General features: G+C 68.7%; 97 protein-coding genes and 1 riboswitch. Of the genes, 61 read left to right on the top strand and 36 right to left on the bottom strand.

Going from position 1 to position 110,558, the window contains the following annotated elements:
• Positions 1-452 precede the first annotated feature (452 nt).
• Positions 453-1,589 carry a hypothetical protein gene (locus ACWESM_RS30235; protein WP_364435558.1) on the bottom strand — a complete coding sequence of 379 codons (1,137 nt, stop codon included), beginning with the start codon at positions 1,587-1,589 and terminating at the stop codon, positions 453-455.
• A 210-nt stretch (positions 1,590-1,799) separates the two neighbouring features.
• Here ACWESM_RS30235 and ACWESM_RS30240 point away from each other — a divergent pair, with 210 nt between their 5' ends.
• Positions 1,800-1,979 carry a hypothetical protein gene (locus ACWESM_RS30240; RefSeq protein ID WP_355081194.1) on the top strand — a complete coding sequence of 60 codons (180 nt, stop codon included), beginning with the start codon at positions 1,800-1,802 and terminating at the stop codon, positions 1,977-1,979.
• A gap of 72 nt (positions 1,980-2,051) precedes the next feature.
• Here the strand turns inward: ACWESM_RS30240 and ACWESM_RS30245 are convergent, their stop codons facing one another.
• From ACWESM_RS30245 to ACWESM_RS30255, 3 genes are all read right to left on the bottom strand, one after another.
• Positions 2,052-2,798: a rhomboid-like protein gene (locus ACWESM_RS30245; protein WP_355081192.1), complete on the bottom strand. Its 747-nt coding sequence runs from the start codon at positions 2,796-2,798 to the stop codon at positions 2,052-2,054.
• 165 nt (positions 2,799-2,963) lie between these two features.
• Positions 2,964-4,130 (bottom strand): DUF3558 family protein, encoded by a 1,167-nt coding sequence (locus ACWESM_RS30250; RefSeq protein WP_397276578.1) that lies wholly within the window; start codon positions 4,128-4,130, stop codon positions 2,964-2,966.
• 253 nt (positions 4,131-4,383) lie between these two features.
• A complete protein-coding gene (locus tag ACWESM_RS30255) occupies positions 4,384-4,977 on the bottom strand; it encodes a TetR/AcrR family transcriptional regulator (RefSeq protein WP_356968376.1) in 594 nt (197 codons plus the stop codon).
• Between the two features lie 158 nt (positions 4,978-5,135).
• Here ACWESM_RS30255 and ACWESM_RS30260 point away from each other — a divergent pair, with 158 nt between their 5' ends.
• The 7 genes from ACWESM_RS30260 (at position 5,136) to ACWESM_RS30290 (ending at position 18,378) form a co-directional block, all read left to right on the top strand.
• On the top strand, positions 5,136-6,062 hold the full coding sequence (locus ACWESM_RS30260) for a ParB/RepB/Spo0J family partition protein (protein WP_355081186.1): 927 nt from the start codon (positions 5,136-5,138) through the stop codon (positions 6,060-6,062).
• A 55-nt stretch (positions 6,063-6,117) separates the two neighbouring features.
• Complete coding sequence (locus ACWESM_RS30265) at positions 6,118-8,334, top strand: MMPL family transporter (protein ID WP_452494678.1); 2,217 nt, start codon at positions 6,118-6,120, stop codon at positions 8,332-8,334.
• A gap of 15 nt (positions 8,335-8,349) precedes the next feature.
• Positions 8,350-9,495, top strand: coding sequence for an LLM class flavin-dependent oxidoreductase (locus ACWESM_RS30270; RefSeq protein WP_355081182.1), 1,146 nt, complete (start codon positions 8,350-8,352; stop codon positions 9,493-9,495).
• 128 nt (positions 9,496-9,623) lie between these two features.
• Positions 9,624-15,905 (top strand): SDR family NAD(P)-dependent oxidoreductase, encoded by a 6,282-nt coding sequence (locus tag ACWESM_RS30275; protein WP_452494681.1) that lies wholly within the window; start codon positions 9,624-9,626, stop codon positions 15,903-15,905.
• An 11-nt stretch (positions 15,906-15,916) separates the two neighbouring features.
• On the top strand, positions 15,917-16,879 hold the full coding sequence (locus tag ACWESM_RS30280) for an AvrD family protein (protein ID WP_355081178.1): 963 nt from the start codon (positions 15,917-15,919) through the stop codon (positions 16,877-16,879).
• A gap of 62 nt (positions 16,880-16,941) precedes the next feature.
• A complete protein-coding gene (locus ACWESM_RS30285; protein ID WP_355081177.1) occupies positions 16,942-17,691 on the top strand; it encodes an ATP/GTP-binding protein in 750 nt (249 codons plus the stop codon).
• A gap of 9 nt (positions 17,692-17,700) precedes the next feature.
• Entirely contained in the window at positions 17,701-18,378 is a 678-nt protein-coding gene (locus tag ACWESM_RS30290; RefSeq protein WP_355081175.1) for a class I SAM-dependent methyltransferase, read from the top strand.
• An 84-nt stretch (positions 18,379-18,462) separates the two neighbouring features.
• Here ACWESM_RS30290 and ACWESM_RS30295 read toward each other — a convergent pair whose 3' ends face one another.
• Positions 18,463-20,976, bottom strand: a complete 2,514-nt coding sequence (locus ACWESM_RS30295) for an ATP-binding protein (RefSeq protein ID WP_452494683.1) — start codon at positions 20,974-20,976, stop codon at positions 18,463-18,465.
• Positions 20,977-21,136: 160 nt separating this feature from the next.
• Here ACWESM_RS30295 and ACWESM_RS30300 point away from each other — a divergent pair, with 160 nt between their 5' ends.
• Entirely contained in the window at positions 21,137-22,342 is a 1,206-nt protein-coding gene (locus ACWESM_RS30300) for a styrene monooxygenase/indole monooxygenase family protein (protein WP_452494685.1), read from the top strand.
• Positions 22,343-22,355: 13 nt separating this feature from the next.
• Here ACWESM_RS30300 and ACWESM_RS30305 read toward each other — a convergent pair whose 3' ends face one another.
• Positions 22,356-23,612 (bottom strand): cytochrome P450, encoded by a 1,257-nt coding sequence (locus tag ACWESM_RS30305; protein WP_452494687.1) that lies wholly within the window; start codon positions 23,610-23,612, stop codon positions 22,356-22,358.
• 470 nt (positions 23,613-24,082) lie between these two features.
• On the opposite strand from ACWESM_RS30305, the gene ACWESM_RS30310 reads away from it, so the two are divergent.
• The 5 genes from ACWESM_RS30310 to ACWESM_RS30330 all read left to right on the top strand — a co-directional run bounded on the left by ACWESM_RS30310 (position 24,083) and on the right by ACWESM_RS30330 (position 29,324).
• Positions 24,083-24,478 carry a hypothetical protein gene (locus tag ACWESM_RS30310; protein ID WP_355079285.1) on the top strand — a complete coding sequence of 132 codons (396 nt, stop codon included), beginning with the start codon at positions 24,083-24,085 and terminating at the stop codon, positions 24,476-24,478.
• Positions 24,479-24,710: 232 nt separating this feature from the next.
• Positions 24,711-24,825: riboswitch (TPP riboswitch) on the top strand.
• Complete coding sequence (locus tag ACWESM_RS30315; protein WP_355079287.1) at positions 24,822-26,186, top strand: purine-cytosine permease family protein; 1,365 nt, start codon at positions 24,822-24,824, stop codon at positions 26,184-26,186. (Overlaps the previous riboswitch by 4 nt.)
• 21 nt (positions 26,187-26,207) lie before the next feature.
• Positions 26,208-27,041 (top strand): DUF72 domain-containing protein, encoded by an 834-nt coding sequence (locus ACWESM_RS30320; RefSeq protein ID WP_364435526.1) that lies wholly within the window; start codon positions 26,208-26,210, stop codon positions 27,039-27,041.
• Positions 27,038-27,544 carry an SLOG cluster 4 domain-containing protein gene (locus ACWESM_RS30325; protein WP_364435523.1) on the top strand — a complete coding sequence of 169 codons (507 nt, stop codon included), beginning with the start codon at positions 27,038-27,040 and terminating at the stop codon, positions 27,542-27,544. The genes ACWESM_RS30320 and ACWESM_RS30325 overlap by 4 nt, the downstream gene beginning before the upstream one ends.
• Positions 27,545-27,878: 334 nt before the next feature.
• Positions 27,879-29,324 (top strand): alpha/beta fold hydrolase, encoded by a 1,446-nt coding sequence (locus ACWESM_RS30330; RefSeq protein ID WP_452494689.1) that lies wholly within the window; start codon positions 27,879-27,881, stop codon positions 29,322-29,324.
• On the opposite strand, the gene ACWESM_RS30335 is transcribed toward ACWESM_RS30330, so the two are convergent.
• The 6 genes from ACWESM_RS30335 to ACWESM_RS30360 form a co-directional block, all read right to left on the bottom strand.
• Positions 29,321-29,644, bottom strand: coding sequence for a ribbon-helix-helix domain-containing protein (locus ACWESM_RS30335; protein WP_364435517.1), 324 nt, complete (start codon positions 29,642-29,644; stop codon positions 29,321-29,323). The genes ACWESM_RS30330 and ACWESM_RS30335 overlap by 4 nt on opposite strands.
• The gene (locus ACWESM_RS30340) at positions 29,637-29,915 is read right to left on the bottom strand and encodes a hypothetical protein (protein ID WP_355079297.1); all 279 of its coding nucleotides are present in this window, start codon (positions 29,913-29,915) and stop codon (positions 29,637-29,639) included. Before ACWESM_RS30340 ends, ACWESM_RS30335 begins: the two co-directional genes overlap by 8 nt.
• 34 nt (positions 29,916-29,949) lie before the next feature.
• Positions 29,950-31,533, bottom strand: a complete 1,584-nt coding sequence (locus ACWESM_RS30345) for a DUF4153 domain-containing protein (protein WP_364435513.1) — start codon at positions 31,531-31,533, stop codon at positions 29,950-29,952.
• A 172-nt stretch (positions 31,534-31,705) separates the two neighbouring features.
• Positions 31,706-32,806, bottom strand: coding sequence for a HAMP domain-containing sensor histidine kinase (locus ACWESM_RS30350; RefSeq protein ID WP_452494691.1), 1,101 nt, complete (start codon positions 32,804-32,806; stop codon positions 31,706-31,708).
• Positions 32,803-33,498 (bottom strand): response regulator transcription factor, encoded by a 696-nt coding sequence (locus ACWESM_RS30355; RefSeq protein WP_355079304.1) that lies wholly within the window; start codon positions 33,496-33,498, stop codon positions 32,803-32,805. Before ACWESM_RS30355 ends, ACWESM_RS30350 begins: the two co-directional genes overlap by 4 nt.
• A gap of 84 nt (positions 33,499-33,582) precedes the next feature.
• A complete protein-coding gene (locus tag ACWESM_RS30360; protein WP_356968407.1) occupies positions 33,583-34,032 on the bottom strand; it encodes a MarR family winged helix-turn-helix transcriptional regulator in 450 nt (149 codons plus the stop codon).
• A 115-nt stretch (positions 34,033-34,147) separates the two neighbouring features.
• Between ACWESM_RS30360 and ACWESM_RS30365 the strand changes: the two genes are divergently transcribed.
• Positions 34,148-35,623: an MFS transporter gene (locus ACWESM_RS30365; protein WP_452494694.1), complete on the top strand. Its 1,476-nt coding sequence runs from the start codon at positions 34,148-34,150 to the stop codon at positions 35,621-35,623.
• A 20-nt stretch (positions 35,624-35,643) separates the two neighbouring features.
• Here ACWESM_RS30365 and ACWESM_RS30370 read toward each other — a convergent pair whose 3' ends face one another.
• A complete protein-coding gene (locus ACWESM_RS30370) occupies positions 35,644-36,780 on the bottom strand; it encodes a lipase family protein (RefSeq protein ID WP_452494696.1) in 1,137 nt (378 codons plus the stop codon).
• 118 nt (positions 36,781-36,898) lie between these two features.
• On the opposite strand from ACWESM_RS30370, the gene ACWESM_RS30375 reads away from it, so the two are divergent.
• The 5 genes from ACWESM_RS30375 (at position 36,899) to ACWESM_RS30395 (ending at position 41,480) form a co-directional block, all read left to right on the top strand.
• Entirely contained in the window at positions 36,899-37,528 is a 630-nt protein-coding gene (locus ACWESM_RS30375; protein WP_356968413.1) for a TetR/AcrR family transcriptional regulator, read from the top strand.
• 74 nt (positions 37,529-37,602) lie between these two features.
• The gene (locus tag ACWESM_RS30380; protein ID WP_355079312.1) at positions 37,603-38,307 is read left to right on the top strand and encodes an endonuclease/exonuclease/phosphatase family protein; all 705 of its coding nucleotides are present in this window, start codon (positions 37,603-37,605) and stop codon (positions 38,305-38,307) included.
• Positions 38,308-38,791: 484 nt separating this feature from the next.
• Entirely contained in the window at positions 38,792-39,319 is a 528-nt protein-coding gene (locus tag ACWESM_RS30385; protein ID WP_452494698.1) for a hypothetical protein, read from the top strand.
• A 384-nt stretch (positions 39,320-39,703) separates the two neighbouring features.
• Complete coding sequence (locus tag ACWESM_RS30390) at positions 39,704-40,276, top strand: copper chaperone PCu(A)C (protein ID WP_364435491.1); 573 nt, start codon at positions 39,704-39,706, stop codon at positions 40,274-40,276.
• Positions 40,269-41,480, top strand: coding sequence for a Dyp-type peroxidase (locus ACWESM_RS30395; protein ID WP_452494700.1), 1,212 nt, complete (start codon positions 40,269-40,271; stop codon positions 41,478-41,480). The genes ACWESM_RS30390 and ACWESM_RS30395 overlap by 8 nt, the downstream gene beginning before the upstream one ends.
• A 33-nt stretch (positions 41,481-41,513) precedes the next feature.
• Here ACWESM_RS30395 and ACWESM_RS30400 read toward each other — a convergent pair whose 3' ends face one another.
• A complete protein-coding gene (locus ACWESM_RS30400) occupies positions 41,514-41,819 on the bottom strand; it encodes a hypothetical protein (RefSeq protein WP_355079438.1) in 306 nt (101 codons plus the stop codon).
• 525 nt (positions 41,820-42,344) lie between these two features.
• Between ACWESM_RS30400 and ACWESM_RS30405 the strand changes: the two genes are divergently transcribed.
• The 5 genes from ACWESM_RS30405 (at position 42,345) to ACWESM_RS30425 (ending at position 47,095) form a co-directional block, all read left to right on the top strand.
• Entirely contained in the window at positions 42,345-43,247 is a 903-nt protein-coding gene (locus ACWESM_RS30405) for an aromatic prenyltransferase (RefSeq protein ID WP_452494702.1), read from the top strand.
• A 243-nt stretch (positions 43,248-43,490) separates the two neighbouring features.
• A complete protein-coding gene (locus ACWESM_RS30410; protein ID WP_355079322.1) occupies positions 43,491-44,003 on the top strand; it encodes a Dps family protein in 513 nt (170 codons plus the stop codon).
• A 262-nt stretch (positions 44,004-44,265) separates the two neighbouring features.
• On the top strand, positions 44,266-45,225 hold the full coding sequence (locus ACWESM_RS30415; RefSeq protein ID WP_452494705.1) for a sensor histidine kinase: 960 nt from the start codon (positions 44,266-44,268) through the stop codon (positions 45,223-45,225).
• Positions 45,222-45,902, top strand: coding sequence for a response regulator (locus tag ACWESM_RS30420; protein WP_397276618.1), 681 nt, complete (start codon positions 45,222-45,224; stop codon positions 45,900-45,902). Before ACWESM_RS30415 ends, ACWESM_RS30420 begins: the two co-directional genes overlap by 4 nt.
• A 155-nt stretch (positions 45,903-46,057) precedes the next feature.
• Positions 46,058-47,095 (top strand): NAD(P)-dependent alcohol dehydrogenase, encoded by a 1,038-nt coding sequence (locus ACWESM_RS30425; RefSeq protein ID WP_364435477.1) that lies wholly within the window; start codon positions 46,058-46,060, stop codon positions 47,093-47,095.
• Positions 47,096-47,202: 107 nt separating this feature from the next.
• On the opposite strand, the gene ACWESM_RS30430 is transcribed toward ACWESM_RS30425, so the two are convergent.
• Genes ACWESM_RS30430 through ACWESM_RS30440 form a run of 3 tightly spaced genes read right to left on the bottom strand, consistent with a single transcriptional unit; the run spans position 47,203 to position 50,921 of the window.
• Positions 47,203-48,003, bottom strand: coding sequence for a crotonase/enoyl-CoA hydratase family protein (locus ACWESM_RS30430; protein ID WP_356968431.1), 801 nt, complete (start codon positions 48,001-48,003; stop codon positions 47,203-47,205).
• Positions 47,996-50,146 carry an acetate--CoA ligase family protein gene (locus ACWESM_RS30435; protein WP_452494707.1) on the bottom strand — a complete coding sequence of 717 codons (2,151 nt, stop codon included), beginning with the start codon at positions 50,144-50,146 and terminating at the stop codon, positions 47,996-47,998. Before ACWESM_RS30435 ends, ACWESM_RS30430 begins: the two co-directional genes overlap by 8 nt.
• 1 nt (position 50,147) lies before the next feature.
• The gene (locus ACWESM_RS30440; protein WP_355079333.1) at positions 50,148-50,921 is read right to left on the bottom strand and encodes an enoyl-CoA hydratase/isomerase family protein; all 774 of its coding nucleotides are present in this window, start codon (positions 50,919-50,921) and stop codon (positions 50,148-50,150) included.
• 157 nt (positions 50,922-51,078) lie between these two features.
• Here ACWESM_RS30440 and ACWESM_RS30445 point away from each other — a divergent pair, with 157 nt between their 5' ends.
• Positions 51,079-52,473 carry an amino acid permease gene (locus ACWESM_RS30445; protein WP_379255888.1) on the top strand — a complete coding sequence of 465 codons (1,395 nt, stop codon included), beginning with the start codon at positions 51,079-51,081 and terminating at the stop codon, positions 52,471-52,473.
• Positions 52,474-52,490: 17 nt separating this feature from the next.
• Here ACWESM_RS30445 and ACWESM_RS30450 read toward each other — a convergent pair whose 3' ends face one another.
• Positions 52,491-53,390, bottom strand: coding sequence for a MurR/RpiR family transcriptional regulator (locus tag ACWESM_RS30450; RefSeq protein WP_364435466.1), 900 nt, complete (start codon positions 53,388-53,390; stop codon positions 52,491-52,493).
• Positions 53,391-53,666: 276 nt separating this feature from the next.
• Between ACWESM_RS30450 and ACWESM_RS30455 the strand changes: the two genes are divergently transcribed.
• Complete coding sequence (locus tag ACWESM_RS30455; protein ID WP_355079339.1) at positions 53,667-54,080, top strand: nuclear transport factor 2 family protein; 414 nt, start codon at positions 53,667-53,669, stop codon at positions 54,078-54,080.
• Positions 54,081-54,139: 59 nt separating this feature from the next.
• On the opposite strand, the gene ACWESM_RS30460 is transcribed toward ACWESM_RS30455, so the two are convergent.
• Positions 54,140-54,898: a dienelactone hydrolase family protein gene (locus tag ACWESM_RS30460; RefSeq protein ID WP_452494710.1), complete on the bottom strand. Its 759-nt coding sequence runs from the start codon at positions 54,896-54,898 to the stop codon at positions 54,140-54,142.
• A gap of 363 nt (positions 54,899-55,261) precedes the next feature.
• Here ACWESM_RS30460 and ACWESM_RS30465 point away from each other — a divergent pair, with 363 nt between their 5' ends.
• On the top strand, positions 55,262-56,368 hold the full coding sequence (locus ACWESM_RS30465; protein ID WP_452494712.1) for a class II histone deacetylase: 1,107 nt from the start codon (positions 55,262-55,264) through the stop codon (positions 56,366-56,368).
• Between the two features lie 147 nt (positions 56,369-56,515).
• On the opposite strand, the gene ACWESM_RS30470 is transcribed toward ACWESM_RS30465, so the two are convergent.
• Both ACWESM_RS30470 and ACWESM_RS30475 read right to left on the bottom strand, forming a co-directional pair.
• Positions 56,516-56,668 (bottom strand): hypothetical protein, encoded by a 153-nt coding sequence (locus ACWESM_RS30470; RefSeq protein ID WP_355079345.1) that lies wholly within the window; start codon positions 56,666-56,668, stop codon positions 56,516-56,518.
• Between the two features lie 300 nt (positions 56,669-56,968).
• Positions 56,969-57,784 carry a class I SAM-dependent methyltransferase gene (locus ACWESM_RS30475; RefSeq protein WP_379255893.1) on the bottom strand — a complete coding sequence of 272 codons (816 nt, stop codon included), beginning with the start codon at positions 57,782-57,784 and terminating at the stop codon, positions 56,969-56,971.
• 88 nt (positions 57,785-57,872) lie between these two features.
• On the opposite strand from ACWESM_RS30475, the gene ACWESM_RS30480 reads away from it, so the two are divergent.
• A complete protein-coding gene (locus ACWESM_RS30480; protein WP_364435451.1) occupies positions 57,873-58,292 on the top strand; it encodes a YrdB family protein in 420 nt (139 codons plus the stop codon).
• Positions 58,293-58,486: 194 nt separating this feature from the next.
• On the opposite strand, the gene ACWESM_RS30485 is transcribed toward ACWESM_RS30480, so the two are convergent.
• Positions 58,487-58,972, bottom strand: a complete 486-nt coding sequence (locus tag ACWESM_RS30485) for a MarR family winged helix-turn-helix transcriptional regulator (protein WP_364435448.1) — start codon at positions 58,970-58,972, stop codon at positions 58,487-58,489.
• 109 nt (positions 58,973-59,081) lie between these two features.
• Here ACWESM_RS30485 and ACWESM_RS30490 point away from each other — a divergent pair, with 109 nt between their 5' ends.
• Positions 59,082-60,677 carry an FAD-dependent monooxygenase gene (locus ACWESM_RS30490; RefSeq protein WP_452494715.1) on the top strand — a complete coding sequence of 532 codons (1,596 nt, stop codon included), beginning with the start codon at positions 59,082-59,084 and terminating at the stop codon, positions 60,675-60,677.
• A 71-nt stretch (positions 60,678-60,748) separates the two neighbouring features.
• Entirely contained in the window at positions 60,749-61,594 is an 846-nt protein-coding gene (locus ACWESM_RS30495) for a helix-turn-helix domain-containing protein (protein WP_364435442.1), read from the top strand.
• A gap of 71 nt (positions 61,595-61,665) precedes the next feature.
• Here ACWESM_RS30495 and ACWESM_RS30500 read toward each other — a convergent pair whose 3' ends face one another.
• The gene (locus ACWESM_RS30500; protein ID WP_364435439.1) at positions 61,666-62,604 is read right to left on the bottom strand and encodes an SDR family NAD(P)-dependent oxidoreductase; all 939 of its coding nucleotides are present in this window, start codon (positions 62,602-62,604) and stop codon (positions 61,666-61,668) included.
• A gap of 90 nt (positions 62,605-62,694) precedes the next feature.
• On the opposite strand from ACWESM_RS30500, the gene ACWESM_RS30505 reads away from it, so the two are divergent.
• The 7 genes from ACWESM_RS30505 (at position 62,695) to helR (ending at position 70,760) form a co-directional block, all read left to right on the top strand.
• Positions 62,695-63,261 (top strand): TetR/AcrR family transcriptional regulator, encoded by a 567-nt coding sequence (locus ACWESM_RS30505; RefSeq protein WP_364435437.1) that lies wholly within the window; start codon positions 62,695-62,697, stop codon positions 63,259-63,261.
• 978 nt (positions 63,262-64,239) lie between these two features.
• A complete protein-coding gene (locus ACWESM_RS30510) occupies positions 64,240-64,884 on the top strand; it encodes an ABC transporter permease (protein WP_355079357.1) in 645 nt (214 codons plus the stop codon).
• Complete coding sequence (locus tag ACWESM_RS30515; protein ID WP_452494719.1) at positions 64,881-66,164, top strand: ATP-binding cassette domain-containing protein; 1,284 nt, start codon at positions 64,881-64,883, stop codon at positions 66,162-66,164. Before ACWESM_RS30510 ends, ACWESM_RS30515 begins: the two co-directional genes overlap by 4 nt.
• Positions 66,161-66,898 carry an ABC transporter permease gene (locus ACWESM_RS30520; RefSeq protein ID WP_355079361.1) on the top strand — a complete coding sequence of 246 codons (738 nt, stop codon included), beginning with the start codon at positions 66,161-66,163 and terminating at the stop codon, positions 66,896-66,898. The genes ACWESM_RS30515 and ACWESM_RS30520 overlap by 4 nt, the downstream gene beginning before the upstream one ends.
• Positions 66,895-67,881: a glycine betaine ABC transporter substrate-binding protein gene (locus ACWESM_RS30525; protein WP_355079363.1), complete on the top strand. Its 987-nt coding sequence runs from the start codon at positions 66,895-66,897 to the stop codon at positions 67,879-67,881. Before ACWESM_RS30520 ends, ACWESM_RS30525 begins: the two co-directional genes overlap by 4 nt.
• A gap of 69 nt (positions 67,882-67,950) precedes the next feature.
• Positions 67,951-68,397, top strand: coding sequence for a nitroreductase/quinone reductase family protein (locus ACWESM_RS30530; RefSeq protein ID WP_452494721.1), 447 nt, complete (start codon positions 67,951-67,953; stop codon positions 68,395-68,397).
• 152 nt (positions 68,398-68,549) lie between these two features.
• Positions 68,550-70,760, top strand: coding sequence for an RNA polymerase recycling motor ATPase HelR (helR, locus tag ACWESM_RS30535; RefSeq protein ID WP_452494723.1), 2,211 nt, complete (start codon positions 68,550-68,552; stop codon positions 70,758-70,760).
• On the opposite strand, the gene ACWESM_RS30540 is transcribed toward helR, so the two are convergent.
• Complete coding sequence (locus ACWESM_RS30540) at positions 70,745-71,080, bottom strand: cupin domain-containing protein (protein ID WP_355079368.1); 336 nt, start codon at positions 71,078-71,080, stop codon at positions 70,745-70,747. The two genes, helR and ACWESM_RS30540, sit on opposite strands and share 16 nt — an antisense overlap.
• Before the next feature lie 71 nt (positions 71,081-71,151).
• Between ACWESM_RS30540 and ACWESM_RS30545 the strand changes: the two genes are divergently transcribed.
• Entirely contained in the window at positions 71,152-72,099 is a 948-nt protein-coding gene (locus ACWESM_RS30545) for a GlxA family transcriptional regulator (protein WP_364435419.1), read from the top strand.
• 9 nt (positions 72,100-72,108) lie between these two features.
• Here ACWESM_RS30545 and ACWESM_RS30550 read toward each other — a convergent pair whose 3' ends face one another.
• The gene (locus tag ACWESM_RS30550) at positions 72,109-72,696 is read right to left on the bottom strand and encodes an LppA family lipoprotein (protein ID WP_397276644.1); all 588 of its coding nucleotides are present in this window, start codon (positions 72,694-72,696) and stop codon (positions 72,109-72,111) included.
• A gap of 172 nt (positions 72,697-72,868) precedes the next feature.
• On the opposite strand from ACWESM_RS30550, the gene ACWESM_RS30555 reads away from it, so the two are divergent.
• The 3 genes from ACWESM_RS30555 (at position 72,869) to ACWESM_RS30565 (ending at position 75,921) form a co-directional block, all read left to right on the top strand.
• Entirely contained in the window at positions 72,869-73,531 is a 663-nt protein-coding gene (locus tag ACWESM_RS30555) for a TetR/AcrR family transcriptional regulator (protein ID WP_397276646.1), read from the top strand.
• Entirely contained in the window at positions 73,482-74,705 is a 1,224-nt protein-coding gene (locus ACWESM_RS30560; RefSeq protein ID WP_452494727.1) for an oxygenase MpaB family protein, read from the top strand. The genes ACWESM_RS30555 and ACWESM_RS30560 overlap by 50 nt, the downstream gene beginning before the upstream one ends.
• A 541-nt stretch (positions 74,706-75,246) precedes the next feature.
• Positions 75,247-75,921 carry a hypothetical protein gene (locus ACWESM_RS30565; protein ID WP_356968478.1) on the top strand — a complete coding sequence of 225 codons (675 nt, stop codon included), beginning with the start codon at positions 75,247-75,249 and terminating at the stop codon, positions 75,919-75,921.
• Between the two features lie 74 nt (positions 75,922-75,995).
• Here the strand turns inward: ACWESM_RS30565 and ACWESM_RS30570 are convergent, their stop codons facing one another.
• Positions 75,996-77,528: an FAD-dependent monooxygenase gene (locus tag ACWESM_RS30570; protein ID WP_364435406.1), complete on the bottom strand. Its 1,533-nt coding sequence runs from the start codon at positions 77,526-77,528 to the stop codon at positions 75,996-75,998.
• Positions 77,529-77,705: 177 nt separating this feature from the next.
• Here ACWESM_RS30570 and ACWESM_RS30575 point away from each other — a divergent pair, with 177 nt between their 5' ends.
• The 6 genes from ACWESM_RS30575 to katG all read left to right on the top strand — a co-directional run bounded on the left by ACWESM_RS30575 (position 77,706) and on the right by katG (position 84,629).
• Positions 77,706-78,896, top strand: coding sequence for a glycoside hydrolase family 19 protein (locus tag ACWESM_RS30575; protein WP_452494730.1), 1,191 nt, complete (start codon positions 77,706-77,708; stop codon positions 78,894-78,896).
• Positions 78,897-79,031: 135 nt separating this feature from the next.
• Complete coding sequence (locus tag ACWESM_RS30580) at positions 79,032-79,793, top strand: enoyl-CoA hydratase (protein WP_364435400.1); 762 nt, start codon at positions 79,032-79,034, stop codon at positions 79,791-79,793.
• A 193-nt stretch (positions 79,794-79,986) separates the two neighbouring features.
• Positions 79,987-80,502, top strand: a complete 516-nt coding sequence (locus ACWESM_RS30585) for an SRPBCC family protein (RefSeq protein ID WP_355079388.1) — start codon at positions 79,987-79,989, stop codon at positions 80,500-80,502.
• A gap of 12 nt (positions 80,503-80,514) precedes the next feature.
• Complete coding sequence (locus ACWESM_RS30590; protein ID WP_397276658.1) at positions 80,515-81,684, top strand: zinc-dependent alcohol dehydrogenase; 1,170 nt, start codon at positions 80,515-80,517, stop codon at positions 81,682-81,684.
• Between the two features lie 234 nt (positions 81,685-81,918).
• Positions 81,919-82,362: a Fur family transcriptional regulator gene (locus ACWESM_RS30595; protein ID WP_355079392.1), complete on the top strand. Its 444-nt coding sequence runs from the start codon at positions 81,919-81,921 to the stop codon at positions 82,360-82,362.
• Positions 82,363-82,397: 35 nt separating this feature from the next.
• Positions 82,398-84,629, top strand: coding sequence for a catalase/peroxidase HPI (gene katG, locus ACWESM_RS30600; protein ID WP_356968487.1), 2,232 nt, complete (start codon positions 82,398-82,400; stop codon positions 84,627-84,629).
• Positions 84,630-84,747: 118 nt separating this feature from the next.
• Here the strand turns inward: katG and phoU are convergent, their stop codons facing one another.
• Positions 84,748-85,413, bottom strand: a complete 666-nt coding sequence (gene phoU / locus ACWESM_RS30605; RefSeq protein ID WP_355079396.1) for a phosphate signaling complex protein PhoU — start codon at positions 85,411-85,413, stop codon at positions 84,748-84,750.
• A 148-nt stretch (positions 85,414-85,561) separates the two neighbouring features.
• On the opposite strand from phoU, the gene ACWESM_RS30610 reads away from it, so the two are divergent.
• Positions 85,562-86,524, top strand: coding sequence for an MBL fold metallo-hydrolase (locus ACWESM_RS30610; RefSeq protein WP_452494734.1), 963 nt, complete (start codon positions 85,562-85,564; stop codon positions 86,522-86,524).
• A 345-nt stretch (positions 86,525-86,869) separates the two neighbouring features.
• On the top strand, positions 86,870-87,496 hold the full coding sequence (locus tag ACWESM_RS30615) for a flavodoxin domain-containing protein (RefSeq protein WP_452494736.1): 627 nt from the start codon (positions 86,870-86,872) through the stop codon (positions 87,494-87,496).
• A gap of 3 nt (positions 87,497-87,499) precedes the next feature.
• Here ACWESM_RS30615 and otsB read toward each other — a convergent pair whose 3' ends face one another.
• Complete coding sequence (gene otsB / locus ACWESM_RS30620) at positions 87,500-91,480, bottom strand: trehalose-phosphatase (protein ID WP_452494738.1); 3,981 nt, start codon at positions 91,478-91,480, stop codon at positions 87,500-87,502.
• Positions 91,481-91,621: 141 nt separating this feature from the next.
• Here otsB and ACWESM_RS30625 point away from each other — a divergent pair, with 141 nt between their 5' ends.
• From ACWESM_RS30625 to ACWESM_RS30660, 8 genes are all read left to right on the top strand, one after another.
• The gene (locus ACWESM_RS30625) at positions 91,622-92,617 is read left to right on the top strand and encodes an Acg family FMN-binding oxidoreductase (protein ID WP_356968497.1); all 996 of its coding nucleotides are present in this window, start codon (positions 91,622-91,624) and stop codon (positions 92,615-92,617) included.
• A gap of 145 nt (positions 92,618-92,762) precedes the next feature.
• On the top strand, positions 92,763-92,972 hold the full coding sequence (locus tag ACWESM_RS30630) for a hypothetical protein (protein ID WP_364435381.1): 210 nt from the start codon (positions 92,763-92,765) through the stop codon (positions 92,970-92,972).
• A gap of 121 nt (positions 92,973-93,093) precedes the next feature.
• Entirely contained in the window at positions 93,094-94,101 is a 1,008-nt protein-coding gene (locus ACWESM_RS30635) for an Acg family FMN-binding oxidoreductase (protein WP_452494740.1), read from the top strand.
• A 59-nt stretch (positions 94,102-94,160) separates the two neighbouring features.
• Positions 94,161-95,045, top strand: a complete 885-nt coding sequence (locus ACWESM_RS30640) for a DUF302 domain-containing protein (protein ID WP_364435377.1) — start codon at positions 94,161-94,163, stop codon at positions 95,043-95,045.
• Positions 95,046-95,195: 150 nt separating this feature from the next.
• Positions 95,196-95,852, top strand: a complete 657-nt coding sequence (locus tag ACWESM_RS30645) for a DUF2267 domain-containing protein (protein WP_355079411.1) — start codon at positions 95,196-95,198, stop codon at positions 95,850-95,852.
• A 183-nt stretch (positions 95,853-96,035) separates the two neighbouring features.
• Complete coding sequence (locus tag ACWESM_RS30650) at positions 96,036-96,692, top strand: response regulator transcription factor (protein WP_355079413.1); 657 nt, start codon at positions 96,036-96,038, stop codon at positions 96,690-96,692.
• A 69-nt stretch (positions 96,693-96,761) separates the two neighbouring features.
• A complete protein-coding gene (locus ACWESM_RS30655; RefSeq protein WP_452494743.1) occupies positions 96,762-98,525 on the top strand; it encodes a GAF domain-containing protein in 1,764 nt (587 codons plus the stop codon).
• 50 nt (positions 98,526-98,575) lie between these two features.
• Positions 98,576-99,853 carry a methyltransferase gene (locus ACWESM_RS30660; protein ID WP_452494745.1) on the top strand — a complete coding sequence of 426 codons (1,278 nt, stop codon included), beginning with the start codon at positions 98,576-98,578 and terminating at the stop codon, positions 99,851-99,853.
• On the opposite strand, the gene ACWESM_RS30665 is transcribed toward ACWESM_RS30660, so the two are convergent.
• The 8 genes from ACWESM_RS30665 to ACWESM_RS30700 form a co-directional block, all read right to left on the bottom strand.
• On the bottom strand, positions 99,832-101,169 hold the full coding sequence (locus ACWESM_RS30665; protein WP_397276674.1) for a hypothetical protein: 1,338 nt from the start codon (positions 101,167-101,169) through the stop codon (positions 99,832-99,834). The two genes, ACWESM_RS30660 and ACWESM_RS30665, sit on opposite strands and share 22 nt — an antisense overlap.
• Positions 101,166-101,552, bottom strand: coding sequence for a hypothetical protein (locus ACWESM_RS30670; RefSeq protein ID WP_379255946.1), 387 nt, complete (start codon positions 101,550-101,552; stop codon positions 101,166-101,168). The genes ACWESM_RS30665 and ACWESM_RS30670 overlap by 4 nt, the downstream gene beginning before the upstream one ends.
• Positions 101,552-101,746 (bottom strand): hypothetical protein, encoded by a 195-nt coding sequence (locus ACWESM_RS30675; protein WP_452494748.1) that lies wholly within the window; start codon positions 101,744-101,746, stop codon positions 101,552-101,554. Before ACWESM_RS30675 ends, ACWESM_RS30670 begins: the two co-directional genes overlap by 1 nt.
• Positions 101,743-103,617, bottom strand: coding sequence for a hypothetical protein (locus tag ACWESM_RS30680; protein WP_452494759.1), 1,875 nt, complete (start codon positions 103,615-103,617; stop codon positions 101,743-101,745). Before ACWESM_RS30680 ends, ACWESM_RS30675 begins: the two co-directional genes overlap by 4 nt.
• Positions 103,618-103,693: 76 nt before the next feature.
• Positions 103,694-104,569 (bottom strand): lysophospholipid acyltransferase family protein, encoded by an 876-nt coding sequence (locus ACWESM_RS30685; protein ID WP_452494750.1) that lies wholly within the window; start codon positions 104,567-104,569, stop codon positions 103,694-103,696.
• Between the two features lie 16 nt (positions 104,570-104,585).
• Entirely contained in the window at positions 104,586-105,236 is a 651-nt protein-coding gene (locus tag ACWESM_RS30690; protein ID WP_452494752.1) for a hypothetical protein, read from the bottom strand.
• Positions 105,233-105,796, bottom strand: a complete 564-nt coding sequence (locus ACWESM_RS30695) for a hypothetical protein (RefSeq protein ID WP_355079429.1) — start codon at positions 105,794-105,796, stop codon at positions 105,233-105,235. Before ACWESM_RS30695 ends, ACWESM_RS30690 begins: the two co-directional genes overlap by 4 nt.
• 352 nt (positions 105,797-106,148) lie before the next feature.
• Positions 106,149-106,415, bottom strand: a complete 267-nt coding sequence (locus ACWESM_RS30700) for a hypothetical protein (protein ID WP_355079431.1) — start codon at positions 106,413-106,415, stop codon at positions 106,149-106,151.
• Between the two features lie 299 nt (positions 106,416-106,714).
• Here ACWESM_RS30700 and ACWESM_RS30705 point away from each other — a divergent pair, with 299 nt between their 5' ends.
• The 3 genes from ACWESM_RS30705 to ACWESM_RS30715 all read left to right on the top strand — a co-directional run.
• On the top strand, positions 106,715-107,632 hold the full coding sequence (locus ACWESM_RS30705) for a FadR/GntR family transcriptional regulator (RefSeq protein WP_452494755.1): 918 nt from the start codon (positions 106,715-106,717) through the stop codon (positions 107,630-107,632).
• 3 nt (positions 107,633-107,635) lie between these two features.
• The gene (locus ACWESM_RS30710; RefSeq protein ID WP_452494757.1) at positions 107,636-108,370 is read left to right on the top strand and encodes a cache domain-containing protein; all 735 of its coding nucleotides are present in this window, start codon (positions 107,636-107,638) and stop codon (positions 108,368-108,370) included.
• Positions 108,371-108,978: 608 nt separating this feature from the next.
• The coding region (locus ACWESM_RS30715) for an amino acid adenylation domain-containing protein (RefSeq protein WP_397276684.1) at positions 108,979-110,558 on the top strand (1,580 nt) is incomplete at its 3' end.

The raw sequence follows: 110,558 nt of genomic DNA on the forward strand, positions 1-110,558 counted from the left end.
CCCGAACCACTCACCACCACACCAGCAACAACCAAAGCCGAGACCGTTATCGGAGCAGATACACGCATTCGGCCACACCCAATCCTCGACGTCGTCCGCGTCTCGGGACGGATGCACCGCACGGACAACGGAGTCCTTCTGCCGGGCCGTAACCACGACCCCGGCCCGCTCCCTCTGATGAAGCGAACCTTCGATAACATAAGGTACACAACGCCGAGGACATCACGGGTTGGATCACGGAAATTCGCAGTAACTTAGCGCTTCTGGCGACAACCCCTGAAACCAGGGTACCGGCCCGAGCCGCCCCATGCCCGTGCCCGTTTCGTCCGTTGCCATCACAGGCTCGATGAGGTGATCCATTGGCGCACCGCACTTGTCGGCCGCAGCGGCGTCGCTCGAGCTACTTCTTCGCGAGCCTCCCGGCGGCGTGATGCGCGTCGCCTGCACCGAAGTCAGTCTCGCGTCATTCCGGTTCGCGCGACCTCGCTCGGCGCCGCCGCCGCGGTCGCCACGGTGGCCGCGGCGGCACGCTCGGCCTCCTCGACAGTGCAGCGGCCGAGGCCGCACGCCGTCGCCACGCCGTAAGCGGATCGCCCGGCGGCCGCTTCGAACAAGGCCAGGCTTCGGATACCGTCTTGCGCTTCCGCGGGCGACACGACCCCGGCGATGACGCGCCAGTCCGGGTCCAGCCGGCGCAGCGGCCGGTAGAACGCCGGCTCCAGCGGGGCAGGATGAGCACCGTAGGCACAGGGGATGTGCGCGGGTGGCAGCGGCACCGCGCGAGCGCGCAGGTCTCGTGCGACGGTGTTCAACAGCCGCACGGCCGGCGCGAGACTACGCGGGGCGAGAAGTTCTTTGTGCTGGTAGTCGCCGTAGCACAGATGCAGGACGGTTCGCGCGCCGAGATCGTGTGCCCGCGCGAGGAAATCGGCCAACTGTCGCGCGACCAGACGCCCGACCGGAGCCTGCGCACCGAATCGCGCCGCCTTCACCAGTGCGAGCTGGGCGATCGGCGACTCCACCTGCCAGGTGATCATGTCGCCGTGCTCGGCGGTGACTCGGGCCATTTCGGCCAGCACGGCCTCCACGAAAACCGGCAGGTTGCGCAGCGCGGGAGTCACCGTCCGGAGGTGGCGCAGCGCGCGCCCGAGCGGAAGACCGTCGGCCACCGCGGCGCCTCCGAACACGAACAACGCCAAGTCCAGCGGATTCGGTTGACTGATCTGCAATCTCGTGTCGGCGAGTTCCGGATGTCGATCCCGCAGCGCGCGAAAGGCGGTGACGGCCGCGCCGATACGGTCGGCGCGATCCATCGCCACGTGCCGGGGTTCGAGGGTGGCGCCAGGGCGAATGCCGTACACGCGCATGTCGGCGTAATCGGCGAAGTCCCCGCTGCGCACCACTTCGAAGACGTCGTCGTGTTTCTCCCGCTCCCGCAGGTACTCCACGACCCAGGTGGGATCCAGGTCCCGCGGTACGCCGGTGAGCCGGCGGCCCTGGCTGCGCTGGACGAACCACTCCAGCACGTCACCGTCATCGGTCGTCAATGGTGCGGGCAAGCTGCCCACGAAGTGCACGAGTCGGGTCATCGCCTGTCCAACACGTAGTCCACCCGAACGGATCAGGTGTTCACCTACCGCTCAGGGCCCCGATCCGGCGGCCGCCAAGCAGGATAGGCTGATCGATAGCCAGAAGTTCGCCACTGCTGGGAAGCCGGCGCTGGACTACTGCGGCGGCTTTTCGGAAACGCACCGCGTGGTGCAATAGCGTCTGCCGGAACTACCTGGTAGAACTCGGCCATGGTCGATCGAACGCGGTTCGCGCGGTTGGCGCTGGACCAGGTTGCCGCCGAGTTGGACGGCACGGCTCTTCGCGGCGGCTACCTCACCTCGGAACGGATGCGATTCCTCGCGACGAAGGTCCGCGACGCCGGACAGGCCTACGACAAAGCTCTCGAATCGAACGCGGCCCCGGAATAAGCTCCGAAGACGTGCCGACCGCCGATTACGGGAGGCCGGAAGAACGATCCGGCCGCCCACCCCTTCCCTGCGCTACCCGTGCCCGTTCGGCGGAATTCGAGACCCGGTGGCCTGCGCCCGACCGCTCGGCGCTCGGTCGACGTGGATCCGGCGTCGCCAGATATCGGAGGGATTCCAGTCCGGCGCGGTCCGCCCACGCGTGAGGGGGAACGCGGCCAGCCCGATCAGTAGCGCCGAAAAATGCCCGATGCCGGTGAAGGTGGGGTGGATGAGCAGCGGGATGGCGAACCACACCAGGATTCCGCCGAGGTACAGCCACCGCCACGGCCGGGCGACATGGTAGGTCAGGACTCCGATGATCGCGGCGAGGAAGTAACTGACGCCGATATCGCGGACATCGATCATCCCGGGATCGGCGTAGCCGTGGCGAATCGCCAGGGCCAGGATGCCCTCGCTGAGGTACGTGGCTCCGACGTGCGCGCCCAGACCGACGATCGCCCAGCGCAACGCGCCGAGCCACCGTTCGGCCGGCGCGTGGAAGACGCAGAACAGCACGAAGTAGGGCAGCCAGAAGTAGCCGTCGATCCACAGCAGACTGGTCACGAGGACGTGCACCGGATCGGACTCGAGGTGACGCAGGTTGGTGGAACGCTCACCCAGCAGTCGCTCCAGATCGCCGCGCGGCACCAGGTGCTGGATGATCGTGGTGCCCAGCAGCACAGCCAGCCAGGCGAAGGTCCACGGGGCGGTGCGGACGTACTGCCAGATGGACGCCGTGCGGCTGGGTCGCGTGCCGCCGACGTCGGCTGCTCGAGTCATGGCGCGGCCTTCCCTGTGGAGTCCTCCGCCCGGAGGACGCGACCGCCCGGCAGCATTGCCGACTCGAGACGCGCGCTCCTGGCTCTGCCAGGTGAAACACTACTCTCGGACCGGCTGGAGATCCCGCCGATGACCTGTCCGCGCCCGGGAACCCGCCGAGCGAAGTCAGCCCGCCGCCCGCACGGCGGCGGTGCTGAAATCGTCGACGTCGGCGCAGGCATCGAACGGGAGCGGCGGATAGCTGCCGTCCGTCGGGTGATCGGGATCGCCGTATTGGGCGCCGGGGAGCGCGGTCCAATCGATCGCGAGCCTGATGAGATGACCGTTCAGGCGGCCGTCGCTACTGGGCCGGTAGGTCAGGCTGACGGCACACCGCGACGGCACGGGACCGTACACGGTCGAACGGAGAATTATCCCGCTCAGGCCCGCGGCCCGGTAGGGGCCGCCGTCCAGTCCGGCCGATACCTTCTGCTCCGCGTCCAAGCGGTACTCCAGGTCGACCTGCAAGCTGTATTTCGCGCCCGACTCGGCGAAAGTCAACTGGCAGTGATACGGAGCGATCCACCCGACCGAGTTCAGCGTCCAATCGTTGTACCGAGCCTGCACGGCGTCTCTGGCCGCACACGGATCCTTGCCGTACAGCGCCTTCCCATCGGCGGGCTTGCCGCGGGGCGCGAGGGTGTTCAGCCGATCGATGATCTTGCCGACGTAACTCTTCTCCACATCGCATTTCTCGGGCCATGGCGTATTGGCCGGCGCGCCGTCGGGCGGGATCTTGCGCAACCGCAACCGGTGCGCGTAGCCGCTGTTCCCTGCGGGCACATAGTAGTAGCACGTGTCGGCGGCAGTACGCTCGTCGGCCAGGCGGGACCGGTAGATCGTATGACCGTTGACCGTTTCGGCTTTGTCCCGCGCACGGTCATCGTCGTCGTATACCTCGCCGAGTGACAGTTCGAACAGGTAGAGCGCTTCCTTCGAGCCGGGTTCGCCGACGTGATCGCCCACTCTGAGTTGGCACCCGGTGAGTCCTGGTCCCTCGCGTAACACCGATTTCGTGCCCAGGTTCATCGATGGCAACGGCTCGGTGTCCAGCATCGAGCACGGATCGGCGGCCCGGATTCCGGCCATCAATGGCTCGGCGCCAGGGCTGGTGACGATACGGTCGTGTTCGCCCACCGAACTCGCCGTGATCGAGGGCGTGGATGTCGTCGTCGTTCCGGTCGGCGCGCTACTGGTGCTGCTCGGCGCCACCCGATCCTCGGTGACATTCTTTCCGCAACCGGTCACCGCGCTCACCGCGCAGACCATCGTCAACACGGTGGCTGCGGCCAAGCTACGGAGTGTCATCACGTCCCGTCGTAATCTCGCCCAGCTCGGAGCTTTTCATTCTGTCGGTGCTGGGTTACGGCCATCCAACCCTACAAGCTGTTTCCGAACAACCGACGAGCCGACTGTCGCCGTCCCGTCCGCAGCGCTGCGGACGATCCCGCGATCATGAGCGTCCCGTCGGCAACGAAGGCCTCCACCACGATGTGCGACACTGGAGATATTCAGCCGCAGAGCTTTCCGCGCACTGCCCGACCGTCTAGGTCGACGAGCAGCCGTCCTCGGGCGACTCCGGGGCAAGCGGCCCGGTGCGGTTGGCGGTGAGCATTCGGACGGCCGTGATGCGCAGGTCCGGACGGGGTCGCCGGGCGGTGAGTTCGGCCAGGCAGATCTCGCCGACCATGGCCACCTTCATCCGGGAGGCCGCGTCGGGGTCCGGCCATCCGGCGGCCACCATGTCCGGTCGTCCCACCGCGATGAACAACTCGTGGCGACGGCGGATCTCCTCGCGCAGATCCGGGTCGGTGCGCGCCTGCACCATGAACGCCTCGGTGCCGCGGGCATCGAGACAGGCATCCAGGAATGCGTCCAGGCTGGGGCCGATCCGTTCGATCCCCGGCGGAATCCCGGCCAGCGCCGCGGCCACCGACTGCGACAGCGCGTCGAAGAAGCGGCGGTGCAGCGCGATGACGTAGCTGCGGCGGTTGACGAAGTGGTGATAGAAGGTGCCCTTGGCCATCCCGGCTTCCTCGACCACCGCGTTGATCGAGAGACGGTGCAGCCCTTCGCGTTCCGCCACCACGGTGCCCGCGATGAGCAGCGCCGTGCGACCGGGGTCGGCAATGACTGTCATGTTTCCGAATTCTCCCCACTCTTTCTGAAAAGCCTAGTGTCGTGCACCGGCCGCACCTACGCTGTGACCGATCGGTCGGTCGAAGCCTAGCTGGGTTCCGGATGGGCCATCGGGTCATCGAGGACCGATCTGATTCCGGGCGACCCTGGGGGTTCGAAATGTCCGCTGAGTTTAAATTGGTGAGCGGCGATGTGGTGCCGCTGGCGTCGAACGCGTGCTATCTCGTATCGATCGATGACCTGTTGCCCGCGGATTCGCCGCGGTCCAACGGAGAGGATCGCAGGCATATCGCGCGACTGGCCGAGAGCGATACCGAATTACCGCCGATTCTGGTGCATCGCAGCACCATGCGCGTCATCGACGGAATGCATCGGTTGCGCGCCGCGCAATGGCTCGGACGCGAGCACATCGACGTCGTGTTCTTCGACGGGACACCGGCCGAGGCCTTTCTGCGCGGAGTCGAGCTCAATACGACACACGGTCTGCCGCTGACACTTTCGGACCGCAAAGCGGCGGCCGAACGGATCATCGAGACGATGCCGGAATTGTCCGATCGAGCCATCGCGTCCACTGCGGGACTGTCCGCGCGCACGGTGGCCACGATCCGCCAACGTTCGAGTGCGGAAATTCCGCAGTCGAACATCCGCGTCGGCGCCGACGGCAGGCGCAGGCCGATGGACCGCGCGCAGCGCAGGCGCCGGGTCGCCGAGCTGCTGGCGGCCTCGCCGGACATGCCGCTGCGCGCGCTGGCCGCCGCGGCCGAGGTATCCATCAGCACGGCACACGCGATCCGCAAACGCCTGCGCGAGACCGGGTCCTGCGATCGCGACAACACCGCGGAGCAGCCCGAGGGCAGCGCGCTGCTGCTGCAACAGCTCACCCGCGACCCGGCCATGCGGCACAGCCAGCAGGGCCGTGACCTGCTGCGCTGGCTGCACACCCATTCGATGCAGCGCGAAGTGTGGACCACGCTGGTGGCCACGGTCCCACCGCATTGCATCCCGGCCGTCGCCGAACTCGCCAGCCGCAATGCCAAGGAATGGCGAGCGCTGGCCAGCTACATCGATCCCGGCGCCGCCGAATAGCGCCCGGCCGCATCGGCATTCGCCACCGCCGGAGTTCGAGAAAAGGTCATTCATCATGCTTGTTGGTCTCGCACGCCTGGCAACCCGGCGCCCGCGATCCATCCTGTACGGCGCGCTGCTCATCGGGATCGTCTGCGTCGGGCTCGGCTGGTCGGCGCCCGCCCACCTGAAGTCCGGCGGTTACATCCCGTCCGACACCGAATCCACCGAGGTCGCGGCGTTCCTCAATCGCGAATTCCCGGGTGCGGCACCGAATCTCGTGCTGCTGGTCACAGCGCCCGACGGGCTGGACAGCCCCGCGGCCCGCACGGTCGGCGAGCGCCTGGCCGCGGATCTGCGCGTCCGCGACGAGGTCGACGCGGTCCAGTCCTACTGGGAGCTCCCGCCGGATCTGCGGCAAGGGCTGCGCGGCAACGACGGCCGCGCCGGCCTTGTCCTGGCTCATGTCACCGGCGACGACACCGACGCGCCGAAACGGGCGGGCGCCATCGCCGAACACGTGAGCGGCGACTTCGACGGCGTCTCCGTGCGGGCGGGCGGCCAGGCGGTGGCGTTCGACGAGATGAGTCATCAGATCGTCACCGATCTCCTGGTCACCGAGGCGATCGCGATACCGCTGACCGGCCTGGCCCTGATCCTGGTCTTCGGCAGCCTGACCGCCGCGCTGATCCCGCTGTCGGTCGGGGTGTTCAACGTCTTCGCGACGCTGCCGATCCTGCGGCTGCTCACCGAGGTCGGCGACGTGTCGATCTTCGCGCTGAACATGATGAGCGCGCTGGGTTTCGCGGTCGCGATCGATTCGAGCCTGTTCATGGTCAGCAGGTTTCGTGAGGAACTCGCCGCAGGGCACGACACCGGCTCCGCGGTCTCGCGCACGGCGCGCACCGCGGGCCGCACCGTGCTGTTCTCCGGCGTGGTGATCGCGCTGTCGCTGTCGACGCTGCTGGTCTTCCCGCTGTATTTCCTGCGGTCGCTGGCCTATGCGGGGCTGGCGGTGCTCGGCGCGGCCGTATTCACCACGCTGCTGCTGGTGCCCGCCGCGCTCGCGCTGCTCGGCCCCCGCGTCGACGCGTTCGACCTGCGGGTGCTCCTGCGCCGCCGACTCCGGCGGCCGCAACCCGAGCCCGTGGAGGTCACCGCAGGCAGGTGGTATCGCCTGGTGCAGTGGGTCATGCGCCGCCCGGTGGTGGCCGCGCTCTCGGTGATCGCCTTGTTGCTGGTGCTGGGTTCGCCGTTTCTGTCCATCCGGTTCGGCGCCGCCGACGACCGGGTCATCGCGGGGGCGTCCAGCCACGTGGTCGGCGACGCCTTGCGCACCGGTTTCCGGGAGAACGCCATGGCCGGTGTGGTCGTGGCCATGCCCGGGTACCGGGGCGGCGACGCCGACATCGCGGACTACGCGGAGCGTTTGTCACGAGTGGAGCACGTGACGTCCGTGCTCTCCGCGGCCGGCGTCTACGCAGGCGGGCTGAAAGTGGCCTCCGCGCCGCCCGGCATGCGCGACGACGCGGGCACGTACCTGCGGGTGGGCACCCGGCTCGACCCGTACTCCCCTGCCGCGATCGATCAGCTCGACCAGGTGCGCGCGGTCCCCGCACCGGGCCGGGCGCTGCTCGGTGGCGCGGCGGCCGAAAGTGTCGACTCGCTCGACGCGCTCGCGGCGAAAGTGCCGGTGGCCGTCCTCGTGATCGCGCTGTCGACGCTGGTGGTGCTGTTCTTCTTCACCGGCAGCGTGCTGCTGCCGATCAAAGCGCTGCTGCTCAACACGCTTTCGCTGGCGGCGACCTTCGGCGCCATGGTCTGGATCTTCCAGGAAGGGCACCTGGCGGGCCCGCTCGGCTTCACCCCGACGGGCTACCTCGTGCCGACCATGCCGATCCTCATGTTCTGCATCGCCTTCGGCGTCTCGATGGACTATGAGGTGTTCCTGTTGTCCCGGATTCGCGAGGAGTGGCTGTCCTCCGGCGACAACACCCGCGCGGTGGCGACCGGCGTCGCGCGCACCGCGCGGATCTTCACGGCGGCCGCCTGCCTGATGGCGATCGCCTTCGCGGGCATGGTGACCTCGCACGTGTCGTTCATCCAGCTGTTCGGCCTCGGCCTGACCCTGGCCGTGCTCAGCGACGCGACATTGATCCGCGGCGTGCTCGCGCCCGCCCTGATGCGCCTGCTCGGCGCGGCCAACTGGTGGGCCCCGCGTCGGCTCGCCCGGTGGCACGAACGTATCGAAATCACCGAGACCAGCGCAGCTCTCGAGCCAGTACCCAAGTAGTGCGATAGGAACAACATGGCGAAATTCCGCACAGGCGTGATGGATTCCGGCGTCTACACCCGGTTCGCGCCCGATCTGCAATTTCGCGGCAGCCGCTCGGTGGCGATGGCGGGCGGGGCGGACTCGCTCTGGGTGACCGACCATTTGCCCTCGATCCTGCCCGCCTCGATCTGGAAACCGCGGCACGTCGGCATCACCCGGCTCGCACCGCACGCCGACGGCATCTACGAACCGTGGACGGCGCTGGGCTATCTCGCCGCGCAGAACCGCTTCGCCCGCCTACGGCTCGGCGTCGGCGTCACCGACGCGGGCCGCCGCAATCCCGCCGTGACCGCGCAGGCCGCGGCCACGCTGCACCAATTGAGCGGGGGCCGCGCCATTCTCGGCATCGGCACCGGCATACGGGACAACAACGAGCCCTACGGCGTGGACTGGTCGGCTCCGGTCGGACGGTTCGAGGAGGCGCTGGCGACCATCCGGGCCCTGTGGGATTCCCACGGCAGCCTGGTCACCAGGGATTCCCCGTATTTCCCCTTGCGCGACGCGGTCTTCGACGTGCCGCCGTACCGGGGCACCCGTCCGGAGATCTGGGTCGCCGCCGGGGGCCCGCGCATGCTGCGGGCCGCCGGGCGCTACGCCGACGTGTGGTTCCCCGGCTTCGCGCAGCGCCCACACGAATACCGGCATCGCCTCGACCTGGTTCGCACCGCGGCCTCCGACGCGGGCCGCGACCCGTCGTCGGTCGCGCCGGCCGCCGTGTTCAGCGTGCTCACCGCCGCCCGTCCCGGGCAGGTGGACGCGCTCGTCGAGAGCGTGGGCGCGCGGGCGCTGACCCTGTGCGCCCCCGGGGAGATGTGGACCAGGCACGGCGCGACCCACCCGCTGGGCGAGGACTTCACCGGCCTGCAGGACTACCTGCCGCAGACGTTGGACGAGCGCACCGTCCTGGACTACATCGAGAAGGTCCCGGCCGCACTGGTACGGGAATTCTGTCTGGCCGGAACGCCGGACGAGATCGTCGAGCAACTCGCGCACTGGCGCGACCACGGTCTGCGCTATGCCGTGCTCATGAATCTCAGCGCAATTCATCCGAGCATCACACGAGGGATGTTTTCGAACGCGCCCCTGGTGGCGACGTTACGTAAATTGAAACGTCTGTAACACAAGACAATTGACGGCCGAGCCGCCCGAGCAATAGCATGCATTCGAGCGAAGGAGCTCGTCACAATATTTGTGCTGCTGCGGTCGGGGGGCTCAGCATGGTCCCGCATTCAAGGCCAGGAGAAATAATGGTCGACATTGCAATAGTGGGTATCGGCTGCCGGTTTCCAGGCGGTGTATTCGATGCGGAAAGCTACTGGAATTTTCTGTTGAACAAAGGCGACGGGATCGTCGATATCCCACCGGACCGTTGGAGTATCGAAAAGTACTACGACCCGGATCCGGACGCGCCGGGTCGTATGTACACGCGGCGCGGCGGATTTCTCACCCAGCCGCTGTGGGATTTCGACGCCGACTTCTTCGGCATCGCCCAGAAGGAGGCCGCGATCCTCGACCCCCAGCAGCGGCTGCTGCTCGAGGTGACCTGGGAGGCGCTCGACGACGCGGGTATGGCCGGTCGGGTCTCCGGCCACCGGGTCGGCGTCTACGTCGGCGGCTTCATCCTCGACAACGTGCTCGGGCGCAGCGGTCCGCTGGTCCGCTCGGCGATCACCAGCCACACCGCGATGAGCGCCTCGCACACGTTGTTGTCCAACCGCATCTCCTATCTGCTCGACCTGCACGGCCCGAGCCTGACGGTCGACACCGCCTGCTCGTCCTCGCTGGTGGCCACGCATCTGGCGGTGCAGGCGATCGCCAACGGCGAGTGCGAGATCGCGCTGGTCGGCGGGGCGAACGCGATGCTGCAGCCGGAGACGTTCATCTCGATGTGCAAAGGCCGGTTCCTGGCGGTCGACGGTCGCTGCAAGACCTTCGACGCCGCCGCCGACGGCTACGGCCGGGCCGAGGGCGCGGGCGCGGTGCTGCTCAAGCCGCTGGACGTCGCACAGCGCGACAACGACCGCGTCTACGCCGTCATCCGCGCGACGGGGGTCAACCAGGACGGCCGCACCATGGCCATACCGGTGCCGAATCCCGTTGCGCAGGAACAACTCGCTCGCCAGGTGCGCGACGACGCGGGTGTCGCGGCGCACGAAGTGAGCTACCTCGAGGCGCACGGCACCGGCACCGCGGTCGGCGATCCGATCGAGCTGTCCGCGCTGGGCGCGGTGTACGGCGCGGTGGACGGCCGCGGCGAACCGGTGCCGGTCGGCTCGGTGAAGAACAATTTCGGGCACACCGAGGCCGCGGCCGGGGTCGCGAGTCTGATCAAGGCCGCGCTCACCCTGCACCACCGCACGGTCGCGCCCCAATTCGAGCTGATCACGCCGAATCCGGCGATCGAGTTCGACGAGCTACGACTACGGGTGCCGCTGAGCGCCGAACCGCTGTCCGCGGCGCCTGGGAAGGGTGTGGTCGCGGTCAACGGCTTCGGCTACGGCGGCACCAACGCCCACGCCGTACTCGTCGAAGCGCCGCCGGCGGCCGCACGAACCGAGGACGAGCGCCCGGTACCGCGGGTGCTGCCGATCTCCGGCCGCCACGACACCGCCGTGCGCACGCTCGCCGGTGAACTCGCCGACGCGCTCGACCGGCATCCCGCCGAGTCGGTGACCGCGGCCGCCTGGACCCGCCGCGCCCACCACCCGCTGCGGGTCGGCTTCGCCTACGACGACGCCGACGATCTGCGCACCCAGTTGCGCGCCTTCGCCGCCGGAGAGGGTCGCGCCCCGTCCCGGATCATCGGCGACGGAGAGGTCGAACCCGTCTTCGTCTTCAGCGGAATGGGCCCGCAGTGGTGGGGCATGGGCCGCGAGCTGCTCACCACCGACAGCACGTTCGCCAAGGTCGCCAGGGAGATCGACCGTGAGTTCGTCTCGATCGCGGGCTGGTCGATCCTGGACGAGATGCTCGCCGACGAGGACGGCTCGCGGATCATGCAGACCGCGTACGCCCAGCCCGCCAACTTCGTGCTGCAGGCCGCGCTGACCGCCGAACTGGCCGAGTACGGCGTGTATCCGGCGGTGGTCGTCGGGCACAGCGTCGGCGAGGTCACCGCCGCGTACGTGTCCGGCGCGCTCTCGCTTCGCGACGCGCTCACCGTCAGCTATCACCGCGCGCGACTGCAGGCGACCACCGCGGGCACCGGCGGCATGCTCGCGTTGGGCATGTCCGAGAGCGAAGCGCGCGAGTTGCTCGCCCGCACCGACAGCATCTCGATCGCCGCGGTGAACAGCCCCGGCGCGGTCACCCTCGCCGGCGACAGCCAGGACCTCGAACTGCTGCGCGACACGCTTTCTGCCACAGGCACATTCGCGCGCAGCCTGCGTGTCGAGGTGCCGTACCACAGCCATCTGATGGACCCGATTCTCGACGATCTGCGGAACGCGCTGGCCCAACTGGCGCCGCGAGACGCGAAACTCACCACGTACTCCACCGTGACCGCCGCCGAGATCGCGGGCACGGACTGGGACGCGGACTACTGGTGCCGCAACGTCCGCGAGCCGGTCCGGTTCGCCGACGCCATCGGAGCGCTGGTCGACGCGGGTCACCGGGTCTTCCTCGAGGTGGGCCCGCATCCGGTGCTCAGCGGCAACATCCGCGAGATGCTGATCCATCGTGGCGTGATCGGCGCCGCGGTGACCACGCTCTCGCGCGATCTGCGCGATCGCAACAACGTGCTGCGCGCCGTCGCGGACCTGTATGTCGCGGGCTCGCTGGACGGTTCGGCCGTGCCGGGCCGTCCGGACTCGATCGTCGAGCACCTCGACCTGCCCGCCTACCCGTGGCAGCGCAAGCGGGTCTGGCACGACGAGGCGGTGACCCTGCTCGATCGCCTGGGCAGGCCGGACGGCTACGCGCTGCTGGGCGATCCCACGACGGCGGGGAGCCCGGAATGGGAGGTGCAACTCTCGGTGTCGCGGCTGCCTTGGCTACGCGACCACGTCGTGGCGGGACATGTCGTGCTGCCCGGCGCGGCCTATCTCGATGCCGCGCTCAGCGCCGCCGTCGAGCGCACCGGACGCACGAGCCTCGGGCTCGAGTCGGTGGAATTCGTCGCGCCGCTGGTGATCGACGAGCACGACATCCCGGTACTGCGGGTGAGCGTGGAGGAGTCGACCAAGCGCTTCCAGATCCGCTCACGCTCGGCCACCGCCGCCACCTGGACGCTCAACGCCCACGGCAGGCTCATCGAAGCCGATTTCACCGCCGCGGTCGTGGATGTCGACGCCCCTGAGCACGCCGTCACCGTCGCGGGCCCGGATCTGTATCGCGGTCTGGCGGCGCGTGGGCTGGACTACGGTCCCGCCTTCCAGCGCATCGTTTCGGCCGTCGTCGGCGCGGACGCGGTGGTCGCCTCGCTCGCGCCGATCGAGGAGGAGACGCCGATCCGGCACCTGGCCCACCCGGCCCTCGTCGACGCCGCGTTGCAGTGCGTCGCCGCGCTGGCAGCGGACTCGGACACCGACGTGGCGATCGTGCCTGCCGCCATCGCCGGGGTGCGCAGGCTGGGCCCGCTGCCGGAGCGGCCTCGTGTCGTGGTGACCCGGCGCGGAGTCGACCCGCTGCGCGCCGACATCGCGATCGTCGGCGAACAGGGCGAGGTGGCCATGCGGCTGCTCGGCGTCGAGTTCCGTCCGGTCAGCGCGGCGATCGATGTCACCCATCAGCTGGATCGCGTTTTCTACCAGCCGCTCTGGGAGATCGTCGAGACACCGTCCGGTGCGCGGCCCGCCGAGGAGGAGGCCGTGGTCGCCGTCTGCGTCGGCGCGGACGCCGCCGACCGTGCGGCGTCGCTGCTGGGCGAGCGGACCGCCGTCACCGTCGTGCTCGCCGACCCCGAAGCCGACGACAACGACGAGCGCCTGCGGCTGGCGCTGCGCTCATCCGAGGGCGTACCGATCGCCGAACGGATCCGGGTGATCAGCGTATTCGGCGACGCGTTCGACGGGTCGCGCAACGTCTACTGGCTCGCGCGGGTGGCCAATGCGGTCGAGTATCTGCTCGCCGACGCGCCGCAGGTCCGGGTCCGCAGCGTCGTCGTCACCGAGGACGCGCTGTGCACGCCCGCCGACAGCGCCGCCAAGGTGGCGCACGGCGCACTGGTGGGGGCGCGGCGCGCGCTGCTCAACGAACAACCCGCGGCGGGCTGGCGGCTGGTCGACGCGTCCTCGCGCTCGGGAACGCCGCTGGCGGATCTCGTCTTCGCCGACGACGTGCTCGACGAGATCGGTGTGCGGGGAACCGATCACTGGGCGGTGCGGCTGGACCGGAATTTCGGCACGTATCTCGACGAGCGCAACCGGGCCACCCCGCTGTCGGATCCGGAAGCCTCGTTCGTGGTGGAGATTCCCAAGTCGCGGCTGATGTCGGATCTGGCGTTGCGCGAAACCGAGCGGGTCGCGCCGGGACCCGGCGAGATCGAGATTCGGATGGAAGCGGCCGGGCTGAATTACAAGGACGCGATGAAGGTCATCGGCGTGCTCACCGAAAAGGAGCTCGCGGGCACGTATTTCGGCACGACGGTCGGTATGGAGGGCTCCGGTGTGGTCGAGCGTGTCGGCCCCGGCGTCACCGATGTCGCGGTCGGCGACCGGATGATGGTGTGCGCCCGCGACATCCTCCGCAAGTACGTCACCATGCCCGCCGACGCGGGCGCGACCATGCCGCACCGGCTGCTACCCGGCGAGGACTACGATCCGTTGACCTGCGGATCCGGGTTGCCTTATCTCACCGCCGAATTCGGATTGCGGACGCTGGCGCGCCTGCGGCCGGAGGAGACCGTGCTCGTGCACGGCGCGGCGGGCGGCATGGGCATGGCCGCGGTGCAGGTCGCGCTGGACATCGGCGCCACCGTGATCGCGACGGCGGGCACGCCCGAGCGGCGCGCGCAGGTGCGCGCGCTCGGCGCGCAGCACGTGTTCGAGTCGCGGTCGGCCGACTTCGTCGACCAGATCGCCGATCTCACCGGCGGCCGTGGCGTCGACGTGGTCTACAGTTCGGCGCCCGGCGAGATCCTGCGCCAGAACTTCCGGGTGGCCGCGGAATTCGGCCGCGTCGTCGACATCGGCAAGGCCGACATCTACACCGGCGGCGTCATCGATCTGGGGCCGTTCGACCGCAACCTCACGTTCTTCTCCGTCGACATGGACCGCGCGCTGGCCCACGATCCCGAACTGCTGCGCACGCCGATGCGCGCCAGCCACGCGGCATTGCGCGCGGGCGCCTACCGATACCTGCCGCACACGGCCTATCCGGTGTCGGAGCTGGCCTCGGCGTTCGAGTCCGTCGCACGATCCGATCAGATCGGCCGGGTTGTGCTGGACCTGCGCGAGGAGCAGCCGATGGTGCGCCCGAGACTCGCCCACCCCCGGATCGACCCGGACGGCTGCTATCTGGTGACCGGCGGCTTCGGCGGCTTCGGCCTGGCCACCGCCCGGTGGCTGGTCGCCGAGGGCGCACGGAGGCTAGTGCTGGTCGGCCGCAGCGGCGCGTCCACCCCGCAGGCCCGGCAGCAGGTTGCGGCGTTCACCGCGGCGGGCGTGACGGTGCTCGAGGAGCGGGTGGACGTCGCCGACTACGCCGCGACGGCCGCGTTGGTGGATCGCATCCGGTCGGTCGCGCCGCTGCGCGGGATCTTCCACGCGGCTGGAGTGGTGAACAACCTGCCGATCCCGCAGATCACCCGGGAATCGCTCGACGAGCTGTTCGCCAAGGTGCGCGGAGCGCAGCATCTGGACCGGGCGGTCGAGGAGGCGGGCATCGAGCTGGACATGTTCGTGCTGTACTCCTCGATCAGCGCGCTGGGCTGCATCACCCCGCAGATCGGCTATGCCGCCGCCAACGCCGCCCTGGACGCGCTCGCCGCCGACCGCCGTGCCCGTGGCGCCGCGGCACTGGCGGTGAACTGGGGCTTCATGAGCGGCGGCGGTATGGCCGACAAGACCGAGGCGCTGGTGGACTACGTGAAGTCGATCGGTTTCCTGCCCATCGACATGGACCGGGCGACCGCTCTGCTGCGCGAATGCCTGGCGCTGGACACCACCCAGGTCGCGGTGGCGGACATCGACTGGACGGTGTGGTCGCGGGTGGCCCGGCCGTCCACCGACACCCGTCGCTTCCGGCAGCTGCTCACCGACATCGGCGTCGGCGGCGAGGCCGGCGGCGCGCTGCGTACCGAAATCCTCACGCTGCCCGCCGAACAGCGCGCCGACTTCGTCGCCCAGCGCCTCGCCGATCAGCTCGCGGTGGTGCTCGGCGTGAAGACCGATGCCATCAACATCGACGAGCCGGTCACCGACCTCGGCATGGACTCGCTCATGGCGATGGAATTCGGGGCCCGCACCGAGAAGGAACTCGACGTCAAGATCTCCGCGCTCGAACTCAGCCGGGGCCTGTCGCTGCGCGGCATCGGCGCCAAGGTGGTCAGCCAGTTCGCCGAGCCCGCCCAGGCGCAGGCCGCGGCATGAAAGGCACCGACATGTCCACCGAACTCATCGCTTACGCCGATATCGACACCGTGCTGGGGCACCGCGACGGGCGCTTCTTCGGCGAGGGCTACAAGCGGATCACCCACCGCATCTTCGACATCACCCTCGACCGCGACGCGCAGGACCGTCCCCGGCTGACGGCGACCGCGGGAGTGCACTATCCGCTGGACTGGTCGCGCAAGAGCACCCGCGTGCTGGTCCCGCACGTGAGCAGCATCGATTGCTCGATCTTCGGCTACCGGCTGCTCGAGGTGATCCTGCGCGAGTGCTACGGGCTCACCGACAGCGAGATCCGTTCGTGCTGGGTTCCTTTCGTCCAGTTCAGCAGTGGGACCATCGCGACGGAGTCGCTGGAGGAGTTCCCGATCAGCGCGACGGTGGTCGCGGTGGAGGGCGACACGATCAGCATCACCGGGGCGCTGGGCGGCGGTATGAGCCTGGAGGCCACCGTGGCGTTGCCCGCGCCACCGCGTCCGGCCCAGGCCGCACGGCACACCGTGCACGAGACGGGCCGGGGGTACTTCCACGGCGGGGTGTACGCCCGCGGACAGTACCTGCGCAATGTCGTCGTCTCCGACGGCGGCAGCCGGGCGCAGGCCGATTTCGCGCTCGCGGAACCGGATCCGGCCGGGCCGTGGCACGGTGTGGCCGACGCCTACCAGCCCTCGGTCACGCTGGTCGACGCGACGGTGATCCTGGCGCAGCTGTCCCAGGTCGTGCTCTACGAACTGGACAACATCGCCCGCAAGGACAGCGAGACGCTGTGGATGCGCCGGATGACCGCCCGCGCGTCCGCTCCCCCGGCACCGTTCACCTCGGGCACCGCGACCACGCACATGGCGCGATCGATGGTCCTCGCCTTCGGCGGCGGCGACTGGCGCATCTCCAGCTGGGCGTCGGACTTCGCCGGGTGCGAGATCCGATACGACCTCGCGCACCGACTGCCCGCCTAACCCGCGCAATTCCGAACGTTCAGAAAGGCACCCCCATGTCGGGAAACAATTATCGACGCATCGTGATATCCGGGACCTACTCGACCGGAAAGACCACGACCTCCACGGCGCTGTCCCTGCTGACCGGGATTCCCCGGGTGGACGCCTCGTCCGCGCGCGAAGTGGTCACCGAGCTCTATCCGGGCATGCGGTTCCAGGACCTGAGCACCACCGAACTGATGGCGCTCGGCTTCCGCAGGCTGGAGTTGCGCATCCAGGCCGAGGCGATCCTCGATGCCCAGGGCGGATTCATCGCCGACGGTTCGGTGCTCAACGAGTGGGTCTACGGCACCACGCGGCTGATCACCGGCCCGAACCCCGGGTCGACCCGGTGGCACAAGGCCGTCAAGAACACCCTCACCCTGCCCGGCCGGCCGTTCTACCGCCGCTACCTCAACGCCTACGGCGATATGGCCCGGCAGCGGGCCCGGCAGAATTACGACATCTTCTTCCACCTTCCGGTGGAGGTGCCGATGGATCCCGACGGCCACCGTCCGGTCGACGAGCGCTACCGCGCCATCTCCGATCGGCAACTGCTGCACGCGATCAGCGAGCTCGGGCAGCCGGTGGTGACAGTGCGCGGCACTCCCGAACAGCGCCTGGAATCCATCGTCTCGATGCTCGACATCCCCACCGTGATGGACATCGACGTCGCGGTGAAGGAGGCGATGGAGATCGTGCGCAGCAGCCGCGAGCGGGTTCAGGAAACGATCATCTCCCAGGCACAACCGAACACTCTCGGCCGCAAGATCAAGTTCGCCACCCGCGTTTAGGAGCACGCCATGACCGTCCTGCTGGACAAGACCAAACGCTACAACCCGATCGACTCGTGGTTCTACGACAACTTCATCTCCGATGCCGTACGGGAGATGACCCCGACCCTGTTCGACGACATCGTCGCCCAGCTCGACGACGGCGCCCAGGTGCTCGACGTCGGTTGCGGCGGTGGGCAACTCGCGGTCGGACTGGCCACCGCCGGGACCACGTTGCGGCTGACCGGCATCGATCTGTCCCCGCAGCAGGTGCGCAGGGCACGCAAGCGCGGCGCGGCGCTGGGCAGCCGGATCCAGTTCCGGGAAGGCTCGGCGATGGACCTGCCGTTCCCCGACGCCGCCTACGACGCGGTGATCAGCTCCGGCTCGATCAAGCACTGGCCGAATCAGCGCAAGGGTCTCGCGGAGATGATCCGGGTGCTGCGGCCGGGCGGTCTGCTGCTGGTGATCGAGGCGGATCGAGGCTGCACCTTCGAGGACGCGCGGTCGTTCGTCGACCGCTGGAAGCTGCCGCAGCCGATGGCGCGCGCCTGCCTGCCGTTCTTCCGCACCTACATCGCCGGCTACGGCATCGACCTGGAGGACGGCCGCGAGCTGGTGGCCGATCTCCCGGTCACCGAGGCGACGGTGCGGCGCATCTCGGGCGAGCCCGGTATTCAGATCACCGCGCGCAAACTGGACGAGTGAACACGGCTCCCGTCGGCGAATACTGCCGGTGATCGAGCCGGGCGGCGGCACGGCCGAGACGCCGCCCGGCTCGACCCGGTGTTCTCACGAGCGCCGGCCGCGCTGGGGCTTGCGTGCGGCTTCGTCGGCTACCTGAGCCTGCCGTTCGGCGGGCACCAAGGCGCGGATGTCCTCTCGGGAGCCGATCATCAGTTTCGCCAGGATCGAGCTCATCTGGGCGTCGACGGTCTTGAACGAGCTGCCGCGCCGGGCGGCGATGGCGGTGTTCGTCCAACCGGCCGCCGCCAGCACGGCCACTTCCTGTTCGGCCGCCGACAATTCCTCCCAGTGCGAGGGACGGCGCTGCCGGACCGGATGTTCGACAGGTAGCCGGTCCAGCGACAGCTTCCCCAAAGCCAGTTGCACCACCTCGCCCAGCTCCGGACGCAGCAGCGCACCCTCGCGCTCGGCCTCCGCGAAGGCGGACTCGCCCAGGACCGCCCGGGCGGTGGCTGCGGCGATCTCGGTCTCGATGGCGAACGGGCCGAGATTGGACATGTTCACGCCGATTCTGTCGCGCAACGTGGCGCCGCCACCGACCAGGCGCGCGATATCGCGTGCCCGCGCCGTCACCGTGCCGGAGCCGCCGCCGGTGTCGGTGTCGGTGTCGCGGATCGAGCGCGCCAGTGCCCAGGCGGTGATGTGGACGGCCCACACCGCGCCCCACTGATCGCGCATCGCCAGCTGAGTGGTCAGCGCGGCCCGTATCACGGTGAGCGCTTGTTCCGTATCGCCGTGTCCGGTCAGCGCGATCCCCCGCGCCAAACCGGCCCACGACGCGGCCCATCGCGCGCCGGAGCGCTCGGCGTGGTCCAGGTGCCGCCGGGAGGTCTCCAAAGCCTGCGCCGGTGTGCCGAGCAACGCCGCGGCCAGCGCTTCGAACAGTTCGCTCATCGCGGCCCCGCCGCGGTCGCCGTCGGCCAGGAACCGCTCCCGAGCGCGGGCCAGTACGGCGATCGCGCGCACATCCCGGCGCACCAGCATCAGCTCGGCGCCTCTGGCGAATTCCACCGGGGCGGGCAGCTCGATGTCATCGAGCCGCTCGCGCCACCCCGCACGAGCCGCTGGGTCGGGCAGGCAGAGTGCGACGCATTCGTCCAGCATCCGATCGGCGTCGTGGTGCATGCCCTGGCACAGGCTGATCCACGTGATCAGCGACATCGCCGTCACCTGCAGCGGCACCGGCTGCGGGTCCAGCGTCCGGCTGGCGGCCAGCGTGCGCTCGGCCCAGCGGCGCGGTTCGCGCAGCGAACCGCTGAGGAACGGGATGCGCAGCGCGATCAGCCCGGCGGCGATCTCCAGCCCCACCACGGCCTCCTCCGGCACCGTGAGGCTGCCCGCTATGGCGCACAGCAGGTTGTCCCAGGCCGCGCGCGCCCAATCCAGCAGATCCTGCTCGTCCGGGCCGAACCATCCCGCTCCGGCCGCAACGACCTTGTCGCGGTAGTAGCGGCGGTGCCTGCCTGCCAGCCGGGCCGGTTCGCCGTCGCGTTCGGCCAGTCGCTGCTGGGCGAACAAGCGGACGCTCTCCAGCAGTGAGTACCGCACCGTTGTCGCGGTCAAATGCACCGTGACCAGTGATTGGTCCGCGAGCCGTTCGAGCAGGCCGTCGATCTCCGCGCGAGCCAACCCGCCCGGCTCGTCGTCGGCGCAGACCGCCTCGACCGCCTCCAGCTCCGCGCCGACGTCCGACTCCGCCGGGTCCGCGTTCTCCGGGTCGACGTCGTACCCGGCCGCGAACACCGACAGCCGGTCGAACAGCAGCCGCTCTTTGTTCCGGCACAGGTCGTACGACCAGGCGATGACGTCGCGGATACCTTGATGCCGTGCCTCCGCGCCGATCCGGGGACCGGGCGACCAGCGCAGCCGCCGGTCGCTCGCCTCGCCGGTGAGGTCACGCAGGATCATCCGCAGCGGCTGCCGCAACAGCCGTGCGGCGGCCAGACGGATGTAGAGCGGATGGTTGTGCACATGGCGGCAGATCTCCACCGCCAGGTCGGTCTCCTCCTCGGCGACGGTGTGCCCGGTCAGACCGGCGCGCGCACGGAACAGGGTGAGCGCCTGTTCCCGCGACAGGGCGGGCACCGGCACCAACTGCTCGTCGACCCAGCCGATCGCCTCGCGGCTGGTGGCCAGCACGGTCAGCCCCGGCGCCGCCTCCAGCAGGTCGGCGATCACCCGCCCCGCGCCGTCCAGCACGTGTTCGCAGTTGTCCATCACCAGGATCGTCTGCAGGGTGCGCCCGACCGCGTCGCGGCGGCGCAGCGTGTCCAGCACCGCCTCCCACGCCGACCGGCCGGAGAAATCGGCGTCGATGAGCGATCGGGCGAGGAGTTCCTCGACCGCCGCAGCGCCGGAGTCCCGGGACAACAGCGCCAGGCGCACCCAGTGCACCGGCACGCGTCGCGCCTTGTGGAACCGCTGCGCCGCCTCGGTCGCCAGCCTGGTCTTGCCGATGCCACCCGCGCCGATCAGCGTGACCAGGCGGGTTCCGCCCAGCAGCGCCATGCCGATCTTCTCCAATTCGCGCTCACGCCCGACGAAGTCACTGGTGGCCACGGGTGCAGACCCCAGACCCGGCGTACGTCCTTCCGACACAACAGGGCAGCGTAGTCGGGTCGCGGCGGCGGATACGCGGGTCTCTACCGATGCGCGGTGTCCACCTATACGCGGACGATTGCGCTGTCACGGCAGTCGATCGCACGACCGGAAGGACACGATGGTGGGACGGATACTGGTACTCGGGGCGGGCGAATGCGGGTTACCCCTCGCCCACCGTCTGCTGCGCGGCGGCCGGACGGTGACGCTGGTGACCGATCGGGACGCCGACGCGGTCCTCGCCGGCACCGTGACCAGCACCCAGGTCAAGTTCCCGCCCACCCTGGACCTCGAATCGGATATCGGCCTGGGCTTCTGGCGCTCGACCGCGCCGAATATCGAGGGCATCCGGTTCACCATGGCCATCGATCGCGCGGCGGTGGTCGGCTGGACCGGACGATTCACCCGCCCCGCCCAGAGCGTTGATCAGCGGACGGTGTTCGCCCGCTGGCTCGGCGAGTTCCTGGCCGAGGGCGGCGACTTGCGCATCGCCGAGCCCTCGGTACCGGAACTCGACCAGCACGCCGCCGACCACGACCTGACCGTGGTGACCCGTGCGGGTCGTGAGCTGGCCGGCTGCTTCGAAGCCGATGCGGCGTGGCCGGTAGCCGCCGCACCGATGCGGCGACTGGCGGTGCTCTATCTCGACGGCGTCCAGCCGGACCCGGAGAACCTCGGCTACTACACCACGCTGCCCGAGCACGGTGAGGTGATCTCCTATCCCGGGCTGACCGGACGACCGGGGCAGGAACGCCGCTGCGAAATCCTGCTTTTCGAGGCGCGGCCGGGCGGCGTGCTGGACGTTTTCGACCAGCACGGCACGCCCGCGCGACGTTGGGCGCAAGCCCGGGAACTGCTGGACGCGCACCTGCCCGCCGAACTCGCCGAGCGCTACCGGCACGCTCAGCCGACCGATGCCGGAGCGACGCTGGTGGGCGCGGTGACTCCGGTCATGCGTCGTCCGGTGGGCACCCTGCCGTCGGGCAGGCCGGTGCTGGGCGGAGGCGACGTCGTCTGCCGGATGGACCCTGGCGGCGCACAGGGCGCCAACAACGCCGTGCACTGCGCGGTCCGCTACGGCGAGGCGATCCTGCACGATCCCGACGGCCCCTACGACCGCGCGTGGATGGAGTGGGCGGCCGCGCCGTGGCTGACGGCCGTCGCGCACCCCGCCGCGCGGTGGACGGCCACCGTGCTCGATCCCCCACCCGCCCTGCGCGAGATGATGCTGGCCGCCCAGCACGACACGACGCTGGCGGACGCCTTCGCCGACACCTTCGCCCGGCCGGCGAACCTCACCCGGCTCGCGGCGGCAGCGCCGTCCTGACCGACTGCCGGATTCAGGATTGCCAGGGCGGCGTTTCGGGAAAGACGACCGGCAGCGCGGTCAGAGCGCGGTGAAAAGGCCCCGGCCGCCAGGTCAATTCGTGCACCGGCACGGCGGGTCGCAGTTCCGGCAGCGCGTCCAGCAACTGGTCCACCGCGTCCTGGCCGATCAGGTAGGCCGCGCTGCGGGCCGGACAGGCGTGTGGCCCGGCGCCCCAGGCCAGATGTGATCGGTTGCCGCTGTGGTCGTGCCCGCTGATCGCCGGATCGTTGTTGCAGGCGGCGAAGCTGATGACGACCGGCTGATGCGCGGGCAGCCAGACGTCGTCGATCAGGATCGGCTGGCGCGGATAGGTGACCGAGAAATTCGCCATCGGCGGGTCGGTGAACAACACCTCGTCGAGGGCGTCTCGGGTGGACATGCTCCCGCCGAGGACGTCGCCGCCGAACCGGTCGTCGGTGAGGATCAGCACCAGGGTGTTGATGATCAGGTTCTGCAGCGGTTCGATGCCCGCCCCGTAGAGCACGACGAGCTGATGGATCACCTCCGCGTCGTCCAAACCGGCCGGATGCCGTAGCAGCCGCGTCGTGATGTCCTGGCCGGGCTCGGCGCGCTTGAGTTCGAGCAGCCGCAGCAACGCGGTGACGAGCAGGCGATTGCCCTCCTCGGCGTCCACCCCGTCGAACACGGCGCGGGTCGCGGCGGCGACTTCCTGCCCGATCTCCGGCGGGCAGCCCAGCATGGCGTTGATCGCCTCGAAGGCGAGCGGAAAAGCGTACTGCGACACCAGATCGGCGCTTCCCGCCGCGCAGAAGGCGTTGATCAGCGGGACCGCGATCCGCTCCACCGTCTCGTGTAAGGCGTGCAGATCGACGGCATCGATGCTCGCGGTGTTCGCCTGGCGGTAGCGCGCGTGCTCCTCGCCCGTGCTGCGCATGGCGTTGGGGCGCCACTCCAGCACCGGCAGCACCGGGCAGCCGGTGGGGACGTTCGCCTGCCAGGCGCGCGGGTCGGCGGGAAAGTGGGCCGGATCGTGCATGATTCGCACGGCCGTGTGATAGCCCAGTACCAAGGTCGCCGACACGCCCGGCGCGAGCTCGACCGGCGCCATCGAACCGTAACGGGCGCGCATGTCGCGGTAGGCGGCATGCGGATCGGACGCGAACTCCGGGGAAAACAGCGATACGCGCTCGATGTCGTGGTCGATCGGCGAACCATGGTGTACGCCGGAGTTATTCGCGGTGCGATCGAGGTCTCGGGACGTGGTCAACGCGTCACTCCCACGGTAGAAGCGTGCACGGCGAGCGCGGGCGCACTCGGCGCGGATCGTCGCGGCGTCGTCCGGTCCATACGGCGCACCACTGCGACGCATCGTCCCGACCGCGCAGCGGATCGACACACAGGATGGTCGCGTAGGTAGAACGCGGGCATCGGTAGCCGCGCGTGACCTGCGGCAATGCGAGCGCTTCCGCTGCACCGCAACCGGATTCGAGACCGCTCGTCGCCCGGTCGTCCTCCACCGATCGACACGGTCACCGGCAGCGCCGTGGGGCACGCGAATCCCTCTGGGACGCTGGGTATTCGCTACAGAAGGCAGGACCGACGGACGCGTCCGATCCGAAACGGCGGCCCGGCCGCGCGCCCGCATCCCCGGGAGCACAAGCACTTCGACGTGCAAGTGGCTGGTGTATAACTTCCATCGGCCCGGTCGACTCCACCGACAAGCGATAGCGAGAAACGATGCACGGTTACCTGAACCAGGTGTCCCAGAGCACGACCCCCTCCGGCTATCCCACGCGCGAGCCCGAGACCCGTGCCGTCACGCCGCCGCGCACCGCGGATCTCGTCGTCAGCGCGCTGTTGTGGTTCCTGCCCGCGACGCTGGCGGCGATGTCGACGATCCTCGCGCCGTGGTTCCTGATGGCGGGCGGCATCTGCGAGTCCAAGCCGGAGTGCCGGGTCGACACCAGCGCGGGCGTCTGGATCATGGTCGGCGGCGGAATCGTGGGCTTCGCCCTGGGCGCGTTGCTGTCGGTGCTGGCGGCCCGGCAGGGACGGGCGATGTTCCCTGGCGCGTTGGTCGGTGCGGTGCTGGTCCTGCTCGCGTGGTTCGCCGCCTCGTTCCTCATGGGCTGAACCGCGCGTCGGCAGCCGCCGCGACGGACCCGTGACCGCGCGGCGCTCGGGGGGTCAGTTTGCGTCGTAGATGCCCTGACAAAGGGCCGACGCGGTGGTGCGCACCCGCTCGTCGGTTTAGTGCGCGAAGCGATCCGGGGCCATAGGAACTCGCCACTGCGCCGCGGACCTCGGGCCGCTTTGTTCTCGTTCCCAACTCACGAAACTGGCGCGGGTGTACTATTCGCCGGAATCACCCCACCGCGGGAGCTCGGGCACGGCCGGGCTGAGAGGGCGGACCGCACGCGTCGCCGACCGCATGAACCTGTCCGGGTAATGCCGGCGTAGGGAGAGCGTTTCCGTCATGTCGTCGACCCGCGCGAGCGCGGCGCAAGAAGCCCCGCTCACCCTCGACCAGCCCGCGCCGAAAGTGCTCTCGTTCTGGGACCAGAGCGCGTTCTGGGCCAATCTCGGCGTCAGCCTCATCGCGTTCTCCGGCGCGTACACGGTGCTCGCGCCGAATGCCGAGGGCGCGGCGCAGATCTCGATCGCGGCGGGCATCCTGGCGACCGTCCTCGGCACCCTGGTGGGCGGGCTGATGCTCGGCGCCGCCGCGCTGACCGGCGCGCGTACCGGACAACCCGCCATGGTGCTGCTGCGCGGACTGTTCGGCGCGAAACTCAGTTATCTGCCGACCGTCCTCAATATCGCGCAATTGATCGGTTGGGGCACATTCGAGCTGATCGTCATCGGCGACGCGGCCGGGGAGTTGTTCGGCGGCGGCCCGCACTGGCTCTACGTGGTGGTCGCGGGCCTGCTCACGACCGTCCTCACGATATGGCCGCTGGGCTCGGTCCGTCTGCTGCGCAGGTTCGTGACCGCCGGTGTCGTGATCGCCCTGATCTGGTTCTACGCGCAGTTCTTCCGCGCCGGTCTGCCCGATCTGCGGGCGAACCCTGGACCGAGCGGGAGCGGGCCGTTCGGCGTCGACTGGAACCTCTTCTGGGTCGCCACCGATGCCGCCTTGGCCGTCTCGATCTCGTGGGTTCCGGTCGCCGCCGACTACACCCGGCACTCCCGCACCGGCCGCTCGGCGTTCGGCGCGGCCAGCGGCGCGTACGCGCTCACCCAGATCATCGCCTACGTCCTCGGCCTGTTCGCGCTGGCGCTGGCAACCGGCGCAGGCGGGCCGTACGCACCGTTCCTGCAGGTGAGCCTCGGTGCGCTGTTCTTCTTCGTCTTCGTGCTGCGGGAGGCGGACCAATCGTTCGCCAATGTGTACTCCACCGCCGTGTCGATCCAGAACCTCGCGCCGCGCGTCGACCGCAGAGTGCTCTCGATCGGCCTCGGCGCCCTGATCACGGTGCTGGCCCTGCGGTTGGACATGAGCAACTATTTCGGCTTCCTCGGACTCATCGGTTCGGTGTTCGTGCCGCTGCTCGGCGTGCTGGTCGCCGACTTCTTCCTGCGGGCCCACCGCGAGTGGAACACCGCTCCCGACGCGCCGGCGCGGTGGGGCATGGTGGTCGCGTGGCTGGCTGGCTTCGCGGTGTATCAACTGATCAACCCGGGTGACGCCGGAGTGTGGACCGAGTTCTGGGATCGGGTTCGGCAGGCTCTGCATTTCACCGCGCAGGCGTGGATGAGCGCATCGCTGCTGTCGTTCCTGGCGGCGCTGGCGGTGGCCTGGCTGGTCGGCAAGGTGGCGGCGAGGACCGCATCGGCGTAGCGAATGCGCCACCATGGAGACATGGGCCAGATCAGGATCGGCACGTCGGGCTGGGTCTACCCGCCCTGGCGCGGGACGTTCTATCCGCAGGGCCTGGCGCACAAGCGCGAGTTGGCCTATCTCTCGGAGCAGCTCGACAGCGTGGAGATCAACGGCTCGTTCTACGCACTGCAACGCCCGTCCAGCTACCAGAAGTGGGCGGAGCAGACTCCGGACGACTTCCTCTTCGCGGTGAAGGGCAGCCGGTTCATCACACACATGAAGCGGCTGCGCGACGGAGACGATCTGCTGGCCAACTTCCTGGCTTCCGGCCCGCTGGCGCTCGGGCCCAAGTTGGGGCCGATTCTGTGGCAGCTGCCGCCGACCTTCCGCTTCGACGCCGATGTGCTGGACGCCTTCTTGTCCGGGCTACCGCGCAGCACCGAGCAGGCCGCCGAGATCGCACGGCGGCACGATCACCGCGTCGATCCCGCGCATACGAGCACCGACGCCGACCGGCCGTTGCGGCACGCCCTGGAGGTCCGGCACGACAGCTTCGTGACCCCGGCCTGCACCGATCTGCTCGGCCGCCACCAGGTCGCCCTCGTGGTCGCCGACGCGGCGGGCAAGTATCCGCTGCTGGAAGAAGTCACCGCCGACTTCGTCTACATCCGGTTGCACGGGCACGACGAACTCTACGTCAGCGGATACACCGACGAGGGTTTGGACATGTGGGCGGAGAAGATCCGCTCGTGGGCCGGATCGCTGGACGTCTACACCTATTTCGACAACGACGCGAAAGTGCGGGCACCGCGCGACGCGATGGCGTTGCGGGAGCGCCTGGCGTCGCTCGTGTCGCCACGGCCCGCGGGATGACGAAGGTGACGCGGCAGGTCGCGGTGTGCGGACCCAGGGAGTGCACGCGGCAGGAAGCGGAGTGGGCGCGTGCGGTCGGCGAACTCTTGGCGCGGGCCGGGATCACCGTCTTGTGTGGCGGCGGGTCCGGGGTGATGGCCGCGGTCGCCACCGGTGCCGCCGAGGTCGGTGGACTGGTGATCGGCGTGCGTCCGGACACCGACCGCGACGCGGTGTGTCCCGGGCTGTCGGCGGTGCTGTTCACGAACATGGGTGAGGCGCGCAACGCGATCCTCGTCGAGTCGGCGGACGCGGTGATCGTCATCGGCGGTTCGTGGGGCACGCTGTCGGAGGTCGCGCTGGCCCGCAGGCGTGGTGGCATTCCGGTTGTCTCCCTGGGCGGTTGGCAGATTCGCGACGCGAATGGACATCCGGTGGCGGCCACGGTGGGCGCGGCCGATCCGGCCGACGCGGTGCGCCGGGCGCTGGACGGGATCGATTCCGCACCGGCCGAGCCGACCTGAGGCCACCGATCGATCCGGGGCGGACGGGGCGGTGCACAAGAGGAGCCGACCATGCCTCGGGCGGCATGCACCGCGGACGGTCGTTGCGCCAGGCGTGAATTCGGCTCAACCGCCCTGCGCCGAAAATCGGCGCTGCGATTGCCTCTGTGGCCGGGCGCGACACTGCGACTAGTTTTCCGGATTGCCGAATCGCCTGATGGGTGCGGTCGGACGTAGTCCGTCCTCAGCCCGCGCATGGCCGGAGCGAAGGCGGAGGTACGCCTGATCTGCGCTCTCCCAGATCTTTCCGATCACGCAATCTTGCGCATCACGCAAGTTTCGCTACCGTGGAGTCGTGGCATTCGTACTCGGCTTGCGCGAACGCAAGAAACTCGCCACCCGTGAGGCGCTCGGTTTCGCGGCGCTGCGACTGGCCGTGGAGCGGGGGCTGGACAACGTTCTCGTCGAGGACATCGCCGCGGCGGCCGGGGTGTCGCCGCGGACGTTCAACAACTACTTCGCGAGCAAGTACGAGGCCGTCTGCTCGGTGGCGGTGGACCGGGCCCGCCGGATCGCGGACGACCTGCGCGCCCGCCCGGTCGCCGAGCCGCTGTGGCCCGCGGTGATCCACGCCGTGCTGGCGGAATTCCGCGACGCCGAGCCACCCGATCCCGCGTGGACCGCGGGCGTTCGCCTGATCACCCGAGCGCCGCTGCTGCAAGGTGAGTACCGCAGATCCCAGGCGGTGATCGAGGGCGCGCTGGCCGAAGCCATCGCCGAGCGCACCGGCCGCCCGATCGACGCCGACATGTTCCCGAGGATCATGGCCGGCGCTCTCACGGCAGCGCTGTGCGTGGCCATCGACCGATGGGTCGATGCCGATCCACCCGTTCCCGCGCTACCGGTCATCCGGGAGGCGTTGCGGCAGTTGTCCCTTCTCCCAGGAGCGTTTCCGATGGATGTCCCCACCCAGCACACTCTCGCCGTCCCCGGCGCGACCCTCTACTACGAGATCCGCGGCACCGGACCGCTGTTGCTGCTGATTCCCGGCGGCAACGGTGACGCCGCATCCTTCGACGCCGTCGCCGAGCGGCTCGCCGACCGCTACACCGTGGTCGCCTACGACCGGCGCGGCTTCACTCGCAGCCCCCTCGACGGACCGCCGCACGATCGCGTGATCACCGACGGCGCGGACGCCGCCACGCTGCTCACGCACCTCACCGACCAGCCCGCCCACGTCCTCGGTAGCAGTTCCGGGGCGATCGTGGCGCTCGAATTGCTGCGCGCCCGGCCGGAACTGGTGCGCACACTCGTGGCGCACGAACCACCGCTGGCCACGCTGCTGCCCGACGGCGAGAAGTGGCTGGCCTTCCTGGACAGCATTCACGAGCAGAGCAAGACCGAAGGCACCTCCGCCGCCATGGCCGCGTTCTCGGCGGGCATCGGCATGCGGCCCACGCCGCTTCCCCCGCTCGAACAGCTGCCGCCGGAAGCCGTCGCGACAGTCACCAGGATCCAGCAGAACTTGGTCTTCTGGATGGAACACGAGCTGAGACAGTATCCCCGGTACGCCCCGGATCTCGCGGCGTTGCGCGCGTCGTCGGACCGGCTGGTACTCGGCGTCGGACGCGAATCGAGAGACACCTTTCCCGGACTTCCGAACGCCGCACTCGCGAAGGAACTCGGCCTGGACCTTGTCGAGTTCGCGGGCGACCACGTCGGCTATCGCATGGCCGCCGACGAGTTCGCCGCGCAACTCGATCGCGTCCTGACCCGCGACACACCAGCCGCCGCGGACTAAGCCGACTGGCGCAGGGGATGCAGGGCGGCCAGCGCCCGCAGGGCGTCGGCGCGTGAGATGGGCTGGTCGTTCTCCAGGGCGGCCAGTTCCAGTTCGATCCAGTCGCGGATGAGCGCGGACATGGTCATGTTGCGCTGCTCGGCGGCCTTTTTGACCCGCTGGTGCAATTCCAGTGGGATGCGCAGCGACGTGGTGACGGTGACCGTGTCCTCGGCACGCAACGGCGGGGGCAGCTCGGCCGCGTCGACCGGCGCGTCACTGTATTCCAGACCGGAGAGGAAGTCCCGGACGGCCTCCGGGTTCGTCGGATAGTCAGTCATCGGTGTGCTCCCAACGCTCGAGTTCGGCCACCTGGGCCTCGGTCATCTCGACCGCGCCCAGGATGTCCCACTGCCAGCCTTCGGTGCGGCGGACAGCGACGATGAGCGGCCGGCCCGCCTCGGTCCGGCCCCACACCGTCAGGACCGCGAGCTCGTTCCGGCCGTGCGCCTGCCGAGGCCATCGGCGGGCGCCCATGAGCACCTGCAGCACTTCACGCGGGTCGATTCCCACCAGCGACAACAGTGCCCACTCAGGCCAGTTATAACCCACGATCAGCGATAATACAAGTGTATTACAAGGAAGCTCACCGCGCTCTCGCCCGGGACAGATTCCAGCTCTGCCAGCTGTCCTCGCCCAGGTCGGCGCGCAACCTGGCACGTACGTCCGCACGCAGCGGCTCGGGAAGCCGTTCGGTCGCGGGCATGATGTCCGGCGACAGCGTCACCAGGTATTCGGTGTCCAGCGCTTTGCCCCGCTGCCAGCGATCGATGTTCTCCTCGGCGATGAGTCGCTCCGGGTCCACCACGGCCAGCGCCAGCAAGGTCGCCATGGCGGTGCCGAGCACGGCGCGCGGCAACCATGCCCGGCGCAGTCGCAGCACCGCGACCAGGACCAGAACGTAGACCAGGCCGAGCCACAGTTCACAGACTTCCACCAGCAGGCGCAACACCGTGAAGCCGTAGGCCCGCTGATAGGTCCACATCCGGCCGAGCGCCGAGGCGACGATCACCAGCGCCAGCAGGCTCACCGCCGTGAGCAGACCGCGCAGCCACCACCGGTCGGCGGGCGTGTCCTGGGCCGCCCAGCGCAACACGACAACGAGCACCGCGAGTGTCAGGACGGTGACGGCCGACAGCTGCCAGAAGCCGGTGCGGGCGTACTCGGCGTAGGTCAAGCCCGACGTCTTCCGGACATGCTCGTCGCCGCCGAACAGCACGACGAACTGGGTCACGACGAAGGCCGCGAACAGGATCGCGAGCGCACCGACCGGCAGTGCCCATTCCGAACGGCGCAGTGTTCGCCCACCCGCGCTCGCGGTGGCAGGCGGCGGCGGGCCCGCGAGCACGAACAAGGCACTGACCGCACCGAGCGCGACCACCGCGAACAGGACGATCCACCGCACCACCGAGGGGATGTCCAGGTCCGGCGTCACGGTCTCGAGCAGCGCGGCGAACATCGCGTCGGCGCTGCCGAGCAGCGGAACGAAGACCGCGAGCAGCGCGACGGTCACCGCAACCGACAGCCCGAGCCGCCGGGCCCGCGGCGTGTGCGCACCGCGCACCCTGGCGGTACCGGCGTACACCCACGGCACGGCGGAGACCGCCTCCAGGCCGAGCGCCAGGGTGTCGTAGAGGATGCCGTTCGCCGAGCGGCGTCCCACGACCGCCAGCGAACCGGCGACACACGCCGCGAGCACGCATAAGGCGAACAGCCAGCCCGCGGCGCGGACGGCGCCTACCGCGAGCAGGGCGAGCGCGAGCGTCGCCCACCACGCGCGTCCCGCGAACCGCGCTCTTCGCGCGTAATGCGATGTCGCCGCCGATCGTTCGGCCGCTTGTTCCGCGTCCCCTGTGCTGTCTTTCGTCGTGCTCGCCACGGCCCTGCGGGCGTTCCGGTCGACGAGGACGACCGCCGTCGCCGCGACCGCGGCGGCGAGAACCCAGCCGATGCCTGGCCGGTCCCAGTGGACGAGGATCGCCGCCGCCAGACCGGAGACGAGCGCGGCAGGCACCACCCCGGGAGGACAGACCACACGCCGCCACTTGGGTGGCCGCTGCCACGCGGTCGGGCCGCCCGGGCAGGGCTGGGCGGATCCGCCGGTCGGTGTACCCGCAGCGGCGATGCCTGCCGCCCGCATGTCCGATCCGGCGACCGGTGGATCGACCATCGCAGTGCCGGAACTGATTGCGGCAGAGATGGATTCGGTGCTCGACGCAGCAGAGGCCTCGGGTTCGGCCGTCGAGGCGGATTCGGGTTCGGGAGGCATGGTTCGTCCCTTCGATAGGCGTGCGGAATCACCCCGGAACCGTTCTGGTGGTCCGGGTCGGATGAGTGGCAGGTCAGCGCCCGGGCAGAACGACCCGGATACGGGAGCCAGGCTCGGCGACCGCGATGGTGCCGCCGTGCAGGTCGACCACCCAGCGGGCGATGGCGAGACCGAGCCCGGTGCCGCCGCCCGTGGTCCGGCCGCCCCTGGTGAACCGGTCGAATACCCGGGCGCGTTCGGCGTGCGGGATGCCGGGGCCGTCGTCGTCGACGTCGATGACGGCCTCGCCTTGCGAGACACGCACGGCCACGCGGACTTCCCCGCCCGCAGGTCCGTGGCGGGCGGCGTTGTCGAGCAGATTGAGCAGCACTTGGTGCAGACGCGCACGGTCGGCGTACACGCGGGCGGCGCGGGGCAGCACGTCGGTGCGGAATCGCACGCCACGCCCGAGCGCGGCGGTCATGACCTCCGCTTCGGCGACGACGTCGGCCAGCAGCGGCGCGATCGGCAACTCCTCGCGGTCGAGCGGGAAGGCGCCCGCTTCGATGCTGGAGAGATCGAGCAATTCGGACACCAGCAGGGTGAGCCGTTCGGTTTGGGCCAGTGCGGTGCGCAGGGTCGCCGGGTCGGGTTGGGAGACGCCGTCGACGAGGTTCTCCAGTACCGCCTGCAAAGCGGTGATGGGCGTGCGCAATTCGTGCGAGACGTTGGCGATCAGGTCGCGGCGTTGCCGGTCGGCCGCCGCGAGGTCGGCCGCCATCTGGTTGAACGCCTCGGCCAGTTGCCCGACTTCGTCCCGGGAACTCGCCCGCACCCGCAGGGTGTAGTCGCCGTGGGCCATCCGTTTCGCCGCCGCGGTCATCTCGCGCAGCGGCCTGGTGATGCCGTGGGCGAGGAACTGCGAAGTGAGCAGCGCGATCACCACCGCGGTGAGCGTGGTGCGCGGGGGCAGCCATCCGATCTTGAACCGGAAGAATCCGAACGCGACCCCGCCGGAGCACAGCATGAGGATGGCGAGCTTCAGCTTGATCGACTTCACCGGGTCCAGCGGCCGGGGCAGCAGCTCGGCGATCCGATCGCTCGCTCGGCGCGCCCACCGCCGTTCGCCGTATTCCGCTCCCCCGACGGGTATTTCGCGTTCCACCTCCGGTGCGCTCTCGGGTTCGGTACTCATCGGGCATCCAGGGCGTACCCGACGCCGCGCACGGTGCGGATCAGGTCGGCGCCGAGTTTGCGACGCAACGCCTTGATGTGGCTGTCGACCGCGCGGGTGCCCGCCGCGTCGGACCAGTCCCAGACGTCTTCGAGCAGCCGCTCGCGCGCGAGCACCGTGCGCGGGCGGCGGGCCAGCCGGGCCAGCAGATCGAATTCCAATGGCGTGAGCAGGGCCTCGACGTCCGCGCGCCAGACCCGGCGCTGGTCGACGTCGATTCGCAGATCACCGACCAGGATCGTCGCGCCGTCGCGGTCGGCGGCCCGGTCCAGCCGGCGCAGCAGCGCGTGCACCCGGGCCGCGAGCACGCGCAGTGAGAAAGGTTTCGTGAGGTAGTCGTCCGCGCCGACACCCAACCCGACGAGCTGGTCGGTTTCCTCGGCGCGCGCGGTGAGCATGAGTACGGGCACCGGGCGGCGCGCCTGAATACGGCGGCACACCTCCAATCCGTCGAACCCCGGCAGCATGACGTCGAGCACCACGAGGTCCGGTCCGACGGCCTCGGCGGCGGCGACGGCCGAGGGACCGTCGTGCGCCAAGTCGACGGTGTACCCCTCCGCCCGCAGGCGAGCCGCGACGGATTCGGCGATGGTCATCTCGTCGTCCACCACCAGGATCCGCCGTGCGGCCTGCGCCGGTGCGCTGTGTTCCATGCACCGAACCCTAGCCACCGGCTGTGGAGAGATCCGGGCTCGATTGTGGAGATTTCGTGTGCATCCGCGCGGGCGCGCCCGCGTTCAGGGCCGGGGCCACGGACGCTTGTCGATGCGTTCGATGTCGGTGTTGAACCGCTTCAGGAATTCGGCGAACGCGGCGATGTCCTGCGCCGTCCAGTTCGCCAGGACATTTTCGAGAGCGCGGACGTTGTAGGCGCGTTCGGCGTCGAGCTGGCGCCCGCCCTCGGCGGTGATCCGGAATTTGCGCGCCATGCCGCCGTCCGGATCCGGAATACGTTCGATCAGACCGGCTCCGCGCATGGCGGTGGTCTGCCGGTGCAGCGTCGAAGTGTCCAGGCCGAAGGCATCGCTGAGTTCTCCCACGGACATCGGACCCTGCACCCGCAGCCTGCTCAGCACCGTGTAGGCGCTGCGGTCGAGGTGGCCACGGCCCCGGCGGGCCTTGGCGCTGAGGCTGTGCCGCCCCAGCAGCATGGTCTCGAACTCCACCGAAGATACGGGCTTGTCCACACAACGCTCCTGCCGATATTCGCCAGCTACGGGCTCATCTCCGCACCTATACCACACTCCCGCGGGCCGACCAGCACATTTGCATAGTACAACTCTTGTGCATCATGCAATTCGTATGTACTGTGCACAAGAATCGCAAGAGAGGGAGACCCGCGTGGCAGCACCATCGGCAGCTCGGTCCGAGGGCATCGTCGGCGTACTCGCGGCGGCAGGCATCGTCGCCGCACTGATGCAAACCCTGGTGGTGCCGTTGATCGGGGACCTGCCCCGCATCCTGGACACCACACCGTCCAACGCGTCCTGGGTGATCACGGCGACGCTGCTCGCCGGCGCGGTGGCCACCCCGATCACCGGACGCCTCGGCGATCTCTACGGCAAGCGCCGCATGCTGCTGGCGTGCACGGTTCCGCTCATCGCCGGATCGCTGGTCTGCGCGCTGGCGAGTTCGGTGGTGCCGATGATCGCCGGTCGCGGCCTGCAGGGCATCGGCATGGGTGTCGTCCCGCTCGGCATCAGCGCGTTGCGGGACGTCCTGCCCGCCGAACGACTCGGCACGTCCATCGCGGTGATGAGCGCGTCGATGGGAATCGGTGGCGCGCTGGGTCTTCCGCTGGCCGCGGCGGTGGCCGAGAACGCCAGCTGGCGCGTGTTGTTCTGGGGCTCGGCGGTGCTGAGCGCTGGTGTCGCCACGCTGATCTGGCTGCTGGTGCCCGCCATCCCGGCACGCGGCGGCGGCGGTTTCGACGTTCCCGGCGCACTCGGTCTCGGCACGGCGCTGGTGTGCCTGTTGCTCGCGGTGTCCAAGGGCGCCGATTGGGGCTGGACGAGCGGAACCATCCTCGGCCTGTTCGCGGTCGCGGTCCTGGTCCTCGCGGTGTGGGGCTGGTGGGAACTGCGTACCGCGGACCCGCTGGTCGACCTGCGCGTGACCGCGCGCACGCAGGTCCTGCTGACCAACGCGGCCTCGATCGTGGTCGGGTTCGCCATGTACGCGCAGTCTTTGATCATCCCGCAGCTGCTGCAACTGCCGGTGGTCACCGGGTACGGCCTCGGGCAGTCCATGCTGGCGATGGGATTGTGGATGGCCCCCGCCGGCCTGGTGATGATGGCGGTCTCCCCGCTCGGTGCCCGGCTGTCGGCCGCGCGCGGGCCGAAGGTGACGCTCGCCGTCGGCAGCTTGGTGATCGCCCTCGGATACGGTTCGTCGGTCGTGCTGATGGGTTCGACCTGGGGGCTACTCGTCGTGACCTGCGTGTGCAGCGGTGGCGTCGGCCTCGCCTACGGCTCGATGCCCGCGCTCATCATGGGCGCGGTCCCGCTGTCGGAAACCGCGTCGGCCAACAGCTTCAACACCTTGATGCGCTCGATCGGCACCACGGTGTCGGCCGCGGTCGTCGGCGTCGTCCTCGCGCAGATGAGCACCCGCCTCGGTGGGCACACCATCCCCACCGAGGCCGGCTTCCGCACCGGATTGCTGATCGCTTGCGGCGTCGCGGTGCTGGCGGCGCTGATCGCGCTGGCCATTCCGGTTCGCAAGTCTGCCGCGACGCTGCCGGAGGCCGACCCCGAGCCCGCGGCCGCGCGCGCCTGAGCGCCGCGGCCCGCGCGGGGTCAGGCGAACAGGCGGGCGACGAACGGAATGCTGTCGGACAGCGAAGCGGCCATCGTGGCGCTGTGATCCTTGCCCGGATACACGTGGACCTCGGGCCGGACGCCGTGCGATTCCAGATCGGTGACCAGCTTCGCGGTCAGGGGAGCCGGGACGTCGGTGTCGTTGGTGCCCTGCCCGATGAACAGCGGCCGGTCGTAGCCCGTGAGCGGAACGTCCATGACGGAGCGGGCGGTGGCGACGAAATCGCCGTCCGCCAGCGGGCGCGAGAACAACCGGTTGACCGAGATCCCTTGCGCCCGCTCGGCCAGCGGCTGGAAGCACAGCGATTCCGCGGCGGTGGCCAATTGCTTGCCGACCGGGCTGAGGTAACTGTCGAGATCGAAGCCCGGTCGCGCCGCCCGCAGTCCGTTCATGACATACGCGATATAGGCGGTGAGGTGCGAATTGTCGATCGGAGGGGCGTCGGGCCCGAGGAACGAGGCGGCCTCGACGACATTGGAGGCGGGGCCGGTGGCGACCGCGCCGCGATAGTCCAGTTCAGGGGCGTACGCCGTGGCCAGCGAGGCGGTGAACACCGCGGCTCCGCCACCCTGCGACTGCCCGATGGCCACCCATTTCGACGACAGCGAATCCTCGACGGCGCGGGCCGCGCGCACCATGTCGATCCCGGCGTGCGCCTCGGCGCGTCCGTCCAGATACGCGTGCGGCCCCGGGGTGCCCAGACCGATGTAGTCGGTCGCGACGACGGCGTAGCCCTGGCGCAACCAGGTCGCCAGGTAATCCAGGTCGCGCTTGCTACGGCCCGCGGTCGACGGCGCGCATTCGTCGGCGAGGCCGACCGTCCCGTGCTCCCAGGACAGCACCGGCCAGCCACCGCTCGGCGGCGTCCCCGCGGGAACGAAGACCGCACCACCGGCCAGCGCCGACCGGTCATCGGAGGTCCTGGTCCAATACGTCAGACGGCGGGCCGCGCCCGCGCCCTCGATCCAAAGCTGTTCGGGCAGCGCCTCGTCGCTGGCGACCGTACCCGGAGCCGCGCCCGGCCCCGTGGGGTCGGCCACGGCCGCCCCCACCGGCGGACCCGCGAAAAGCAATGCGGCCGCGGCCACGGTGATTCCTGCACGTCGCACCGACATGGCGCCACCTCTCGGTTCTCAATTTGGTGTCTCGTCGAGACACTGTAGCCCGATTTTCGGCTAATGTGTCACTTTGAGACACCAACGGGGACGACATCGCCGAGAGAGAATGCGGGGCATGACGGGTGTGAACGGTCCACGCGACCGCGAGAAGGCGCGGGTGCGGCGGGAATTGGTCGACGCGGCGCTGCGGCTGTTCGAGCTGCATGGGTTCGAGCAGACCACCGTGCAGCAGATCGCCGACGCGGTACAGGTCTCCCGGCGGACCTTCCACCGTCATTTTCCGTCGAAGCTCGCGGTGGTGTTCAGCCACGAGGAAGACCTCATGGCCCAGTTGCTCGCCGCCGTCGACCGACGCCCGGCGAGCGAATCGGTGCTGACCGCGGTGCGCGCGGCGCTGCGCGACTTCTTGCTCGACGAGCGGGACGCACCGTCGCGTGACCGCCAGGCGGAGACCGCGCGCCGAGCCAGGCAGCTGCTGGTCGGCAATCCGGAATTGCGCCGGGAGAACTTCATCGGGGCGCTGGGACGCCAGCGCGCGATGGCGCTGAACTTCGCCGCCCGCGCCGGGCTTCCCGCCGATGACCTGCGACCGCAGCTCACTGCCGCGGCCTGTTTCGCGGCCTTCGGTGTCGGCCTCGATCACTGGATGATGGGAGCGGACCACTCGATCCCGGCCTTGCACCGGGTCCTCGATCGCGCGATCGCGTCGCTCCAGCGGGGCATCGACATCCAGGGCGCCGGCTGAACGCGCGCCGGATCGGCACAGCCCGCGCCGCAACCTGTTTCAATCGGTCGCATACCATCGCGAAGGTGATCACGGTGGCCACTTGGAACGTCCTGCATCGCGTCCACGCCGAGAACTGGTACGAGGACGTCGCCACCCGCTGGCCGGACGAGGGCGCACGGATCGCCGAAGTCACCGCGCGGGTGGCCGAACGCACCGAGCGGATCATCGCGTTACAGGAGGTCAGCGGCGATCAACTGGCCAGCCTGCGAATGGCGCTGCCGGATCGAACCTTCCACGCGATGCGGTATCAGCGGTTGCCGACGCCGCGGCGCATGCCCAGCTCCTTGCTCGACGGCGGGGAGTACCTGGTGGTGCTCACCGCGGAGCCGAGCAGGGAGGTGACCGCCGAATCCTTCGCGCACGACCACGGCAAGGGCGCCCTCGTCGTCGACGTCGGCGGGCTGACGGTGATCGCCACCCATGTCACCGGCGACCGGCGGCGCACCGACCAGCTCGCCCGCCTGGCCGAACTCGCCACCGATGCCCCGGAGGACGCCGCGGTGCTGCTGGGTGACTTCAACATCGACCGCGCCACCGTCGCCGCCGGGTTGGGTGACCACTTCATGGTCGCCGAACACGTCGCGGGTGGGCTGCCCACCCGCCCGCGTTCCTCGGGAACGAAGTCGCAGCACATCGACCACGTGGTGGTCCACGGCGCGACCGTCACGGCGGCGTCGGTCGACGACATCGGCGGGGTGTCCGACCACAATCTCGTCCATGCGAGCGTCATGGTGTGAGTCGGCCGGGGTCCGCGTCGGTGCCGTCGTGCTGCCGATGCCGGGCGGGCCACGAGTTCGGTGCCGCGGCGATTCCGGTCGATCCGTGCAGGCGGTCCCAACGGAAGTTCCGGAAAGCGGGGATGCCACGGCATGATCGGCGAGTTCGGGGAGGGAGCCGGGATGTCCGCGGTCGCGAAATCTCCCGCGCACACAGCGGGTTCCGCAGCGGCAGCGCGTCTTCGACCCCAGTGAGTCGTTGCCGTGTCACGTGCGCCGCAACAGCACCCGGACTGGTCACGCCCAGGTCCCGAATTCCGGGCAGCACGAACGACCTCGGCGCGTACGACGAACGTCGTCACCCGCCCGCGGCAGAGATACTCCACGCCAGAACGATTCGGCTCCGGTCTGTGGCCGGGACCCGTCGAGTCGAGTTCGGCACGCGGGTCCGTCGGGCATCCGATCCGGCACCTCCTCGCGCTACGACGGGCGGTAGTATGAGTCGGTGCGTAATCCGACGGTAGTGGCGGCGCGGCTGCGCGGCGCGTTCGTCGGATCCGCGGCCGGGGCGGTGAGCATCGCCGCGCACGCGCTCGGCGGCGGTGCGATGGCACCCGGCGCGGCGCCGATCGCCCTGCTGATCGCCGCGTGCGCGGCGGTCGGCGTGCTGGCCGGTGCGCGACCCCACCGGCATGGGCTCGGCGAGATGATCGCCACGCTGGCGGTGGCGCAAGCCGTCGCGCATTTCGCGTCCACCCTGTCGGCTGCTCATCACCACGACGCGGGCGCGACCTCGGTCATGCTCGGCACGCATCTCGCGGCCGTCCCGCTCGGCGCGCTACTCATCCGCGCCGCCGAACACGCTGTCGTGCGCGCGGTTTCCGATGTGCGCCGCACGGTGCGCGTGCTCGGTGAAGGCCCCAGCGCGCCGGTCCGGATCGGCTCGCCCGCGTCCGGGCATGTTCTCCCCCATCCGCGCCGCCCGCTACTGAGTTCGGGCCCCGGCCTGCGCGGCCCGCCACCGATCCGCTGACCCCCACATCGCGCCGACGAGCATCGCCGGAGCACCCGGCCGCGCGAGACGACCCTGCCCACGATTCGCTTCGGATCATGCCTGCCCACTCCGGCTCGCGAATGCCATTCCGACCTCGGATATCACGGCGGTACAGCGCCGGAGAATCGACTCGCCGTGAACCCGGTTGCGAAGCGGGCGTTTTCGGCGACTCGCAGTGCGGCTTCAGGGCCAGATCGGCTGCCGCCGACTCGGATGCCCGGCCTCCTCGCGGCGGGCGGGATGCGACGTGTCCACCGACAGCACCGAGTGACCCGGGCCCGCCGACGGATCGGTCGATGCCCGGAACTCCCGAGGCCTTCGTCAGCGCGCACCACACCGAATCTCACGACTTGCGGAGTTCTCATGACCGTCAACCTTTTCGTCGCACCGCGCACCGCTCGTTTCTTGCGTGGCGCGCTCGCCGCCGCGGCGGTGCCCCTTCTGCTGACCGCGTGTTCGTCGGCCGACAAGACCGGCACCGTCGCATCCGCCGATGCGGTGACCATCTCCGACCAGTGGGTCAAGGCCGCCGACAGCGGGATGTCGGCCGCGTTCGGCGACCTGACCAACAGCGGCGACACCCCGCGCACCATCGTCTCGGCCGCCAGTCCCGCCTCCGGCCGGATCGAGTTGCACGAGGTGGTCACCGACGCGAACGGCACCAAGGCGATGCGGCCCAAGCCCGGCGGCTTCGTCGTTCCGGCGCACGGCCGCACCCAGCTGCGGCCCGGCGGCGACCACATCATGTTCATGGACCTGCACGGGCCGCTGCGCACGGGGTCGGAGACGTCGGTCACGCTGACCTTCGACGATGGCTCGACCACCACCTTCACCGCTCAGGTGCGCGACTTCGCGGGCAACCAGGAGAATTACGTGCCCGATCACACGGGCGGCGAGGCACATGCAGGCGCGCAGACCCCCGCGCACGGTGGCTGACCGCAACGAACCGCGTCCCGCACGGATCAACCGGCGGCGTCTACTGGGCGGCGGAGCCGCCGCGGTCGGCGTCGCCGGTGCCGGGCTCGGCGCGGCCGCGCGTTTCGGACGGCGGGAACCCGGTCCCCCGGCCCGGGAAGCGACGGTGCCGTTCTACGGCCCGCACCAAGCCGGGATCGACACCCTCCCGCAGTCGCACGCGGCATTCGTCGCCTTCGATCTGCGACCGGGTGTTCGGCGCGAGGACCTCGTCGGACTGCTGAAGATATGGACCGGGGACGCCGCTCGGCTGACCGAGGGGCGGCCCGCGCTCGCGGACACCGAAGCCGAACTCGCGCTGCGCCCGGCGCGGCTCACCGTCACGGTGGGTTTCGGGCCCGCGGTGTTCACGGCGGCCGGGCTCGAGCATCGCAGGCCGTCGTGGCTGCGGCCGTTGCCCCCTTTCGCCATCGACCGGCTCGAATCCGCCTGGACCGGAGGCGATCTGCTCCTGCAGATATGCGCCGAGGAGGCGACCACGGTGTCACACGCGGTGCGTGTGCTGTGCCGGAGCGTGACCTCGCTGGTCACCGTGCGCTGGGTGCAACGCGGATTTCGCGATGCCGCACCAGGCCGGACACCGCGCAACCTGATGGGCCAGGTCGACGGCACGGTGAACCTGGCGCCCCGCACACCGGAGTTCGCCCGTCTGGTGTGGGACGACGGGGCCACGCAGCCCTGGCTGCGCGGCGGAACCTCGTGCGTACTGCGGCGGATCGCGATGACGCTGGACACCTGGGACCGGATCGACCGAGAGGAAAGGGAACTCACCGTCGGCCGCACCATCGCCGACGGCGCGCCGCTGACCGGAACCGGCGAGTTCGACGAGCCGGACTTCGCGGCCGTCGACGCGAACGGGATACCGGTCATCCCACCGTCATCGCACATCGCTCGCGCCCATCACACCCACGACGGCGAGCGTTTCCTGCGGCGCGGCTACAACTACGACGACGCCCCCACGCCGGGCGGGACCTCCAACTCGGGTCTGCTGTTCGCCGCCTATCAGCGGGACGTGGACACCCAGTTCCTTCCGGTCCAGCGTCGGCTCGCGGAATTCGACGCGCTCAATGTGTGGACCACACCCATCGGTTCCGCGGTGTTCGCGATCCCGCCCGGGGTCGCGTCACCGGGCGGCTATCTCGGGCAACCGCTGTTCGAGGCGTGAGAAGTGTTCGGCGCCCATGCGGCGCCGGACACCTCAGGTCCACAACACGGCCACCAAGACGTTCACGATCGCCAGCACGCCCGCGGCATCGGTCAGCCACGGCACCGGCTTGCCTCGCTTCTCGTCCGCGTGCCCGATCTCCGCGAACGCCGCCACCGCCACCGCGACGACCAGCTTCACGCCGATCTTCACCATGTTCGGGTCCTTGCCGAGCGAATCGATCGACTCGGCCATGCCCACCAAGATCAATCCGGTGACCACCTGCAACCGCGCACCCCAGACCATTACCTCCGAGACCCGAGGCCGCCCCGCCACATAACCACCCACTACCGCCGCCATGCCGAGCAGGTGAGCGACGACTACGACGTTGTAGATCAACTCTGACACGTTCACGCAGCAAACTTGCCATGGTTCGGGCGCGAGTGCACTTCGCGATTTCGCTGCCCGATGGGACGAACTCGCCCGCACCGGTGCGGCGCATTCGAAGAGCTCGGTCACCGAACTACGTCGCGTACAGCGTCACCTGACGGATGTGGCGGGGATGCCGCACGACCCGACAGTGGACCACACGACTTGCATCACACCTGCTCGAAGGACGAACCACATGGTCGAAATCCGACGCGGTCGCACACGGTGGCGAACCACCAAGACTGTCACCACAATAGCGGCCGCAGTCGCCGCGGGCGGACCCGCCGCCGCGACCCTACCGCAACGAACTGCCGGGCCGGCTACGACGCCGACCAGCCCGCGGAGAAACGTCGGCGTCCGTGTAGCGACACGACCGGCCGCGCGACTATCGTGACGAGTCGATCTGTTGGTGGACTTGGCTTCTCACCCCACGGTGGGAGTATTCGAGGTTGACGTATGAGCAGCACATCGGCCGCTGTCACGCTCGACCGGCTGCGCCGGGATCTGCGCGAATTCGCGCGCTTGGCCGAAGCGCGTTACGACCCCGCGGTGGTGGATCCGGCGCTGGACGCTCTCGCCGATCTGTGGACCGGCTCGGTGGTCGGTGTGCGCACCACGACCCATCCGGTGCCCGAGCGCGAGGTCAACGCCAGGGTGCAGCACTCGGGCCCACCGGCAGAACTGGTCGAGACGCTGCGCGGTGCCGGACTGATCACCTTCATCGGACATCCCATGGAGCGATTGCTGGCGGAGGTCTGTGCCGAGGTCCCGGCGGGATCGGCCGTTGACCTGTCCCTCACCGGTGGTGTGCAGAAGGTCTGGCTGTTCTTCGCCGATGTCCTCGAGGTCGAGCGGATGCTCGCGTTCCCGGGGATTCCGGACGCGGCGCGCTCGCACGCCGAGCACTTGACCCGCTACGGCGGCAAGGTCGGCATTCTGGCGCTCGATTTCGCCAGTCGCACCATGAACTTGTACTCCCAGGTGCTGCCGCCCGGTGCGATCACTTCCGACGACATCGCCGCGATCCTGACCGACCTGGATTTCGTCGTTGCCACCGACGAAGAACGGACGCTGTTCGACGGCACATTCAACGTCTACCGCACCTTCTCTTGGACCTCGCCGCGCATGCGACGCATCTGCTTCCCGCAGCGTTATCAGGAATCGAATTTTCCGCGCGACCTCGATCCGGTGCTGGCCCGTTTCGTCGACGGGGCGCCGCGCGCCTTCGAAGGGCCACGCGGCTTCACCCTCTACGCCGCCTACGGCCCGCACTCGCGGTATTACAAAGTGCAAGCCGAATACACGACCGTCCATCGTGCCGTCATCCCCGGCGGCGGCGCCGCGCCGCGAGCGAAATAGGCGCGGCTCGTAGTGGCCGCCGCTGACGGAGATGGCCTCGGGGTGCGGCGGACGTTCGGCGGCGGCGAGCACCTGCATCGAGTGCGCGCAGACGATGGCGCCGTCGACCGGGCGCACACGTTCGTGCCGTGACCTCGAGCCGTGCGCACGCCGAGGCGGGGTGATCCACGCGACAGTACAATCTGGAATGATTCCAATAAAGTCGGAGTTGTTCTCCGTGAAGACCACGAGAGGAGTGCAACCATGACTACCGCACACAAGACTCAGCACCGAACCAATCGCCGTCTCGCCGACGAGGTCCGCAATTTCACCGGTTCACCCCGCTTGGCCGCGGATCTGCAGCGCGTTCTCGTCGATCTCGTCGAACTGCACTTGCAAGGCAAGCAGGCCCACTGGAACGTCGTCGGCGCCAACTTCCGCGATCTCCACCTGCAACTCGATGAGCTCGTCGATGCGGCGCGGGAGGGCAGCGACACCATCGCCGAGCGGATGCGAGCCCTCGACGTGGTCCCCGACGGACGCTCCGACACCGTCGCCGCGACGACGAGCCTCCCGCCGTTCCCCGCCCAAGAGGTGAACTCCGCCGACGTCGTCGACTTGATCACGACCCGCACCTACGCGGCGATCGACACCATCCGTGACGTGCACGACGCGGTGGACGCCGAGGATCCAAGCACCAGCGATCTGCTGCACCAGATCACCGCGTCGCTGGAGAAACTGGCGTGGATGATCAAGTCGGAGAACCGTAAGGTCTAAACGGCACGAGCGCCATACGCCGAATGGAAGCACCCGCCGTTCCCTTCCAGGGGTCCGAGCGCGATCATTGAGGCGTGCACGACCTGATCCGCTCGGTGTGGCACGAGCCGCACGCCCCCGACGCTCCACCTCGGTCATGGCGGGATCGGGCGCTCGTGGGAACGTTCATCGCGCTCGCGGTTCTCGAAGGTTCGCTTCGACAAGACATCTCGCACCGGTTCGTGTGGATCGCGGTCGCGGTCGCGATCATGCCCACGCTGTTGTGGCGCCGGAGCCGACCACTGGCGATGGTCGCATCGCCTTCGTCGGCTCGACCTCGGCGACGGTGCTGCTGGGTGGCGATCAGTCGGACATCGCCGCCATGGGGGCGACGCTGCTGCTGCCGTACGCGTTGTACCGGTGGGGGTCCGGGCGCGACATCGTGATCGGATCGGCGATCGTCTTCCCCAGTGCGGGCATCGCGATGCTGACCGGCGGCCTCCCCGCCGCCGATGCGGCCGGAGCGTTCATCGTGCTGTTCGCGGCCGTCGCGCTGGGCTTGGCATTCCGGTACCGGGCACGGGCGAAGGCTCGGGAACTCGATCAGGTCAAGCTGGTCGAACGTGAACGACTGGCCCGCGATCTGCACGACACCGTCGCGCATCATGTGTCGGCCATGGCGGTTCGCGCCCAAGCCGGTCTGGCGATCGCGGAGTCCACGCCCGGCGCCGCCGTCGACGCGCTGCGGCTGATCGAGGCCGAAGCCGCGCGCACGCTCGCCGAGATGCGCGCCATCGTGCGTGTGCTCCGGCGAGACCAGCCGATCGATGATGGGGACCGCTCGCCCAATCCCGGCATCACCGATCTGGAACAGCTCGCCGGTTCCACCGGCAACGGTCCTTCCGTGGAGGTGGAGATCAGTGGTGATGTCACCGATCTGCCCGCGACGGTCGGCACCGCGATCTACCGCTTGGCCCAGGAGTCGATCACCAACGCGGTGCGTCACGCCCGGCACGCCACCCGCATCGAAGTGCGTGTAACCAGCGACGACACAGCCGTCCGGCTGCTCGTCCGTGACGACGGCGACGGCGGTCCCGCACGCCCGGCCGGATCTCCAGGTTACGGGCTGGTCGGCATGGCCGAGCGCGCCGACCTGCTCGGCGGCACCTGCGCGGCGGGCCCGAACTCCGACCGCGGGTGGACCGTGACGGCGGTGCTGCCCCGGCAGGGTGCGGCGACATGACCGCAGGCGAGCCGATGACGCCGGATCTGCGGGTGGTCGTCGCCGACGACCAGGAGATCGTCCGCACCGGGCTGGTGATGATCCTCGACGCCCAACCGGGTATCGAAGTCGTCGGCGCGGCCGCGGACGGGGCCCAGGCCGTCCGGCTCGCTCGCGATCTGCGCCCAGATGTGTGCTTGTTCGATATCCGCATGCCGGGCGTCGACGGCATCGAGGCCACCCGCCTGCTCGCCGGGCCTGCCGTCGACGACCCTCTCGCCGTGGTCGTCATCACCACCTTCGACCTCGACGAGTACGTTTACGCGGCGCTGCGTGCCGGCGCACGCGGTTTCTTGTTGAAAGAGGCCGGACCCGCGATGCTCGCGCAGGCCGTCCATGCCGCCGCTCGCGGCGACGCGCTCATCGCCCCGAGTATCACCGCGCGTCTGCTCACCGCCTTCGCAGGCACCGGACGCGCCGCAGCGCCTGCCCGGCCCGCCATGGAACTCACCGACCGCGAGGAGCACGTACTGGCCACTGTGGCCCGGGGGCGAACCAACAACGAGATAGCCGCGGAGCTGCACATCAGCCTCAGCACGGTCAAGACCCACATCGCGAGCCTCATGGCCAAACTCGGGGCGCGCAACCGGGTGGAACTCGTCATCTGGGCGTACGAGACCGACCGCGTCGGGCGCTGACCGGAGCACCTCGGCCGAAAGTATCCCCGGGCCCCGTCCTATCGGCCGACTCGGATCGAACCGCTCGTCCGATGTGGTCCGTCGGCCGGTTCGCCAGGATGGACGCACAACCGACGCCGCTCGCGGCCCGGCGTGACCATCCGAGGGAGAAAACCATGTCGGCATCGACGAACGCGACCACGCCCGAACGCGACGCCACGATGAAGGCGATCGTCCAACGCGGTTACGGTGCACCGGAACAGGTACTCGCACCCGACGACATCGCCCGTCCCACTCCTTCCGACGACGAGGTCCTGGTCCGCATGCGCGCCACCAGCGTGAATACCCCGGACTGGCTCGCGGTGACCGGTGTGCCGTACCTCCTGCGACTGGGGTTCGGACTCCGCCGGCCTGCGACACCGGTGCGCGGAAGTGACATCGCGGGAACCGTGGAGACCGTCGGAAAGAACGTGACCGGCTTCCGCCCCGGCGACGAGGTATTCGGTTCGCTGTGGGGCAACAGCGCGAAATCGCTGGCAGGCACGTTCGCCGAATTCACGGTGGTACCGGCGTCCCAGCTGATCGGCAAACCCGCCGAACTGTCGTTCGCGGAGGCCGCGGCATCGGTCATGTCGGGCATCACAGCGCTGCTGGCCATGCGCGACGTGGGCCGGGCCGGGCCGGGGAAACGGGTCCTGATCAACGGCGCGTCGGGCGGTGTCGGAACGCTCGCGGTGCAGATCGCCAAGACGCTCGGCGCTCAGGTCACCGGCGTGTGCAGTACCCGCAACGTCGAGTTCGTGCAGTCGTTGGGCGCCGACCACATCATCGACTACACCCGGGAGGACTACACCCGTGGCACACAACGCTACGACGTGATCCTCGACAACGTGTTGAACCATCCGCCCTCCGCGACAGCCGATCTGCTGACACCCACCGGAATATTCATCCCCAACAGCATCGGCAGCGCCAGAGGACTTTTCGGGAGCCTGCCGAGGATCGCCCGAGCGAAGATGATGGGTTGGGGGTCGACCGACGTCCGCACCGTCACCTGCCTCCCCGGCCAGGACGATTTGAACGATCTCGCCGCGCTCTTGGTGTCCGGCGACGTCAAGGTGATCATCGAGCGGGCCTATCCCCTCGGCGAAGCCGCGCACGCGGTCGCCCACATGCTCGGACACCACGCCAGAGGCAAGATCGTCATCACCGATTAGCTTGCCCGGCGACCGCGGTCCAGCCTTCGCCGCACCTGTATCGGAGAGGCCTGGTTGGTCGAACCGCGCTGGCGGCGGAGTGGCTTGTGCGCCACCGGGGAAGTTGCTCAGCCACCCGTGAACTCGGGTGGTCTGCGCTCCAGCACGGCCGCGACGGCCTCGCGATGGTCCTCGGTGTGATGCGCGGCGGCCTGCATGGCCGCCGACAGCTCGAGCAGGCTTTCCAAGGTCTGGTGTGTTCCTTCGCGCAGCAGCCGCTTGGTCATTCGCAGCACATGCGGCGGATTGGCGCACACGCGGGCAGCGAGCCGGTGGGCCGCGTCCAAGAGTGCGCCGGGCTCCACCACCTCCGAGACCAACCCCCAGTCGAGTGCGGTGTGCGCGTCGATCGGCTCACCGGTGAACGCCATTTCACAGGCCCTGGCCATGCCGATCGCCCTGGGCAGCAGCCAGGCTCCGCCGTCGCCGGGGACCAGGCCGATCTTCACGAAGCTCTCGGCGAACACGGCGGTGGCAACGGCGATCCGCAGGTCGCACAGCAAGGCCAGGTCGCAACCCGCGCCGATCGCCGGGCCGTTGACGGCGGCGATGGTGGGTATCTCGCAGTGATACAGCGCTCTCGGGATCCGCTGAATCCCGTGACGGTATTCCTGACGTAGCCGCGCCGGTGTGCCGCCGAACATTCCGGCGCGGTCGCGCATGTGCTTGACGTTGCCGCCGGAGGAGAACGCCGAGCCGGCACCGGTGAGGATGGCCGCCCGGAGGCTGTGGTCCCGGTTGGCCGCCGCCACCGCGTCCTCGAGGGCGCTTATGGTGTCCGCTTCGGAGATCGGGTTGCGGGCTCGCGGGTTGTTCAGGGTCCAGACGACCACATCGCCGGTCCGGTCGATCAGGATCGGGTCACTCATCGCGACCTCCGGACGCCGACTCGGACAGGACGATTCGCACATCCACCGGCGTGAGGTCGTGCCCGGACGCGATCACCGGATTGAGATCGAGTTCGGCTATCTCCGGGTGCGCGGCGACGAAATCCCCGATGCGCACGAGGAATCGCGCGAGCCCGTCACGATCGACCGCGGGCAGGTGCCGGTAGCCGTCGAGCATGCGGGAGGCGATGGTCTCCTCGATCATCTCGTGAGCTTCCGATTCGGTGAGGGGGACGGCTCGGAACGCGACATCCCGGACCGCCTCGACCAGCACCCCACCGGAGCCGAAAGCCAGCACCGGCCCGAAGATCGGATCCCGGGTCGCGCCGACGAGCAACTCCACACCAGCGTCGGCCATGGGGGTCACGATCATTCCGTCGATCCTGGCGTCGGGCACCTTCGCGGTCACCGCGTCGACAATGGAGTCGGCGTTCTCGGTCGCGGTGGAGGCCACCACTCCCAGCCGGACGCCACCGACGTCCGACTTGTGGATCACCTGTGCTGAGACGACTTTCAGTGCACACGGTCGCCGGTACGCGGCGACTGCCGGAGCCACCGCATCCACGTCGCGCGCGAAGGTCCACATGCCGACCTCCACTCCCCCGTCGGCCAGCACCCGCCGCGCGGTCGGCTCGTCGAGGATCCCCGAACCCGGGATGGGCGGGGCGGGCGGCGGCAGTGTCAGCGGGGAGCGCCGGGCGCGTTCGGCGATCAGGCGGCCGCGCCGGTACAGAGCCGCCGCCGCTCGCACGGCGTGCTCGATCGAGCCGAGCACCGGTACGCCGCCGGCGCGCAGCCGGTCGTGATTGGCGATATCGAGACCGGCGTAGCAGCTCTGGATCACCAAGGGCACGTTGTATTCGGCCGAAAGCGCGAGCAGGACGCCCGCCGTCGCGTCTTCGCTGTCGCGCAATCCCGCGTCGAAACGCAGGTGGTAGCCACCGAACAGCCCGATGATCAGCACGAGGCCCACCGCGGGATCGCGCATGAGGATCTCGGCGGCTTCGGCGAAGACCATCGGGTCGGTATCGGTGGCGCCGGCCACATCGACGGGGCCCGAGACCGCGGCCGCGGCGCCGAGCACTTTCCGCAATTGTTGCCGGGTGTGCTCCGCGAGCCGCGCGGATTCGATCCCGTACGCGGCCAGGCCGTCCGCCGCCAGCGCGGCGTGTCCACCGCCGTCGCTGAGAATCGCGACCGTGCGCCCCGGGGTGATCGGAGCACACACGGCGAGGGCTCCCGCGACGACCGCGAGTTCGTCGGAGCGATCGACCAGTTCCACCCCGGCTTGGCGCAGGACGGCGGTCGCCACCGCGTCCGAGCCCGCTATCGAGCCGGTATGCGAGGCCGCGGCGCGCCGGCCCTCCTCCGAGCGGCCGCCGCGCAGCAGCACGACGGGCGTGTCCGGCACGGTCCGAGCGGCCGCCACCAGGAACGACCGCCCGTTGGCGAATCCCTCGGAATGGATCGCCACGACACCGGTTTCCGGATGACGGGCGAGTTCGACCAGGCATTCGTCGTAACGGACGTCGGCTTGGTTGCCCAACCCCACGTACGCGTGAAAGCCGGGACCTCTGAGGACGTTGTTGTCGTTCACCAGCGACAACAGCATGTTCCCGCTCTGCGTGATGACGCTGATCGGTCCGCGCGGAACACCCTGCAGCCCCACCAGATTCGCACCCGAAGTGAGGTTGAGCAGGCCGGAGGTGTTGGGACCGATGACGCGAATGCCGGTCTCGTCGATCGCGGCTGCCAGCTCGGCGGCGAGATCGGCGCCGTCCACGCCGATCTCACCGAAACCGTTGGCGAGCACCACTGCTCCGGCGATGCCCGCGGTCGCGCATTCACGCAACGCGCCGGGCACGGCTGCGGCGGGCAGGGCGATCAGCGCGACATCGGCGCCGGGAGGAACCTGATCGAGCGATGCGCAGACATCCAGGCCGAGTATTTGCCCGGCATTGGGATTGACCGGATAGACGGGGTTTTCGTAACCGGCCTCTCGCAGAGCGCGAATGGCCTGGTGACCACGCTTCGCCGGGTCGGAAGACGCACCGACCACCACGACGGAGCGTGGATCCAAGAGACGTTCGAGCGCGGTGCGGACCGAGGCGTCGAGTGTGGGCACGTCACTTCCCTTCGAACACAGGGGTGCGGCGTTCGGCGAACGCCGCGACGCCCTCGGCCCAGTCCCTGGTCGCCATCAACTCCAGGATCTGGCGCGGCTCACCGGCGAGCGCGACTTCCAGGGGATCGTCACGGCGCAGCGCGGCCTTCATCCGCGCCAGCGACAACGGCGCTTTCCCCGCCAATGCGTCGGCGAGTCCGCGCGCAGTATCGAGAAGGACGTCACCGGGCACCGACGCGTAGGCCAATCCCCACTCGAATGCTTGTGTGCCGGTGCAGCGCTCGCCGAGGACGAGCAGATCGGTGGCGCGGCGCAGACCGACCAAACGCGGTAACCGATGGGTGACTCCGCCGCCGACGAACGTCCCGATGCTCACCTCGGGGAAACCGAGCTGCGCGTCCTCGGCCATCACGAGGAAGTCCGCGCTCACCGCCATTTCGGCGCCTGCGCCCAGCGCGTATCCGCCGACGGCGGCGACGACCGGCGTGTCCATTCGCTGGATCTGCTCGCACGCCCGCTGGGCGAGATCGAGGTAGTGCGCTTGCTCGGTGGGCGTGCGGGAGCCGGCGTGGTGCGCCTTCAGGTCGGCGCCGGCACAGAACGCGCGGCCCGCACCGTGCAGCACCACGCAGCGCACCGCCGGATCTGAATCGGCGACCACCAGATGGCCGATCAACGCTTCGTAGAGCTCTTCGCTGACCGCGTTGAGCCGTTCCGGACGGTTCAACGTCAGCGTCGCTGTCGGACCGGACCTGCTCACCAGCACCATGGACATTCGCTCATCTCCTCCTGCTCGGGTCGACGTCACACTATGCCATAACAGTTGCATTCCCATCTCTGAATGCAAATCGATTTGCACCCACGGGGACGCGGGTGTTGCATGACCGACCATCAGTTACCCGGGTCACAGCCCACGGTCCTTGGGAGGCATCGTGCCCACCTCAATTCCCCCTACGCGAAATCTCCAGCACACCATCACCACTCGTCAGCTCACGATGATCGGGATCGGCGGCGTCATCGGCGCCGGGTTGTTCGTCGGCAGCGGCACCGCGATCGCGGCCGCCGGACCCGGCATCGTCCTGGCCTATCTGCTCACCGGCCTGGTCGTGATCCTGGTGATGCGCATGCTGGCCGAACTGGCCACGGCGCGCCCGGAGACCGGTTCGTTCTCGAGTTACGCCTCACGCGAACTCGGGCCATGGGCCGGACTGTCGGTCGGCTGGGTGTACAGCTACCACTGGTCGGTGACGGTCGCTTTCGAGGCCGTCGCCGGTGGCGCGATCGCCAACCAGCTGGCGCCCGCGGTGCCCGCCTGGGCGTTCGCCCTGCTCTTCCTGAGCGCCCTGACCGGAGTGAACTTGGCCGCGGTGAGCTCGTTCGCGCGTTTCGAGTTCTGGTTCGCCTTGATCAAGGTCGCCGCGATCGTCGTCTTCATCGGCGTCGGCATCGCGGCGATCTGCGGCGCGTTCGCCCACTACACGGCACCGGGCACGACGAACCTGCTGGGACGAGGCGGGTTGCTGCCCAACGGATTCACTCCCCTGCTGGCCGCGTCGCTGACGGTCTTCTTCTCCTACTTCGGCACCGAATTGGTCACCATCGCCGCCGGTGAGGCCGACGATCCGGTCAACGCCGTGCGAGCGAGCATGCGCAGCGTCGCCGGGCGCATCCTCGTCTTCTACGTGGGCTCGATCCTGGTCGTCGTGACCTTGTTGCCGTGGGACAGCGCCGAGATCACCGAAAGTCCGTACACCGCGGTCCTGAATCTGCTGGGGATTCCTGGCGCCAGGACCATCATGAACCTGATCGTGCTCACCGCGGTGCTGTCGTGCCTGAACTCGGGGCTCTACTCCGCGTCGCGCATGCTGTTCGCGCTGGCCCAACGCGGAGAGGGGCCGCGACCGCTGGGCCGCGTCACCCGCTCCGGTGTGCCGACGGCCGGGGTTCTCGCCGCCGCGAGCGCCGGATTCCTGGCCGTGGCCGCGAACTACTTCCTGCCCACCGGAGCGGTTTTCAGCTTCCTGCTCAGCTCGTCCGGCGCCGTCGCGGTGGTGGTCTACCTGTGCATCTGCGCCACGTACATCGCCGGCCGACGCAACCGCGCCGCCGTGGAATCCGCCGCGCCGGCCGTACGGATGTGGGGGGCTCCCTATCTGCCGTACCTGGTCTTGGTCACTCTGCTGGGCATCGTGGTGGGGATGGTGTTCGGTTCCGATACCCGAACGCCGCTGGCGCTCACCCTGGTGGTCACGACCCTGGCCGTCGCCGCGGGCCTGCTGCACCAACGTCGCGCCGACCGGGTCGCGGCGATGACGCCGGTGAAATAGCCACCGGCAGAGCAGGATCAGACGCCGTCGGCGGCGTATACGCCGAATTCGCCCAGCAGTCTCTCCTCCTCCAACAAGGTCTCGCGGACCTCACGGCCGAGGAGGTGCGCCACCGCGCCGGACAACGCCTGGACGATCGACGTGAAGGCGGTGATCGAGCGCAGCACGCTCGCGCTCGACGCCTCGACGTAGAAGGTCTCGTGCGCCGCCGCCGCCAGCGGCGAGGCCGGGGTGTCGGTCAGGGCCACGACGTGGGCGCCACGCTGGCGGGCCCACCGCGCCGCACGGACCGTGTCGGAGCTGTAGCGATGGATCGATATCGCCACGAAGCAATCCCCCGCGCGAACACGGCGCAGTTCGTCGGTCAGCGACCCCCTGGTCCCCGTCACGGTCGCCACGTCCTCACGCAACAGACCGAGCAGGTAGCCCAGCAGATAAGCAGGCGCGTGGCACTTGCGCAGGCCCATCACGTGGACGCGGGGCGCGCGCGCCAGCTGGGCGGCCACCGCGTCCCAAGTGGTGTCCGCGATGCCCGCGAAGGAACGCGCGATGTTCGCCTGGTCCAACACCACCTGGCTCTCCCGCAGGCCCGCACCCTGCGCCACCAAGTGTTCGAGATTCTCGAAACGGCGCAGCAACTGCGCCCGCTCCTGCAGCCGCTCCTGACACAGGCGGGCCAAGCCGGGATATCCCTTCAGCCCGAGGCCATTCGCGAACCGCACCACCGTCGCCTCGTTGACGCCGACCGCGCTCGCCAGATCGGACACGGTCATGAACGCCACCGCCTCCGGGTCGGACAGCACGCGCTCGGCCAGCTTCTTGTGCGAGGCCGACAACGAATCCCATCTGGCGCGGATCTCGGTGACCAGATCGTCGAATGTCGCCGGACCCGTCGCCGACTCCGCACTCGCGCCCACCGCGCCTCCTCCACCACTTCGACCACCACGGATTCTTTCCCAATCTATCCGACCGAGCCGAGCGGCCCCCCGGGGTCGGCCCCCGATCCGGGGCGCAGGAAATCGGTCCCGCTGGAGCGCACATCCCGTCCCCACCGCCCGGCTCGCACCGGTTTCGCGGCATTGTCGCGTTCGCCGTCTGATGCACACCACGAACACGACTTCATTGGTGATGCCAATCAAAGGTAGGTATAGTTGGCACCGCCAATGTTAGTGGCGCCAACGAAAGGGGCTCTCATGTCCACGAATACCCTGATCGCCGATCGGATCGAGATCGCCGATCTGTTCGCGCGCCTGGCGCGCCTGCTCGACGAGAAGCGATGGGAGGACGCGGCCACCGTCTTCGCCGACGATGTGGCGATCCACTCGCCCCGCAACGGCGACCTCCAGGGCATCGACAACCTGGTCGGCCTCATGCGACAAGCCGAGGTCGCGGAGGAGCACACCCAGCACGTGACCACCGACCTGTTGGTGGACGTCCACGGCGACCAGGCTGCCGCCTCGGCGAACTCGCTCGTGTACTTCTTCCGTGAAGGCCGAGCACCCCATCGAACGAGCGGCCTGCGCATGGCCTGCACCGTCGTACGGACGCAGGCGGGCTGGCGACTCAGGGAGTCGCGGACCACACTTGCCTGGATGCACGAGGAGTGATCTCTCCCCACCCCGCCGGCTCGGCCCGGCGGGCTCCGGATCGTTACCGCGTAACCGGATCAGGACGCGGTCAGCTCGGCGGCGAAGAGCTCGCGCACCCGCTGCCAGGAATCCTCGGCGGCTTGCTTGTCATACACCTCACGGCCGGGGAAGAAGAAGGCGTGCCGAGCCTCGGGATACACCACCACGTCGTGCCGGACACCCGCCGCCGACAACGCCGCACCGATCCGCTCCCGCTGATCGGCATCGATGATGTGATCCTGCCCGCCGAAGAACAGCGCCAGCCGAGCGGTGATACCAGGCGTCGCCGCCGACAGCGGATCCGGAACGCTCAACGCCATACCCGAGTCGGGCACCCATCCCGGGTAGTAGATGGCGGCGGCGCGCAGCGGCAGCCGGGTCGCCGCGAAATAGGTGACGTGGCCACCGAGGCTGAAGCCCAGCATGCCGACCCGGTCACCGGCCCCGGCATGCTCGCGGGCATGGTCGGCGGCGGCGCGCAGGTCCGCCTCGACACCGTCGCGGGTCAATCGGCCCAGCAGTTCGAACGCGCGGGCCCGGTTGGCATCGCTCTCCTCGAACCCGGCAGAGGTCTCGGGACCGCTGCGGTGGTACAGATTCGGCGCGATCGCCACATATCCCAGGGCGGCGACATCGCGCACGACGGCCCGGACCTCATCGGTCAACCCCCACAACTCGGCTCCGACCAGGACGAGCGGGTAGTCGCCCGCCCCCTCCGGCCGGGCGAGATAAGCCGCCATGGGTGTCGCGTCATCCTGGGGGATTTCGATCTGCTCGGCCGTGATCTCGTATCTCACGAGGCCACTCTAACCGCTTCGGATCTCCACCGCGCCAGAGGAAATCGCGCACCGGCTCTCCGGAATCACGGGCACTGCGCCAGGACGCCCAGCGGACCGCACCCGGACGGCGGATCCGGCCCGACATCCTCAACTGCGCCGGGATCGTCGGCGACCGCTTATCCGATGCGTCGCGGCGCCCGCCCCGGACCGCGAGAGCCCCGACTCGAGCGGCGAGGGTTCGCGCCGCACACCGTCACAGGTGGCAAGTCGTCCGGTTGCGGCGAGGTCGCTGCTGCGCCTGTAATGAGCGCGAGCACCCGCTGAGGCGGGGTGATACCCAGGTGGACGGCGTGGCGGTCCGCCGACCGCGAGGAGTGCACGATGACAACCGGATACGTGTGGAACACCCTCTACGGGTGGGCCGACACCGGCAGCGGCAGTTTGTTCCCGTCCGACGTCACGGTCGGTCTCCAGCCGATCGGCCATCACCTCGCGCATCCCGACACCAAACGACGCTTCCACGAATTGGTCTCGGTGTCCGGACTGCTGGACGAGTTGCACTCGATCAAGGCGGAACCGGCCGACGAGGCCGACATCTTGCGGGTGCACACCACGCAACATCTGGAGCGCATCAAGACCGAGAGTCTGCAGCCGAAGGGCGGGGATGCCGGCGACGGCGTCTCGTCCTTCGGCAAGGGCGGATACGAGATCGCCGCGCTTTCGGCGGGCGGTGCGATCGCACTCGTGAAACATGTGCTGGCCGGGACGGTCGACCATGGTTACGCGCTGGTCAATCCGCCTGGGCACCACGCTACCCGCGCTACCAGCATGGGCTTCTGCGTCTTCAACAACATCTCCATTGCCGCCGCCTACGCGAAAGACGTACTCGGCGTGCGACGCGTCGCCGTCGTCGACTGGGACGTCCACCACGGCAACGGCACGCAGGACATCTGGTATGAGGATCCGTCGGTCCTGACCATCTCGATCCACCAGCATCTGTGTTTCCCACCGGATTCCGGCTACCGGGAGGAGCGCGGCACGGGCGACGGACACGGCTACGCGATCAACGTGCCGCTCCCGCCGGGTAGTGGAGACGCCGCGTATCTCCATGCGATCGACCGAGTCGTCGAACCCGCGCTGCACGCCTTCGCGCCCGAGCTGATCATCGTCGCGTCCGGTTTCGACGCGAGCATCCTCGATCCGCTGGCTCGGCAGATGGTCACCAGCGGCGGCTTCCGGCACCTGACCCGCCGGATGCTGGACATCGCCGCCGCGACCTCCGCGGGCCGGATCGCCTTCGTGCAAGAAGGCGGCTACAGCCCGCACTATGTTCCGTTCTGCGGGCTGGCGGTGCTCCGCGAACTGCTGGGCGAACCGTTCGTGGACGACCCGTACACACCGATCGTCACAACGCAAGGCGGCGACGTCCTCCTCGACCACGAGGCGGCCGCGATCGAAGCGGCCGCCGCCTTGGTCGCCGATCTCTGACCCCAGTCGGCCCATGGCGACACCTGCTGTCCGGCGCAGATTCAGAACGGCTCGGCGGGACGCGGTTTCGTCGAACCGCCGCACCGGGATTCGCTGGACAATCGCTACCGGTGACGACGACAACTGCGCCTCCGCTGGAGACATCGTTCAGTTCGCGGCGAACGCTTCGCCACGAATCCACTTCAGCAGGGTCGGATTGTCCACGGTGGTGATGACGCTGACCTCGTGCCCGGCATCGAGCGCCTGGCCGGTGAGCAGACGGCCGGTGGGACCATTGGCTCCGAACACCGTGATGCGCATGGCAACTGTTCCTTCCCGAGCACGACACGCACTGACAATCGGTTCGGAAGGCCGTGCACACCCGAGTGGCGCCTATCGCCCGTGCCCGAAAGGCTTCGGTCACGGCCACGGCGACGATCTCGACCGTCACGACCAACCGAGCGACCACAAGACGCCGGTGACGGCGCCCGCGTGACAGGTACGGACGCGTGACATGTGTCACCTGAAGGGGCGACACCGGTTGGACCAGGTCCAGCGCCTGGCGCATCGGTCGGTCTCGGCTCGGAGTCACCTATGCCGAGGAGGCGAGGACGCCCGGGTTCACACCGTGCCGGCGTGGACCAGGTGCGGCACCGAATTCGCAGGCCGGGCGGCGGCTCCGACGCCATACGCGCTCAACAACTCTGTCGCAGTACGGTCTTCGATCCGTGTGAAGCCGAAGGACAGCAACGCATCGCGGATCTCCTCCGCGGTGAAGAAGCTGAGCCATGGCTCACCGACCGCGGCGACGCGATCCGCGCGTGCCTGCCTGTCGTCGGCCGCGACGTCATGCGGCGCCGAGGAGGGCGGGTACAGATAGTCGAAGACCACCTCCGCGGCGGCGCCGTGACCGGCGATGTAGCGCAGTGTGTCATCGATCGATGCCCTGGTCAGGTACATGACAACACCCAGCCAGACGAACAACGCGTCGCTGCTGCGGTCCAGACCGGCCGCGGCCAATCCGGCGGCGAGCGTGGACTCTTCGAAGTCGATCGGGGCGAACGTCAGCGATGGCGGGACGGCGATTTCGGCCTCGGCAAGCCTGCGCCGCTTCCATTGCTGGGTGTCGGGATGATCGACCTCGAAGAATCGCACGTTCTCGTGGGCATTGCGGTAGGCGCTGGTGTCCAGCCCCGCACCGAGGACGACTACTTGGTTCGTCCCCCGGGCCACCGCGGCCGCCACCACGTCATCGGCGAAGCGGCTGCGCGCCGCGATGAACAAGCGCCGTCGACGAGCCAGATCCTGGTCGATCCCTCGCTCGAATTCGCTGGCGCCTATGGCTGCTTCGCCGACGATCCGCACAGCCAGCGGATCCGTGAACACCCGCGGCTCGTCGGCGATTTGATGGTGGGCCCTCGCTCGCGCTACGGCCATGGCGGTTCTACTCGGTTCCCCGACCTGCATTCCGCCACCCTACCGATCGGACCGGATCACCCACACACCAGACGGTGACCGTCGCCGCTTGACGCATCACCACCTGAATGAGAGCATTGCTCTCAAGAAAGAGCGGTTATCACTGGAGGTAGTTGTGCTCGGCGCGGTCAAAGCGGCCAATCTCGGCCTGATGTTCTTGTTGGAGTTGAGCGTGCTGGGGAGCGCCGGATATTGGGGTTTCACCGTGAATGCGCAGTGGCCGATCAAGATCGTGGCGGGCATCGGCGCACCCCTGCTGCTCGCGGTGCTGTGGGGACTGTTCGCCGCAGGCGGCGGAACCAATGCCACGTACCCTTTACACGGTTTCGCTCGAATGCTGTTCGAATTGGCCTGGTTCGGCACCGGCGCATTGGCGCTGTACGGCGCCGCGTCACTCACCCCGGCCGCGATCCTGTTCGCCTGCTACCTCGTCAACGGCGTGCTGCGCGTGGCATGGAACCAGGGGTGACGCGGCACCGACGCAGCTCCACGCCGAGAAGCCCGCCGAAGACCAGTTCCCCGCGGAGAACGGCGATTCGAATCCCGAGCGCGAGCCGGTCGTCCCATTCCGTGCTCCCGGTCGCGCGGCCCGCAGTCGGGCGCGCTGTCCACGATGGTTCACCGATCCCGGCCGCCGCTGGTGAGTAATGCCGCGCCGCAACTCTATTCGATGAGAGGATCCTCGACGACGGTGTCCAGGTGCGTCGACAGGTCGTCGACCAAGCGACCGAGCAGGCGAACGAGGTCGCGCTGATCGGACTCCGACCATCCGGACAGGGCCTGGTCGAACCATCCGTCGATGACTCGCAGATAACGGCCGATCAGCTTCTCCCCGGCCGGAGTGAGGGTAATCAATCGGGCGCGTTGGTCGTCCGGGTCCGGGACACGCTGCACCAAGCGGCGCCGTTCGAGACCGTTGAGCTGGCGCGTGACGTGCGGCCCGGCCACCTGCATCCGGGCCGCTATCTCCCCTACCCGCAACGGTCGCCCCGCGGATTCCAGGATCACGAGTATTGTGACCGCGGGCCGCTCCAGGGTGATTCCGGCTGCCGCCGTGGCTGTTTCGAACAACTGCCCACGACCCAGCGTGTTGCTCAGCTGCGTCATGCGCGGCAGCAGCCCCTTCAGCGCGTCGTTGTCGCCGCTCATTTCCCACCTTGTTCAGATACCTAAGTTAGGTATATAGTACTCGGCATCCCACCCCTCGACAGCGACGACGTGCGGTCGAAAAATAGATACCTAAGGTAGGTAGATGAAAATGCAGACATCAACGGACATCCTGATCGTCGGCGCGGGCCCGACCGGTCTGGCCCTCGCGATCGACCTGGCCCGCCGAGGCGTCGGTTACCGCATCGTCGACCGCGCCGCCGGACCCAGCACGGCGTCGCGCGCCAAGACGATCCAGCCCCGGGCCTTGGAGGTCGCCGACGACCTCGGCGTGATCGATCGAGTGTTGGAGCTGGGGCGGGTGCATGTGCCGACCCGGCACTACGACCGTGACCGCGTGATCTCCGAGGCCGTGGAGGCCGCGCTGGGCGTACGCGATCCAGGGGTGCCGTACCCGCCGGTGTGGTTGTCACAGCCGCTGTTCGAGCAGATCTTGCGCGATCGGCTCGCCGAACTCGGCGGCCGGGTCGAGTGGGGAGCCGAGGTGACGGCCGTCGCGCAGACAGCTGACGCCGTGGAGGTGACCGTGTCCACGACCACCGGTGATCGGCGAATGCGCGCCCTCTACGTCGTCGGTTGCGACGGTGGGCGCAGCGTGGTCCGGGAGCGGATCGGCGCCACACTCGCCGGGGTGTCCTATGGCGACCACCGCTGGTGGCTCGGCGATGTGCGGATCGAGGGCTTGGACAATCGCTGCCAGCACGTGTGGATGAGCCCCGAGCACGGGATCCTCTCGCTGTTCCCGCTGCCCAGCACCGATGTCTGGCAATTCCAGGCGTCCATTCCCGCCGATGACCCCGATCCTGCCGCGCCGACGCTCGACCTGTTCCGGCGCCTGTTCGCCGAGCATTCCGGACTGGGAGAGGTCCGCATCGAGGATGCCGGTTGGTTGTCGCTCTACCGGATCAATGTCTGCCTGGCCGACCGTTACCGGGTCGGGCGGGTCTTCCTCGCCGGGGATGCCGCGCATATCCACTCCCCCGCCGGTGGGCAGGGCATGAACACCGGCATCCAGGACGCCTACAACCTCGGCTGGAAACTCGCCGCCGTTCTCGACGGGGACGATGAAAGCCTGTTGGACACTTATGAACTCGAACGCCGCGCGGTCGCGCGGGCCGTCCTCGACGACAGCACCGACCGTATGCACGCACTCATGCGCTCCGCGGGCAACGGCGACGGAGCGTCGGCCGTCCGCAGGCTCACCGACGATTTCACCACCGGGCTCACCGTCGCCTACCCCGACAGTCCGCTCACCGGCCCCGGCCCGAGGACCGGCCGCGTTCGCGCCGGTGACCGCGCTCCCGACGCCGTCGGTATCGAGGCCTCGTCCGGTCGCGAAGTCCGGGTGTTCGATCTGCTGCGCGGTCCCCATTGGACCCTGCTCACCTTCGACCAGGGCAACGCTCCCGACCGGACCGAAGCCCGCGGCACCGCAGCGACGCGAACGATCCGGATCACCACCGACACAGCCGCTACCGGGGCCGACACTCTGATCGATGGAGACGGCAGTGTCCACCGCAACTACGAGATCACCGGTGACACCGCGGTACTCATTCGTCCCGACGGCTACATCGCAGCCGTGTTCCGCGACGAACCCACGGTCGCGGGACGGCGGCACCGCTCGGCCGACATCGGAGAGGACGTGCGGCCGGGCGTGGAGAACCAGGACTCGACGCGATCGGCATAGGGGGGATGACAGAGCAAACCCGTCCTGAGCGGCCCGCTCCCATCGCGGGTCGAGGCGGTTAGCCTGAGCGGGTGGGACCGATCGGGCTCGAGCATGACACCGGGTGGGATTTTCGCCGTTCGGCCGGTGACGCGCCGGTGGGCGGCACGGCGATGATCGGGTATCGCGCTCATGGGGCCGGCGGGTTGGACCTCCGGGTCACCGCGCTACCGGCGGTCACGGTGCTGATCGAGTTCGGGGAGAACGAACTGATCGTCGACAGCACGGCGGGCCGGCAGGCACTCAGCGGCTTCGTCTCCGGGTTTCCGCACGGGACGATGCGGGTGCGCACCGAGCGGGCCGAATGCATCGAGGCGCGCTTGTCGCCGCCGCAGTTCTATTCGTTGTCGACTATCGATCCGGTCGATCTGGGCCGCACGGTCGTCGGCTTGGACGATCTGTGGGGTCGCGGGGCGCTGTTGCTGCGTGAGCGGCTCGCCGGTGCCGCGACATGGGAGGAGCGTTTCGCGCTGACGAATTCGTTTCTGCGGCAGTGCGCCGACCCGACCCGGACCCCGGACCCGGAAGTCGTCGCCAGTTGGCGACGCATCGTCGCGAGCCGAGGGCAGGTCTCGGTCGGCGAACTCGCCGGATCCTGCGGATGGAGCCGCAAACGGCTGTGGTCCAGGTTCGAAGCCCAGATCGGACTGACCCCGAAGCGGGCCGCGATGCTGGTCCGGTTCCGGCACGCGGTCGAAGGCCTGCTGACGGGCCTTCCTGCCGCCGACGTCGCGGCGACCTGCGGCTACACCGACCAGTCCCACCTCTGCCGGGACGTGTCGAGCTTCGCGGAGATCACGCCGGGTGCGCTGACGGCGGAGCCGCTCACCGCCATCTCGAAACACCGCTACCGAGTGTGGGGAACATTCTTCCGGTGAACGGCTTCAGCTCTCGCTACCCTGTCGCCACGCACCAGGGGCAGGGCTCCGAGAGCTGAAGACGCGCCCCGTCAAGCGACCAGCATCTCGCTCGACACCTGCCACAGCCGGGCCGCGGCATCGGGGTCGAGCGCGTACTCGGCGACTCCGTTGCGTGCGCTGAGAACGCCGATCTCGGCTTCGTTGCAGTCCTCGAAGTAACGCCCCCCGACACCGGCGAGCAAGGGCGACGCCGCGACCAGAACCGAGGTGGCCGCACCCTGCTGCGGCGTCTTCCACATCATCCGCGCCCCACCCGCGGCCGCGCGGAGCCGTTCGAGTTCCTCGTCGGACACGTGGCGTTGCAGGTTGGTGCGGATCCCGCCGGGCATCAGCGCGTTGACCGTGATGCCGTCCGCGGCCCACTGCCGGGTCGCTTCCACGGCGAACAGCACGTTGGCCGTCTTGGACTGGCCGTAGGCCGACCACGGATCGTAGGGCCTGCGTTCGAAGTGGATGTCGTCGAACACGACCGGTGAACGGTGATGCGCGCTCGAACTCACCGAAACGACGCGCGCGGCGCCCGCCGCGGCCAGCGCTGGACGCAGGCCGGTGGCCAGCGCGAAGTGACCGAGGTGGTTGGTCGCGAACTGCATTTCCCAGCCCTGCGGCGTGCGCGTCAGCGGCGAGGCCATCACGCCCGCGTTGTTGATCAGCATGTGCAGCGGCCCTTCCCAACCGGCCACGAACGCCGCGACGGACGCTTGATCGGCGAGATCGAGCGCGGCGACGCGCACCCGGTCGTTACCGGTGGTGCCGAGGATGTCGGCCGCCGTGCGCTCGCCGGCCGCGAGATCGCGGACGGCGAGGGTCACCTCGGCCCCGGCGCCGGCCAGTGCCCGTGCGGTCTCGACACCGATCCCGGAGGCGCCGCCGGTGACGATGGCGCGCCGCCCGGCGAGGTCGATGCCTGCTAGCACCTCCGCCGCGGTCGATTCGGCGGTGAACGGGGTGGTGATGCGATCGGTCATGACGTGTCCCATCTCGGTAGACTCGAACCGGAGGAGGCTCCGGTACTCACAATAACCGGAGGACCCTCCACTTTGTTCCCGGGAGGATTGATGACGAACGCACGCCCGCTGCGCGCCGACGCGCAACGCAACCGAGACCGGCTGCTCGAGGTCGCCACGCGCGCGTTCTCCCACGACGGACCGGACGTCACGCTCGAAGCCATCGCCAAGGAAGCGGGCGTCGGCATCGGCACGCTCTACCGTCACTTCCCCACCCGCGAGGCCCTCGTCGACGCCGCCTACCGCAGCGAACTCGCCCGGCTGTGCGACTCGGCCGACGACCTGTCGGCCGCACTTCCACCGGACCGGGCGTTGCGCACCTGGATGGACCGCTTCGTCGACTACACGACCACCAAGCGTGGGATGGGCGACGCCCTGCGCGCCGTCATCGCCTCCGGCGGCAATCCGTTCTCCGAAAGCCGCGACCGTCTGACCGCCGCAGTCGCCACCCTGCTGCGAGCCGGAGCGTCGGCCGGAACGCTCCGGGCGGACGTCGAACCCGAAGACATACTCGTCGGCCTCAGCGGCATATCGCTCGCCACCGAGAGCCCGGAACGCCGGGAACAGGCCGGGCGGCTGCTCGACCTGTTCGTCGACGGATTACGTTCCAGCACTTGAGTTCCCGGCATTTCACCGACCTCGCACCGTGCGCAGATCCCGGGCCGCGACGGTGTGTGCGGTACCTCAGCACCGTCTCGCCGAGCATCACGACGGCCGCGCCAGCGGCAACGAGCTCTCGATACTGGTGAGCGTCACGATCAACGCGCCGACCCACAGCACCGCGGCGACGACCGCGAGCGGGCGGATCCGGTCGGCGAAATGCCCGGAATCCGGTGCACCGGCGACAGCGCCGAAAATCGCACCCCGCGCGGCGTGGTCACGGTGGCCGCGAGCGCTGCACCGCGTGCTCGGTGTGGATTTCCGCTGAACGAGCCGGTGGGCCCGACTCCGGCGCGCGTCGTCGACATCATCTGGCCGCCAACCCGTCCATGTCCGGGCGCTCGCCGAGCCCTCGCCGATGCGGCGGGGCGCGATTCGATCCGAGCGGGCCCTTCGCGCCGGCGGGTGCCGACAGACCTATTGGGGCAGGCGGAGGGCCGATTCCGCGCATTCGACGCCCGATCACTCCCGACGGGAACGATCGCGTCGCCCATTTCGATCCGGCTGACTGTAATGCTGGCCGCACCGGGGTGGGCGTGGTTTCCTCTGACCCGATCATCCGGTTCGAGCGAAAGGCCCTGGTATGTCCGCCGATCACACAGCCGGCATCGCATCCGCTCCGCAGGTGGTCGGGTCAGGCGGTCACGTCGGCGCGCCGAGCACCGTGATGGCGGGCAATGCCGGGCTCCACTCGACGGTCGACCCCGTCGCACAGGCGGCATAACCCGTTCTCGTGACCAGAGGACTCGTGCCCACAGAACTCCTGTCCGGCAAAGAATCGGTTACGGTCGAAAAGGAGCGCGAATTCGGTCGTGCGGCGATTCGCTTTCCGCGCGCCGCCGGAAATCGAACCCGCAGTGTCCACGACTTTTCGCCGGCTCGCGCGGCTGTACACGGACAGGTACCGACCGGTCTTCGGCTGACGATGGGAATCCCGTGAATTTATGGAGCTATATCCGGGGGCGGGGCGAAGTCCTGGCGTTCCTGACCTATCAACACGCCTCCCTGGCGTTCCAAACCGTGCTGGTCGGAACCGTGGTCGCCGTCCTCATCGCGGTGGCGGTCTATCGGCTGCCGCTGCTGTCCGCGCTCTCGCTGACCACCAGCCGCGTCGCGCTGACGATTCCTTCGCTGGCACTGCTGGCGATCCTGCTGGTCCCGTTCGGGCTGGGGGTGGTCCCGTCGTTCGTGATGCTGGCGTTCTTCGCGGCGTTGCCGGTGGTCGGCAACGCGATCGTGGGGTTGCGGTCGGTGCCGGCCTCGGTCGTCGAATCCGCCCGTGGGATCGGCTTCTCGCGCCGGCGCATTCTGCTGACCGTCGAATTGCCGATCGCCTGGCCGGTGATTCTCACCGGTATCAGGGTGTCCACCCAGATGATCGTCGGGGTCGCCGCCATCGTGGCCTACGTCCTCGGACCTGGCCTCGGATCGCTGATCTTCAACGGACTCTCCCGCCTCGGCGGCGCGAACTCCCTGGAGATGGCGCTCACCGGAACCATCCTCATCGTCATCATCGCGCTGGTGTTCGACGCACTCCTCGTCCTGCTCGGACGCCTCACGATCGCAAAGGGACTGTCATGACCGACGATGTGACCACCGGGCCCGCTCCCGCGCCGACGCAACGCGCGGTGACCGGCGCGTCCATCACACTGGACTCGGTCGTCAAGCGCTACAAAGGCCAGGACAAGCCTGCGGTGCGGCGCCTCGACCTCGAGATCGAGGCGGGAGACATCGTCGCGTTCGTCGGCCCGTCCGGGTGCGGCAAGACGACCACTTTGAAGATGATCAACCGCTTGATCGAGCCGACCGAGGGCCGCATCTTCATCGGCGGCCGCGATGTCACCAGGGAGGACCCGGACAAGCTCCGGCAATCGATCGGATACGTCATCCAGTCCGGCGGCCTGTTCCCGCACTGGAGCGTCGCCAGGAACGTCGGCGCCATCCCCCGGGTGCTCGGGTGGGACAGGAAGCGGATCGCCGAACGCACCGAGTACCTGCTCGATCTGGTCGGTCTGGATCCCGCCGCCTTCGCCGACCGGCTGCCGAAGGACATGTCCGGCGGACAGCAGCAGCGGGTCGGCGTAGCGCGTGCGCTCGCCGCCGATCCGCCGGTGCTGCTCATGGACGAGCCGTTCGGCGCGGTCGATCCGATCACCCGGGTTCGCCTGCAGGACAGCTTGATCGCGATCCAGCAGGAACTCGGCAAGACCATCGTGATCGTCACCCACGACTTCGAAGAGGCCACCAAGCTCGGCGACAAGGTGCTCATCCTGTCCGAAGGCGGCCAGGTCGAGCAGTACGCGAGCCCGGAGGAGATCCTCACCGATCCGGCCACACCGTTCGTGGAGGAGTTCGTCGGGTCCGGCGCGAAGCTGGCCTATCTGACCGTGTCGCGGGTGCGCGACGTCGCCTACGACGACGTGATCACCGCGCGGATCGGCGAGTCGGCGCAGGGCGTGATCGACCGCGCCGAGGCCGCCGGACAGACCTGGGTCGTCGTCGTCGACGAGGCCGGGCGGCCCCGGTCGTGGCCTTCGCTCACCGAACTGGCGACCAAACCGGAGGTCTCCGACTACCTGGATCGGCGGTTGCCCGTGGTCGCACGATCCTCGACGCTCAACGACGCGCTCGACGCCATGCTCGCCACCAGCCAAGGCGCCGCCCTGGTCACCGACGGCCGCGGCGCGGTCCTCGGCTCGCTCAGCATCGACACGGTCACCGACGTGATCCGGACCAAACTCGCCGAAGGCCGCGCCGACGCGGAGGACCTCTCCTACGTCACCTACGTCGACGGAACCGATCCGGCGCCCACGCCGGTGGTCGCCGCCGACGAGGAACCCGGATCGGACGAGCCGTCATGAGCCGTCTGCGCCGCCTGCCGATCGACGTGTGGTTCGAACCGATCGTCATCCTCGTCATCGCTGTCGGATATGTCCTCTGGTACCGGTCGACGACATTCACCGCGACCGAGCAGGCGTCCCTCGGCTGGGACAACCTGCAGACCACGATCGTCCAGCACATCGAGCTGACCGTAGTGGCCACGGTGATCGTGGTGGTCGTCGCGATTCCGCTCGGCATCGCGCTGACCCGCCCGGCGCTGCGGCGGCTCGAGCCCATCGCGGTCAATATCGCCAATATCGGCCAGGCCGCGCCCGCGGTCGGGCTGCTCGTGCTGTTCACCTTCTGGCTGGGCACGGGATTCCGCACGGCGATCGTCGGTCTCGTCGTGTACGCGGTGCTGCCCATCCTGCAGAACACGATCGTCGGGCTCCGGCAAGTCGATCAGCGCACCATCGAGGCGTCCCGCGGCATCGGCTATTCCGCCGCGCGCACGCTGTTGCAGGTCGAACTGCCGCTCGCGGTCCCGGTGATTCTGAACGGGGTGCGCACGGCGTTGGTGATCCTCGTGGGCACCGCGACGTTGAGCACGTTCATCGGCGCGACCAGCCTCGGCACGCTGATCACCACCGGCGTCACCCTCTTCCTGCCCAAACTGCTGGTCTCCGGCGCGATTCTGGTCGGACTCCTGGCGTTGATCATCGACTGGCTCGGCCGACTGGTGGAACTGGCCGCGACCCCACGAGGTATCTCATGAGGTCGCCACGAGCCCGGCTGGTCGCCCTGCTCTGCGCACTCGTCGTATCGGCGGCGGCGCTCGCCGGGTGCGGTCTGGTGAGCTCCTCGGGAACCTTCCACGACGCGCGCCTGCCCGGCGGCGACCGGCCGCTGGACGGCGCCGAGCTGGTCGTCACCTCCAAAAGCTTCACCGAGGGCGTGCTGCTGGGCAAGATCACCGCGACCTACCTGGCCGCGGCGGGCGCGAAGGTCACCGACCTGACCGGGGCGCCGGGCTCGGCCTCGTCCCGGCAGGCTCAGCTGGGCGGCGACGCCGATGTGCTCTGGGAGTACACCGGCACCGGCTGGGTCAACTACCACAACCGGACCGAGACGATCTCCGACCCGACCGAACTCTGGCAGCGCGTGCACGACATCGAGAAGCGCGACCACGATCTGGAGTGGCTGCCGCCGGCGAACTTCAACGACACGTACGCCTTCGGCGCGTCGACCCCGACCGCCGAACGCCTGCGCGTGAAGTCGCTGTCCGACGTGGCCGCGCTCCCCGTGCCCGACCGTACGTTCTGCGTCGACGACGAATTCTTCAGCCGCTCCGACGGTTTCATTCCGATGCTGCAGAAATACGGTATCCCCTACAACGATCCGAACGGTGTCCCCTCCGGCAACGTCACGCGGATGGACGCCGGTGTCGTCTACACGGCCACGGCCAAGAGCGCCCCGTGCAATTTCGGCATGATCTACACCACCGACGGCCGGGTCAAGAACCTGAACCTGGTGGTCCTCGATGACGACCGGAAGTTCTTCCTGCCCTACAGCGGCACCGCAGTCGTGCGCGGCGCGATCATCGATCGGTACCCGCAATTGCGCGCGCTGCTCGCAACCATCTCCGAGCACCTCACCGACGAGCTGATGCAGGATCTCAACGGCCGGGTCGACATCGACGGCGAAGACCCCGCCGACGTCGCCTACGACTGGCTGAAGAGCGCGAGGCTGGTCGAGTAGGGCCGGCACGATTTCGGCCGCCGCGACATGCCCGGAATGGACCTCGCCCTTCGGACAGTTGCCATGCACATGACCGAGTTCGACAAGGACAGACTGGCTTCCGACACCGACGCGCTGGACGGCTTCAACCGCGGCATCGTGGAAGAGTTCCGCGCCAACGGCGGCGAGGTCGGCGGCTTACCGGGCGGCAGACTACTGCTGCTCCACACGACGGGCGCGAAGTCGGGCGCGCCCCGGCTGTCACCGCTGGCGTATGTGACCGTCGACGGGCGGATGCTGGTCGTCGGTTCCTACCTCGGCTCGCCCAAGGATCCGGCGTGGGTGCACAACCTGCGTACCGACGCGCGTGCCCGAGTCGAGGTCGGCACCGATGCCTACGCCGTGATCGCTCGTGAGTTGCCGCGCGACGAACGCGACCGGTATTTCGAGCGAGTCGTCGAGCTGGCACCCGTTCTCGCGGAGTACCAGGCGAAGACCGAACGCGTCATTCCGCTGTTCGAACTCACCCGCCTCTGACCCCCTCCACCTACAACCTATAGCGCACCCAGGGGCTTGCGGCAAGACCCGGGTGGTGCCGCAGAATCGCTGGCTGCGGCGTTACTGCTCGATGTGATCAGGCGAGCAGCGGCGTCCGCGCGGGATCGTCGAGCCGCGAAACGGAGGGGCCTGTGTCAACTCAGGGGTACGAGGACGAATTGCGGTCCGAGCGGAGCTACGTGGCCGGGCTCTACACGCGGCTCGACGCCGAGCGCGCGCGAGCGAGGCGCGGATACACCGCGGCTCTGCGCGGGAACGGCGGAACGCCGATGGAACGGGATGTCGAGGTGCGCACGCTGGCCAGGGAGGTGAAGCGGCTGGACGTAGCGGACAACGGGCTGTGTTTCGGGCGATTGGACGCCTTGTCGGGCGAACGTTCCTACATCGGCCGGATCGGCCTGTTCGACGCGCAGAACGAGTACGAACCGCTGTTGCTCGACTGGCGGGCCCCCGCGGCGCGCGCGTTCTACGTCGCCACCGCCGCCAGCCCGGAGAACATGCGCAGGCGCAGGCAGTTCCACACCCGCGGGCGCCGAGTGGTCGATTTCACCGACGAGGTCCTCGGCCGCCCCGGCGGCGCCGAGCGCGGCGACGCGGCGCTGCTCGCGGCGGTCGACGCGCCGCGTGGCGAGGGGATGCGCGACATCGTGGCGACGATCCAGGCCGAACAGGACGAGATCATCCGGCTCGACCACCCGGGCGTGCTGGTGATCGAGGGTGGCCCCGGCACCGGCAAGACCGTCGTGGCGCTGCACCGCGTCGCGTATCTGCTCTACACCCAGCGGGAGCGGATGGAACGCCACGGCGTGCTCGTGGTCGGCCCCAATCCGGCGTTCCTGAACCACATCGGCCGCGTTCTGCCGTCGCTGGGCGAGACGAACGTCGTGTTCACGACCACCGGCGACCTGGTGCCCGGCCTGCACGTCACCGCGGAGGACGACCCGGACGCCGCCCGGCACAAAGGGTCGCTGCGGATCCTGGACGTGCTCGCGGCGGCCGTAGCCGATCGGCAGCGGGTGCCGGAGCATCCGCTGTCGATCGAGTTGTCCGACGTCACCGTGCGAATCGACGCCGAAACCGCGGAGTGGGGCCGGGAGGAGGCGCGGGCGAGCGGGCTACCGCACAACGAAGCTCGCGCCGTGTTCACCGAGATCGTCACCTGGGTGCTCACCGAGCGGGCGATCGCCCGCATCGGCCGGGGCTGGCTGACCCGCGACGACCGCGAAGCATGGGAGAACCTGCGGTCGGACCTGCGCGCGGAACTCGCGGACAACGACCGGTTCACCGCCGCGCTCGACGAACTCTGGCCGATCCTGGCGCCGGAGACGCTGTTGGCGGAGCTGTACGAATCCCCGGAACGGCTGGCAGCGGCGGGCGCCGACCCGGCCCTCTTGCGCCGCAGAGGCGATGCCTGGACGGTGTCGGACGTGCCGCTGCTCGATGAATTGGTCGATCTACTCGGCCGTGTGAAGCGGGACGACGACGCCGAGCGGGAACAGCAGGCCCAGGCCGAGTACGCGGCGGGTGTGCTGGATATTCTGGTCAGCCGCGAGGACATGATGGACGACGAGGACCACTTGTTCGCCCAGGACCTGCTCTACGCGGAGGATTTGGCGGATCGCTTCCTCGAGCGCGACAGCCGGGAACTCGCCGAACGCGCGGCGGCGGACCGGGACTGGACCTACCGGCACGTCGTGGTGGACGAAGCCCAGGAACTGTCCGAAATGGATTGGCGGGTGCTGATGCGGCGCTGCCCCGGGCGGTCTTTCACGATCGTCGGCGATCTCGCCCAACGCCGGGCGGCCGCCGGAGCGACCTCGTGGGGCGCGATGCTGGATCGGTACGTACCGGGCCGGTGGGTCTACCGATCGCTGACGGTGAACTACCGCACCCCGGCGGAGATCATGACCGTCGCCGCCGAGCTGCTCGCCACGTTCGCACCCGGCGTCCAGCCACCGGAGTCGGTTCGCGCATGCGGCGTACGGCCGTGGTCCAGGCAGGTCGCCGCCGACGAAATGGGTTCCGCCATAGACGAATTCGTCCGCGACGAAGCCTCCCGCGAAGGCACAAGCGTCGTGATCGGGCCACCGGACGTGCCGGGCGCGGTGGCGGCGGCGGAGACCAAGGGTTTGGAATACGACGCCGTCCTGGTCGTGGAGCCGGAACGAATTCTGGCCGACGGCCCGCGCGGCGCGGCCGAACTCTACGTCGCCCTCACCCGCGCCACCCAACGTCTCGGCGTGCTGCACCAGGGGCCACTGCCGCAGGCGCTGACCGGCCTCGCCGAAACCTCGACGCCCGTCGGGGCCGGAGACCGCCGGCGCGATCAGCCTTCCGGGTAGAAGACGAACAGCGTGCAGCCGGTAGCAGTCCCTGGCACGTGCCACGATCCGGCCGGGGCGTGCAGGAACGTCCCGGCCGGGTAGTCGCGCGCGCCGTCGTTGAAGGTGCCCGCGACCACGTAGACCTCCTCGGGGCCGGGCTCGTGGACGTCGCGGCGCGGCCACGACGTACCCGCGTCCATCTCCAGCACGTTGGCGCTCGCACCGGACGGCCCGGTCCAGAGGTGCCGTACCCGGATTCCGGGAAACAGCTCCCGAGCCGGAGATTCCGCGACGGACACAGCGGTGTAGCCCTCCTGGGCGAGGATTTCGGAATGCATGGCTTTCACGGTGCCGCGCGGAAGCAGGCCGAGAAAGTGTCCAGTCGGACACCACCGGGTACATTCTTGCCATGCATCGCGTGGTGGCCCTGGTGCGGCCGGTGCAGTCGACATTCGAGCTGGGCTGCGCCGCGGAGGTATTCGGCACACAGCGGGCCGGGGTGCCGCACTACTACGAGTTCGAGGTGTGCGCGGAGACGCCAGGACCGGTACCGACATCGGCCGGGTACACGCTGGAGGTGTCGCAGGGCCTTTCGGCGCTCGCTTCCGCGGACACCGTGCTCATCCCGGGCTGGGCGCCGGTGGAGGCGCCACTCTCGGCCCCCGTGCGCCACGCGCTGCTGCGGGCGCACGCCCGTGGGGCGCGGCTCGTGACGATCTGCTCCGGAGTGTTCGCGCTCGCCCGCACGGGCTTGCTGGACGGACGCTCGGCGACGACGCACTGGGCGCGCGCCGCACAGTTGGCGCGGGAGTTCCCGGAAGTTCGGGTGGAACCGGACGTGCTCTATGTGGACCACGGCGATGTCGCCACGAGCGCCGGAGCGGGCGCGGGCATCGACCTGTGCCTGCACCTCGTCCGGAAGGACCACGGGGCCGCGCATGCCACCCTCGTCGCGCGGCACATGGTGATGTCGCCGCACCGCGAGGGCGGCCAAGCACAGTACGCCCCGCCCGCACCACCCACGGACGCGCTCGACGGCCTGCTCGAGTGGGCAGGCGCGCGGCTCGGGACAGCGCTGTCGGTTGGCGATCTGGCCGCGTACCTCAGCGTCTCGCCGCGCACGCTGGCCCGGCGTTTCGCCGATCAGCTCGGCACGAGCCCGGGGGCATGGCTGCTGTCGCGCCGGGTGGCCGAGGCGCGCACCCTCCTGGAGGAGACGAACCTGCCGGTGGAGGCGATCGCGGCACGGGTCGGCCTGACCTCCGCGGTCAACCTGCGCCGCCGCTTCCGCGCCCAGGTCGGCACGACCCCGGGCGCCTACCGGCGAGCGTTCCGCGGCTCGGGAATACGGATGTGACAGGGAAAGTCACCGAGGCGACCGCTCATCCGCGGGCAGTCGGCAACCCACGGTCGCGGTGATCGTCATCGACCGGGCATCGGCGAACACCGACAGCTCGGTGTTGCTGTCCCACTCGGCCCCATCCGAGCCTTCGAACGTGACGTACCGGTCCGGCGACGATGCCGCGCTCGGCAGCATGTCCGTCGCACCCACGGACGCGGCCAGCGCTCGGGCCGTTTCCTGGAACCCGGGCCAGGCTCCTGCGGGCAGGGAACCGTCGGCGCGATAGCGCGGCAGGACGACACGCCTGCCGCCGGTGTGCGCATAGGGCCCATAGCAAGGTCCCACGGCGCGGTCCTCGCTTCGGATCCACCGCAGCGCCGGTTCGATCGCCGAGGCGGCGTTCGCGATCTCCTCGACGACCGACGCCATCCGCTGCTCGGCCACCTCCGAAGCCGGCAGTCCGGCCAATTCCGCTGCTGCGGCGGCGATCTCCTCGGGCGAAGGCGGCGGGGCGGGCTCACCGAGCAAGGTCGCGCATCCGCCCGTCCAAGCCGCGACCGCGAGCACGGCGGACCAGCGCAGCGCTACGGTCGGCCATCGCGGTCCGGTCATCGTCTCCCACGCTTCCCGCGGCCGCACGGATCGCGAGTCCGCCTCCCGCGCAATTCTATTCGTGGCGGGTGATACGGGAGCGACAACATGGCGCGGCGACGAACGCGACCGGTGTCGCGGCCGCACTCTTCGAATCATTGACTCAATGACACAGTCTTTGTATGTTTGTATCATGAGCGAGGGTTCCGACGGCGTCGACGAACGGATCATGGACGCCGCGCTCGAACGCATCCTGCAGGTCGGGATCCGCCGGGCCAGCCTGGAGGACATCGCCCGCATGGCCGAGCTCAGCCGGATCACCATCCACCGCCGGTTCGCGGGCAAGGACAACCTGATCCAAGCGGTACTGGCCCGCGAGACCCGGCGCATGCTCGCGGAGGTGACCGCGATCGCCGCCGGCGCCACCGGCGTGGACGCCCAGATCGAGGACACCATGCTGTACGTCCTCTTGCAGACCCGCATCCACCGGCTGGTCACCCAGCTGCTGCGGGTCGCCCCGGACGAAGCGTTGCGCTTCTCCACCGTGCAGGGCGAACGCCTGGTGTCCATCGGCATCGAGTACATCGTCGGCATGCTCACTCATGCCCAGTCCGCGGGCCTCGTCGACGAGTACGACCCGCGCCCGGTGGCCGAACTCGTCGCCCGCCTGGCCCACTCGCTGATGCTCACCCCCGGCGGCGGCAGCGTCGACTTCACCGACGACGACCGCGCCCGCGCCTTTGTCCGCACCACCATCGTGCCTTTGATGAAACACGGCATCACCCGCCCCGACGAGGAGCCCACCCATGACGACGTCCGCGACAATCCCGGCCCGGCATCCCGATCGGCCTCGTAAGGCGCCCGGCCTGGGCCCGTTCGCCGCGCTGCTGCGCATCGGGAAACCTTCCCCGCAGCGCTGGCAGTTGCTCGGCGCCTCGTTGCTCGTCGGCGACGAGCCGATGGACAGCCTCGTCGAGTGGATGTACACCGAAGGCGTGGCCGTCACGCGGCCGTTGTTCGAGCAGGCACTCCGGTCGGGCATCGACAGCATCCCCGGCGCGCCCGCGCCGCTGCGCGAGTTCTTCACCGCCGTCGAGGACACCCCCGCCTGGGTCGACCCGAAGTTGTTGCGCGACGGCGAGCGTGTGTTCCGTTCCGGCGGCAACGACGGGCTGTATTTCGCCCGTGACGTCTCCTTCATCGGCGGCTATCTGGCCTCCGGTTTCAACAAGACCCTGCTGCGCACCGGCGCCCTGGAGAAAGGCCCCGCCCGCCGGTTCGCCGAGACCCTGCAATGGGCGATGGACGTGTCCACCGAGAACGGCATGGACCGTTACGGTGTCGGCTACCGCTCCACCCTGCACGTGCGCCTCATCCACTCGCTGGTCCGCAGGCACGTCGCCGCCATGCCCGACTGGCGCACCGAGGAATGGGGCCTGCCGATCAACCAGACCGACATGGCCGCCACCCTCGTCGGCGCCCTGCTCGCACCCGTCGTCGGCGGCATGGCGCTCGGCGTCATCCTCTCCCCCCGTGAGCTGGCCGCCGCCGCCCACCTCACCCGCTACGTCGGCTGGCTGATCGGCGTCGAAGAGCAATGGCTGCCCACCAGCTTCCGCGACGGCATCGCCATCCTCGACCACTGCCTGACCGCCATCACCAATCCCGACGAGACCAGCCGCCAGCTCGCCCTACCTATGGCCGATGATCCACTGAACTGGTCCTATCCCAACCTGCCCGCGCTGCGCGGCCGGCTCGCCCGCGCCCAGCACCTGTCCGTCAGCAGCGCCTTCCTCGGACCCAAGGCGATGCGTATCCTCGGCTTGCCCGCCTATGTCCCGCCCTGGTACCCCGCGCTGCGCATCCCCGTCAACCTCGTGCGCACCGCCTACACCCACCTGACTCCGGGCGGCCTCGACCGCGCCGCCATCCACGGACGCGAGCAGCAGGAAGCCTTCCTGCGGCGCCTCATCGGCGAAACCAGCGCCACGATAGGGCATTCCGCGCCGCGGCTGGATCGCACCGCCTGACCGCCGATCCGGCAGCGCGACCCCGCAGGCGCTGCCGGACAACCCACGTCGGCGGCGCGTCGGAGAATCTCGACGAGGAACTCGACTTCCCCGAAGACGGGAAACATCCTGGGACGGATTGCGCGACAACGGAATCGGGACCATCGACACCGATGCCGCAGCGGTCGCCGCCTCCGCCGTCGACGGGTATTACGCAACCGGGCTCCTGCGGACCGAGCTTTCCGGCTGACGCCGCCCGGGAAAGGCCGCCGCCGCTGGGTTCACGCTTGTCAACACGTCCTGATGCCGACGCCGCCCGCGCGGGTCCGAGCACACACGGCGGGGAGCAGGCCCGCCGCAGCGCCGACCTGGACGAACAACCCGCAGCAGTCGGTGAGACGGTGAACCGAGCGCGGTAGCGGAGGCCGTGGGTTCGAACATGCGACGCGGACGAGTATGCGCTGTTGTCGACAACGTCACCGGTCGATCTATCTACACTGACAACGCTGAGCACCACCGGATCGACGCCTTGTCCGAAACCACACTTCGACGGAGAAGTTCTATGTGCGGCCGCCGGAACCCCAAGCGCAACAACAACTCACGTCGTCCGGACACCGTACCGGCGATTCGGTATCCGGCCCGATCCGTCATCGACATCCTGCTGCCCGCCATGATCACGCGCCGCAGCGGTGCGCCCACCACCGACACCGGCCTCGTCCACATCTGGGGTTTCACCGGCACCGGCGAGGACGACAGCGCGAGCGCGGCGGGCTTCGCGGAATTCTCGCCCAACGACACCCCCACCGTGGCGGGCTCTCCCATCCTGGACATCGCCGGGCGGATGATGGCGGGTATGAACGGCCGCCTGTGGGGATTCGGGCTGGCCCACCAGGCCGCCGCGGACGCCGTCGTGCACGGGATCGACAACCAGCCCGACACGATCACCTCATCGCCGGACGGGCCGGAAGAATCCTCCACCACCGAGGAAGTGTGGGCCGCCAGCATCTTCGACGCCCGCGGAAGGGAGATCACCCAGCTGCGCTACGTGCATCTGCCGGAGCTCGAACCGATCACCTTCGACAGCGACACCCTCGATCGGCGCAGCACCATTCACGACTGGATCGACCGAGTCCAGACCGGAGTCATCTCGGCGCACGTCTGGGCGGCAGCCCTTGCTCTGGACGCGCAACGCAACCGAGCCGTCCTCGCGCAACTGGAACAGCGACTGCTGAGCTGACCGCAGCGCCCGCCGAACCCGACCCGGCGATGTCACCCACGGCGTCACCGGGTGCGGCGCGGTCCGCGCGAATATCAGGTGTGGGCGCGAGCACCGAACCAACGGGCCAGCGATTCCTCGAGGCCGTCCAGGTCGCCGCCGTCGGCAGCCCACGCCACACAGCCGTCGGGACGGACCAGAATCGCCGAAAGCTCGCGCGGCTGAGCGGCTTTCGCGGTGACGACCCGCACCCGCCCGGACCATCCCGCGGCGCGGGATCGCAAGTCGCCGGAATCGACGAGGTCGAGCAGAATGCCCTCCGCGCCGGTGAAATACTCACCGAGGCGGGTGCCGTCGGCCAATTCGATGTCGGGAGCGACCGATCCGACGAGCGAGTGCCCCCCGCCGATGTCGTAGCGATGCCGAACACCGGAGATGTTCTTGAACACGCCGGTCGCGCCGTCGCGCGAGGCGAGCAGTTCGGCGGCGACGGCGCGCAGGGCACGGCTGCGGATATCGGTGCGCATCAAAGCGACCTGCGCGCGCGTCCAATCCAGCACCCACGCGCCGATGGGATGGCGTTCGGCGGTGTAGGTGTCGAGCAGACCGCCGGGCGCCCATCCGCGCACTTCGGCGGCCAGTTTCCAGCCGAGATTCACCGCGTCGCCGATACCGAGGTTCAGGCCCTGACCTCCGAAAGGTGAGTGCACATGCGCGGCGTCACCGGCGAGCAGCACCCGACCCTTGCGGTAGTCGGGGACCTGGCGGGTGTTGTCGGTGAAACGGGTGGCCGAATGCACGGCGGTGACGACCACCGGGACTCCGCTCACGGCACGGATGCTCTGCTGCAATTCGGCCGCCGTCACCGGGGTCTCCCGGTCGGCGGGCGGGCCGTCCAGTTCGACGGTGAGCACGCGGCCGGGCATCGGTCCATAGGCGTAGATACCGGTCTCGGTGGCATTCCAGCTCATTCGAAGGTTCTCGGCTCCGGTCATGTCCACGATCGCCTGATGGCCGGTGATCTCCGGGTCGAGGCCGGGGAACTCGAACCCGGCGAGCTTGCGGACCGTGCTGCGCCCGCCGTCACAGCCGACCAGCCAGCCGGTGCGCACCCTGCGGTCACCGCAATCGACGGTGACACCCGCGCCGTCGTCGGACAGCCCGATGACCTCCACCCCGCGCCGGACCTCAACGCCGAGTTCGGCAGCGCGGCCACCCAGGATCGCCTCGACGGACTGCTGGGCCACCAGGAAGACCTCGGCGGCCGGACCGACCTCGGCGAATTCCGGATCGTCGAAGTCGACGGCGTCCGAATTCAGCATGATGCCCGCGAAGTGACCCACCGCAGGCCGCCGCCCCCGGTCGATCGGCGGCATGCCGCCATCGCGACGGAACTGCGCGAACCGGGCGAATGCGGCGTCCTGCTCGGCGCGCAGCTGCGGCAGCAGCCCGCGCCGGTACATGGCCTGAGCGGTGGGCACATTGATCGCCCCCGCTTTGATCGTGCGGTCCGGCTCGGCGAGGCGCTCCACCACGAGCACATCCACCCCCGCGAGCCGCAGCTCACAAGCCAGCATGAGCCCGACCGGCCCGGCGCCGACCACCACCACTTCACGTGTCTCGTTCATACGAAACACGCTGCGGCGAAAGCATTGCCCGGCACTTGCACCGGCTTGCACGCCGCTTGCGCGGAGTCGTCACCGCCGGAGTCGACAGACACTCGAAGCGCCCGCTGGATATTCCCGCCTTGTCACAGCTGGGGAGAGAATGGCGGACGTTTGCGCTGGTCATGCGAGAATCTGGACATGGGCTCCCCCTACGACCCGTTGCAGGCGGATCCCTGGGGGCGGGCACGATACGGTCTGCTCGCACTACCGGCCAAGGTACTCGGGGCGGATCCGACCCCGCAGGCGTCTTCGGCGGTCGCCGATACCCGCAAACAGATCGAGAGTCTGATCGCCCCACCACAAGCCTCCGCCACGCTGCGGAAAGTCATCGAATTCACCCGAAACGCTTTCGATCTCATGGTCGACCAACTCGGTAACGGACACCCCGAGGACATTCCGGACCTGATCGTCCTGCTCGATAAGGCCGACTTGTACGACGTAGCCAACGAGTCCATCGTCACCACGCATTACAACGAGAAGTCCGGAAAGCTGGCCCGCCTCGCCGACGATCTGAAAGCCCAAGCCACGGGGATATCCGGCAAGGTGGGCGACGTGGCGAAGGACATCATCGCGTTGATCGGAACGATCAGAGACGAGGCGGCACGTCTCGCACCGGTGCTGCAAGCTGCCACGGTGGCGGTCTCGGCACGCTCGAAGAAATTGTCGCCGACCGAGGAGAAGTCACTCCTGACCGAAATCGTCGCGACACTCGTGCGGGTGGAGACGAAATTCGCCGCGGTCGCCGGGCACAATGCCGACCGGGCCGGGACAACGGGCCCGCTGACCCTGGAACAACTGGAGCGGATCTTCCCCGGCACATCCCGCGCGAAATTGCAGGAGTACCTGCCCTACCTCGACCAGGCGATGCGCGACTTCGGGATCGACACGCCGAAGCGGGAAGCCGCTTTCCTAGCCCAGATCGGGGTGGAAACCGACGACCTGAAAACGCTCGAGGAATACGGTGACGACGAATACTTCAACCGCCTCTACGGGCCCGGCTCCGGCGTCGGCCGAAACTTGGGCAACAACAAGCCCGGCGACGGCGCCCGCTTCCACGGCCGTGGCGCGTTGCAGTTGACCGGTCGCAACAACTACCAGGAGGCGGGCGAGGCCCTCGGTGTCGATCTCGTCGGCGATCACAAGCTGGCCGCGGATCCGAAGTACGCCTTCGCAACCGCCGGGTGGTTCTGGGACGCCAAGAATTTGAACGACCGGGCCGACGAATCGGATGTCGGCGCGATCACCAGATCGATCAACGGAGGTTCAAATGGCGCTTCGGAGCGCAAGGAGAACTACGACCGTGCCCGCAAGGTACTCGACGCGGAATGAACCCGAATTGTTCGCCACGCATCCGCGGCCCCGGTGAGCTCGGCGATGGATCTCCGTTCGGCGGTCAGAGCGCTCCACGAGTCGGTGCGCGGTCCCGTGCGTCTTCTGACCGTCCCCGGCGCCTACGATCCGGTCATGGCGGAGATCAGGAGTGAGCGGCGGGACAAGGTCGCGGTCATCACCGTGCACGACCCGGATCGGCGGAACGCGTTGACACCGGCGCTGTCCGAACAACTGGCCGCCGCGGTGGCCGAGGCCGAGCGCGATACCGGCGTGCACGCGGTGCTCGTCACCGGAACCCCGCCCGCATTCTGCGCCGGAGCCGATCTGAGCGCGCTCGGTGCGGCACGCGAGGAGGGGCTGCGGGTGATCTACGACGGATTCCTCGCGGTCGCGCGCTGCGCACTGCCCACCATCGCGGTGGTCGGCGGCGCCGCCGTCGGCGCGGGACTCAATCTGGCGCTGGCCGCGGATGTCAGGGTCGCCGGTCCTCGCGCGCGGTTCGACGCGCGATTCCTGCGACTGGGCCTTCATCCCGGCGGCGGGATGACCTGGATGCTGCAACGCGCCGTCGGACCGCAACGGGCCGCCGCGATGACGCTGTTCGGGGAGATCCTCGACGCCCAGGCGGCGCTGAGCGCAGGATTGGCGCACCGGGTGATCGACGGCGATCACGACGCGCTGCTCGCCGGAGCGATCGACTTCGCCGCCGGCGCGGCCGAAGCGCCGCGCGATCTGCTCATCACCACCAAACGCACCATGCGCCACACCGCGAATCTCGACGCCCACGCCGATGCCGTCGACGCCGAGATCGTGCCGCAGGTCGCCTCCCTCGACTCCCCGGAATTCGCCGCGCGCCTGGCGGCGAAGCAGGCCGAGATCGGCGGATCGAGATGAACGGCGGCGGCGCGGTGTGGGCGGAGGTCGTCGAAGCGGGACGGAAACGGTTTGGCGTTTCCGGCGGCGGGTAGCCGCTCCGAGACCGCATAGGAAGCGCACGACTCTGCGGCCGATGGTTCGTATCCGGATCGCAGGGGCCTTTCGTGTGTGCCGGGTGTCTTGCGACCACGGAGAGCGAGAGGAGGGCCCTATGCACTACATCGATGACACCAAACACCTGCTCAGCGATCTCGTGGGACGGGTGATCGAGTCGGCGACCAGCTACTCGGGCAGTCAGACCGTGACCATCGCCCGGCCACGAGCCGAGGTCGAGCAGTTCTGGCGCGACCCGACGAGCCTGTCGGAGGTACTGGGCGACGTCGCCGAGGTCAGATCTCCGGCTCCGTCGACCTACGAGTGGAGGTTGTACGCGGGCGCCGACGGACACACGACCTGGAAGACCACACTGCGCGAGGAGGACGGACACTTCCGGTTCGTCGGCTCCGCCGACCAGGACGCAGGCCAGGGTCTCGAAATCGAGCTCACCTTCCGGGAAGCACCGCGGAATCTCGGGACCGAAGTGACGATGCGAGCCCGGACCCCGCTGCCCGACCTGCTGACCGGCGCGGGCATGTTCACCGCGCTCTACCGAGCCCGAGCCCGGCTGCAGACCGGCGAAATGCCCACCCTGGCCCACAATCCGAGCGCCCGCTCTTCCGCTCGGTGAACAGGAGGAGACATGCACGCGCTCTGCTGGAACGGCGTCAACGAACTCGCCGTGGAAACTGTCCCCGATCCGGTTCTGGTCAATCCGCACGATGTCATCGTCCAGGTCCGCCTGACCACCACCTGCGGGTCCGATCTGCACTTCATCGACGGATATCTGCCGGGAATGCGGGAAGGCGACGTCTTCGGACACGAGTTCATGGGCGAGGTCGTAGAAACCGGAGTCGAAGTCACCTCGATCGCCGTGGGTGACCGTGTCGTGGTCCCGTCCTTCATCGGATGCGCATCGTGCTGGTATTGCGACCACGAACTGTATTCCCTTTGCGATACCACCAATCCGAACAGCGCTCTGCAACAACCGCTTTTCGGCTACCCGACGGGCGGCATCTACGGTTACACCCATCCCTTCGGGGGTTATCAGGGTTCCCATGCGCAATATGTCCGTGTTCCCTTCGGCGACACCAACTGTTTCCGGATACCGGAGGGCATCACCGACGAACAAGCATTGTTCCTGTCCGATGCCGTGCCGACGGGACTGATGGGCGCCGAATTCTGCGACATCCACCCCGGCGACACCGTCGCGGTATGGGGCAGCGGCGGCGTCGGATTGATGGCCGGGCACACGGCACGCCTGCTCGACGCCGAGCGGATCTTCGTCATCGACCGCCTTCCCGAGCGGTTGCGCGTGGCGGAAGAGCAGTTCGGCGCGGAAACCATCGACTACACCGCCGTCGACAGCGTCCACGAGATCCTGCGCGAAAGTACCGGTGGCCGCGGGCCCGACGCCTGCATCGAGGCCGTCGGGATGGAAGGACACGGCACCGGACTCCAGCAACTCTACGATCGGGCCAAACAGTTGCTCCGGCTGGAATCGGATCGGGCGACACCGCTGCGGGAAGCGATTCTCGCGTGCCGGAAAGGCGGCATCGTCTCGGTGCTCGGCGTATACGGTCTCACCGACAAATTCCCCATGGGCGTCGTGACGAACAAGGGTCTCACCATCCGCACGGCACAGCAATACGGCCAGCGGTTCGTACCCCGCATGTTCGATTACATCCAACAGGGCGATCTCGACCCCTCCTACCTGATCACCCACGACATGCCGCTCGACGACGCGGTATACGGCTACGACATCTTCAAGCACAAAAAGGAAGGCTGCATCCGCTCCGTTTTCCGGCCCTGAGCGGGCCCATGGGGCCGCAGCGCCGAGATAGCTCGCTGGTTGCCCATCCGATCCGGTAGCCGGATCATCCGCGCCTCGTCGGCTCGATCGAATCGCCGCAAACGCCCACGTGCTCTGCGCGGCAGTGGGTACGCTGCCCGACGAGCCCTCCGGGGCGGCCTCCGCGCGGCACGTACCGCGCAACTTCCGAACAAACTCTTGACTCGTTCCAGAAAACGGACGAGACTTCCGAGCATGCCAACGGCCTCGGAGTTCCAGCAGATGCTGCGAGGAGTTTCGCTACGTGTGACCCGCCCGCGGGTCGCGGTGCTCAGCGCGGTCCACGACCACCCGCACGCCGACACGGAGTCGATCATCCGCGCTGTTCGATCCGCGCTGCCCGAGGTGTCCCACCAAACGGTCTACGACTCATTGAACGCACTCACCGCCACCGGCCTGGTCCGGCGTATCCAGCCGTCCGGGTCCGTCGCCCGCTACGAATCGCGGGTCGGCGACAACCACCATCACGTCGTATGCCGAGGATGCGGGGTGATCGCCGATGTCGACTGCGCCATCGGCGAGGCCCCGTGTCTGACCGCGTCCGATGACAGCGGGTTCTCGATCGATGAAGCCGAGGTCATCTACTGGGGCCTGTGCCCCGATTGTGTGGAATCACAGGCTTCCCGATCACATTCGTGATCGCAGCCCACATCACTCATTCAGGAAGGAATGCTGTGTCATCCGATAGCCGCCCGCCCAATCCTGACACCAAGACCCACAGCGCGAGCGAGAGCGAGAACCCGGCGATCCCGTCGCCCACCGCGAAGACGGACCACCGCCCCCGCAGCAACAAGGACTGGTGGCCGGAGCAGATCGATGTCTCGGTGCTGCACGCCCATACGTCCAAGTCCAACCCGCTCGGAGAGGACTTCAACTACCCAGAAGAATTCAAGAAGCTCGACGTCGACGCCCTCAAGGCCGACGTCGCGGCGGTCCTGACCAATTCGCAGGACTGGTGGCCCGCCGACTACGGCCACTACGGCGGCCTGTTCATCCGGATGAGCTGGCACGCCGCGGGCACCTACCGCATCTCCGACGGCCGCGGCGGCGGCGGTCAGGGCGCGCAGCGTTTCGCGCCGCTGAACAGCTGGCCGGACAACGCCAACCTGGACAAGGCGCGCCGGCTGCTGTGGCCGGTCAAGCAGAAGTACGGCAGCAAGATCTCGTGGGCCGACCTGCTGGTGTTCGCGGGCAACGTGGCCCTCGAGTCGATGGGGTTCAAGACCTTCGGCTTCGGCTTCGGCCGTCCGGACATCTGGGAGGCGGAGGAGGTCTTCTGGGGTCCGGAGGACACCTGGCTCGGCGACGAGCGCTACAGCGGTGACCGCGAGCTGGCCAACCCGCTCGGCGCCGTCCAGATGGGCCTGATCTATGTGAATCCCGAAGGGCCCAACGGTCAGCCGGATCCCGTGGCCGCCGCGCGCGACATCCGCGAGACATTCGGCCGCATGGCGATGAACGACGAGGAGACCGCCGCGCTGATCGTCGGCGGCCACAGCTTCGGCAAGACCCACGGCGCGGGCGATGCCGGCCTGGTCGGCGCCGAACCGGAAGGCGCTCCCCTCGAACAGCAGGGCCTGGGCTGGAAGAGCGCGTACGGCACCGGCAAGGGCAAGGACGCCATCACCAGCGGCCTGGAGGTCGTCTGGACCGCCACCCCGACCAAGTGGGGCAACGGCTTCCTGCAGAACCTGTACGGCTACGAATGGGAGCTGACCAAGAGCCCCGCCGGGGCCTGGCAGTGGAAGCCGAAGGACGGTGCGGGCGAGGGCGCGATCCCGGATCCGTTCGGCGGGCCCGCGCGTACGCCGACCATGCTGACCACGGACCTGTCGCTGCGCGAAGACCCGATCTATCGGGAGATCACCCGGCGCTGGCTCGATCACCCCGAGGAGCTGGCCGAGGCGTTCGCCAAGGCGTGGTACAAGCTCCTGCACCGCGACATGGGCCCGATCAGCCGCTACCTCGGCCCCTGGGTTCCCGAGCCGCAGCTGTGGCAGGATCCCGTTCCCGCCGTCGATCACGAGTTGATCGACGAGCAGGACATCGCGGAGCTGAAGAGCAAGGTGCTCGAGTCCGGCCTGTCGGTCGCGCAGCTGGTCAAGACCGCCTGGGCCTCGGCAGCCAGCTACCGCAGCACCGACAAGCGCGGTGGCGCCAACGGTGCCCGGATCCGGCTCGAGCCGCAGAAGAACTGGGAAGTCAACGAGCCGGACGAGCTGGCCAAGGTGCTGCCGGTGCTCGAGCAGATCCAGCAGAACTTCAACGGTTCGGCCTCCGGCGGCAAGAAGGTCTCGCTCGCCGACCTGATCATCCTGGCCGGGTCCGCGGCGATCGAGAAGGCCGCCAAGGACGCGGGCCACGATGTCACGGTGCCGTTCGCACCCGGACGGACGGACGCCACCCAGGAGAACACCGACGTCGAGTCGTTCGCGGTGCTCGAACCGCGGGCCGACGGGTTCCGCAACTACACGCGGACCGGCGAGAAGGCTCCGCTGGAGCGCCTGCTGCTCGACCGGGCGTACATGCTGGACGTGACCGCTCCGGAGCTGACGGTGCTCATCGGTGGTCTGCGCGCTCTGGGCGCCAACTACGGCGGCACCGACCACGGTGTATTCACCGACCGGCCGGGCGTGCTGACGAACGACTTCTTCGTCAACCTGCTCGACCAGAACACCGAGTGGAAGGCGTCGGAGTCGGCGGAGAACGTCTACGAAGGCTTCGACCGCGCCTCCGGTGCGGCGAAGTGGACGGCGACGGCCAACGACCTCATCTTCGGATCGCACTCCGTGCTGCGGGCGGTGGCCGAGGTGTACGCGCAGGACGACGCGAAGGCGAAGTTCGTCGACGACTTCGTCGCGGCGTGGGTCAAGGTGGTCGAAAACGACCGGTTCGATCTCGCCTGATCGATATTCGACGATCCGGGCCGGTTCTTCGGGGCCGGCCTGGATCGTCTCGTCACCCGCCGTCCGATGGACCGTCGAGCGCAACGAATTCCGTTCCGCGCACCCACGATTCGCGGTCCTATAGCGATTGCGCGACCTCGTCGTCCTGGCGGCGCCCGGTGGTCATGTACAGGGTGCGGCGGCCCACCTCGACGGCGTGGTCGCCGAAGCGTTCGTAATAGCGGCCGAGCAGAGTGACGTCGACCGCGGCCGCGGTGCCGTTGTCCCATCCTTCGGCCAGGATCGCCGCCAGCAGCGCGCGGTGTAGATCGTCCATGGTGTCGTCGCGAGCGTCGATGTCCGCGGCATCGCCGGGGTCGGCGGTGGTCAGCACACCGACCGCGGCGTCGGCGAGGTCGACGGCCGCTGCACCCATATGGGTCACCAGATCTCGCACCGGTTCGGGGACCACGTCGGCGGGATGCCTGCGTCTGGCGGCGTCGGCGATGTGCTCGGTCAGCGCGCTCATCCGGGTGAGGTCATCGACCAATTGCAGCGCCGTCACCACCTGCCGCAGTTCTCCCGCGACGGGAGCTTCGAGGGCGAGAAGGGTGACCGCGGCGTGCTCGGCGTCCTCGCGCATCGCGGCGGTTTCGGCGCAGTAGTCGATGGTGCGTTCGGCCAGCTCCAGATCCGCGCCGAGAAGGGCGTCGGTGGCCATCGCGATGGCCTCCCGATTGCGCACGCACATCGCTCGCAAGTGGTCGGCGAGCTGCTCGAGGTGATCGTGGAAGCGGGTGCGCACCCCTCCATCATCGCGCGCATCCCGCCGGCGCGCTGCGGGTCCGCGATCGCGCACCGGTCGACTGCCGGAACCTGAGTTAACATCGTGGTTTGCCTGAGAAAGCTGTTCGTCGGCCGCGCCGCTGCCGGTCGGGCTGGAAGGGGCCGGTGTGGATCTGCCATCAGCGGGGCCGTTGACGGCGCGGACCGGTACCGCCGCGACGTGGTGGTCGTGTTGCGCCGCCGGGATGTCGATGCCGTGGCGCACGCTGCAGCCGCGACGTCGCGACACGGAGTTGCTCGACACGCTCACCGACGCGGGATTGCCCCCGGCGCGAGCCAGGGTCCGGCTGACCGCGCTCATCCATGGTGTGCGGCCCGCTCCGGCCTACGGGGTGATCGAAGGAGCGTTGCGGCCGCCCTCGGTAGCGATCGCTATGACCAGTTTTCTGGTCGAACACCCACAGGCTCGTTTCGTGGTCGATCCGGCGATGTGCGCCGACGTACACGCCCGGGTCCTGCCGCAGCTGCGCCGCCCGTATCGCGATCTCGTCGCTCCACGTAAATCGCTTGTCGGCCTAGCTGATTCGCTCGCGATGTCCGCTGTCCCCGTGGACGCACTCGACTTCGCGATCGCGACGCACATCCACTGGGACCACGTGGCCGGACTGCTCGACCTGCCGGCATCCCTCGCGTTGCGGGTGACCACGGCCGAATTGGAATGGGCGACGAACCCCGAGACGGCCCCCATGGGCGTCGCGGAGTCGCTCGGCTCACGACCGACGCCGTCCTTCGACCTCGACGGGCCTCCCGTACTCACCTTTTCCCGCAGCCACGACCTCTTCGGCGACGGCTCGGTGCTGGCGGTGGACCTCTCCGGGCACACCCCTGGCAGCATCGGGCTCGTTCTCGCGGTAGCGGACGGGGGCACCGTGCTGTTGGCGGGCGACGCCGTCTGGCGGCGGGAGCAGATCCCGCTGCTGCGCGAGAAACCCCCGCTGCCAGGGCTTCTCGTCGACCACGACCGATCCGCCGCCTTCGCAGCGATCCACCGCCTGCACTGCCTGCCCGCGGACGTCGAGGTCGTTCCCACCCACGACCACACCGCGGCGAAAAGATGGGCGCATCGATAACCGCGCGGCCGTCCGCTGCCCCGGCGGGCTCGATCGGCGCCGCGCCGGTCACCGTGCGGTGTACCTCGGTCATCTCCTGACGCGATCGATGAGGGCGGCCGGCAGCGAGCTCATGATTGAGGCTCATATCCCGGCCCAGGAAACTCCACCAGTATTTCTTCGCCCAATCGAGCAGCCAGCTCACGTCGGTTTCTGATCCGCGGTCTCCGAACCCGCCCGATCACACGCCGAGGACGGGGCCAAGGTCCCTCGGCAAGTGTCGGTTCGACTCTGTGCGCGGTCTTTCACGCCGCATAGCGTCCGTGGTACCCGCGTTCGGCGAGGCGCGGTGCGGAGGAGCCAGCCATGCGCGCACGAGTCGTCTACGAATCGATGTTCGGCAACACCGCGGCGGTCGCGGAAGCCATCGCGGAAGGGCTGCGCGAGCACGCCGACGTCGAAGTCGTGCCGGTGGCCGCGGCCGCCGAAGTGCTCGCTCCGAAGGTGCATCTGCTCGTGGTCGGCGGACCGACCCGCACCTTCCGGCTCAGCCGTCGGCGTACCCGCCGCGACGCCGCCAAGCGAACCGATGCGCCGATCGCCGACATCGGTGTCCGGGAGTGGCTCGAAGCGGCACTGCCCGTTCCGCGGGGCCACACTGCCATCGCGTTCGCCACCAAACCGGCCGGTCAGTCGTGGCTGTCCGGATCGACCGCACGCGGCATCGGAAAACGACTACGACGTTTGGGCTATTCCCTCGCCGACGACCCGATGGATTTCCTCCTCGAAGACTCGACCGGCCCGCTCGGGCCAGGAGAGCTGGAACGCGCCCGTGCCTGGGCCGCGCGCATCGCCCACACCGAACTGGACCGGATCTCGCACCCGGATTGCCGGCACCGGAACGACGCACGAGATCAACGACTCGACCAATGGGCAGCTCCGGCTGACGACCGCGGGCGAGCGGTGCCGCCGCACCGGCGGAAGAGCCGGTGATCATCACTCGCTCACCGAGTTCATCGGCAGCCGGACCGTCGCTCCCGCCTCGAGCCGCGCGGTCTGGTCCCGGCAGGTGACCTCGATCGGCGGCGACGCGCCGGGATCCGAGCCGATCTCGACGCCATCGCCGCTGACGCGCACGGTCAGCCGATGGCCGCGATAGATCATCGGAAACGACAGGGCGCCCAAGGACTCCGGCCAATACGGGCAGAACACCAGGCGGTCGCGGCGCAGTTCCATACCGGTGAAACACCGTTGCAGCAGATCGACGCTGCCCGCCATCGCGGCGAGATGAATCCCCTCCGCGGTGGTTCCGCCCTGGATATCGGCGACGTCGGAGCCGAGCACCAGATCGAAGAACTCCACGACGCGCTCCCGGTTGGCCCGCGCCAGCACCCACGAATGCACCAGCGCGCTGAGCGTTGAGCCGTGCGACGTGCGCGACAGGTAGTAGTCGATGGTCCGCGGAATCATCTCGGCGGGCAGTTCGTATCCGAGATGTCCCAGCAGTTCCCGGAGTTCGTCGGCCGACAGTAGATAGAACAGCATCAGGACATCGGCTTGTTTGGCGGCCCGATAGCGGTTGACGTCGTCGCCCTCGGCCTCGAGTAGCCGGTCCAGCCGCTGGATGTTGCCGTATCGACGACGGTAGTGATCCCAATCGAGTTCGGCCAGTCGCTCGTATCCCTCGAACTGGCTGATGACTCCGTCGTGGAACGGGACGTACATTCGCCGAGCGACAACGGACCAGTGCTCCGATTCCGACGGTCGCACCGACAGCTTCTCCAGCAGCTCCGATCGTTCGCGCGGTGCCAGCAGAGCGAGCGCGTCGATCGCCCGCAGGATCACCCAGGCCGCCATCACATTGGTGTAGGCGTTGTTGTCGATACCGGCCTCCGGCGCGTCCGGATAGCCGGAATGGAACTCGTCCGGGCCGATCACGCCACGGATGGTGTAGCGGTCGCGCTCGGCGTCGTAGCGCGCCAGGCTCGACCAGAAACGAGCGATCTCCACCAGCAATTCCGCGCCGCATCCGACGAGGAACTCCAGGTCGCCGGTGGCCTGGTAGTACTGCCAGACGTTGTAGGCGATCGCGATCCCGATGTGGTGCGCACGGCGGCTCGGATCCGGATTCCAGCGTCTCGACAGTGGATTCAGATGCATCCGCTGGCTTTCTTCACGGCCGTCACTGCCGGACTGCCACGGGAACATCGCCCCGGCGAGTCCCGCTTCCGCAGCCGCTCGCCTGGCCTCGGTCAGACGGCGATAGCGGTACCGCAGCAGAGAACGGGTCAGCTCGGGAAACCGCGGATTCAGCACGGGAAAGACGAACAGCTCGTCCCAGAACACATGACCGCGATAGGCCTCACCGTGCAGGCCGCGCGCGGGCACGCCCACATCCATGTTCGTGGTGTTCGGTGACAAGGTCTGCATCAGGTGCAACAGGTGCAGGCGCACGATGCGCGTCGCGTCCTGGGCACCGTCCAGGTCGATCCGCAGCCGCGCCCACAGATGCTCCCACGCCACCGCGTGTCCCTCGAACAGATCCGCGTAGCTGTCGACCGCGTCGACCCAGCGCGCGGCTTCCTCGTCGGGTCCCGCCGTGGCCGGGTCACGTCCGGTGAACACGGCGACGACCTTCTCCACGGTCACCGCGTCCCCGCTGGTGACCGGCAGCGTGAAATCGTGCCCGATCAGGCCGTCCTCGTGGATCGCTTCGCATGCCGGGTCGATGGGCTCCCCGCCGCGTCGCAGACCGCTGCGCGTCGCGACGGCCACCGGCGTTCTCGAGGCGCGGGTCCGCGCCGAGAGCAGCACCGATCTCGCGGACAGGTGTACGGCGTGTTCGGTCACCAGATGGGTGTCGGACAGGTCCCAATACCGCTGCACCAACTGATTGCGAACGGATCCATCGATCGCCGAGCGGATGGTCAGTTCGCCCGACCAGTTCTCGGCGGTGATCGTCGTCGCCATCGCGCCCGAGTGCGGACGATGCATGGCGGCGAACCGGCGTTGCGTCACCGCGGTGATCCGACCCGACGGATCGCGAAAACGGAACCGCCGCACGAGTTCGGCGCGGCGCAGATCCAGCTGCTGCCGGTAATCCAGCAAATCCGCGGTATCGATGTCGAACCAGGGGCCGCGTTCGATCCGGAAGGTCAGCGGGAGCCAATTCGGCAGATTGACCAGACTTTCGTTGTCGACCACGTGGCCGGTTATCGTGTCGGAGAGCCGGTTGTACACCCCGCCCACATACGTACCCGGGTAGTGGACCGCTCCCGCCCCGCATTCCGGCGCCGCACCGCGGGTGGCGAAATAACCGTTGCCGACCGTGCACAGTGACTCCCGAAGCTTCTCTCGGGCCGGGTCGTATCCATCGAAGTCGAGTGTCCACGACTCCGGCGCGGCCGCGACGGTATCGGGTCGCAGCCTGCGGGCCAGCCGATCGAGGAAGTCGCGGACCCGATGCGGCCCGTCGATCGCGTACCGGGCGGCGGTGTGCCTGTCGCCGGTCTCCCCGTGGCGCACCACGATGGCGAGCCCATCCGCTTCGACGGCATCGAACGCGTCCTCGTCGGTCAGATCGTCGCCGAGATAGACCGGCAGCACCGGGACGGTGAGATGGTCGAGAATCCACCGCACCGCGGCGCCCTTGTCCCAGTCCACATCCGGGCGCAGCTCGGCGACACGCCTGCCGTGGGTGACGCGCAATCCCGCCGTGTGCCCTGCCTCGTGCACCGCGGCGACCACTCCCCCGACGTGTTCCGCCGTGACGTTGCGGTAGTGAACGGCGACCGCGAACCGCTTGTGCTCCACCAGGATTCCGGGAACATCCCGCAGGCGACGCCGAAGTTCACCGGCCGCCGCGGCGAGCGCATCCTCGGCGCCGGGTGCGGCATCGTGCACGTGCCCGGCGCCGTCCGGGGCCACCAGATCGAAGCCGTGACTGCCCGCGTACCAGATTCCGCCGACGCCGACGCGGGCACGCAAATCGGCGAGATCGCGTCCGCTGACGACCGCGACGGGGCATTCCGCTGCCAGCTTCCGCAATGCGGCCGCCACGCCCGCGACCGGTTCGGCGGCATTCGGATCGGGGACGATATCCGCGACGGTGCCGTCGAAGTCGAGCAGCACCGCGACTTTCGCGGTGCTCAGACGGTCGGCTATCCGCGGCCAGCCCTCCTCGACGTCCGGCAGCTCCGACATCCGCCGGAAGCCCCCGCGCAACCGCACCCGAGCGAGGTCATCGACGACGACGTCGGCTCCCCGGGCCAGCAGCCCATCCGCGTTCGCCCGCCGATCGACACCGATGACAAGCGCGAAGCCCCCACTGCGACCGGCGGCGACGCCCGCCTCGGCATCCTCGACCACAACCGTCCGGTCCGGTCCGGCCCCGAGTCGGCGCGCGGCCTCGAGCAACATCGCCGGATCGGGCTTCCCCGCCAGGCCCAATTCCTCGGCATCGTTCCCGTCCACCCGCACCGTGAACAGGTCCGCGACACCGGCGGCCGTGAGCACCTGCGCGCAATGCCGGCTGGCGGAGAAGATGCCCGTGCCGATGCCCGCGGCCGTCAGACGACGAACGAGGTCGACGGTCGACGGGAACACCCGGACACCGTCACGTGCGACGCGCTCGCGGAACAGGTGATCCTTGCGGTTTCCGAGCCCACATACGGTTTCGGCCGTCTCCGGATCGGCGGCGGTGCCCCAGGGCAACGCGATACCTCGCGCCGCGAGGAAGTCCGCGACGCCTCGATAGCGTGGCTTGCCGTCGACGAAGCGGAGGTAATCGGTTTCGGTGAACGGCGACCGGTCCTGTCCGGCACCGGCGGGACGCCGGGTGAGGAAGTCGTCGAACAATTCCGTCCACGCCGCGGCGTGCATCGACGCGCTGTCGGTCACCACCCCGTCCATGTCGAAGATCACCGCGTCGTGGCGGCGCGAATCGATCCGCGGCGTCGCCCGCACACCGTTGCCCACGACTTCCAGCCTGACCGAGTCGCCGGTGTCCCGTCCAGGGACGAAAGTCCGCAACAACCGCCTGACGTGGGGGCCACCAGCGACGAGATCCGGGACCAACGACTGTTTTCCCATCGGCGTGGGAGACCTACCGTCGGCCATATGAACGAGCTACCCACCGGAGAAACCATCGAGAAGGCCGTCCTCCTCGCCGGCCGGGCGCCGTCGCTGCACAACAGCCAGCCCTGGCACTGGACGTTCGACGGCCAAGCGCTGCGGCTGTTCGCGGTACCCGAACGCCGCCTCCCGGCGACCGACACCGCCGGTCGTCAGATGCTGATCAGCTGCGGTGTCGCGCTGGGCCATCTCCGCGCGGCCATGTCCGCTGCCGGTTGGCGCACCCTCGTCGCCCATTTCCCCAACCCGAATCGTCGCAATCATCTCGCCACCATCACGTTTCATCGGGCGCATTTCGTGACCGACGCCGACCGCGCCCGCGCCGACGCCATCCTGCGCAGGCACACCGACCGGCTGCCGTTCGCGGCGCCGCCCGGATGGCCCGATTTCGAAACCGTGCTGCGCAGCACGTTCGATCCCGCCGACGCCACGCTGAACGTCCTGCACGACGACAGCCGCCCCACGTTGGCCCGCGCCTCGGAGATGACCGCGTCGCTGCGCCGCTACGACCCGGATTACCACGCCGAATTGCAATGGTGGACGGGGCACGTCGTCGCCGACGCCGGTGTCCCCAAGGAGTCGCTGATCTCCGAGCAGGAACGGCAGCGGGTGAGCGTGGGCCGCAAGTTCCCCACCGTCTCCGGTGACCGGCGCGGTGAGGTCGCCGACGACCATTCGGTGATCCTGGTCCTCTCCACCGACAGCGACACCCCCGACGACGTGGTGCACTGCGGTGAGGTGCTGTCCACGGTGCTGCTGGAGTGCACCCTCGCGGGGTACGCGACCTGTCCGCTGACCCACCTGACCGAAGTCCCGCAGAGCCGCGCGCTGGTCCGCACGCTGACCGGCGGTTTCGGCTTGCCGCAGGTGCTGGTCCGGGTCGGCTCGGCACCCGAATCCGCGCAGGACGCTCCACTGACGCCGCGCCGTCCACTCTCGGAGATCCTCGAGATGTCCGGTCCACAGGGCGAGGTGGACTGAGGCCACATCGATATCCGGGACGTTAGCCCCCGCTCTACGGGCAGCAGTACCCTCCCCTCGCACCCGCCCCCCGAGCAGGCTGTGTGCTATGTCACCCCGTCGTATACCTCCACGTCCATCCGACGGAACTCCGGACCCGGACTCGGTGCCGCTGGCGGTTCCCGCGGTGGTGCTCGCTTCGATCATGCTGATCGGGATGCTCGTGGCGCTCGTCCTGTTGCTGCCCAATTGGGCGCGCGACTACGGCGCGGACCTGGTGTATCTGGCGGTGTTGATCTACGCCGGTCTCGCGCTGCGGCTGTTGTGGTGGGGCGTGACGGTCCTGCGTGCCGGTGTGGCGGACATCGAGAAGTAGAACGCCGCGCGGAAGGTCACGGCGGCCTCGCACCGGCCCGGCGGGCGACGGTGACCAAGGACCCTGCGTCGCGGGCGGAACGCCCGTATCCGGTCCGGACGATCCCGCGAAGACTCGAACCATGACCGCGAACGACGAAGCACCCGCCATTTCGGTACCCGAGCATCGGGTGATGCTGGCTGCGTTGCGGCTGGCCACCCGGGCGCCGTCGGTGCACAACACCCAGCCGTGGCGGTGGGTGTTCGACGGAACCCGCCTGCACCTCTACACCGACGCCGACCGGCTGCTGCCCTCGACCGACCCGCACGGCCGCCAGCTGGTGATCAGCTGCGGAGCCGTCCTGCATCACGCGCGAACCGCCTTCGCCGACCAAGGCTGGCACACCGACACGGTGCGCGTGCCGGATCGGCAGCGACCCGACCATCTCGCCGTGATCGAATTCCGGCCGTGGACCGACCCGCCGGAGGGGATCCACACCCGAGCACGCGTCATCGACCGGCGCCGCACCGACCGGCTGCCGATGCTCGAACCGCAGGGCTTCGCAGGCCTGCTGCCCCGGCTGCGGATGCTCACCTCCCCGCACGAGGTGGAACTCGACGTCTTGGACGACAGCGCCCGGCCTCGGCTCGCCGCCGCTTCGGAACAGATCGGTGCGCTGCGCCGCCAGGACTTGCTGTATCAGACCGAATTGGAATGGTGGGCCGGGCATTCGGAGACGCTCGAAGGCGTGCCGGCCTCCGCGCTGGTGTCCGACGCGGAATTCGCCCGGGTCGGTGTCGGGCGCGCGTTCCCCCCGGCGCCGCGTTCGATGCGACGGGCCCGGCTCGACGATCGCGCGCGGCTGGTTCTGCTCGGCACCGACGGGGATTCGGTGACACGCTGGTTGCGCACCGGCGAGGCGCTGTCGGCCGTGCTGCTGGAATGCACCGCCGCGGGTCTGGCGACCTGCGCGCTCACCCATGTCACCGAACTGCCGACGACCCGGGGACTGCTCGCCGGCCTGGTTCCCCGTCCGGCGACACCTCAGGTGGTGCTCCGTGTCGGCACCGCGCCCGACGACGCCGACATGGTCCCGCCGACTCCCCGGCGCCCGGTCACCGACGTCTTCACCGTCACCGGTTCCCGCTGAGCCCACCGACACCCGAAGGGCGGCCCGCGCCCACGGCACGACGAATCGAGGAGGACGCGGTGGAATACCGGATCGCCCTGGTCGAGTCCGCACCGGAAACGGTGCTGCGGATGGCACGCAGGCTTCGTCCCGACCCAGGTTTGCTCGGCGAGGACATCGCGGAGGGAATGCGGGAAGTGACCCGCGTCGTGCGGCAGGCCGGTTTGGTCGCCAGCGGCGCGCCGACGATCACCTTCCGCGACGACACACTCGAAGGCGAAGCGGCCGCGGTGGAATTCGGCGTCGCGGTGGAGCCCGCACCCAACCTCGGGCCCAGCTCCGGCGCGCAAGTGGTCGTCCTGCCGGGAACTCTCGTCGCTCGCACCTGCCACCGCGGCAGCTACCGCGACCTCGCCGCCGCGTATCAGGCGCTCCAGGAATGGCTGCGCGACAGCGGCTACCGGCCGATCGGTCCCCCCACCGAGGCCTACCTCATCGGCCCGGACGAGGTCACCGACGCCCGGCGTCTGCTCACCGAGATCCGGTTGCCGGTTGCTCCCGCCGCCACCGTGGCGGTGCACCTCGACGCCCCTTTCGAGGAGGCGGTGCGCAGGACCAGGGATGCCTTGCGCGGTGCGGAACTGGCGGTGATCGCCGAAGTCGACCTACAGGCCACGCTGCGCGAGACGATCGGCGAACAGATCGAGAACTATCTGCTGCTGGGCGTCTGCGACCCCCAGCTGACCTACCGGGCGCTGTCGGCCGACCGCCACGCCGGGGCGATGTTCTCGTGCGGTCTCGTGGTGCGCTCGACCGACACCGGCACACAGGTCGAGGTCGCCGATCCGGAACTGCTGGTCTGCGTCACCGCGCAGCCGGGGCTGCGGTCCGTCGCGGGCGAGCTGCGGCGGCGGCTCGCCGCCGCATTGGCGATCCTCCGCGATTCGTCGCCCGCGCGGACGTGATCACGTCGCGTCCACGGCGATCCGGCATCCGGGGTGACCATGGTCCCGTCAGTGCGGGTAGGAGTCCTCTCACCGGTCCCGGCTCGGACGAGCAGTCTCGTGGATATCGCACCTCGACGACCACGATTTCATCCGTGAAAGGCACACGTCATGAGCTACCACCGCGACCCCCTCGCACCCGCGGTGCACACCGCGCACGAGTGGCTGCGCACTCTGACCGACGAACTCGCCACCGAAGACCGGGCATTCGCGCACCGCGCACTGCGCGCCTGGCTGCACACGGTGCGTGACCGCATCGGTGTCAACGCGGCCGCGCACCTGAGCGCCCAGCTGCCCGAACTGCTGCGCGGGATCTTCTACGAGGGCTGGGTGCCCGCACACGTTCCTTTCCCGCACGACGTGCCCTCCTTCCTCGATCAGTTCGCATTGGAAGCAGGCGTCTCCCGAGACGAGGCCTACGCTCTCGCGGGTGCGGTGACCGACGCGCTGGCCGATCTGTTCTCGCCCGGCCAGCTCGATCACGTGTTCGCGCTGTTGCCCGAAGATCTGCGGGCCGTCCTGCGCGGAGCCGACCTCGCGGGCACCTTGCAGCAGGACGCCACTCCGGTCACGCGACCGGAATCGTCTCGTCTCGACGAGTTGGACGGCCGGCTACGTGCACTCACCGACGCGGTGGCGGTGCTCGCCCGCAGCCTGGAAGGTCTTTCCGGCGGCGAACCGCCCGACAGCGCGCAGGTCTCCGCCGCGCAGCAAGCCCACCGGATCCTGATCGCCGAAGGCCTCACCCGCTCGGAGGCGCCGACCTGATCGCTGCCGGGCATCTCCACGACCGGCCCTACCGAATACTTCCCAGCGCGGTGCGTCGCACCGCGAATGACATGCCTGCGCGGCGAGTCCCGTCGCCACGCAGGAAGGGACTTTTGGCCCGTACCGAGCGGCCTGCCCGATGCGTAGTGTCGACCCCACCCCCGCTCCCGGATTGGACACTCGATGATCACGGTGTTTCTGGTCGACGACCATGAGATCGTCCGCCGCGGCCTCGCCGACCTGCTTTCCGACGACCCGGAACTCACCGTGATCGGCGAAGCAGGCGACGTCGCCCAGGCCCTCGCCCGCATTCCCGCACTCCGGCCGGACGTCGCCGTTCTCGACGTGCGCCTGCCCGATGGCAACGGGATCGAACTCTGCCGTGACCTGCTGTCCAAGCTCGACGATCTGCGCTGCTTGATCCTGACCTCGTTCACCGACGAACAGGCGATGCTGGACGCGATCCTGGCCGGAGCCAGCGGCTACGTCGTCAAGGACATCAAGGGCATGGAGCTGGCCAAAGCCATCAAGGAAGTCGGCGCGGGCCGCTCCCTGCTCGACAACCGCGCCGCCGCCGCCTTGATGCAACGACTACGCGCCAACACCCACCACGACGGCCCCCTGGCCGGACTCACCGATCAGGAACGCAAACTGCTCGACCTCCTCGGTGAAGGACTGACCAACCGCCAGATCGCTCAGCGCATGTTCCTCGCCGAGAAGACGGTGAAGAACTACGTATCCCGCCTGCTCGCCAAACTCGGCCTGGAACGGCGCACCCAGGCCGCGGTCTACGCCTCCAAACTCCGGTCCCGGCCGTCCGGCTCCACCATCGACTCCTGACCGGTGGCGTGTCCATATCCACTCGTCGGTGGCGTTCATTTCCGGAACCGGGTGAAATATTCTTGAGCCATGGCGAGAAGCCGCGCTGACGGCGTTTCAGGGACGCATACGACTGATTACGCGTCGGCCGACCCCTACTCCGTGCGGGACACGCTTTCCCAACTGCGGCTGCGCGAACTGCTCGGCGAGGTCAAGGATCGCATCGAGCAGATCATCGATGCCCGGGACCGCATGGACGGCTTGGTCGAGGCCATGCTCACCGTCACCTCCGGCCTCGACCTCAATCGCACCTTGCGCACCATCGTGCACACCGCTATCTCGCTGGTCGATGCACGCTACGGCGCGCTCGGCGTCCGCGGCCACGACCAGCAACTCACCCAATTCATCTACGAGGGCATCGACGAACCGACCCGCGAGTTGATCGGCGACCTCCCCCAAGGCCACGGCGTGCTCGGACTACTGTTCAGCCAGCCCAAACCGATCCGGCTCGACAACCTGGCCGACCACCCCTCCTCGGTAGGATTCCCCGCCCATCACCCGCCGATGCGCACCTTCCTCGGCGTGCCCGTCCGCATCCGCGACGAAGTATTCGGCAACCTCTATCTCACGGAGAAAGCAGGCGGCCAACCCTTCACCGAAGACGACGAAGTCATCGTGCGAGCCCTGGCCGCCGCGGCCGGAATCGCCATCGACAACGCCCACCTCTACGAATCCGCCCGCACCCGCCAAGCCTGGATCGAAGCCACCCGCGACATCACCACCGAATTCCTCGCAGGCACCGCCCCCGGCCAGGTCCTCACCCACCTCGTCGAAGCCACGCATCGGCTCACCGGCTCCGAACGGACCTATCTCGCGGTCGTCCCGGACTCCGAGGGGCCACCCGAAGAGATCACCGAACTTCTGATCACACATACCGCCGGCGCCACGCACGACCAGCGGCTGATCAAGCTGCCGTTGGGAGACACCACCATCGGTCAGGCCTTCCGACAGCGTTCTCCCCAGCGGGTGGACGACGCTCGCCGCGCGGATCTCGGCAAGATCTTCCCCGACGCCGGGCCCGCGCTCGTGCTGCCCATGCAGACCTCCGATTCCACGGTGGGCGTGCTGGTCGCGCTGCGGGCGGTGGAATCGGCGCCCTACAACAACGAGATCCTCGAACTGACCTCCGCCTTCACCGACCAGGCCGCGCTGGCGATGCAACTGGCCGACGCGCAACGGCGCATGCGGGAACTGGACATCCTCTCCGACCGCGACCGCATCGCCCGCGACCTGCACGACCACGTCATCCAGCGGCTGTTCGCCGTCGGGCTGAGCCTGCAGGGCACCGTCCCCCGAACCCGCGTGCCCGAAGTGCGCGAGCGGATCACCGAGGCGATCAACGACCTGCAAGACGTCGTCCAAGAAATCCGCACCTCGATCTTCGACCTGCACGGCGGCGACAGCGCGCGGGTGCGCCAACGCATCGAGGAAGCCATCCGCCAGCAGACCGCGCCCAGCGGCATCCGCACGTCCGTGCGCATCAGCGGGCCACTCTCGGTCATCGATCCCGAACTGGCCGATCACGCCGAAGCCGTTGTGCGCGAAGCGGTCAGCAACGCCGTACGGCACTCCGGAGCCGACACCGTCTCGGTCGAGATCACCGTGGCCGACGACCTGATCATCGTCGTCGAGGACGACGGCTGCGGGGTGCCCACCGACGTCGCCCCGAGCGGTCTGACGAATCTGGCCCGGCGCGCCGAGGAAGCGGCCGGGACCTTCACGGTCACGGCCGGTACCGAACCGGACGGGCGTACCGCGGGCACGCGGTTGTGCTGGCAGGTGCCGCTGCGCTGACCGCCGGAGCCATGTGATCGGCGACCCGGAGCCGACGAGCGAGGAGGGTTATGGCCGAGGAGCCGATCGAATGGGGCGGGGCGCTGTGGGCCGCCGCCGACCTGGTGACGCCGATGGCCATCCGCGTGGCCGCGACGCTGCGGCTGGCCGACCACGTCGCCGCGGGCAGGCGGACGAGCGAGGCGCTGGCCGCCGCGGTGGACGCGGACCGGGACGCGCTGGGGCGTCTGCTGGACCACCTGGTGACCGCCGGTGTGCTGTCTCGTGGAAGTACCGGCGGCTATGGGCTGACGTCGTTGGGTGAGCGCCTGCGGGACGATCATCCGGAAGGGGTGCGGCGCTGGATCGATCTGGAGGGCGCCGTCGGGCGCGCCGATCTGTGCTTCGTCCAGCTGTTGCACACCGTTCGCACCGGTGAGCCCGCCTTTCCACGTCAGTTCGGCCGGACGTTCTGGGAAGATCTGTCCGCCGATCCCGCGCTGGGAGCGTCGTTCGACGCTCTGATGGGCTCCCGGTTGACGGCGGATGCCCCGGCGGTGGCCGACGCCTACTCATGGGGCGCGCTCGGTCACCTCGTCGATGTGGGTGGAGGCGACGCCAGCTTGCTCGTCGCCCTTCTTCGCGCCCATGGCAACCTGCGCGGGACGGTGCTCGACTTGGCAGGCCCGGTCGCTCGTGCACAGCAGGCCATTCGCTCGGCAGGCCTCGACCACCGGGCCGACGCGCAGGTCGGCAGCTTTTTCGATCCCCTTCCCGCCGGAGCGGGCGGCTATCTGCTCTCGGGTGTCCTGCACGACTGGGACGACGAGGCCGCCGTTCGCATCTTGCGACGCTGCGCCGACGCGGTTCCGGAGCACGGGAAGGTGCTCGTGCTCGACCACATCGGCGATGCCGACGGTGGCGCACCCGATACCGAAGGCGACCTGCGGATGCTGTGCTACGTCCGCGGCCGGGAACGCCCCCTCGGCAGGCTGCGTGAGATCGCCGAGTCGGCCGGTCTACGGGTCGGCTCGGTCATTCCGGCCGGTTCCCGCTCGATCATCGAGTTACACCTCGCCGATCCGCGTTCACCCATCTGCCCGGCGGTGGCGCCGGGGTACGCGGCCCCCAGGATTCGCGAATTCGGGCATCTTCCGGGTGAGCGCGTCCGTCGCGCCGATGAGTGTGCGCGCAAGGATACGAGCCAACTCGTCGACGGTGGCCCGCACGCCCAGTTCCGCGGCGATCGTCGCGGACACCGCGGCGGCGAGCCTTCCAAAAAGACGTTGCGCGAAATGCTTGTCGCGGTGGGAGATTCGGATGTGCCTCAGGACTCGAACAGCAAGTAGAGACCGGTGAAGGTGAAACCGACCATGGTCAGCATCAAAGCCAGTTGACCCGTCACCCGATGGGCCCGCGGCAGCAGTCGCAGGCAGCGGTCGTGCGCGGCGGCGACGCCGAGAATATGTCCGATCACCACGGCCAGCACCTTGATCGTCCCCAGCACCGCGGGATGTGTGGACAAGAGGTAGGCGACGTCGCGGTCGGCCAGTCCGGCCAGGTTCCATCCTCGTCCGAACGGATCCGCGAACAAGAGCACCGTCGCCTGGCCCTTCTCGACCAAGAAGGTGAGGTAGTGGGCGACGAGATAACCCGCGACGATCGGGGACAGACTGTACGCGAGGCGAGCCGGCAGCAGTTTCCGCTCGGCTTCGGGCAGGCCTCCGGTCGCCCTCGCGGCGGTACAGAACAGGCCGCCGACGACCACGATGAAACCCAGCAGCCCCACCGTCTTCAGCACGGTCGGCAGGAACTCGTATCCGCCGCCACCGGCGTCGGCCAGCAGACCACGCCAGGAAGGGAAGGTGCTGAAGCTGTCGAACGCCGTCGAGCCCAGCAGGGTGGCGGCCACGGCCACCGCGGCCACCCGGACCGGAGTTCCCGCCAGATTGTTCAACGGCGATCGCAGCACGAGTTCACCGGTATCGCGACGCCCCAACGGGCTCAGCCTGCCCAGCAGACTGCTGTACACCTCCAGCGGATCGGCACGCTCGGCCCAGACGGTGCCGCACATGATCAGTCCGGCCGTGTTCACGACGAGATACGCCACGAGCCAGGTGGTCACGGCGGCCACCGAACCCGGTTCCGGGTAGGCCAGTTCCATCCACACGAAGGAGAACAGGCCCAGCACCGCGGGCCACTGCCCCCAAGAACCGGGATAACGCATCAATCCCTGGGCGGGTGGACGGCGCCGCATCAGGCACAGGGCGCGGTGCACGGCGCGCACCGGCGACAAGATCTTCCACACGGGTCCTGCGACCAGTGAGGCGACCATGACACCGACCCAGAGGTAGATGTAGACGACACCGGGCACGGGATTGCGCGCCGGATCCGAACTTCCGAAGACACCGATCGCGACGACCACGAGAGTGACGGCCACGCTCGCTCCCGAAATCACGACCCGGACCGCCCTGGAGTCCAGGATCGCACCGACCACCGAGGGAAGCGCGATTCCCGGTGATCGCGGGTCCAGCCGCGGTTCGCGCCAGGCGAGCACCAGCACCGCGAACGAGAACGTCAAGGCCCAGGCCGCTCCGACAAGCGCGTACGACAGTGGGATCGGCAGATCCGTGGCGCCGCCGATGCCGTGCGCGAGAACCGTCATCCGCGAACGAGCAATGTCGCCACCGTTCGCCGCGCGTGATGCAGTTCGATCTCCACCCGGCCCGGCACATCCACGGTGAAGCGGAACCGCTGTCCAGCCCCCGGGGTGATCGCGAACGTGTGCTGCGGCGTGCCGTGTACGTGCAGTTCGTCGTCGGCGTCGCTGTCGACCACCACCTCGATCGGTCGTCCCACCCGGGTCTCGAGGCGGACATCGGCCGGGCTCACCGACCCCGCCGCGATCCGGACCGCGACGACGAGACTCTCCGAGTCTCCAGCCGTCCCGCTCGCCGACGAGGCGGTGTCGGGATCGGAGGAGGCACAGCCGCTCACGACCAGACCGCTCAGCAGCACGAGCGCCCCCCACCGCCACACAGATGCCATCACCGCTCCTTCTCCGCGTCCGCGCCGTGCTCGGACGGCGAGCCAGATGTGCGATCACGCGCCTCGGCGCGGCGGTCTCGCACGGCGACGAACACGACGACGGCGACCACGGCCAGGGCGGGCAGGAAGGCCGGTATCGCGAGCAGCAGCGAGTGATGGGCCAACACGTCCACGCTGTCGGCGCCCCCGGTCATCGCGAAACCGCCGGTTCCGCCACGGCCGTCCGGCTCGTGTGCGGATACCGGTCGTTGATCCGCGCCGCGCCCCAGGACAGCGCGCCGACGAGGACGAGGCTGCACACCAGGACGACCAGCGATGCCGCGCCGAACAACCAGGACGGGTAATCGAACGAGCGCTCCCGCTGCAGCACCGTGATCTCGGCGATGAACGGGCGGTTGAACGACGCGAGCGCGGGAACCTCGTCGACGCCGATGCCGGGGTCGGCGGCCATGAAGATCGGCGCGGCGGTCAGGACGCGCCCGTCCTGCAGCCGCAGAACTGTTTTCCACGACCCATGAGCCGGGACGGGTTCGGTGGAGACGTAGTGCCCTGGACCCACTCGTCGCAGGTGGTCGACGACCAGGCCGCGGCCGGGACTGTCACTGCCGATGCCACCTTGCCAGGACAGGATCTGCATCCATTCGGGGTCGGAGCCGACCAGATCGGCGGGCGTGACGCGGACGTCCGCCAGCACCATCCTGCCGCCTGAACCTGATTCGACGTCACGCAGCGCGACCGTGGCGGTGGCCTGCTCCGGCACGTCGATGAGCAGCCCATTGGCGGTGGCAGCCGCCACGATCACGACCGCGGCGACCATCAATCCGCGCCGCACCGGCGGGCGTGGCAGCGGTTCGCCGCGCAGCGTCATCGCCAGCAGTGCGCCGACGACACCACCCGCGATACCGGTGGGCACGGCCATCGCCAGCAGTTCCGGCCACATGGCGGCAGGCCACGGATTGACGTACACCGCCCGAACCCAGAGGGATTCGAGCCACAGGCCGACTGTCGCGATCCCGAGTCCGCACAGCGCGCCCCACCAGATCGGCCGCCGGATGAGCGGTAGCAGCGCGAGCAGTTCCACCACGACCGCGCAGCCGAGATACAGCGGGAAGACATTGCGCGGGGCATCCATGATCGGTCCGCCCACCAGCACGGCCACCACGGTGCGGACCAGGGCGGCGAAGCCGACTACCACCAGTGTGCTGAACGGCCCCAGGCTCGCACGGGCGGCGACGAGGGACACCGCGGCCGCGGCGGCGATGAGCATCGGCTGCAGAACGAGCCGGAATTGCTGCACCCCGAAGTCGAATTCCACCTGGAATACCGACAATCCGATGAGCAAGCCACCGAAGGCGAAGGACCGCAGCAGCCACATCAGCCTGCCGTCGGCGCGGTCGGGCTCCGGTTTGCTGTGCCTGCCTTCGAACTCGAGCAGCAACACACCGATCAGTGACAACCCGGCGCCGCCGATGAGCATCAGATGCGTCGGCCCCCAGAGCGTGACATCTTGCCCGAAGATCCGATGCCAGATGTCGTCGAGGGGAAAGCCGATCAAGGCGTAGAGACCGGCGCCCGCGATGAGGATGCCGCCGACGGGCGCGTACCAGGTGCGGGTGATCCGCACCGCTGCGGCGCCGGGCTTCTCGTCCAGGGGCAGCACGATCGCCGACATCCCGGCAGTGAACAGGAAGAACAATCCCGCCAGGATGAAATAGTGCGCCGGATTCGCCAGTGGCCCGTTGTCCCGGCCGTTGCCGACGTGCAGGCTGACATCCCAGATGAAGCCCAGCAACGCGGTGAGGATCGTCGCGAGGAACATCGCCAGCGGAAGGGCGACCCATCCGGGGCGGTTGAGCAGCCGCCCGAGACGGTCGGCGACGCGTTGTAACCAGGTGATCCGGCGGGTTCGGTGGAGATACCCGATCCACAGCAGAACGACCGCGACCAGTCCGGCGGCGCCGGTCATGATCGCCACCTGGTCCAGCGCCGCTCCCCCGCCCTCGGTGCCGGGAGCGGCGAACCATTCGATCCGTGCATGCGCGGCGTCGCGCATGGTGACCTCCATCACACGAGCGAGTATATGTTACTAACGGTATCATGAAAGTGGCGGACAGCGGCCGTAATCGCGCCGCCGTTTCGGGTCAGCCGACGATCGGCAGGTCGCGCTCTTCGTCCAGCCTGGTCAGCGCCCCTTGCATGATTCCGGTGACGTGCCGGTAGGCCTCGTCCAGATCCAGTTCGGGCCCCAGCACGTCGCGAAGATCGATCGGGTCGAGGAACTCGACGGTGATCTTGCTGGGCAACGGCAGATGCCCAGCGAGATCACCGAGGTCGAGTCCCCACGGCAGCGCGATCGAGATCGGGAACACCTTCAGCCGCAGCATCCGATCCAGCCGCAGCAGGCGCGCGATCCGATCACCGCGGGTGAGCACCAACTGAGTCTGCTGCGCACCGATGTTCACCACCGGCACGATCGGAACCCGCTCGTTCCAAGCGAGGCGGAGAAATCCGGTGCGACCGGCGAAGTCGATCCGGTCCTCCTCCCACGTCGGACGGTGCACCTCCCAGTCACCGCCGGGGTAGACCAGCACCGCCGCGCCGTCGCGCAGCACTCGCTCGGCATTACCCGGGTCGGCGTTGACCGTTCCGAAGCGGCGCAGCAACGAGCCGATCACCGGGTAGGCCATCACCATGTCGTGGGCGAGCTGGAAGAAGGGCCGCTGCGGTCCGAAACGCCGGACGAAGGCGAGCGTGGTCACCAAGACTTCCGGCGATACGTTCCCGCCGGAATGGTTGCCGACCAGTAAGACCGGCCCCTCTTCCGGAACCCGCTCCAAGCCGCGCACCTCCGCCCGGAAGTAGAGGCGCACGAGAAGCCAGCCCAGATCGACGGTGTCGGCGATGAACTCCGGGTCGCGATCGGCGGGGTCGGCGGTGGGCACTCGCGCCTTCACCTGCCGGGCGACCCAGTCCGTCGCCCGGTCGACCGTCCCGCCGGCCAATCGGAAGACCTTCATGACCAACGGCTTCCGGCTAGCCGCCGATCGAGAGCAACTGGTCGAAGAACGCCCGGTACCCACGCAACGCCTGCCGCAGCCCCTCGGTGTCGGACGTGTCGCCGAGCCGCTCGTCCAGTTCGCGTTTGCGCTGGTCATAGGTGGTGGTCAGCTGGTGGATGGTATCGCCGAGCAGCTCGTCCGCGCGAGCGACCGCGTCTTTGGGGTTGTCGACGAAGGTAACCTGCACTTCCCGCCACTGGGTGCGCAGGCGATCGAGATCGGCATCGGGCAACAGCGGCGCAGGCCCGCCCGCCGCGGTTTCGGCCGTCGGCGCACCGTGGGCGGCGGTTTGCCCAGTCGTGCCGGTGTCGCTCCACTCGCTGTCGATCACATCCCGTCGCGAGGCATCCGCGCGGGCCGGCTCCGATCCGTGGGCCGCGGGCGTGTTCGATTCGGGCGCCGTACCGGTGGTCTGCGCGGACTCGGCCTCGCCGATCCCGCGGGACGCCTCGGTCTGCCCGGGATCGCGCCGCACCGCTGCCGTTTCGCCCGCCGGTTCGGCCTGCCGACCACGGTCCGCCTGCTCGGTTCCTTCGTACTGCGACTCGACCCGCCGCTCACCCGCTGTCGGTGAATTCTCTTCCGCCCCATCGCGATAGGGGCGACGCTCGGATTCGGTGCTCATGCTTTCACGTCCTTCTTGCCTTCGCCGCCCACGCCGATCAGATCTTCGAACACTTCCCGGTAGTGCACGATGGCTGTGCGCCGGTCTTCCGTGGATACCGCCGTACCTGCGGGGCGGGTCGCGATGTCGTGCGCGGCGCGATAGTGGCCCAGCGGCTCGGCATGCTCCACGGACAGATCAGCCACCTGCTGCTCGTAGTTCTCCGTGGGGTAGCCGCGTTCGGACATGATCGTGGTGACGAGGCGGTCGGCTTCGGTCAACGCCCCGGCGGGGTCATCGATGAATCGCTCCTGCACCTCTACCCAGCGGGTGGAATAGACCCGCTTCTCGTCGTCCGACAGGTCGCGTAGCCGCAGTTGCGCGTGCCTGCGCTCGCGCTCTGCGAGTTCCCGCTCCGCGGTCTTGCGATCCTCGTGCTCCTGTACCGTCCGGTCGTATTCCGGGCCGAATCTGCGGCGTAGTCGCTGTCTGCGCAGCATCGGCCACACCAGGAGCGCGACAACGGCCGCGACGACGACAATGGCGATGACGACGATGATTACCCATACTCCAGCCGACATCTGAACCTCCTTGTCGAGCTTGTCCGCTGGGGTAATGCCTCCTGACCGTGGTCCCAAACATATGTTCGCCACGAGGCTTCGACGTGGTGAAGTCAGCGAACCAGAACTCGTTCGCGGCGGCGACCTGTTCCTCGCCGAGCTCGGCGCCGAGACCGGGGCGCCACAGCAAGGTGCGCAGCTTCAGGAAGAAGTGTTCGGGCCCGGCGGCGCGTGGACGGGGCCATCACGCGGGACCGAGACCCGGTCCGCGCGTATACGAAGCCGCGCGGCCGCCGCTGAGGGCGAAACGAGCGGCTTTCAGCGACAGCGATGGTGAGCAGGTCCAGGCGGTGCATTCACCGAGGTAACCGGCTCACGCCCAAGCCCGTTGCCTGGTCACCACGGGCAGTGGCGGGATGAGTTTGTCCCAGAATTCGCGGCGCACCGCGTCCCAGAGCCGCGTCAGCTCCGGAAGAAGTTCTCGTGCCTGCGCGAGGTCAGGGTAGTTGCCGGGGCCGAACGCGACCAACGGAGAAGCATCCGATGCCTTGTCCACGGCGACGATCGCGATCAGGTGGTGGTGAACGAAACGCCACGTCACGCATACACCGTCGACTTCGGTATGGCGTATGTCACTCATCGTCGGAACCCTGGCGTCGTACGCTCGGCTCGCACTTGCGCCGATCCGCGCCCCCGGCCGTATACCCCTCCGCGCCACCTGCCGGGCCGTCGACTCGGCACGGTCGCGGTGAAGTGACCGTAGTGCACGTCATGGCTGTTCTGGTTCGTTTCGAACATGGGGAAATCCTGTTTCGATCGTGACGCCGCCGCGTCCCGGTGCCCAGAAAGGCAGTTCCACCCGTCTGAACCTAAGACATTAGATTTCATAGTTCAACGCGTGGCAGGTAATGATTGCGTTAAGTTCACTGCCAGGCCGGTATGCGACCGAGACCTCCGGGGCGAAGTCGGAGCCCACAGCGTCAGGGGACCGCGATAGGCGGCGGACCGGGGCGGGATCACTCAGTCGCACCGCGTACCTCTAACTCTAGAGTTCATAGTTCAAGTGTTCGTTGGCTAGGATCGAGTTACATCCCCCACCGAGGAGTCGCGTTGTCCAAGCAGGAGAGCGCCGGATTGACCGCTCTCGGCGCCGTGCTGGCCCCCCTCGAGGGCGGCGGCCCGAAGACCGAGGCCGTGGTGCAGCGACTCTGTGCCGCCATCAGCCTCGGCCTGATGGTCGACGGCCAGCAGTTGCCGAGCGAGACCGACCTCGCCGGTCAGCTCGGGGTGTCGACGATGACCCTGCGCGAGGCACTGGCCGTGCTCCGCCAGCAGGGAATCGTGCAGACCAAGCGCGGACGCGGCGGCGGCAGCTTCATCCGCGGTGCGGCGGAGATCCTCGAGAGCAGCTCACTGGTGCGCTTGCAGGAGATGAGCATCCAAGAATTGCGCGATCTGGGGGACGAACACTTCGCCGTCACCGGAGCCGCCGCCGTGTTCGCCGCACGCCGCGGGTTGCGAGCCGATATCGCGCGGCTGCGATCCCTGGCCGACCGGCTGAAGGACAGCAGCGAGCCCATATCGGCCCGCCGGGCCGACAGCCGCTTCCATATCGAAATGGCGGTGTGCGCGCAATCCACCCGTTTGACCCGCGCCCAGGTCGCGCTACAAGCCGAACTCTCCGCCCTGCTCTGGTTACCCCGACTGAAACTCGACCCCACCGCCGAAGCCACCGTGCATCGCGATTTGGTGGACGCGATCGAAAGAGAAGACGACGCCCGGGCGAGAGAACTGGCAGAATCACAAATCGAATCACGCATCCGCCGCCTCGTCGCCCTACGTTTGGAGCTCAGTTGATCGATGAGGGATACCGATAGTTCTTCCACCCCGGTGACCGTCGAATCGCTCGTCCACGCCGTCACAGAACTGGCCGAGGAGGTCTACGAATCGCTGGGCATCATCGGGGCCGAATTGGCGGCACTGTGGGCGAGGTCGACCGAGAAGCTGCAGCGCCCGCCCCGATCGACCGACCTCGCACCGCTGCTCGACACCATCGTCGGCGAGCTCGAGCGGCATGGAAAACTGCTCGAAAGCGCGGGCGTAGTGATGGCCGACTGCGTTCTCGCGGATCGCCCCCGATTCCTGGAGTGGTGGTTCCTCGACACCGACCGCGGACCGCAACGTCTTGTGCTGGAATTGAATCCGCACAATGAGTACTTCTACGACTACACGGCCATGGACTGGTTCACGATTCCGCGCGACCAGGGTCGGCGCTGGGCGTACGGGCCGACCGTCGATTACGCGTGTACCGATCAGTACGTCTGCACCTTCGCAATTCCGGTGACGATCGATTCGGGAGCCTTCCTCGGAATCGCCGGTGCCGATGTTCCGGTCGCTTCGATCGAGGCAGTCCTGCTTCCGCGATTCCGGGCATTCGGTCAGCGGGTGGTGCTGGTCAACAGCGAGGGGCGCGTCATCATGGGCACCGATCCCGAATTCACCACCGGATCCAAGATCAGCCGCATGGCCCGATCCGCCGCGGCGATGCCGATCGAGGCCACGTCGTGGTCGTTGCAGCCGCTGGACTCACACTGACGCGACGCGACGCGACGCGACAGCGCTGCGGGGCGCCCGCCACGAGCCGGATGGCACGCGGTGCGCCCCGATGAATGGGGTCGTGCGGCACGGAGGGGTTCGCCGAATACTCGTCCCCATGAAGGCGATCACCGCGGGCCTCCTTGCGCCGGCCACACTCCTCGCACCACTGTCGACCGCGCACGCCACGCCATTCGAGCAGGAGGCGACCATCACGGAACGGCAACCGTTGTAGACGCAACCCGAACTATCGCCGTGATCGCCTGTCGGGCTTGCCATCTGGGAATTTCGGGCGGAACCTTCGCGGCGGAGCCGCATTAGCCACGGAAGAAGTCGACCGGAATCATCGTCTGGGTCGGTGCCGCATTGGCACACTTGATCAGTGAAAGGTGTGAAACACAGCATAATTCGCCGGCGCCGCCGTATGCCGTGCCGTAAGCGGGTTACCGGCTGTGTACTGTCCCGACGGGGCCGAACAGTCCGGGCCTTCTCGCGAGAGAGCTCCCGGGCTGTCTGCGACACCAGTGCGAGCAAGTAGCGAGGTTGTGGGTTGGATCGTTGGTGTGCGGCCGCGAGTGCCGGCACCACCTGAAGGAGAAAGCACGGAAATGAAGATGGACCGCCGTTCTGCGCGTGGAAACCGCCGTCGCCGTTCCGGCAGTCTGCTCTTCGGGCAACTGCTCACAGCCGCGGTCGAGTCCGCCGCCGACACGGTGGCGATCCGGTTCAGTCCGACCGGCGATCCCGCCGATACCACCCAACTTACCTACCGAGAGCTCGACGAATCCTCGTCGCGGCTGGCGCGGGAGTTGATCGACCGGGGATTGGGGCCCGGCGACGTGGTGGCGATCGGCATTCGGCGCTCGATCGAGTCGGTGCTGTCGGTGTGGGCCATCGCCAAGACAGGCGCCGCGTATGTGCCGATCGATCCCACCTACCCGCCGGAGCGGATCGCCTACATGGTGTCCGATTCCGGAGCGGCGCTGGGCTTGACCACTTCCGCGTACCGCGAAGCGCTGGGCACGTCGGTCCCGTGGATCGAACTCGACGACCCGCAAGACCGGGAACGGATCGAACGGCGGCCCGCGCACCCGGTCTCGTACGCCGATCGGGTGCGACCGCTGACCGAACAGCATCCCGCCTACGTCATCTTCACCTCGGGTTCGACCGGTCGGCCCAAGGGAGTCGTGGTCACCCACTCCGGATTGGGCGCGATGGTGGCGTCCGAACGGGAGCGCTACGACGTCACCGAGGGCTCGCGGGTGATGCACATCTGCTCGCCGAACTTCGACGTGTCGGTACTGGAATTGCTGCTCGCCTTCGCCACCGGGTCCACCCTGGTGATCGCGCCGCCGACCGTATTCGGCGGATTCGAACTCGCCGATGTGCTGAGGCGCGAACGCGTCACGCACATGCTGATCACGCCGGGCGCACTGGAATCGGTCGATCCTGAGGGGCTCGCGGACCTGCGCGTCGTGATGGTCATCGGCGATCGGTTCGGTCCGCACCTGGTCAGCCGGTGGAGCGGGAACGGCCGCGCGATGATCAACGGCTACGGCCCCACCGAAGCCACGGTCATCGCGACCAGCAGTGCGCCGCTGGTTCCCGGCGAGACCATCACCATCGGCGGCGCGATACCGGGCTTCGGTCTGTTCGTGCTCGATTCCCGCTTGCGCCCGGCCCCGGCCGGAGTGATCGGCGAGCTGTATCTGTCCGGCCCCGCGCTCGCGGAGGGCTACCTCAACCGGCGCGGTCTCACCGCGGCGCGCTTCGTGGCCAACCCGTTCGGCGGCGAGGCGGGCAATCCGGGATCGCGCATGTACCGCACCGGCGACTTGGCCCGCCGACTCGGCGGGGGCGGCATCGAGGTACTGGGACGTTCCGATTTCCAAGTGAAGGTCCGTGGTTTCCGCGTCGAACTCGGCGAGATCGATGACGCGCTGAGCCGCCATCCGGATGTCGAGTTCGCGGTGACGTTGGGCAAGCGGCAGCAGAACGGCACGACCATGTTGGTGTCCTACGTGCTTCCCGAGGCGGACGCGGTGGGCATCGGGGCCGAGTTCGACACCACGGCGCTGCTGGACTTCATCTCCGAGTCGTTGCCGGGGTACATGATTCCGGCGTCGATTGTGGTGTTGGACGAGATTCCGTTGACGCCGGTGGGGAAGTTGGATCGGGCGGCGTTGCC

It is taken from the genome of Nocardia sp. NPDC003999, from assembly GCF_053604885.1.

Bases quoted from the DNA above. Each gene is read 5' to 3' on its own strand.
- ACWESM_RS30235 (WP_364435558.1), bottom strand. From the start codon at position 1,589: ATGACCCGACTCGTGCACTTCGTGGGCAGCTTGCCCGCACCATTGACG.
- ACWESM_RS30240 (WP_355081194.1), top strand. From the start codon at position 1,800: ATGGTCGATCGAACGCGGTTCGCGCGGTTGGCGCTGGACCAGGTTGCC.
- ACWESM_RS30245 (WP_355081192.1), bottom strand. From the start codon at position 2,798: ATGACTCGAGCAGCCGACGTCGGCGGCACGCGACCCAGCCGCACGGCG.
- ACWESM_RS30255 (WP_356968376.1), bottom strand. From the start codon at position 4,977: ATGACAGTCATTGCCGACCCCGGTCGCACGGCGCTGCTCATCGCGGGC.
- ACWESM_RS30260 (WP_355081186.1), top strand. From the start codon at position 5,136: ATGTCCGCTGAGTTTAAATTGGTGAGCGGCGATGTGGTGCCGCTGGCG.
- ACWESM_RS30265 (WP_452494678.1), top strand. From the start codon at position 6,118: ATGCTTGTTGGTCTCGCACGCCTGGCAACCCGGCGCCCGCGATCCATC.
- ACWESM_RS30270 (WP_355081182.1), top strand. From the start codon at position 8,350: ATGGCGAAATTCCGCACAGGCGTGATGGATTCCGGCGTCTACACCCGG.
- ACWESM_RS30275 (WP_452494681.1), top strand. From the start codon at position 9,624: ATGGTCGACATTGCAATAGTGGGTATCGGCTGCCGGTTTCCAGGCGGT.
- ACWESM_RS30280 (WP_355081178.1), top strand. From the start codon at position 15,917: ATGTCCACCGAACTCATCGCTTACGCCGATATCGACACCGTGCTGGGG.
- ACWESM_RS30290 (WP_355081175.1), top strand. From the start codon at position 17,701: ATGACCGTCCTGCTGGACAAGACCAAACGCTACAACCCGATCGACTCG.
- ACWESM_RS30300 (WP_452494685.1), top strand. From the start codon at position 21,137: ATGGTGGGACGGATACTGGTACTCGGGGCGGGCGAATGCGGGTTACCC.
- ACWESM_RS30310 (WP_355079285.1), top strand. From the start codon at position 24,083: ATGCACGGTTACCTGAACCAGGTGTCCCAGAGCACGACCCCCTCCGGC.
- ACWESM_RS30315 (WP_355079287.1), top strand. From the start codon at position 24,822: ATGTCGTCGACCCGCGCGAGCGCGGCGCAAGAAGCCCCGCTCACCCTC.
- ACWESM_RS30320 (WP_364435526.1), top strand. From the start codon at position 26,208: ATGGGCCAGATCAGGATCGGCACGTCGGGCTGGGTCTACCCGCCCTGG.
- ACWESM_RS30325 (WP_364435523.1), top strand. From the start codon at position 27,038: ATGACGAAGGTGACGCGGCAGGTCGCGGTGTGCGGACCCAGGGAGTGC.
- ACWESM_RS30335 (WP_364435517.1), bottom strand. From the start codon at position 29,644: ATGACTGACTATCCGACGAACCCGGAGGCCGTCCGGGACTTCCTCTCC.
- ACWESM_RS30345 (WP_364435513.1), bottom strand. From the start codon at position 31,533: ATGGTCGATCCACCGGTCGCCGGATCGGACATGCGGGCGGCAGGCATC.
- ACWESM_RS30350 (WP_452494691.1), bottom strand. From the start codon at position 32,806: ATGAGTACCGAACCCGAGAGCGCACCGGAGGTGGAACGCGAAATACCC.
- ACWESM_RS30355 (WP_355079304.1), bottom strand. From the start codon at position 33,498: ATGGAACACAGCGCACCGGCGCAGGCCGCACGGCGGATCCTGGTGGTG.
- ACWESM_RS30365 (WP_452494694.1), top strand. From the start codon at position 34,148: ATGTACTGTGCACAAGAATCGCAAGAGAGGGAGACCCGCGTGGCAGCA.
- ACWESM_RS30370 (WP_452494696.1), bottom strand. From the start codon at position 36,780: ATGTCGGTGCGACGTGCAGGAATCACCGTGGCCGCGGCCGCATTGCTT.
- ACWESM_RS30375 (WP_356968413.1), top strand. From the start codon at position 36,899: ATGACGGGTGTGAACGGTCCACGCGACCGCGAGAAGGCGCGGGTGCGG.
- ACWESM_RS30390 (WP_364435491.1), top strand. From the start codon at position 39,704: ATGACCGTCAACCTTTTCGTCGCACCGCGCACCGCTCGTTTCTTGCGT.
- ACWESM_RS30400 (WP_355079438.1), bottom strand. From the start codon at position 41,819: ATGGCGGCGGTAGTGGGTGGTTATGTGGCGGGGCGGCCTCGGGTCTCG.
- ACWESM_RS30405 (WP_452494702.1), top strand. From the start codon at position 42,345: ATGAGCAGCACATCGGCCGCTGTCACGCTCGACCGGCTGCGCCGGGAT.
- ACWESM_RS30410 (WP_355079322.1), top strand. From the start codon at position 43,491: ATGACTACCGCACACAAGACTCAGCACCGAACCAATCGCCGTCTCGCC.
- ACWESM_RS30420 (WP_397276618.1), top strand. From the start codon at position 45,222: ATGACCGCAGGCGAGCCGATGACGCCGGATCTGCGGGTGGTCGTCGCC.
- ACWESM_RS30425 (WP_364435477.1), top strand. From the start codon at position 46,058: ATGTCGGCATCGACGAACGCGACCACGCCCGAACGCGACGCCACGATG.
- ACWESM_RS30430 (WP_356968431.1), bottom strand. From the start codon at position 48,003: ATGAGTGACCCGATCCTGATCGACCGGACCGGCGATGTGGTCGTCTGG.
- ACWESM_RS30440 (WP_355079333.1), bottom strand. From the start codon at position 50,921: ATGTCCATGGTGCTGGTGAGCAGGTCCGGTCCGACAGCGACGCTGACG.
- ACWESM_RS30455 (WP_355079339.1), top strand. From the start codon at position 53,667: ATGTCCACGAATACCCTGATCGCCGATCGGATCGAGATCGCCGATCTG.
- ACWESM_RS30465 (WP_452494712.1), top strand. From the start codon at position 55,262: ATGACAACCGGATACGTGTGGAACACCCTCTACGGGTGGGCCGACACC.
- ACWESM_RS30470 (WP_355079345.1), bottom strand. From the start codon at position 56,668: ATGCGCATCACGGTGTTCGGAGCCAATGGTCCCACCGGCCGTCTGCTC.
- ACWESM_RS30475 (WP_379255893.1), bottom strand. From the start codon at position 57,784: ATGGCCGTAGCGCGAGCGAGGGCCCACCATCAAATCGCCGACGAGCCG.
- ACWESM_RS30485 (WP_364435448.1), bottom strand. From the start codon at position 58,972: ATGAGCGGCGACAACGACGCGCTGAAGGGGCTGCTGCCGCGCATGACG.
- ACWESM_RS30490 (WP_452494715.1), top strand. From the start codon at position 59,082: ATGCAGACATCAACGGACATCCTGATCGTCGGCGCGGGCCCGACCGGT.
- ACWESM_RS30500 (WP_364435439.1), bottom strand. From the start codon at position 62,604: ATGACCGATCGCATCACCACCCCGTTCACCGCCGAATCGACCGCGGCG.
- ACWESM_RS30505 (WP_364435437.1), top strand. From the start codon at position 62,695: ATGACGAACGCACGCCCGCTGCGCGCCGACGCGCAACGCAACCGAGAC.
- ACWESM_RS30515 (WP_452494719.1), top strand. From the start codon at position 64,881: ATGACCGACGATGTGACCACCGGGCCCGCTCCCGCGCCGACGCAACGC.
- ACWESM_RS30520 (WP_355079361.1), top strand. From the start codon at position 66,161: ATGAGCCGTCTGCGCCGCCTGCCGATCGACGTGTGGTTCGAACCGATC.
- ACWESM_RS30525 (WP_355079363.1), top strand. From the start codon at position 66,895: ATGAGGTCGCCACGAGCCCGGCTGGTCGCCCTGCTCTGCGCACTCGTC.
- ACWESM_RS30530 (WP_452494721.1), top strand. From the start codon at position 67,951: ATGACCGAGTTCGACAAGGACAGACTGGCTTCCGACACCGACGCGCTG.
- ACWESM_RS30540 (WP_355079368.1), bottom strand. From the start codon at position 71,080: ATGCATTCCGAAATCCTCGCCCAGGAGGGCTACACCGCTGTGTCCGTC.
- ACWESM_RS30545 (WP_364435419.1), top strand. From the start codon at position 71,152: ATGCATCGCGTGGTGGCCCTGGTGCGGCCGGTGCAGTCGACATTCGAG.
- ACWESM_RS30550 (WP_397276644.1), bottom strand. From the start codon at position 72,696: ATGACCGGACCGCGATGGCCGACCGTAGCGCTGCGCTGGTCCGCCGTG.
- ACWESM_RS30555 (WP_397276646.1), top strand. From the start codon at position 72,869: ATGAGCGAGGGTTCCGACGGCGTCGACGAACGGATCATGGACGCCGCG.
- ACWESM_RS30560 (WP_452494727.1), top strand. From the start codon at position 73,482: ATGACGACGTCCGCGACAATCCCGGCCCGGCATCCCGATCGGCCTCGT.
- ACWESM_RS30565 (WP_356968478.1), top strand. From the start codon at position 75,247: ATGTGCGGCCGCCGGAACCCCAAGCGCAACAACAACTCACGTCGTCCG.
- ACWESM_RS30570 (WP_364435406.1), bottom strand. From the start codon at position 77,528: ATGAACGAGACACGTGAAGTGGTGGTGGTCGGCGCCGGGCCGGTCGGG.
- ACWESM_RS30575 (WP_452494730.1), top strand. From the start codon at position 77,706: ATGGGCTCCCCCTACGACCCGTTGCAGGCGGATCCCTGGGGGCGGGCA.
- ACWESM_RS30580 (WP_364435400.1), top strand. From the start codon at position 79,032: ATGGCGGAGATCAGGAGTGAGCGGCGGGACAAGGTCGCGGTCATCACC.
- ACWESM_RS30585 (WP_355079388.1), top strand. From the start codon at position 79,987: ATGCACTACATCGATGACACCAAACACCTGCTCAGCGATCTCGTGGGA.
- ACWESM_RS30590 (WP_397276658.1), top strand. From the start codon at position 80,515: ATGCACGCGCTCTGCTGGAACGGCGTCAACGAACTCGCCGTGGAAACT.
- ACWESM_RS30595 (WP_355079392.1), top strand. From the start codon at position 81,919: ATGCCAACGGCCTCGGAGTTCCAGCAGATGCTGCGAGGAGTTTCGCTA.
- ACWESM_RS30615 (WP_452494736.1), top strand. From the start codon at position 86,870: ATGCGCGCACGAGTCGTCTACGAATCGATGTTCGGCAACACCGCGGCG.
- ACWESM_RS30625 (WP_356968497.1), top strand. From the start codon at position 91,622: ATGAACGAGCTACCCACCGGAGAAACCATCGAGAAGGCCGTCCTCCTC.
- ACWESM_RS30635 (WP_452494740.1), top strand. From the start codon at position 93,094: ATGACCGCGAACGACGAAGCACCCGCCATTTCGGTACCCGAGCATCGG.
- ACWESM_RS30645 (WP_355079411.1), top strand. From the start codon at position 95,196: ATGAGCTACCACCGCGACCCCCTCGCACCCGCGGTGCACACCGCGCAC.
- ACWESM_RS30650 (WP_355079413.1), top strand. From the start codon at position 96,036: ATGATCACGGTGTTTCTGGTCGACGACCATGAGATCGTCCGCCGCGGC.
- ACWESM_RS30655 (WP_452494743.1), top strand. From the start codon at position 96,762: ATGGCGAGAAGCCGCGCTGACGGCGTTTCAGGGACGCATACGACTGAT.
- ACWESM_RS30660 (WP_452494745.1), top strand. From the start codon at position 98,576: ATGGCCGAGGAGCCGATCGAATGGGGCGGGGCGCTGTGGGCCGCCGCC.
- ACWESM_RS30665 (WP_397276674.1), bottom strand. From the start codon at position 101,169: ATGACGGTTCTCGCGCACGGCATCGGCGGCGCCACGGATCTGCCGATC.
- ACWESM_RS30670 (WP_379255946.1), bottom strand. From the start codon at position 101,552: ATGGCATCTGTGTGGCGGTGGGGGGCGCTCGTGCTGCTGAGCGGTCTG.
- ACWESM_RS30675 (WP_452494748.1), bottom strand. From the start codon at position 101,746: ATGACCGGGGGCGCCGACAGCGTGGACGTGTTGGCCCATCACTCGCTG.
- ACWESM_RS30680 (WP_452494759.1), bottom strand. From the start codon at position 103,617: ATGGAGGTCACCATGCGCGACGCCGCGCATGCACGGATCGAATGGTTC.
- ACWESM_RS30685 (WP_452494750.1), bottom strand. From the start codon at position 104,569: ATGAAGGTCTTCCGATTGGCCGGCGGGACGGTCGACCGGGCGACGGAC.
- ACWESM_RS30690 (WP_452494752.1), bottom strand. From the start codon at position 105,236: ATGAGCACCGAATCCGAGCGTCGCCCCTATCGCGATGGGGCGGAAGAG.
- ACWESM_RS30695 (WP_355079429.1), bottom strand. From the start codon at position 105,796: ATGTCGGCTGGAGTATGGGTAATCATCGTCGTCATCGCCATTGTCGTC.
- ACWESM_RS30700 (WP_355079431.1), bottom strand. From the start codon at position 106,415: ATGAGTGACATACGCCATACCGAAGTCGACGGTGTATGCGTGACGTGG.
- ACWESM_RS30705 (WP_452494755.1), top strand. From the start codon at position 106,715: ATGCGACCGAGACCTCCGGGGCGAAGTCGGAGCCCACAGCGTCAGGGG.
- ACWESM_RS30710 (WP_452494757.1), top strand. From the start codon at position 107,636: ATGAGGGATACCGATAGTTCTTCCACCCCGGTGACCGTCGAATCGCTC.